The sequence below is a fragment of the Streptomyces sp. NPDC093261 genome, assembly GCF_044753645.1.
GTDB lineage: Bacteria > Actinomycetota > Actinomycetes > Streptomycetales > Streptomycetaceae > Streptomyces.
This window is the reverse complement of sequence record NZ_JBIVNO010000005.1, coordinates 222,892-338,234: the sequence shown is the minus strand read 5'-3', so window position 1 is coordinate 338,234 and position 115,343 is coordinate 222,892. Positions and strand designations below refer to the sequence as shown.

Genomic DNA, 115,343 nt, shown 5'->3' with positions numbered 1-115,343 from the left:
GATCAGAACCTTTGGGACTGAGCATTTGAAGGACGACGCGCGGACGCGCCTCGGGCGCGGGCCGGTCCCCCCGCCCGAGGCGCCGTCAGGACGGGCCGAGGACGGACCGAGGACAGCGGCGGCCAGGATGAGGTCGTGGGTCTGGACCAGGGCCGGTTTCCGTTCGCTCGGTTCGGCGAGCCACCGGGTGTGCCTCGTGGGGCACCAACGAGAGGAAGCATGTGAGTGCACAGCATCTTGCCGAAACGGACACCGGCCGGTCGACAGTCCGGCCCATGATACCCGGGGTCGTGGACGGCCTCATCACCGCGGTGACCGATACCGACGACAGCGTCTCCCTGCGGATCAGGGTCAAGATCCCCGGCATGGGCCCTGTGGGCTGCGACCGGATCGAGGTGCTGCTCGACGCCGAGGACAAGGAGGCCCTCGCCCGCGTCCTGCTCTCCTCGAACGGACCGGCCGGCACCGTCCGCCACCTCCCGCTCATCCGGTGCTCGGTCGGCGTCGGGGCGCGGATCCGCTCCGACGACTGAGACCGGCTGCCTGCCAGCCGAGCCATGTCGCTCAATCCCGGAAGGCCTTGCGATGGAGACCCTGGATACCGTGCTGACCAGGCGCAGCGTCAGCCGTCTCAGCGAGCCTGCCCCCGACGACGGACAGCTGCTCATCCTCGTGAAAGCCGCCATGACCGCGCCGGACCACGGCAGGCTGCTGCCGTGGCGCCTGGTCACCCTGCGCGGCGAGGAGCGTGTCGAGTTGGGCGTGCGCCTCGCCGCGTGCTCGGCGGACGATCCCCGTGCCCGGGAGCGGGCCGCCGCGAAGCCGCTGCGCGCCCCTCTGCTCATCGCCATCGTCTTCGCCCCGGTCGCCCACCGCACCATCCCGCGCTGGGAGCAGCTGGCGTCCACGGCGGCCGCGATCCAGACTCTGTCGCTGCTGCTGCACGACCGGGGTTACGCCTCCATCTGGCGCACCGGCGCCGCCACCCGCGACCACAGGGTCCGCGCCCTGCACAGCCTGCGCCCCGACGAACAACTGCTGGGCTGGCTGTACACCGGCACGGCCGTGGGCAACCCGCCGCCGCGGCGGCTGCCCGACCCGACGGCGCGGATCCGCACGCTCACGCAGCTGGCTGCCCCCCACGCGAAGGTGGAGGCCTGCTGCTGACCACTTCGGTGCGCGACTCCCATGCGGCGGCGCCCCGTTGAGACCCGGTGCCCGACTCGGTCACGCCGAGCAGCGAGCACCGCACCGAGTTCGTGCCCGGCCCGACGGCGCCGGGGACCGCCGGTCCCCGCAAGGCGCCGTACGGCCGGATCACGAGCAACCGCACCCGATGAACCCGAGAGGAGGGATCAGCCATGAAGGTCACCCGCGTGTACGAGGAAGGCCTCGTCAAGGAGTGGCACGGCAACGTCATCTGACGCCGGCCCCGCTCATGCCGGCCGTGGCGGGGGGCACGCACCCCCGCCACGGCACACCCTGCCCCCAGAACAGGAGTCCCACGATGCGGCAACCCAGGATCAAGGAGTTCCTCCGGATCCACCAGGTGGAGGGGGACCCGCACCTGTACATCGGGATCGGTCCCGAGAAGGTGCAGATCGCCGATCCCACCGACCAGATGATCTCCTTCACGCTCGCCCTCGACGGCACGCTCACCCGCGACGAACTCCGGGCGCGCTTCCCGGAGACCGACGACTGGCTGGCGGCGCTCGACGCCCAGGGCGTGCTGGACGACGCGGCGGCCACACCCGCGCTCGACACCGACGACCTGCGCCGCTGGAGTCGGCAGATCAACCACCTCAGGCTTTACGACCGGGAGGACTGGGACGGTTACGAGGGCATGCGCCGGCTGCGCGAAGCCCGCGTGGTGGTCATCGGGACCGGGGCGGGCGGCACGACCCTGCTGCGGCTGCTGAACGCCGCCGGGATCGGCACCCTCGAGGCGGTGGACTTCGACACCTTCGCCGAGGAGAACCTGCCCACACACCCGACCTTCGACGAGCAGGACGTGGGCGTGCCCAAGCTGGAGGCGCTCAAACGCCACCTCGCTCTGCAGAACTCGCGTTCCCGGTTCATCCCCCACCACACCCGCATCGAGTCCGCCGACGACATCGTCAAACTCGTCGACGGCGCCGACTTCTTCTTCAACGCCTACGACCGGCCCCGCAACCAGGCGATCCGCTGGTCGAACGAGGCGAGCCTGCGCACGGGCGTGCCGTTCGGCCAGATCGGCATCACCGACAAGGGTGCCCGGGTCGGCCCCACCATGCTCCCCGGCCGGACGCCGTGCATGGAGTGCGTCGGCATCCGCGATCTGGACATCCTGCGCGCGGAGAAGTCGGGCAGCCTCACCGGCACCCTGGTGGCCATGGTGGCGGGCATCGCCGTCAACGAGGTGGTCGGCCTGGTGTCCGGGGCCAAGTCGACCTCCCGCACGGCGGGCAGGAGCCTGTACGTCAACACCGAGACACTCACGTTCGACTTCACCGAGTTCTCCTTCCGCCCCGACTGCCCCTGCCAGAAGGGCCGGTCGCCACGGTGACGACCGCTGAACGATCCCCGGAGCCGGACCAGGGCGAGGCAGACCGCACCGGGGTCGCATCGCTCGCCCGCTCCTGGCTGCCCACCGCCCTCGGCTCCTCCATGCTCGCCTGGGAGATCCCGCTGGTGGTGGCGATAGTCGGACGCATGTCCGGCGGCGCGTCGGCGATGGCGGCGCTGGGCGCCGGGCTGTCGGTGCTGTTCGTGGTCAACTCCCCGGCGCTCGCACTGGCCCCGGTGGTCGTCACCGAGGTCGCCCACCACGGCTCGCGCCCCCTGCTGCGCCGCGCCCTGGCCACCGGAGGACTCGGCTGCGTCCTGCTGGCGGCGTCGGCGTTGCTGCCCGGGGTCTCGTCCGGGTTTCCCGCGCTCCTGGGGCTGCCGGAGGAGGTGCGGTACGACTTCCGGACCTGTCTGCTGTCGTTCGCGTCCGCGCCGCTCGCCGTTGCGGTGCGCCGCTTCCTGCACGGCCGGCTGATCGCCGACGACACCACCCGGCCCATCGCGGTGGCCACCGTGGTCCGCATCGGCGCCACCGTGGTTGCCGGCCTCGGCCTGTGGCGGGCGGGGGCGGCGGCCGGGGCGACCGGTGGACTCGCCCTGTCCGTGGGGGCCTGGGCGGAGAGCGCCGTCCTGGCGCTGTCCGCGCGGCGGCTGGCGCCGGTGCCGGTGCCGGAGACACCAGGGCGCGGGATCCTGCTGCAGCATGCGCGCATCACCTCCAGCGTGCTGCTCAACATGAGCCCCGCGCTGGTGACCACCGTCGTGATCGCCCGGTCGGAACAGGCCGCCGACTCCCTGGTCGTGTGGCCCGCCCTGTACGGGCTGGTGTCCCTGGGCACTGTGCCGCTGTCCGACCTCGACTCGGTCGGCGCCGCTTTCCTGAAGCGGGCGGGCCGGCCGGCCGTGCTCGCGCGGTTCACCGTCCTGCTCGCCGGGGTGCTGCTCGCGCTGTCCCTGCTGATCGTACTGACCCCGCTGGGCCGCCTGTACATCGCTGGGTTCAGCAACGTCCCGGCCGGACCAGCGGGCCTCGGACTGAGCTGGATGGCCGTACTCGCGGCCGCCCCGCCGCTGTGGGCGGTGCGCGGCCGGCTGCGCGCCATGGCGATCGCCGTGGGAGCCAGTCGCGTGCTGCCCCGGGCGGCGGCCGTCCACCTCACGGCCTTCCTGGTGTTCGGCCTCCTGCTGCCGTTCACGGCCCTTCCCGGCGTGGCCGGAGCGGGCCTGGCCCTGGTCGGCGCGCTGACCATCGAGACGCTGAGCCTGCGGGAGATGATCGGCGGCACGCCCCGTCTGCCCGCACCGGCCGGACGCGGGCGGAAGGCCCCGGGCTGAGCACCGGTCTCAGCGCTTCTCCGCCCCATTCGCCTGCGGGGCGTGGGCTGTGGCGTTCAGGGTGGCGGCCAGGGACCGGAGGCGGTGCGGGTCACGGCGGACGCCGGGCAGCACGTCTCCCGCAGCGTCCCCAGGTGGATCCGCGCCACCTCGGTTCCGGTGCACTCGCCGGTCAAGCGCGGCCCACGGCCTGGTGCCGGGATGCTCGCCGGGCCCCCGGCCGGGATCTACTGGCCGGCCCTCACTCCTGGGGGTCAAGGGGGCGCAGGTTCACATCCTGTCGTACCGGCAGTGAGTCGGATGCTTCCGCGGGCCAGGGGCTCTCTTCGGAGGGCCCCGGTCGTGTCGGTCGGCGGGATCCGGCGGCCTTCCGGACCCGAGGCCGACGGTTCAGGTCTGCGCGTCGCGTGCCGGCACCGAACGATGGTGCAACCGGGCGGCCAGTACCGCGACGTCGTCCTCCGCGTGCCGGGCGTCCAGGCGGGCGAGCAGCGTGTCCAGGACGTCCTCGATACCGGAGGCGGCCTCGAAGCCGACCTCGGTGAGCCGGCGCAGGGACCCGTCGATGTCCTCGCCGCGGCGCTCGACGAGCCCGTCGGTGAAGAGGACCAGCGTCTGGGACGGATCCAGCCGGTAGGTGACCGGCTCATAGCCGCCCAGGCCGGTGCCCAGAGGCGGGCCGACCGGTATGGGCAACAGGGAGGCGCGGCCCCGCTCGTCGATCACGGCCGGGGGCAGGTGGCCCGCGCTCGTGATCGTCACCTGGCCCCGATTGGGGTCGATCTGCGCGATGAGGCAGGTCGCGGGTCTGCGGTCCGGCTCGCCGGCAGCGAGGTCGTCGAGCTGGCGCAGTACGCGGTGCGGCGGCAGTTCGGCGGAGGCGATGTAGCGCAGGGACGAGCGGTAGGCGGTCATGTCGACGGCGGCCTCCAGACCGTGGCCCATGACATCGCCGACCACGAGCAGCGTACGGCCGAAGTGCAGCCGGACGGTCTCGCACCAGTCTCCGCCGATCAGCGCGCTCTGCCCGACGGGGAGGTAGCGGATGGCCACGTCCAGGTTGGGATGCGGCCGGCCGGGGGCCGACAGCAGGGCACGCTGGAGCTTGCCGACGATGCCGCTCACCGCGTCATGCTCCCGGGCGTGCCGGATGTGGGAGGCGGCACGTTCGGTGAGAAACGCCAGGGCTTCCCTCTCCTCGTGGGTGAACGGCGTCCCCTCCCGGGCACTCGCCAGCACGCCGTAGCAGTGAGCGTTCGTGGCCAGCGGCACGCAGAGCGCAACCCCGGGGTGCCCCGGCACCGGATACGGGAGTCCGCTCTCCCGCCGGCCCGCCGCCTCCTGCCTCGCAGCCGCGACCAGCCAGGGGCCGGGCAGCAGGGCCGGGTTCCCCGCGGCGGTCTCGTACTGCGAGCGGAACTCGCGCCCGCCGCGCAGCACGGCAGCCGCACCACCCACCTGCCCGGCGACCTCCCGGACCAGCTCCGCGCACGTGGCGTCCTCATCGAGCGTGGTGCCGATCCGCGCCGCGGCCTGGCGCAGCGTACTCAGCCGGGACGGGACGCCGTTGCCCGGCTCGGTCGCGGGGCCGGGCACGGGTGGCTCCGCCATCGCCGGCCCACGAAACGACTCCAAACCTCCCGCCACGTTCACCACCCTAAGCGCATGGCGACTCCGCGGAGGTAACACGTGTGTTGCATCCCTCCGAACACGCCCCCAGGGAACGGTACTTGCCGCGCGGCCGGACCGCCGAGCCGACCGAACCCCGTACTCATCGGAAGGCGCCGCGATCGGCTGGAGGCACGGCTCGGGACGTCCCTACGGAAAGGGCCCGTTCGGCGGCTTCGCGCAGGACCTCGGCGCTCTCCACCAGGGCCCGGTGCTCTTCGGGGGTCATGGGAGGCTCGTGCATCTGCTGGACCCCGCCCGCGCCGAGAACGCTGGACAGGGAGAGCGTGACCTGGTGGGCGGACGAGTGGGCGGCAACGGGCAGCACCGCGCGTTCGTCGCGCAGGACCGGGTGTCGCTGACGGCGGTGTACGCCCTCTGGGTACAGGAAGCCGCATGTGTTCTCCACCGTTGGGCGGGGCCCCGGCACCCGCCACCGCGCCGCTGTCGCTCACAGATTGATCATGTGCCCGGCCAGGCCGTGCAGCGCGTCCTGGACCGCCTCGCTCAGCGTGGGGTGAGCATGCACGTTCCTCACCAGCTCGGTCACCGTCAGATCCCACTTCTGCGCCAGGGTCAGTTCCGGGAGCAGCTCGGTGACATCCGGGCCGATCAGATGGCCCCCCAGGAGTTCGCCATGGCGCGTGTCGCTGATGAGCTTCACAAAGCCGGCCGTCTCGCCGAAGCCGTGCGCCTTCGCGTTCGCGGTGAAGGGGAACGTCGCGACACGGACGTCGAACCCCGCGTCCCTGGCCTCCCTCTCGGTCCAGCCGAAACTGGCGATCTGGGGCCGGCAGAACGTGGCGCGGGGAATCATGCGGTAGTCGAGTTCCATCGTCTCCACACCGGCGATGGTCTCGGCGGCGACGATGCCCATCGCCTCGGCCGCATGGGCGAGCATGAGCTTCGCCGTGACGTCGCCGATGGCGAAGATGTGCGGCCGGCTGGTACGGCACCGGGCGTCGACGTCGATGGCGCCGCGGTCCGTGAGCCGGACGCCCGCCTGCCCGAGCCCGTACCCGGTCGTGCGCGGCTGGAAGCCCAGCGCCTGGAGCACCGTGTCCGCTTCCAGGACCTTCTGCTGCCCGCCCCGCGAGACGACGACGCGAACGCCGTCCGCCGTCTCCTCCATCGAGTCCACGCGGGTGGACGTCATCACCGTGATCCCCTGCCGGCGGAACTGCCGGGCCAGTTCCGCGGAGACCTCCTCGTCCTCCAGGGGAGCGATCCGGTCGAAGAACTCGACCAGGGTGACGTCGACGCCATAGGCCCGCAGCAAGTAGGCGAACTCCACTCCGATGGCGCCCGCTCCGGCGATGATGATGCTCGCGGGCACGTGGTCGGAGAGGATCTGCTCCTCATAGGTCACGATGCGCCGGCCGAGGCGGGTCCCCGGCAGCAGCTTCACGGTGGAGCCGGTGGCGATGATGCAGTGGGCGAAGGTGAGGGTGGCCTCCCCGTCGGACATCCGCACGTTCAGGGTGTGGGGGTCGACGAAGGATCCCTGCCCCTCGTACTGCGCGATGCCGTTCTTGCGCATCAGATAGGTGACGCCTTTCGCCCGGCCGTCGGCCACCTTTCTGCTCCTGAGATACGCCGCCCGGTAGTCGAGCCCCACCGAACCGTCGATCCGCACGCCGAAGGTGTCCCGCTCCCGCAGCACGAGATGGGCCACTTCCGCGTTTCTGAGGAGGGACTTCGCCGGGATGCAGCCGATGTTCAGGCAGATCCCGCCCCAGAACCGTGCTTCGACGATGGCGGTTCTCAGCCCCAGTTGGGCACACCGAATGGCGGCCACATACCCACCCGGGCCCGCGCCCAGGACCACCACATCGAATTCCGCGTTCATGATCCGGCCTCACGGTTGACGGAGTGCACGTTGCCGAGGTCGATGGAGCCGGCCGTCAGCCCAAGCGCACCCCGCAGGGAACGTTGGCCCGGCCCGCGACAGCCGTCCGGGAGGCGGCCACGCCTGGTAACCGATCCGGCTCACGGACGGCACCCGAACAGACGACTGGGGAGGCGGCGGACGACGCGGTCCGGTCGGGTGCCGGCACATGAACTCAGGGGCGGTTCGCCGTCCCTGGCAGGACGGCAGGCATGGAGATCGTGCCGGGACTCGGCGTCGGCCTCGTCAGGATCGGCGAAGAGCGCTCGCAGGTCGAAGAGCGCCTCGGTCCCCCGTATCACGGTCCCGGCGGCCGGCGGGACCGTGCACACCGCCAAGCCGTCTCGCCGGCGCCGTACGCCTCCTTCACCGGGCGATGGCAACCGGGCGTCACGGACAGGAACGCAGGCCCGGCCCCCGGCCGGGCCTGCGTGGGGGAGCGGAGCGAGCCGTCGGCCGGTGTTCGGCTCAGGCCTGGGTCTCGGTGCGGTCGGACGTGCCCCACAGCGTGTGGAAGCTGCCCTCGCGGTCGACACGCCGGTAGGTGTGGGCGCCGAAGTAGTCGCGCTGGCCCTGGGTGAGCGCGGCCGGAAGGCGTTCGGCGCGCAGGGAGTCGTAGTACGACAGCGCCGCCGAGAACGCCGGCACCGGCACGCCCCGGCGGGCCGCGACGGCGACCACCTCGCGCCACGGCACCTGTGCGTCCGTGATCTCGGCCGCGAAGCCCTCGTCCGACAGCAGGCTCACCAGGCCCGGGTCGGCGGCGTAGGCGGCGCGGATGCGGTCGAGGAAGGCGGCCCGGATGATGCAGCCGCCGCGCCAGATGGTGGCGACCGCGCCGAGGTCGATGGTCCAGCCGAACTCCTCGGCGGCGTCCAGGATCATCTTCCAGCCCTGGTCGTAGGCGATCAGCTTCGACGCGTACAGCGCCTGCTCCACCTGCGCGGTGAAGCGCTCGGCCTCGTACGGGGTCAGGCCCGAGCCGGAGCCTCCGGGCAGTCCGCGGTAGGCCTCGCGCAGCGCGGACTGGCCGGAGGCGGCGCGGGCGAAGGTGGCCTGGGCGATGGCGGTCACCGGCGAGCCCAGCTCCAGCGCCGTCTGCACGGTCCAGCGCCCGGTGCCCTTCTGCCCGGCGGCGTCGGCGACCACGTCCACGAACGGGTTGCCGGTCGCCGCGTCCACGTGGGACAGCACCTCGGCCGTGATCTCGATCAGATAGGAGTCAAGGCGCCCCTTGTTCCACTCGCGGAAGATCTCGGCGATCGCCGCCGGAGAGAATCCGGCGACCTGGCGCAGCAGGTCGTAGGCCTCGCCGATGAGCTGCATGTCGGCGTACTCGATCCCGTTGTGCACCATCTTCACGAAGTGCCCGGCGCCGTCCGTGCCGACATGCGTCGTGCACGGCTCGCCGTCGACCTTCGCGCTGATCTTCTCGAACATGGGACCGAGCGCGGCATACGACTCCGGTGAACCTCCGGGCATGATGCTCGGCCCGTTGAGCGCGCCCTCCTCGCCTCCGGAGACACCCGCGCCGACGAAGTGGATGCCGCGCTCGCGCAGGGACCGCTCACGGCGCCGGGTGTCCGCGAAGTGCGCGTTGCCGCCGTCGATGATCATGTCGCCGGGTTCCAGAAGCGGGGCGAACTCCTCGATCACCGCGTCGGTGGCCGCGCCCGCCTGCACCATGATCATGAGGCGGCGGGGGCGCTCCAGCGCCGCCACGAAGTCCTCGGCCGTCTCGGCGGCCACGAACGCCCCCTCGTGCCCGAACTCCTCGACCAGTGCCTTGGTTCTGGTCGGGGTGCGGTTGTGCACGGCGACGGTGTACCCGTGCCGGGCGAAGTTCCGGGCCAGGTTACGGCCCATCACCGCGAGTCCGGTGACGCCGATCTGGGCGGTCGCCTGCATGCTGTGCTCCTTGGGTCCGGATCCGCCCCTGCCCGCGCGTCCGGCGGGTGCGGCGGATGTCGCTCGGTACGGCATGTGCCGCTGTACCGGTCAAGTACGGACGACGGGGCACCGGTTGCTCACCGGGGAGGGCGGGATCTGCGCGGCGGCCGGACGTGAGGTGTGGCCCGAGGGGCGGGGCGGAGGCGGTGCTCACGTCCCGACGACGTGGAGGGAGGCCCACAGCGCCACCACCGCCCCCGCCAGGGCGGTCGGCACCGTGATCGCCGCGAGCCGGGTGAACTCCCTGAGATCCACGCCATGGCTGTGCTGATGGACGATGCGCCGCCACAGCAGCGTGGCCAGCGATCCGGCGTAGGTCAGATTGGGGCCGATGTTCACACCGAGCAGCACGGCCAGCACCGCGCCGGGCCCGGACGGGGCGGCCAGCGGCAGCAGGACCAGGACCGCCGGGAGATTGTTGATCAGGTTGGCCAGCAGGGCCGCCAGGGCCGCGACCCCCAGCAGGGCGGGAAGTCCCGTACCGCCCGGGATCAGCCGGCCGAGGGCGTCCGAGAGCCCGTTGTCCACGACGGCGCGCACCACGATCCCCAGGGCCAGCACGAAGGCCAGAAAGGACGGTGCCGCCGCCCGCACCACCGTGAGCGGGGTGGCCTTGCGCCGGACGAGCGCACGGCCGGCGAGGACCAGCGCACCACCCAGCGCCGACCACGCCGGGTCGATGCCGACCGCCGAGGCGACCACGAAACCGGCGAGCGTGCAGGCGACGGTCACCAGCGCGAACAGCGGTGGCTGCGGCGTTTCGCCTGGCCCCTCGGCCGTGGCACCGGCCGCCAGGTCACGACGGAAGAAGTGCCGGAAGACGACATACTCGGCCCCGATGGCCACCAGCCACGGCAGGGCCATCAGGGCGGCGAAGCGGGTGAAGCTCAGCCCGGCCGCGCCGAACGCGAGCAGGTTGGTGAGGTTGGAGACCGGCAGCAGCAGCGAGGCCGTGTTCGACAGATGCGTGCAGGCGTACAGATGCGGCTTCGGGCGTGCGCCCATCCGGGCCGCCGTCGCGAACACCACGGGGGTGAGCAGCACGATCGTGGCGTCCAGGCTGAGCACCGCGGTGATCACCGAGGCGAGCGCGAAGACGGCGGTCAGCAGCCGGCCGGGACGGCCCGCCGCCCAGCGCGCCATCCACGCGCCGCAGGCCCGGAACAGGCCCTCCGTGTCGCAGAAGTGCGCCACCACCAGGACGGCGGCCAGAAAACCGACCACCGGCCCCAGGCGCCCCGCCTCGGCCCGCGCGTGGTCCAGCGACAGCGCTCCGGTCGCCACCGCGATCCCGGCGGCGGGAACCGCCACGACCGCCTCCGGCAGCCCGAAGGGACGGACCACCGCGCCGGCCAGCACGGCGATGAGCAGGAGGACGGAGAGGGCCTCGGCGAGCGGGGTGTTCAGGGCACGGTCCTTTCCTTGAGCGGGGCCTGGAGGGCCTTCGAGCGGGAGCGATGCCGCCCTTCCATCACACCAGGCCGGTCAGCCGGTCCATCACACCAGGCTGAACGGCGGACGTCCGCACACCGGGCCGGGCGGTCGGCTCCGGCCCCCGGACCGGGCGGTCGGCTCCGGCACGCCGGGCCGTCAGCGCTCCCCGGTTGCAAGGCGCGGCAGGCACCCGTGCGCCCTCCACCGCCCCCGCTACCCCTCAGCCAAGCCCCCGCAGCCGCCACCCGTGGTCCACCGGCCCGACGCCGGCGCCCAGTGCGAAGCCCGCCGCGATGGCCGCCGTGACGTACTCCTTGGCCCGGCGCACGGCCTCGGGCACGGGGAGGCCCTGGGCGAGCCCGACCGCGACGGCCGAGGCGAGGGTGCAGCCCGTGCCGTGGGTGTGCCGGTTGTCGTGGCGCTCGGCGCGCAGCCAGTGCTCCTCTCGGCCGTCCGTCAGCAGGTCCACGGCCGCCCCGGGCAGATGCCCGCCCTTCACCAGGACCCACCGGGGCCCGTACGACAGCAGACGCGCCGCCGCCCGGCGCATCCCCGGCTCGTCGGTCACCCGCAGGCCGGTCAGCTCCGCGACCTCGTCCAGATTGGGCGTGGTGACCGTGGCGAGCGGCAGCAGCCGGGCGCGTACGGCGTCCAGGGCGTCGTCGGCGAGCAGCCGGTCCCCGTGCTTGGAGACGCTGACCGGGTCCACGACCACCGGGGCCGACACGTCGGTGAGGAGGTCGGCCACCGTGGTGACCAGCGCGGGTGAGGCGAGCATGCCCGTCTTGACCGCCTGGACGCCGATGTCGTCGACGACGCTGCGGTACTGTGCGCGGACCGCCTCCGCGGGCAGCTCCCAGGCGCCCTGCACGCCGACGGAGTTCTGCGCGGTGACGGCGGTGATCACGCTCATTCCATGCGCGCCGAGCGCCAGCATCGTCTTGAGGTCGGCCTGGATCCCGGCACCACCGCCGGAGTCGGATCCGGCGATCGTGAGCACACGGGGCGGCGCGGTCATGCGCGACCCTCCTCTCGGGTCTCTTTGGTCCTTCCACCATCTCGGGCCTGTCGGACGCGCAGGGGTGCGTACACCGCGAGCGCCACCACGAACGCCACGTAGTACGAGAGGTCGGCGCCGTGCAGCGCGTGGGCGACCGGGCCCACATACAGGCCGGTGTCCATGAACGGCACCGCCGCGGCGAAGGCGACGGCGAACGCCAGCACCGGCGGCCATGCCGGCCGGGGCCGGGCGGCCTCGGCGGCGAGGTCGATGTCGCCGCCGCGCCGGGCGAGCCAGTCCACGAGCACGATCGCCACGAACCCGGGGATCCAGTAGCTCACGAACAGCAGGACGTTCTGGAAGCGGGCCGTCGTGTCGGCCGCGTGCATCCACAGCACCAGCGGGAAGCCGAGCACCACGGCGAGCGCGGCCGCCGCCGGACGCGGCATGCGCACGCCCACGGTCTGCAGCGCCAGCGAGCCGCTGTAGTCGTTCATCGCGTTGCTGCACAGCGCCGCCAGCGCCACGGCCAGCAGCCCGAAGGCGCCCGCCGTGCCCCCGCCCAGCAGCGTGTTCACTCCGGCGGCCGTCTGGTCGGTCAGCGCGGACGCGCCCCACAGCCCGAGGACCTGGACGGCCACGAAGGACACCACGATCCCGAGCAGCGTGCACCAGAACATCCGGGACCGGGAGGTGGTGCGTGGCAGATAGCGGCTGAAGTCGCTGGCGTACGGGGCCCAGGACAGGGCCAGGCTGAGAGCGATGGTGCTGGTGAGCACGAAGGCGCCCGCCCGGTCGGCGCCGTGCGCGCTGCCCGTCGAGGCCACCCGGACGCTGCCGGTCATCCGCAGCGCGATCAGCGCGAAGGCGGCCGCGAGCACGAAGGTCATGACGATCTGGAGGCGGTGGATTGCCTCGTAGCCGAGGACTCCGAGGGCTCCCTGCGCCAGCATGACGACAAGGACACCCAGCCAGAACGGCCAGCCGCACAGCCGCGCCAGCGCGTCCCCGCCGAAGAGCCCGATCAGCGCGTCCCAGGCGATCGACGACAGCCACTGCAGCACACCGGGCAGGGCCACCGCACGCCCGAACGCGAGCCGGGCGAGCGGGAGCTGACCGGCGCCGGTGCGGCTGCCCCAGGTGCTCAGATAGGCGGTGGGCACCGCGCCGAGCACCGTGCCGAGGACGACGGCGGCGAGCGCGGTGGTGAAGTCGAGGCCGAGCGCGATGCCTATGGTGCCGGTGAACACACCGGTCATGGTCAGATTGGGCGCGAACCACACGGTGAACAGCCGGCCCGCGCTGCCGTAGCGATGGGTCTCGGGGACGGGCGCGATGCCGTGCCCCTCCACCCGAAGATCGCCGGGAGCGCTGGGCATCCGGCCGTCGAAGACGGTGCGCGGGCCGTCGGCGGGCAGCCCGCCGGGAACATGCGCCAATGGCATGAAAGACATCCCTCCGCCAGTACGAACTGGTTCAGGTTCGACGGGTGTGATCTCAGCCCCGAGTGGGGGCACCCCGTGTCCGGTACGGCGGCAAGATTAACCCGAGCCCCGGGATGCGCCATACGCAAGGGCCGGTGCCGGCTCCGGCAGCGGCCCCTCGCTCCCCGCGTCCTGCGGCGTCAGCGCCGGGTGCGGAGGAAGCCGAGTGGTGCCGCCCGCCAGGCGGCTGCCGAGGTTGGTCGTGGCGGGGTTGGTCGTGGTGCGGGGTGGCGGTCGGCGAGACGAGCTTGCCGCCCCGGTAGAGGATCGTGTCGACCACCTCGCGGCTGTTCGTGACCGCGTTCTCGTCGCAGACCAGTGCGTCGCCGCCCTTGGCGGGCAGGGTGCCGCCGCGCACGAGCCGGACCCAGGCGCCGGTGAGGCCGCCCGCCGCGGCGAACTCCGCGATCTGTCACCGGAGCGTGTGTGTGCACGACGAACCCTGGGCGGACCCTAGGCAGCGTGTTCCAGGACCTCCTGCGCCACCTTCTTGTCCAGGGCCGCACGCACCAACGCGGCCGACAGCACCGCGGGTTCGGTGTCTCCGGCGAGCCGCACCAGCCGCCGCGGCTCCTTGGGCAGGCCGAGCCGCTCCGCCCCGGACAGGGCCTTGTCGTCCAGATACGGCCCCACCTCCGGCCAGACCCGCTGTACCTCCCGCAGGAAGATGTCGGCGCCGGCCGGCCCCATCCCCGGTATCTCCTGGAGCAGCCGGCGCAGCGCCGCCACGTCTCCGTCCGCCTCCTTGCGCATCCGCCGCAGATCGCCGCCCCAACGCTCCGTCAGCAGCTCGGCCCCCTTCCCGAGCTGAGTCGCCGTGCGCTCGTCGTAGCGCCGGTAGCCGCCCCGCCCCAGCGCGTCCACGCGCTCCTGCCAGTCGGCCCCGGCCATGCGCCGCGGATCCCGCAGACCCGCCTCCTGTAGCGCCCGCACCGTCTCGAGGGCGATCGAGGTACGGATGCGGGCGCTGAGCAGCAGGGCCATGAGCAGCAGCCGGTAGAGCGGCTGCGGGGCGTCCTTCAGCGGGATGCCGGCCTCCTCGACATAGGTGCGCCCGTGCTCGCCGACCAGTTCCGCGACGACACGGTCCGCCTTGCCGCGGCGGGGCACGGCCGTCTCACCTCCCCGGTTTGAGCGGGTCGTGGCCGATGGTCATCAAGCGGTGGCGCCGCTCGTCGTCCTCGGCCTCGGGCTCGTTCTCCAGGTCCTGCCGGTCGGTCACGGTCTCCACCACCTCGCGCATCACCTGGACGTCGTCGTCGGTCAGGTCCGTGCGCCGCTTCTGCAGGATCGCGAGGACGTGCCGCCCGGTCGGCGTGCCCGCCCGCTCGGGCAGCGGCTCGGTGTCCTCACCCGCGTCCCGGACCCGCAGCCAGGCCGCGAGCTCCTGGGAGGTCATGTTCACCACGCGGTGGAACTCGTCCCACAGCGCGTCCATCTCCAAGGCGTCGGTCATGACGTACTCCTCTCCTCCCTCGTCGGCCGGTCTCTCTTCGCCCCCGTCGGCCGGTCCCGCCCTCGTCGGCGGGCCGGGCCGCCCGGTGCTTCAGTCCTCCAGCGGCCGGTTCGGCCTCGAACGTCCAGTGCTGCCTCCCCGGCTCCGCGGAGAGGCCGATCGGCAGATCCTGGGTGACCGGATCGGCCTTCTCCGTGGCGTCGATCCGTCCGCGCGGCCGTCCGGTCGCCGTCTCCGGCGACTCCGCCGTCAGCCGCACGACGTCCGTATCGCGCGGTCGGCCGTCCTTCACGCCCGGCGGACCCAAGGCGGACGCGACGGTCTCCGGCCGCCCGCCCGGCGGGACGCCGAGCGCGGCGGCCCGCTCGGCCACCGTGTCGGCGTACGAACGTGCCGTGGCCGCCACGTCGTCCGGTTGGCGGTGGACCGAACGAAACCCCGGTCCGACGATGTTCCAGTGGGCCTGCCTTCCGACGAGCGAGAGCGCGAGCAGACCCACCAGGGTCTCCTGCAGGGTGTCCCCCGTGACCGGCGTGCGGACTCGGGCAGCATGCTGCGCACCACGGTCATCACGCGCTTCTCCTTGTCGTCCGGTGCCTCCCGGTCCGGAGCAGTTCGGCACGTTCCTTCTCGCCCGTTCCGCCCCACACACCCGCCGTCTGCCCACTGCGCAGCGCCCAGTCCAGGCACTCGCCGATCACCGGGCACCGGCCGCAGATGCGCTTGGCTGCGGCGGTCTCCTCCAGTGCCGGCCCCGTGGTCCCGACCGGGAAGAACAGGTCGGGGTCCTCGCCCTCGCATGCCGCGTACCGCAACCACTCCATGGCCGCCCGGGTGCCCGGGGCGGATGGGGTGAAACCCTGTGGATGACCGGCTGCGAGCGGGGAGCTTCCCGGTGGGCCGTCGTCGGTCTATAGTTCAAAACTAGCGGTGCTAATTAATGGTTGAGGCCGATCAGGAGTCCCGTCGTGCGTACCGTCCACTTCGCGGCAGCCCGCCGCACCCCCATCGGCAAGCTGCGTGGCGCCCTGTCCCCCGTACGGCCCGACGACCTCGCCGCCTCGGTGATCCGCGCCCTGGTCGCCGAGGCGCCCGGCCTCGACCCGGCCCGTATCGACGACGTCTACTGGGGCGCCGCCAACCAGGCAGGCGAGGACAACCGCAATGTCGCCCGCATGGCCGCCCTCCTCGCCGGGCTGCCCGCATCCGTCCCGGGCGCCACGGTCAACCGGCTGTGCGCCTCCGGCCTGGAGGCGGTGACGACAGCCGCCCGCACGATCGCCGCGGGCGAGGCCGACATCGTGCTCGCGGGCGGCTCCGAGTCCATGAGCCGCGCCCCCTTTGTGCTGCCCCGCCCCGACGAGGCGCTGCCGCCCCGCATCGAGACCTACGACACCCGTCTCGGCTGGCGCCTGGTCAACCCCGCGATGAAGGACCTCCACGGGCTGCTCTCCATGGGGGAGACCGCCGAGGAGGTCGCGGAGCGGTACGGCATCGGGCGAGACCGTCAGGACGAGTTCGCGCTGCGCAGCCACCGGCGGGCCGCGGACGCCCGCAAGAACGGGTGGTTCGACGGTGAGCTGCTGCCCGTGACCCGGCCGGACGGGGTCGTGGTCGCCGCCGACGAATGCGTGCGCGAGGACACCTCGTACGAGAAACTCGCCCGCCTCAAGCCGGTCTTCCGTCAGGACGGCACCGTCACCGCGGGCAACGCCTCGCCCATGAACGACGGTGCCGCCGGCCTCCTCCTCGTCAGCGAGGAGGTCCTCGAGGAGCTCGGCCTCGAGTCCCTCGGCCGCTATGTCGCGGGCGCGTCGGCCGGCGTCCACCCGGATGTGATGGGCATCGGGCCCGTCCCCGCCACCGAGAAGGCCCTCGCCCGGGCCGGCTGGACGATCGGCGGCATCGAGGAGGCCGAACTCAACGAGGCGTTCGCCGCCCAGACCCTCGCCTGCGTCGACCGACTCGGCATCGACCGGGAGCTGGTCAACCCGGATGGCGGCGCCATCGCGCTCGGGCACCCGCTCGGCTGCTCGGGCGCACGCATCCTGACGACCCTGCTGCACCGGATGCGCCGCACCGGGGCGTCCCGTGGGCTCGCCACCATGTGCGTGGGGGTCGGGCAGGGCAGCACGGTGCTCGTCGAACGCCCGTAGGGGCAGGGCTCAGCGCGCCCCGGCGCGGCGCCGGTGGACGAGGGGGACCACGGGCCCCCGCTCGGCGACCGTCGCAGCCGTGATCTACTGCGACGACACGAACGATCGACGAGAGCCGAGGCGATGGCCCGACACTGCTGTGCGGCGATGACGGACCGGGTGAACCGGCGCTGCGAGCGGCACGACGACCCTTTCGCCTGCCCGGACGCACTGATCCTGTTCACCGCGAGGTTCCAGGAGTACGGGCTCGTCGTCCACGACGGCGGGACGTCGAGCATCGCCATCGACTTCTGTCCGTGGTGCGGACAGCGGCTGCCCGAGTCCCAGCGGGACCGGTGGTTCGAGGAGCTGGAGAGCCGCGCCATCGATCCGTGGGGCGACGAGATCCCCGACGAATTCCAGGACGACCGCCGGCTCGGCGCGTCGGGCCGGAGCCTGTGATGCGTGCCGCCGCCCCTACGGCAACCCCCGTGCGGGGCGCGGGAGTACGGGCGGCGGCCCTGGGACGGTGGTCCGCCCCCGCGCACCGGCCCGCCCGGTGGGACGCCCCCGAGACGGCCGGATGCGCGGGCGGAGCGTCGGTGCCCGTATGAACACGATGACGCTCTGGCACATATCGGGATGGGGCTTCGCCGCGCTGGCCTTCGCGGCCATGATCGTCGGCTTTTCCAAGACCGCCGTGAGCGGCGCCAACACCGTCAGCCTCGCGGTCTTCGCCGCGGTGCTGCCCGCCCGTGCCTCCACCGGCGTGCTGCTGCCCGTGCTCATCGCCGGCGATGTCCTCGCGGTCCTCACCTACCGGCGGCACGCCCACTGGCCCACTCTGTGGCGCCTGTTCCCGGCGGTCGCCGTGGGCGTCGTCCTGGGCACCCTGTTCCTGATATGGGCGGACGACGGGGTCGTACGGACGTCGATCGGCGCCATCCTGCTGCTGATGACGGCAGTCACCGTATGGCGTCGCCGCACCGCCGACCGGCAGGGGGACCCGGACGCGGTGACCACCCACGCCGGCCGGATCAAGGCCCGCTCCTACGGCGTCCTCGGCGGCTTCACCACGATGGTCGCGAACGCCGGCGGGCCGGTGATGTCGATGTATCTCCTGTCCGCGGGCTTTCGCAAGCTGGGCTTCCTCGGCACCTCGGCTTTCTTCTTCCTGATCGTCAACGTCTCCAAGGTGCCCTTCAGCGCGGGCCTCGGCCTGATCGACGGCCGCTCACTGCTGCTGGACGCGGTGCTCGCGGTGTTCGTGGTGCCGGGCGCGTTCATCGGGCGGTGGGCGGTGAACCGCATCAACCAGCGCCTGTTCGAGCAACTGGTGATCGTGGCCACCGTGGTGGGCGCGGCCCAGTTGCTGCTGCGCTGAGCGACGACCGCCGCGCTAGCGCAGCAGCGCGGGGAGGTCCGCGAAGGAGTCGAGGACATGGTCGGGCTCGCCGCTCGCGCCCCGCTGGGTCTCCGGCCGGTATTTGCCGGTCCGGACGAGGACCCCGGTGATCCCGGCGCGCTGGGCCGCGAGCACGTCGTTCTCGATGTCGTCGCCGACCATGAGTGCCTGGTCCGCGCCGACCCCGAGGCGGGACAGCGCCGCCTCGAAGAACGCGGGCGACGGCTTGCCGGTGACCTCGGCCTCGACCCCCGCGGCCCGCTCCAGCCCGAGCAGAAACGCCCCCGAGTCGAGCTGGAGCCCCCGGTCCGTGCGCCAGTACAGATTGCGGTGCATGGCGACCAGCCGCGCGCCCCGCTGGAGATGACCGAAGGCGCGATTGAGCGCCGCGTAGTCGAACTCGGGTCCGGCCCCGCCGAGGAGCACGATGTCCGGGACGGTGTCCTCGTCGTCGACGACCGGGATCCCGATCAGGTCCGCCCGGATGTCACCGCTGTTGAGCAGCGAGCACCGCGCGCCCGGCCGGCGGTCGGCGAGATACCCGGCGGTGACGGAGGGCGCGGTGACGATGTCCTCCGCGGACACCGGGAAACCGGCCTCGGAGAGGGTCTCGGCGACCGACGCGCGGGTGCGGGACGTCGTGTTGGTGACCAGGGCGACGGCCAGACCCGACGCGCGGATCTCCCGCAGCGCCTCGACCGCGCCCGGCAGGGGCCGCCACGAGACGGTGAGGACGCCGTCGATGTCGATCAGGACGGCACGCACTGCATCCATGCCAGGACCCTAGCGACCGGAGCGCCCGCCCGCCGCGAGGCAACGGGACACCGGGCAGCCCGTACCCTCGTGGCCATGTCCCTCCATGTCCTGGTCCTCGGCGGTACCACCGAGGCACGTGAACTGGCCGCCGCGCTCGCGGCCCGTTCCGGCGTGCGGGTGACGACGTCCCTGGCCGGGCGGGTGTCCCGGCCGGGGACGCTCGACGGGGACGTGCGGATCGGCGGGTTCGGCGGCGCCGAGGGGCTGGCCGGGTGGCTGCGCGCTCAGCGGGCGGACGCGCTGGTCGACGCCACGCACCCGTTCGCCGCCGGTATCACCGCGAACGCGGCCCGGGCCGCCGCGGCCACCGGTGTCCCCGCCGTGGTACTGCGCCGGCCCGGCTGGCGGGCGGGCCCCGGTGACCACTGGCACGAGGCGGCCTCGCTCGCCGGCGCGGCCGCGCTGCTGCCGCGGCTCGGCAGGCGGGTGTTCCTCACCACGGGCCGACTGGGCCTCGCCGCCTTCGCCCATCTGACGGACCTCCACTTCGTCGTACGGTCGGTGGAGCCGCCCGGGCCGCCCATGCCGCCGGACACGGACGTGCTGCTCGCCCGCGGGCCCTTCACGGTCGAGGACGAGAGCGCGCTGCTGCGCGAGCACCGCATCGAGGTGCTGGTGACGAAGGACAGCGGGGGAGCGGCGACGGCGGCCAAGCTGACGGCGGCACGGGAACGGGGGCTCCCGGTGGTCGTCGTACGGCGTCCGCCCCTGCCCGAGGGCGTCACGGCGGTTCCGGACGTGCCCACGGCACTCGCGCGGCTGGGGCTCGCCGCCGGGTGAGGGGGGCGGCCGGGTCCCGGCTCAGTCCCGCGGGTGCCTGCGCAGCAGATACGTGTCCATGATCCAGCCCTTGCGTTCCCTGGCCTCGGCCCGCAGCCGCTCGATGCGCTCCGCCGTCTCGGCCAGGGGGCCGGAGACGAGGATCTCGTCCGGCGTGCCGATGTACGCGCCCCAGTGGATGTCGATGTCCTGGTCCGCGTACTGCCGGAAGGTCTGGTGGGCGTCGAGCATGACGACCACGTCGTCGACCCCTTCCGGGAAGCCCTCCGCGAGGCGGCGCCCGGTGGTGATCTGCACGGGCCGGGCCACCCGGTTGAGCCCCGTGCGGTGCTTGGCGACGAGCGCGGAGACGCTGCTGATCCCCGGGATGACGTCGTACGAGAACGACACCGCGCCGCGGGACAGGACCTCCTCCAGGATGCCGAGCGTGCTGTCGTAGAGCGCGGGGTCGCCCCAGACGAGAAAGGCGCCGGTGTCGTCCTCGCCCAGCTCCTCGGCGATGAGCCGCTCGTAGATGTCGGCGCGCGCCGAGCGCCAGTCACCGACGGCGGGGGAGTAGGCGCTGCCGCCCGCGGTCCGGTCGCGCTCGGGGTCACGTGCCTCGGCCAGGCGGTACGCCCCCTCGGGCAGATGTGCGTCGAGAATGTCACGGCGCAGCCGCACGAGGTCCGACTTCACCTCGCCCTTGTCAAGCACGAAGAACACGTCCGTGCTCTTCAGCGCCTTGACCGCCTGGAGGGTCAGATGGTCGGGGTCGCCCGCCCCGATGCCGATGACATGAATCGTTCGCACGCCCCCGAGTCTGCCGTACGTCACCGGAGACCCGCGCACGCCCCCGCCCCGGTCCGCCTACGACTGCCGCCCACGCAGCCGGGGCGCCCATGCCCGCGCGTCCACCGGAACCGCCGCCCGCTCCACGACCGCCGCCGACTCTCTTGCCCAGGCGGCGAGTTGGGCCACGTCCATGCCGTACGGCCGGTCCTCACCGGTCTCGCTCGCCCACTCCTCGACCGCCCCGGCACCGCGCCGCAGCAGCCGGGCACCGCCCGTCGCGTTGCCACGGGCCGCGTGGGTGAGGCCGACCGCGAGCTGGGCGAGTCCGCGCCACAGGGCGCGCTCCTTGGCGGGCCCCGATTTCCAGGCGTCCTCGAAGACCTCGTGCGCATGGAACGGCCGTCCGGCGTCCAGCAGCGCCTGGGCCTCGCTGACGGTGTTCTGCGGGGTCCGTACGACACCCTCCGGCTGACGCGCCACGCCCGGCGCACCATAGGGCAGCGGCCGCCCCAGCCCGTCCCGTGGCCGGGCGTTGCGGGCCCGTCCCTCCGTGTCCCGGTCGCGCCCTCGGCCCGCGCCCGTCTCCGATGCGTCGTTCATACCCCGATTGTCCCTCCGCCGCCCGTCTCCTTCGGGGCAGCCCCCGGCGTGGGGTAAAGTTCTGTCCGCGCGGTCACGCGGACCACCGCGGGAAGCGCACCGGGACGTGGCGCAGCTTGGTAGCGCACTTGACTGGGGGTCAAGGGGTCGCAGGTTCAAATCCTGTCGTCCCGACTTGTGAGAGTCGCAGGTCAGGGCCGGTTACGGAGGATTCCGAAACCGGCCCTTGATCGTTTTTGGGGACCAGCCGGGGACCAGCGACTTTGACCCCGGAAGATCCTCTCCCATTGGCCGTCCCCGGACCAGCGGCGGTGCCGGTCGTAGCAGCTCTGCGCCCTGCCATCAGACCGTCGCGCATCAGCACTCGGCGCCCTCGAATGAGCACGGGTGGGGGCACGCCGTTCCGCGTGCGCCCACCCGTGCCGGGGTCACGGATTGCCGAGGGTCAACGGACCGGCAGGACCTGGGTGTGGTCCTTCTGGACGGCCTGCAGGTTGTGGGGGTTCAGACCCAGGAGGGACAGGATCGTCGGGGCGATCTGGGTGGTCTCGACCTGAGCAGACCTGGTCACGCCCGCGGGGGTGCCTGCGCCGGAGATGACGAGCGGGACGTTCAGGTCGTCAGCGTGGGCGCCGCCGTGTTCGGCGATCTTCTTGGTGCCGCCCGTGTAGACCACGCCGTACTTGGCGATGCCGAACAGGTCCGGGACCCGGGCGTCACCGGGCTTGACGCCGAAGTACTCGGCCGCCTCCCTGCCCGCGTAGACCCTGCTGAGCCCGCTGTTGGTGAAGGACTTGGTGGGCTTGCCGTTGATGTCGGTACCCTTGCCGCTCTGCGACAGCAGGTACTGCTTGGCGAACGAGGTGGCCTCGGCGGAGCGGTCGTTCAGCCACAGCAGCATGCCGTCGTCGTCCACGGAGTGCGCGACGAGGTCGCCGGCGCCCGAGTGCTTCTTCTTCCAGGCGGCGTTGAGCCCGTCGAGCAGCGGACCGTCGTCGATGCGGGTCAGCGCCGTGGGGTCGGTGGGCGACTGGCCGTGCTTGGCGGACAGGATGATGTCCGTGCTGGAGGCCAGACCCTTGGCCCGGATCTCCTTGACCATCGCGCCGACCTCGGTGTTGACGTAGTCGAGGTTCTTCTGCAGCAGCGGGCCGGGGATGCCCTTGGAGGCGTAGCCGCCCTTGAGGCCCTCGGAGGAGGGCAGCTTCTGCGCGGTGGAGACCGACTGGAAGTTCATGCCGAAGATCGCCGGGGTGCCGACCTTGTGACTGCCGCTGTGGTCGTAGCCGTCGATCTCGTTGATGACTGCCTTGACCTTGTAACCGTCGTACTGCTCGGTCGCCTTGTTGTCGGTGGTCCAGTCGTTCCCGGCCGGGTAGCCGCCTGCGTCGCTGTTGATCTCCGGGGAGAACTGGTCCTGGATGCCTGTACCCGAAGGGCCGTTGAGGATGTCGTAGGCGATGTGCTTGTCCGACCAGGCGGTGCGCAGGCCGGCCTTGCGGGCCACGTTGAAGACGGTGTTCACCTGCAGGTACGAGTGCGGGTAGACCGGCTTGCAGGTCGTGGGGTCGACGGGCAGCTTGCTCGGGTCGAGCAGGCTCTGCGGCCGTCCAGTCATCTGCAGGATGCTGCCGGGCAGGTTCTTCAGGCCCTGACCGGCATCCAGGGAAGCCTTGTTCTTGTCCAGGTCCTCGGTCATGTCCACCTCGACGCCGGGCTTGACGCCCTTGCAGTGGGTGGTCCCGGCCGGGAGCAGGGCGTGGTTGTACACGTCGTCGTAGTAGATGCCGGTGGTACCCGGGCCGCCGCCGGTGACCTGGGCGGTCATGCCCGGGAAGGAGTCCGAGGGGATGGTGGTGTGCGCGTTGGCGTAGTGCACACCACCGTTCACCAGTCGGGCCAGCGCGGAGCCGGGGTGGCGGGCGACGTACCAGGCCAGATCCGACTGGTGCAGGCCGTCAACGGACAGCAGGAGGACGTGCTTGGCGGCCGCCGGCTTCTGCGGCGCGGCGGAGGAGCCGGTGAGCTCCGACGCGGCGGCGAGCGTGCCTCCGGCGAGGGTCATGGCGACACCGAGGGCGGCGGCCAGTCGTATGGATCGGCGGTTCACAACTCACTCCAGTTGCTACTGATGACGCGGGCAGCGATGCGGTACATGACTAGCCGCCGGTTCTGTCCCAACAACCACCGGAACCTGAACATTTGACAAACCCGCCGTATTCACCCCTCCACAGAAGACCGTGGGCCCGTGGCGCTGGAGCGGCGGAAGTGAAGCGGGCACTGGCCTCGACCAGCCTGCACGACGTGTCGACCCAAGACGTTGAGAAGACGTTGAGAAGACATTGAACATGGCGGGCAGCGACCCTGTCAGCGCAGGCGCGACGGTGCCGTCGGCACGCTCGGCCGACGAAGAGGGGCCGCATGCCGGGGTGCACGGGGGTCGCCCCCCACACCCCGTCGGCAAGTACTGTCAACGACGCGGTAGTTTCAGCGCCTGCGCCCGAGCTCGCGTCAGTCACGCTCACGCTCAGTGATGCACGGACCGCCTGCTCGCCTCCGCGCCGACCGAGTGGGAAACCCTCGGGCCTCGGGGAGGAAGCCGAAGGCCGCCGGCGGCGACCTTGCTGTGGAGGTATCCGGTCACTCCCCGTGAGGCCGGCTCTCGACGGGCTGAAGGCGGACGACGGCGTCGAGCCCACCGCCGGGGGCTGCCTCCAGGGCGACCTCGCCACCGCAGGCGTGGGTGAGTTGCCGGACCATCGGCAGACCGAGGCCCGTGCCGTCGTGGTCGGCGTCGGCGGCCCGCCAGAACCGGTCGAAGGCCCTGTGCCGTTCGGCCTCGGACATGCCGGGGCCTTGGTCGATCACATGCAGCTCCGTCATGGGCGGGGTGCGGGTGCCTTCCCTCGCGCGGGTGACGGTTGCCAGCGTGATGGCGGTTCCCGGCGGGGACACGCGCAGTGCGTTGGAGAGCAGGTTGTCGATGATCTGCTCCGGTGCTCCCGGGACCGCCCACACGCGAACGCCTGTGGCCCCGGAGACGATGATGTCGACCTGCTGCTCGTCGGCGAAGGCTGCCCAGATGGCCGCGCGATCGGCGACGACGGTGTTGAGGTCGACCGCCTCCGGGCTGATCGCGGAGTTCTCCAGCCGGGCGAGCGCGAGCAGCCCCTGCACCATACGACTGAGCCGCTCCAGCTCCCCGAGTGCTTGGTCGAGGCTGTCCTGGGCGCAGGGGGCGAGGTGCGGCTCGAAGTTCTCCAGGCGCAGGCGTAGTGAGGTCAGGGGGGTCTTCAGCTGGTGGGACGCCTCGGAGGCGAACGCCTGCTGAGCCTGGAGCAGGTGCTGGAGCCGGGTCGCGGTTCTCGTGAACGACGCGGCGAGCCGGCGTAGTTCCGGCGGCCCGTGATCGGTGGCCGGTGGATCGCTGATCCGTCCTTCGGCGAGTTGTGCGGTGGCGCGTTCCAGGGCCTGGACGGGACGGGTGATCGAGCGGGCGAGAGCGAAGCCGATCAGGGAGACGGCGGCCAGGACCCCCAGCCCGACGGCGGCGAGGGCCAGCCAGGTAGCGCGGACCTTCGCCTTGAGCGGATCCAGCGCATACACCGTTCGCACCACGCAGGCGACGGTGGCGTCGGAGCCACCGGGCACGGTGACGGAGAGGACCCCTCCGGTGGTGGACGGGTCGCTGCGGGTGCTGACGGCGGGCTGGTCGCGCAGCCCGGTGGAGATGTCGGGCTCGTCGGACAGGTGCCTGCCGACCGGGAGACGGGCACCGGTGTCGGCGAGGACAGCGCCCTTGTGGTCGGCGACGAGCACGCGGCTGCCGGTTCGCTGCGCGTACGCGCGGGCCAGTTCGGGCAGGTCGGCCGTCAGTCCGTGCTCCATCTTGTCCTCGCAGACCTCGGCGAGCGTCATCGCCCCCTGCTGCGCCGTATGGGAGAAGCGGGACAGCTCGCTGCGGGCGTAGAAGATGCCGAACGGCACTTCGAGCGCGAGCAGGACGAGCAGTATCAGGCTCAGATGGCTGAGCAGGATGCGACGCGTCACCGCGGCCCTCCGCCGCGCGCCGGCTCTGCGGCGGACGTGGTTTTGGCGGTTGCCGGCGGGACCAGGCGGAAGCCGATTCCGCGGATGTTCTCGATCCAGGAGGAGTCACCGAGTTTGCGGCGCAGCGCCGCGATGTGGACGTCCAGGGTCTTGGTGGGGCCGAAGAAGTTCGGTTCCCACGCCGTGTCGAGAATCTGCTGGCGGGAGCACACCGCCCCGGGGTCTTCGGCGAGGCAGACGAGCAGGTCGAACTCCTTGGGCGCGAGAGTGATGGGCGCCTGGCGCAGGTGTACCCGCCGAGTGCGATGGTCGATGGTCAGGGGGCCGATCCGCTGGATGCGGGACGTCCCAGGTCGTTGTGCCAGATCATCCGAGGGCTGCGGCTCCTCACGCGGGGTAGCCGGCGCGGGGGGTCGGGCGCGGCGTGTCACGGCGCGGATCCGGGCGACGAGCTCCCTGACGCCGAACGGCTTGGAGACGTAGTCGTCCGCGCCCAGCTCAAGACCGAGTACCCGGTCCACCTCGTCGTCTCTCGCAGTGATCATGATGATCGGTACGGACGAGCGGGAACGGAGGGCACGGCAGACGTCGATGCCGTCCATGTCGGGCAGCCCCAGGTCCAGCAGCACCATCTCCGCCTCCGGCGCGGCGAGGCCGTCGGCCCCGTTTCCGGCGTGCTCGACGCTGAATCCGAAACGGCGCAGTCCCTCCGCCAAGGGTCCGGCCACCCGGTCGTCGTCTTCGATCAGCAAGACATGCATGCCGAAAGGCTCACAGACCTTGGCCGAAGGGTGTGGTGTAAACGCCGTAGCCTCCCCCGAGCCGGTGATCCTCCACGGTCGGCGTAACCGCTGAAGCACAGAGCGAGGACGACATCCAGGACATGGACAGCGGGGAGTAAGCCGAGAGTTAAGGCCGCGGACGCCGGTGTGCACCCTCCCAGGTGAGGGCCGAGAACCGATCCAGGGTCAGGCCGCATCAAATGAAATGTCTTCTCGGCGGAACCGGGTGGAGGCGTGGGCGGAAGAGCGCTTCATCGGAGGAATCCGGGATCGCCGCTGTATGTGCTCTGGCAATCCGCTTGATCGTCGTCCCGTAGCGTCGGTTGTACGGCCGGTGCCACCGGGGCACCACCCGACAAGCCTCCCACCGCAAGCACCAGGGACACCGTATGCCCATTGATGAACTGCGTCGCACGCGCCCGGACCTGGTGGAGCCCTTCATGACCGCGCTGCCGGGGGCACGCGCCACCGTGCTGGGCCGGTTATGGGGTGCCTTCGTACGAGAACCCCTGCCCGGCGTGAGCGGGCGCCGCCGGGAGTCCGACGCCCTCGTGGTCGAGTTGCAGAGGGGCGGTTCACTCTCGGCGGCCGAGTCCAGCGCGCGGCCGTTCGCCGAGGTGCCCGACGACTTCGCCGTATCGGGTCCGAAGGGGCCGATCCATGGGCCGGCGGAGTTGCTGGCGCGGCTGGGCCTGCGTACCCCCGCGGCGGAGCGGCTGGCGGCCGAGCTGCACAACAGCGTGGTCAATCTGGCCCTGGCCAGGGCCGCGAACGCCGGCGCAAGGGTCCCCCTGAAGGATTCGGCGGATGCCGAGCAGGCGGTGGTCGACGGTCACCCCCAGCATCCCTGCTGCAGGACGCGCACCGGTATGTCGATCGACGACGTGCTCGCGTACGCTCCTGAGCACCACCCGGTCGTGCGGCTGGCGCTGCTCCGTGTCCCGGCCGACCGCTGGCAGGGGGCCGGCGACTGGCCGGAACGATTGCGTGACGGCGACACGCTCCTCCTCCCGCTGCACCCCTGGCAGCGGAACCATGTGCTCGCGCACCACCCCGACCTGGCCGTCGTGGAGGAGACGATCCCGGCCCGGCCGCTGCTGTCGCTGCGTACCCTCGCCCCGCTGGACGTCCTGCCGGGCTGCCACATCAAGACGGCGCTCGACGTGCAGGTCACCAACTACCGGCGCACCATCACCCCGGCCGAGGTCGCCGACGGGCCCCCGCTGTCCGACCTGGTCGCGGCCGTCATCGACAAGGCCGGGTATCGCGGCAGCCTGCGCGTCCTGCGGGAGCTGGGCGGCGGCGCGGTGCGCGTGGACGGACAGCCCTCCGAGAGCCTGGCCGCGATGATCCGGGAGTCTACCCAGTGCCACCTCGACGCCGGAGAGATCGCGGTTCCGCTCACCGCCGTCCACGCGACCGGAGCCGCCGTGGTGTCGGGGGATCCGGTGCGCTGGCTGGCGGATGTCGCCGGGCTCGTCCTGCCGCCCGCTCTGACTCTGCTCTCCATGGGAGTGGCGCTGGAGGCCCACGGCCAGAACACCCTGGTCGTGCTGCGGGACGGGCGGCCGGTGCGGGTGCTGTACCGGGACCTGGACGGCGTGCGGGTCAGCCCACGCCGCCTGGCCCGCTGCGGTTTCACGCTGCCGCCGTTGCTGGGCACGCGAGCGGGCGATGACGTGGCCGCTCTGCACACCAAGCTGTTCGGCGGCCTGATCAGCGGAGTCTTCAGCGAGTTGGTCGACGTCCTCAGCCGGACGCGGGCGGCCGATCCCCGGGCGCTGTGGAGCGCGGTGGCCGACGTCGGCCACCAGGTGTACGCCGACCTGCCGGACCAGGAGGACGCGGCGGCGTTCTTCGGCGACACGACGCCGCTGAAGGCGACCGTCGCCATGCGCCTGGCCGAGAACCCCGGCAAGGCCCAGTGGACGCCCGTCCCCAACCCCCTGGCGCTGTGCCGTTGATGCCCTGCACCGACCGCTGTCCCCCTGGAGCGACCACATGAACACCGGCACCGCCACCCACGCCACCACGATCGACACAAGCACGCCGGTGACGACAGCCGACACCGTCACCGCCCACACGCTGCTCAACTGCCTGATCCGCGAGGTGTCAGCCCCCGAGTATCAGGTGACGGTCGACGACGACCACCTCCTGCTACGACTGCCCCGCCGGGGAATCCTGCTGCGTTCCCCGCTGCGCAGGGTCTCGCTGATCGGAGCCCACCGCTTCCAGGGCCCCGTGCAGCAGCTCGACAACGACGCCTGGGTGACAGTCGGCTGGAGAGAGCTGGCCGGATACATCCAGGACGAACTGCAACTGCGTACGGGTGTCGCCAACGAGGAGTTCCTGAGTCAGGTCGCCGACAGCCGTGAGACCATCCGCACCGCGCTGGAGGAACGGGCGGGCGCCTCGCCGCACCCGGATCCGTACGTGGCGTCGGAGCAGTCCCTCGTGCTCGGCCATCGCTTCCACCCCACTCCCAAGTCCCGCACCGGCGACCCGGCGGACTGGCTCGCGTACGGCCCGGAGACCGGCGCGTGCTTCCGTCTGCGCTACCTGGCCGTGCGCCGGCATCTCGTGTGCGAGGAGGGAGAGTTGCGGGAGATGGACGCGCTGTGCCCGGCGGCCGATCCGGGATTCGCGATGCTGCCGGTGCATCCCTGGCAGTACCGGCTGCTTCAGGCTCACGACCGGCTACGGGAGGCCCTGGCCGCCGGCGATGTCGTCGACGCCGGGGTGAGCGGACCCGAGCTGGTGCCGACGGCTTCGGTGCGCACGCTGTACGACCCTGACAGCGACACCTTCCTGAAGTTCAGCCTGAACGTCCGCCTCACCAACTGCGTCCGCAAGCATGCCGGTTACGAGCTGTCCGGTGCCGTCGCCCTCAACCGCCTGCTCCAGCCCGTCTTCGCCGAACTCGCCGGCCGCTTCCCGGGGTGTGCGCTCCTGGCCGAACCCGGCTACCGCACCCTCGACACCGCAGGCGACACCGCTCTCCTGGAGGGCCTCGCTGTCATCGTCCGCTCCGGCCTGCGCCACCATCTGCGTCCCGGGGTGACACCCCTGCTCGCCGCCGCGGTGGCGGACGAGTACCCGACCAGTACAGCCCACGTCTCCCAGCTGCTCGCCCGCGGCGACGGGGACGTCCTGGCCTGGTGGGACGCGTACCTACGACTGCTGCTGCCACCGGTGCTGGCCGCCTACTTCGAACACGGCGTCGTCCTGGAACCCCACCTGCAGAACGTCGTCGTCGGTGTGAACGCCGACGGTACTCCCGCGCAGATGCTCTTCCGCGACCTGGAGGGCACCAAGCTCCTGCCCCACCACCACCGGAACACCCTCGCCGACCTGTCCGAGGGCGTCCGGAGCCCCCTCACCTACGACCCCGAACGCGGCTGGAACCGGGTCGCGTACTGCCTCCTGGTCAACCACGCCGCCGAAGTCCTCAGCGCCCTGGCCGACCTCGACCCGCCCCTTGAGCCCGCCCTCTGGGGCCTGGTCCGCGACCACCTCGACGCCTACGCCCGCACCGCCGGCGAACCCCCTCGCCTGCGCGCCCTGCTCTCCGGCGTACCACTGCCCGCCAAGGCCAACCTCCTCCTGCGCTGGGCCCGCCGGGCCGACCGGCACGCCACCTATGTGCCCCTACCCAGCCCCCTCGGCGCGGACTTCCCCCGCGAGGTGATCCGGTGAGGCCCGACCTGCTCGACCTCATCGCCAAACTGACCGACGACGACCTGCCCGCGTACGTCTACGACCTCCCGGCCCTGCGCGAGCACGTGCACGCGATCCGGGCCGCACTGCCGGAACGCGTCGAGCTGCTGTACGCGGCCAAGGCCAACTCCGATCCCCGAATCCTGCGAGCCCTGGCCGCGCACGTCGACGGATTCGAGGTGGCCTCCGGTGGGGAACTGAGCCACGTCCGCAAGCTCGTCCCCGATTCGCCGCTCGCCTTCGGGGGCCCCGGCAAGACGCAGACAGAGCTGGCCCAGGCGCTGGAAGCCGGAGTGGAGCGCCTGCATATCGAGAGCGAACACGAACTACGTCTCCTTGCCACCCTGCTGGGCGACCGGAGCGCGGACGTCCTCCTGCGCGTCAACCTGCCCATCGACTTGGGCGATGTCGCCCTCGCCATGGGCGGCCACCCGAGCCCCTTCGGCATGGATCCCGCGCAATTGGACGGCTGCCGGGAGCTGATCGCCTCCGACCCGCGCATCCGTCTGCGCGGACTGCACTTTCACCTGGCCAGCGGACTGCGGGCCCAGGCCCAACTGGCCCTGATCGACAAGATCCTGACCTGGGCCGAAGGCTGGGCTCAGGACCGCGCAGCAGACTTGGCCGAAGTGAACGTCGGAGGGGGAATGGGCGTCGACTACACCCACGCCCACCAGGTGTTCGACTGGTCCGCGCTCGGCGCGGGACTGGCCCGGATCCTGACCCGCCACCCTCGCCTCACGCTGCGGATCGAGCCGGGCCGTTCGGTCACCGCGTACTGCGGCTGGTACGTCACCGAGGTCCTGGACATCAAGTTCAGCCGCGGGGAGGCGTTCGCGGTGCTGCGCGGAGGCACTCACCATCTGCGCACTCCGGCCGCCAAACAGCACGACCAGCCCTTCGAGGTGATTCCCGACGACCTCTGGCTGCGGCCCTGGGACCGGCCCGAGACCCGTCGCGAGCCGGTGACTCTGGTCGGACAGCTGTGCACGCCGAAGGACGTCCTGGCCCGCCGCGTCACAGTGGAGCGGCTGCGCGTCGGCGACCGAGTCGCCTTCGCCATGGTCGGCGCCTATGCCTGGAACATCTCGCACCACGCGTTCCTCATGCACCCTCACCCGACCTTCCATCACCTGGACGATGCCGAGGTGTCCGTCGCCTGCGGCACGTACGCCCCTCAGATGTCATGAGCGAGAGCTCCCGCCTGCCGGTGACAGCCACACTCGCCGTCCGGAACTTCCGCCGCTACCTGCTCGGACAGCTGACCTCCAACATCGGAACGTGGATGCAGCGTGCCGCCCAGGACCTGCTCGTCCTCCACATCACCGGCAACAGCGGCAGCGCGGTCGGCGTCGTGACCGCACTTCAGTTCCTGCCGCAGACCCTGTTCGGCCTGACCGGAGGCATCCTCGCCGACCGGTACCCCAAGCGACGGATCCTGCTGCTGACCCAGACGGCCATGGGAGTGCAGTCACTCCTACTCGGACTGCTGACCGTCACCGGCGCGGTGAACCTGCTGTCCGTCTACGTGCTGGCCTTCGCCCTCGGCACCGCCACCGCCGTGGACAGTCCCGCCCGCAACGCCTACATCTCCGACCTGGTCGATCGGGAGCGCGTGGCCACCGCGGTCAGCCTGAACTCCGCCCAGTTCAACGTGGCCCGCACCGTCGGCCCCGCCCTCGCCGGCCTGACCGTCGCCGCCTTCGGCACGGGCCCGGTGTTCCTCGTGAACGCGGCCTCCTACCTGGCCGTCCTCTACGGCCTGGTCGCCATCCGTACGGACAACCCAGGCGGGCACGGTCGACCCCGACCCGGGCGTACCCGACTGCGCGACGCCTTCCGCCACATCGCCTCCACCTCGGAACTGCTCCTGCCGATCAGTCTCATTGCCTTCGTCGGCACCTTCGGCCTCAACTTCCAGGTCACCATCTCCCTCGTCGCCATCACGGACTTCCACACGGGCGCCGCCGCTTTCGGCTACCTCTCTGCCGCATACGCCTTGGGCAGCCTCATCGGCGCGGTGTACGGGGCAAGCCATGGCAAGCCGCCGACCTTACGCCGCCTGATCTCCACCACGATCGTCTTCGGGGCATTGGAAGCCGCGCTCGGCCTGATGCCGGACTGCGGTTCGTTCATGGCCCTGCTGATCCCCACTGGTTTTGCCGCGGTGATCGTGACCACCACCGCCAACGCGCTGACCCAGCTTCATGCCGACCCACACCTGCGAGGCCGCGTCATGTCCGTCTACTTCCTGGTCCTCCTCGGCGGCACCCCCGTAGGCGCCCCGCTGGTCGGTTTGGTGTCGGACACCCTCGGCGCCCGCTCGACCCTGGTCCTGGGCGGCGTCGTCTCAGCGTTCTCCACACTCGTGCTCTCCGTCTTGATCAAAGGCCGGACCCAACGACTCACCCGCGGCGCAGGAGCGGCCGCCGTCACCAACCCGCCCTTCGCCTCCGCCCAGCCAACAGGCGGCCGGCAGCCCGACCTGTGACGCATCCGCAGGGCCGGGCCTTTGCTGTCCGTCGAGTCCCGGCGCGGCCTCCGTAGGGCCGAACCCCGAGGCAACCGGCCTGGCATGGGCTGTCTCACCATGTCCAGCCGTGGCCGCCGCTGTTGTGGGACAGGGCCAGGACAGCGGTGGCCACGGTGAGGCACTGGGTCGGGCGGCCCTGGCGGAAAAGGGCAGCAAGGGCCCAGGCGAGAGCCGTGTACCACGGCATCGACCACGGTGCCGCGAGGACCCAGGCGAAGGCCAGCGCGAACGGCAGGGCGCCGACAGCGGGGGCGTCCGGAGTGGGGCCGCGGCGGAGCACCCACGCCAGCGCGAGCATGACCACCGGCCACAGCACGCTGACGATCGTCGCAGTTGTGTGAGGGCCCAGGGCCGCGGTGCCGTACCGGTCGAAGACCGCCCACAAGGAGGGTGTGGAGACCAGTCGGGAGGCGGCGGAGAGCGGGACCAGTGCGTGCGCGCCGTAGGCGCCGTAGAGCGCGGCCAGGGTCAGCGCGGCCGCGCCTGCCTGCCGGGCGGCCGGTCGCCAGGCGCCTGAACGCAGCAGCGGCATGGCCAGTCCGACGCCCAGCAGGCCGGCGCTGACCTTCACGCCGCAGGCGAGGCCGACCAGTCCTCCCACGATCAGGTCGTGGTGCCATCGGGTAGACCTGCGGGCGAGGTGGATCGCGCAGAGGGCCAAGCCCGCGACGAGGGTGTCCAGATGCCCGCCTGCGACCAGCACGCCGATCAGCAGCGGGTTGGCGCTCCACAGCAGGCCCGCGCGGACCGGATCGTCGGCGGTGCGCAGCAGCAGGTACCCGGCGCCGACGAAGACGGCGGCGTTCGCGAGCATCAGTGCCCATATGGTCAGCCACGGCCGTTCCTGGCCGACGAACGCCGCCGCGCCCTGCCACCACGTCGCCACCGGCCCGTACACGGAAGGTGTGTTCCGCCACCCCTCGCTCACCAGGTGGGCGTACGCGCCGCCCAACCGGGCGGGAGTCGTCACGTACGGGTCGCCGCCGAGCGCGGCGATACGGCCGTACGCGGCGTAGCTGGCCATGTCGGAAGAGCCGACCGGGGTGAGGTTGGCCACGGCCAGCGCGGTGAGCGCGCCGAGCCGGAACAGGAGCCGGGCATCGGGTCTCCAGCCTCGCTCATGGGCCCTGAGCATGCCCAGCACGCCCCAGCACGACAGCACGATCGCCACGATCGTGACCGTCTGGGAGACGGTGTCGGACATGGCAGGCAGCCGAAGCCAGGTGATCGGTGCCCTGAGTGTGTTGTGGTTGGGCGCGCTCGCGCCGACCAAAGCGAACAGTGCGACACCGGCCCCGGCCGTCCACACCGCTGGGCGCGGTGCCGGCCGGTCGACGACCGTCAGCCTCCACGGGGAAATTCCCCGCATCGAGCTCATGAGACGCAAAGCCCACTCATTATGGTTGGTCGTCAAGGTCACTCTCCGGGTGTTGCTTCAATTCGCGGTGTGGACATCCGTGACGATCTTGTCCGCGAACTTGCAGCCCTTGCTGCTGCCGGGCATCTCCGTCGCCGCCGCACCGCCGCTCCTCCGGCAGACTCCCCAGCAGCTGCCGCAACAGTTCCTCGTCCGTGGCGGGCAGCTTGTCGACGAACCGGGCGAGCACGGCTTCGCGGTCCGGGTCGGACTCCAGCGCTCGGTGTATCCGGCGAGCGGTCATGCCGGGGAGTCCGTCACCGGCGCGTACACACACGAGCGGCCCTGCCTGGTCCGGATCGGTGCTCCCTTGTCGTGCATCCGGGACGGCACGGTCGCCGCCGTGCTGTACGCGAGGTCGTCGCCCAGGCTGCACAGCAGCTCACCCGCGGTCAACGCCCGGCGGGCGGACCGCGGCAGGGCAGGCACCTCGGCCCCCGGGGAGCCCGGCCGCCGCCTGCGGGTGGCGGGCCCGGAGGTCACGAGTCAGCTTCCTTCCCTCATTGTCTACAGATCGTGTAGACGCCGGCGTGCCGCCGAGTGTGCCACGCCCTCCCGTGCACCACCCAATCCGGTACGCGGCTCGCCGGTAGTACCGGGCACGGGCTCGGCGCGGTCACCACCGTCACAGGCGGTGCATTCCGGGAGCCGAGGGCGAGCACTCTGACCAGATCGACAGCATCGGGCTCAGGTGTGGTGTGATCAGCGTCCGGCAGGCACTCGCACTCGCGTCCCGCGCGATCCTCCGCGGCGAGACTTCGGGCTGGGGCGGTTGCCGGCGTGTTGCGAGCCCGGCTTACTCTTACAACTTGTAGGAGTTGCCGGGAGTGTCAGCCCGCCCCGGGCCAGGCCCCCCGTGGGGTCTCACGGTGGGGCGGCTTGGCGGCGGTGGCGTGTGCCTGGCCGAGGGGTGGCGAGTATGAGTGAACACCGGCGCCGATCGTCGGGGAGGACCGGACCGTCCGGCTCGGACGGCATGCCGCACAGCGGCCGGGCAGCGGCGCGCAGGGCTGCCCGGGCAGCGGGCGGGAGGGGCGGCCACGCGACGGACGCGCGACGTGAGGACGCCGGACGCTCCGGCCGGACGGACAGGCGTCGAGCGCGGGCCGGGCGTTCCGGCCGGCGCCGCCTCATCGACTACCCGCGGGCGGGCAAGCACGGCTTCGGGCGATGGCTGCCCTCGTGGAAGTTGGTGTCCGGCACGTTCCTGTTGTTCCTGGGCTGTGTGGTGGGCCTGGTCGGGTACGCCTACGCCACGACGACGATCCCCAGCGTGAACCCCAGCACACAGGCGCAGAGCAACACGTACTACTGGTCGGACGGCTCGGTCATGACGACACAGGGGTCTACCAACCGGCAGAACGTCGATCTCGCCGAGGTTCCGAAGCTGGTGCAGTGGGACTTCCTCGCGGCGGAGAACGCCACCTTCTACACCGACCCCGGTATCGACACGCAGGGCATGCTCCGCGCCGTCTACCACATGGCCTCCGGCGGCGAGGTGCAGTCCGGTTCCACCATCACCCAGCAGTTCGTGAAGAACACCTACCTGACCCAGGACCAGTCGGTCACCCGCAAGCTCAGGGAGATCATGATCTCCCTGAAGATCGGTGGCCAGTTGTCCAAGCAGCAGATCCTGCAGGGCTATCTCAACAGCTGCTACTACGGCCGTGACGCCTACGGCATCGAGGCCGCGGCGCGCACCTACTACCACGAGCACGCCTCCCAGCTGACCGTCAGCCAGGGCGCCTTCATCGCCGCCACGGTCAACGAGCCGAGCGTGCTCATGCACGCCGATACTGACCCGCAGGCCAAGGCCCAGGCCACGGCGCGCTGGAAGTACGTGCTGGACCGCATGGCCAAGATCAACAAGATCACCGCCGCGCAGGAACAGCAGTACCTGACCGCCGGGTTCCCGACGCCCAAGCCCTACTCTCCGTCGGCGGGGATGGACGGGCAGACCGGCTATCTGGTGCAGACCGCCGAGAAGTACGTCGAAGCCCACACGTCCCTCACGGACCAGCAGTTGGGGCACGGCGGATACCAGATCTACACCACCTTCAACAGGCAGAAGGTGAACGCGTTGTCGGCGTCCGTGGCGGCGATGGAGAAAAAGCACCTCGACCCGAAGCTCCGCTCGGCCGACAAGGACGTCCAGGTCGGCGCGGCGTCCATCGATCCGTCCACCGGCGCGGTCGTGGCCCTGTACGGCGGCGCGGGCTGGAACAAGGGCCACTGGACCAACAACGCGGATGCCACGGGTGTGCCGGTCGGCTCCACCTTCAAGCCCTTCGACCTGGCCGCGGGCCTCGACCACGGCGCCGTCCTGTCTCCGGGGCAGCCGGCCTCGCCGATCACCCCGGACTCCAAGTTCAACGGCGACGACGGCATCACCATCAAGAACCAGCAGGGCCAGGAGATGCCGGACCCGGGCGACCCCTCGGGCCTCCTGCACCAGCGCAACGACGTGCCCACGAAGTGGGGTTACATCACGCTGCGCAAGGCGATGGAACAGTCGGTCAACACCCCCTACGTCCAGCTCGGCGAGTACGTCGGCTACGACAACGTGGAGAGCGAGGCCATCAAGGCGGGTCTGTTGCGCAAGAGCCTTCAGTACGACACCCCCGGCTTCTACATCGGTACCTCCACCCCCTCGGCGATCCGCATGGCCGACGCGTACGCCACCTTCGACGACAGCGGCGTCCAGCACGAGCCGTACTCGGTGACCAAGGTCGTCGCGAACGGCCTCCGGCTGACCGGCTTCGCGGCGCCCAAGGGCATCACCGCCATGCCCACCTCGACCGCCGACACCGTGACCGACGTCCTGCAAGGTGTCGTGAAGAGCGGAACCGGCACCAACGCCCAGGCCCTGGGCCGCCCGGTGGCCGGCAAGACCGGTACGACCGACGACTACAAGTCCGCCTGGTTCATCGGCTACACCCCGCAAATGGTCACGGCCGTCAGCATGTTCAAGGAGGACCCGAAGAACTCCGGCCTCCAGTCGATGAAGGGCGTCGGCGGCTTCTCCAAGGTCTTCGGCGCCGACATGCCCACCGAGGTGTGGACCGGCTACATGACCGCCGCCCTCCAGGGACAGCCCGTCCAGCAGTTCCCGCCCGCACCCACACTGGGCCAGAGCACCGACGAATACGGCGCACCCTCACCCACCCCTTCCGCCACTGCGACCCAGAGCACCCCCACGGCCACCCCGACCGCACCGGACACACCGAGCCCCACCGGACCGTGTCACGGGCACAAGAAGAACTGCGTCAGCCCGAGCCCGACCGACACCGCCGGCACCACGACCGGCGGCACGACCGGCGGCACGAACGGCGGTGCGGGCGATGGCGGACTGCTCGGCGGTACCACCGGCGGTGGTACCTCACCCACACCCACGACCAGCCCACCGGCCACGGCCGGCACCCGTGGACGGGCGCCGCGCTGATCCACGGCGCTCTCGGCACCCAAGCTGGTGACTGCCATCGGCGCGAGGCTCGTCGGCGTTGTCATGGTGACAGGGTGCGTGCAGCCAGGCGGCGAAAGACGGCGTTCATGACAGCCGGTGTCCGATCCCGGCTGCCGTGGCGACGGTGAGGTGGCTGTGGGTCTCACGCGGCTTGCGGCGCAACCGGGTCAGGTACTGATCCCCAGTGTTGTGGCCGACCGTGCGCCTGGTCGGGCCAGTCCGCCCGACCAGGGCGCGACGGTGTACGAGGCCTCGTCGGCGGATGAGTGCGCCCAGCGGCCGGAATTCCGTCAGGGACGGTGTGAGGCGGGCACCGCGCACGGTCGCGCCGTGCCGGACCGCGCCCAGGACGAATCGCCGGGCGTGGCCACGGGCCGCGGGCCGGTTCGTCGGATGGCGGCCGGCAGGCGGGCGGCGCGTTTGGGGAGTCGGCACGGAGTGGGGCAGATGGTCGTTGCCTTCGGCGGAGAATCCGTACGGGCGGTTGGTGAGCCGGTGCTGGGAGCTGAGGCAGGCGACGGGGGCGTGGATGCCGTGGGCACGCATGGCCTGGCACACGTTCCGGCCGTCCGATGTCCAGGGCGGCCGTCGCGACGCCGTGCCGGTCAGGCGCGGGGCGGCGGCACCGTCGGCGGCAGGACTGGGCGAAGTCCTCCTCGGACAGGCCACGGCGCATTACGTCGAGGAGGCTGTGATCGTCCTCAACGACCAAGATCTTCGGGCGCACCGTCCGCCGTCGGTCCGGCGGAGGACGGGATCACACCTGCTCTTCCTCCGGTGTGGCGGTCCGGCGGCTGCGCAGAAACTCAAGGAGAAGAGGAAGCAGTGACACGACGACGATCAAAGCGACCAGTGGCAGCAGATAGCGGTCGACGTTCGGGATCGAGGATCCCAGCGCGTATCCGCCGAGCGTGAGGCCGAGGCTCCACACCAACCCGCCGACGACCTGCCAGATCGTGAACGTTCGCACCGGCACGCCCAGGGCGCCCGCCATCGGGTTCAGCACGGTCCGCACGACCGGCACGAAGCGAGCGAGCACGACGGCCTTCGCGTGTCCGTAGCGCTCCAGCAGTTCTTCGGCGCGCTCTGCTCCCTCGTGCAGCTTCTTCGAGCGACTGCGGGTGAGCAGGGCCCCGCCCGCCTTCCGGCCGAGGAGATACCCGACCTGGGCGCCGGCCAGCGCGCCGACGGCCGCCGACACCAGCAGCGGCCCGAGCGAGAGGTGCAGGCTCTGGTGGGACGAGCCGGTGCAGAGCAGGCCGGCGGTGAACAGCAGCGAGTCACCGGGCAGGAAGAAGCCGATGAGCAGCCCTGTCTCCGCGAACATCACCACGCCGACGCCGAGCACGCCGAAGGCGGCCAGCAGCGACTTGGCGTCGAGCACGTTCACGGCGAGCTGCGCCGCGAGGTGCAGTGGTGGAATCATGCGGCCGAAGCCCCTCTCTGGGAGCGATGTGATGTCGTCGAGCGGATAGTTGTGAACGGCTACACCAGAGTAGACGGTCTACTCGAATGTAGACGATCGTTCGCTGCAGTGCGCTCCTGACGGCGCGTGGCCGGCAGCTGCCATCCGTGGTCGCGGATCGGGCCGACTTCGTAGCCCCGCTCCGCGCAGGTGTCGAGGATACGGGGCACCGCGCCGAGGGCCGAGCGCCAGGCGCCGGGGGCGGAGGTGCAGTCCGAGTCGTGCAGCAGGATCGTGCCGCCGCCGTCGAGGTCCGCCGTCACCGTCCGGTGGACGGACTCGGGCGTGGCCCGTGCCGTCCAGTCCTCGCCCCAGCAGGTCCACAGCACGGGGGTGAGGCCGAGGCGCCGGGCCGACACATGGGCGGCGGTGGACATGATCCCGTACGGCGGCCGAAAGAGCGTCGGCAGCGTTCCGGTGATGTCGGCGACCGTGTCGCGGGCGCGGGCGAAGTCGTCGTACGTCGCGCGCGGGCCGCGCAGCAGCAGAGGCCGGTGCCGCCAGCCGTGGACAGCGATCTCGTGGCCGGCCGCCGCGATCTCGCGTGCCACACCGGGGGAGCGGTGAGCCTCGCTGCCCAGCAGGAAGAAGGTGGCGCGCACCCCGCGCCGGTCGAGCAGCCGCAGGAAGAACGGGGTGGACAGCGGGTCGGGTCCGTCGTCGAAGGTGAGGGCGACGTGGTCCGCGCGGCCCCGGCCGGACAGGCGCGGCATGGTGCGGTTGCGCAAGGGCCCGAAGGTGGAGACGACGGGCGCGCAGTGGACCGCGGCGAGGGCGGCGGCGGGCAGGGCGGCCAGTGCGGCCGTGCGTAGCGGGCGGGAGGTCCTCACGAGTGGTGCCCCTCCTCGATGAAGGCCGGCGCGAGCCGGTCCAGGTCGGGGCCGTGGCCCAGGGCGCGCATCAGCGCGGGTCCGTCGTAGGTCGTCGCGACCCCGGTGCCGACGGCGCATGCCCAGACCGCGCAGGCGGCGGCGCCGGTCACCGGGAGCCGCCGGGTGCGCAACCGCCGCCGGCCCGGTCCGGGCGGCGGGGGATTCTGGCTCCGGTCCCGGAGCCCTGATCGGTGAACGCGTGCTATCTCGGCCGCCGGCCCGCCGTCCTGCGTCCGGGCGAAGAGGGCGAGCCCCGTTGCCCGCTGCCGGGCTCCGAGCGGACCGTCGATCAGGTCGCACAGCATTGCTTTGAGATCGGCTGGGTCCCGGATCCAGACGGCAGCACCAGCCTCGTCCAGGGCGGCCGCGTTGGTCAGCCCGTGTCCCGGTATGCAGCGGTAGCTGGCGACCGGCAGGCCCGAGGCGAACGCCTCCAGGGAGGTGAGGCCACCGGCGTTCTGGACGAGGACGTCGGCGGCACGCATCAGGCCGGGCATGTCGTCGACCCAGCCGAAGGCGTACTCGATCCCGTCCGCCCGCAGCTGCTCGGCCAGGGCTTCGTTCCGGCCACATACGACGACCGGGACGGCGGCGCCGGAGTCACGCAGCTCCAGAGCCACCTTGCGGACCGGGCCGACACCCCAGGAGCCGGCGACCAGAAGGGCGAGCGGGGCGTGCTCGGGCAGACCGAACGCCGCCCGCGCGCGGGCCCGTCGCCCGGCGTCGCAGGGGCGGAAGCGGGGGTCGGTGACGGGTCCGCACACCCGTACGTCCCTGGCTCCGGCGTTTCGCGCCTGGTTGGCGGGTACCGCGTGGGCGGCGAGGTGGACGTCCACACCATCTGCCACCCACAGTGGATGCACCGAGAAGTCGGTCAGGTAGGTGACGACGGGGACGGTGAGGCGCCCCTTCAGACGCAGATTGCCCAGCACCCGGCTGGCTCCTGGGTACGTGGAGACCACGGCCCCGACGTCCGGGCGCAGCACGCGCAGCACACGGTCCTCGGAGGTGCGCAGCAGGGCCCTCGCCACAGGGCCGCTGCCGCCCGCGCGTTCGGTGCCGGCGTAGATCCGCTGGTAGGCCCAGGGGGCCATGACGAGCATGCGGTGGTAGCCGTCCCGGACGGCCCGGCCGAGTCCGGCGGGCAGCAGATCCATCAGGTCGTACCGGTCGACGCTGAAGCCGTCTGCCGCGAGCCGGCGCTCCAGCTCGCCGGCGGCACCGTCGTGACCGGCTCCGACGCTCGCCGAGACGACCGCGACCCGGCCCGCGCTGCGCGGCGTGGCCCGCTGCTGCGGAATGGCGCCCGCAAGGGCGGGGCCGGGCGCCGTGCTTCCGGCATGGGGCATGGGCTTTTCCTCCGCACGTGAAGGGAGCGACGGAACTCTACGACATGTAGTAGTCCGAGTGTTGAAGCCCGGAGCATACCTTCTACAACTCGTAGTCGGATGCCGGGTAGGCCTTACGGACTCGTGGCGAAGGAAGGTGGCCGGTGAAGGACCCGAGGGACGAGGAAGCCAGTCAGGACGGCGGGCAGGCGGGCCCGCTGCGAACTGGACAGCCGTATCCGAACGGCGGACGGCGCCCCCCTCGGTGGCGAGGGCGTCAGCGGGTGAGCATGCGCTGGTCGTCGCCGGTGCTGAACCTGAAGGGCAGGGCGATGCGGTCGAGAACGAAACGCTCGCCGGGGGGTGAGGACCCTCCGGCCGCACCGGGACGGGAAGCCTTACGGACTTCGCCGACTACCAGGCCGCTGACCAGGGATAATGGAGAACTTTGACTGGAGTGCCTAGGGTCGGCGCGTGGCTTTTATTATGGTGTGCGAGGATGACGCGGCGGTCCGCGACGTCCTCAAGCGCGCACTCGAGCACGACGGCCATACGATCGCAGTCGCTTCTACGGCCGATGGTCTGCTGCGGCACCTTGAGCCGGTCCCTCACCTGGTCGTCCTGGATCTGGGGCTCCCGGACGCTGACGGCCGCGATGTCTGCCTGGCGCTGCGGGCACGTGGCGTTGATGCCCCGGTGCTGATGCTCACCGCTCTGGATGGCATGCATCACAAGGTGGGCGGCTTCGAGGCGGGAGCCGACGATTACATGACGAAGCCGTTCGACCTCCCGGAGTTGCTGGTGAGGGTCCGCGCCCTGCTACGCAGAACAACCGCGGCCACCCCGGCAGGGGGCGTCGTTCTCGATCCGGCGAAACATGTCGTGATCTACGGTTCGGCAAGCGAGAGCCTGACGCCGACCGAGTTTCGTTTGTTGGGCAGGCTTATCGCTTCGCAGGGCGACGCTGTACGCCGCCACGCCCTCGTTGCTGCCGGTTGGCCGCATGGCGCGCAGGTCAGCGACAACACCCTTGACTCCTTCGTTCGCCGGCTACGGACCAAACTCGGTGCGCTGGGCGTGGCCGATCGCCTGGCGACGGTCCGTGGGGTGGGTTACCGATGGGAGTGACGGGCTTCCGTGGGAGAGTCGTCGCGCTGGCGGTGCTGATCGCGACAGCGGTGGTCGCAGTGCTGGTGGTGGTCTCACACGTGTTGCTGAGCCGGGTGACCGACGCCGACGCGAGAGCTCTGGCGCATTCGCGTGCAGAGGCGGTGGCGGCGAACGTAACCGTGCGCAGTCGCCACGTCGTGCTGATCGAGGGCGGCAACGAAGCGCTCGACACGGTCTCGTGGGTGTATGCCGATGGGCGCCTCATTGACGGGATCGTGCCGGGCAGCGTCCTTGACCGCGTCCAGGCGCTTGCCGGCTCCGGGAAGTCCCAGACCACCACGGTTGGCAGTCACCTTCTGTATTCCCAGCCGATCCGGCTGGAAGGCCACCGCGTCGTGGCGGTCGTGAGGGTGGATCTGACGCCGTACGAGACGTCGGAGCAGCGCAGCCTGGCGATGGCGCTCATGTTGGGTGGCATCTCGATCCTGCTCGCAGGCGTCGTCGCATACCTCATGGTGGGTCGTGCGTTGCGGGTGGTTCACGACATGGCCGCCCTTGCCGACGACTGGGGCGATCACGAACCCGGGCGCCGATTCGACCTGGGCGTTCCTCGCGATGAATTCGGGGAGCTCGGGCGAACTCTCGATCGCCTGCTTGACCGCGTGGACAACGCGCTCGCGGACGAGCGCCGGCTCACCGATGAGATCGCCCACGAGTTGCGGACGCCCTTGACGGCCCTGCGGGGCGAGGCACAGTTGGCGCAGCTCTCCGGTCACCATGTGGCACCGGAGTCCGTCCTGACCGAGGTCGACCGCCTGAACACGGCGATCACGACGATTCTTGGTGCCGCCCGGACGCGGATCGACGGCGGTACCCGCTGCGATCTCCGGGCGGCGGCGCGACAGGCGATCGCTGGTCGCTCCATCGAACTCGCCATCCCGGCCAACATCGATGTCGCCGTGGCAAGCGAACTGGTCGTGGCCGTGTTGTCCCCCCTGCTGGAGAACGGCCTGCGGCATGCGAGGTCGCGCGTTTGGGTCACGGCGTGCATCCAGCCCCAGGGGGCCGTGATCGATGTCCTCGACGATGGCCCGGGGTTCGATCCAGCGGAGGTTGACCGGGTCTTCGAAGCGGGCGTGAGCAGCGGCAACGGGCACGGGTTGGGGCTGGCCGTGGTAAGGCGTCTCGCCACGTCCGCGGGAGTGGCAGTCCGTGCGATCGCGGATGGTAACGGCCGCGTCGAGGTGACATTCCCCACGCCATAGGCGACTGCGTAGTCAGGTTGTGTGCAGGTTGGCCGAACCAATCTCGTCGCATGACGACGACAAGCGAAGCCCGCACGCGCCGCAGTGGGCGGCTGATGCTGAACAAGGTTCCCGAGGTCACCATCTGGTTCTGGGTGATCAAGGTCCTGTGCACGACCGTCGGTGAGAGTTTCGCCGACTGGATCAACATGAAGCTGGGCGTCGGCCTGGTGAACACGGCCTGGATCTTCACCGCGGTCTTCGTGGCGGTTCTGGGCGTCCAGCTACGGCTGAAGCGGTACGTCCCGTTCCCGTACTGGCTGACCGTGGTCGTTGTCAGTGTCACGGGCACGCTGTACACCGACATCCTGACCGACCAGCTCAACGTGCCGCTGTGGATCAGCTCCGCCGTGTTCTCGGTCCTGCTCGCCGTGGTCTTCGGCGTGTGGTGGCTGCGCGAGCGCACCCTGTCGATCCACTCGGTCACGACGCTGCCGCGTGAGTCGTTCTACTGGCTCGCCGTTCTCGTCACCTTCGCGCTCGGCACCGCGACCGGCGACTGGACCCTCGAGCTCACCGGCTGGAGCCCGGGAGTCTCGGTCCTGCTGCCGCTCGGCCTCATCGCGGCGATCACGCTGCTGTGGAAGTTCGGCGCGAACCCGGTGCTGTCCTTCTGGCTCGCCTACATCCTGACCCGCCCCCTGGGCGCCAACATCGGCGACTGGCTCGCCTCCCCGAAGGTCGCTCAGCCGGGCGAACCGACCGGTCTCGCGCTGGGCACCTTCACCACCAGCCTGATCTTCCTCGGCCTGATCCTGGCGACTGTCGTCTACCTGACGGTGACGCGCTCCGACGTGACCGAGACCTACGAGGCCACTCACACCCCGCAGATCACCGCCAACCCGCACAGGGAGCGCATCGCGCTGGCGGGCTTCGGCCTTCTCGCCGTTGCCACCGGGGGTCTGCTGGTCTGGGGCCACAGCCGGCCGCACGTCGGCCCGGCGCCGGAGACCGACGCCACGTCCACCGTGCAACTCGCCCCCGGCCAGGCCGTGAAGCACTTCCCGCCCGCGAAGGTCGACGCACTGAGGGCACTCGCATCGACCTCGCTCAAGGACGCACGGTCGGGGAACGCGACCGGGGCCCACGCCGCTGCCCAGTCGCTGCGTGATCTCTGGGATGCCGACCAGGCTTCGCTGCAGCCGCTGGACAACACCGGCTGGACGTTCATCGACGCCCAGATGGACCAGGTCCTGAAGACCTTCGGCATCGACCACCCGAACCCGCCGATGTCGCCGGCGCAACAGGAAGCCGAACTCAACACCCTCCTCGTGGATATGCGCTGACAAACCTGATCGGCGCCGGGATCGCAGTCGTCGTCGGCGCGCTGCACCTTTCGGCGACGAGGCAGGCAAAGCAGTCGTCGGCCTTGACGGGCCTGCCACTCGAGGCCGGTATCGCGCCGCTCGTCGCGATACCGGCTTCATCCATCCGTCAGACCGTGTGCACTCAGGCGCGGCGGTGGCGCGTTCAGGGCCGGGCCGAACCCGGCCGCGATGCGCCGCGATGCCGACGCCGGCCGTCCAGCGGGTCGCGTCGTCGTTGGCGTGCGGGCGCTGTGCGGGCGGCAGCCGGAGCTGTCTTGGGTGCCGGATCGCGGCGTCGCTGCTTCCCGCCTTCGTCAGCGTGAGCAATCCGCATGGCCCCCGCCATGGGGGCCTTCGCGGGCGAGAGCCCGCGGGGACCCTTTTCGCGTGCTTTCCCCTCGCCGTCCGACGTCTGCCGGAGACCCGTCCACCGGCGGGGTCCGCCGCGTCCAGGGGACCGGATGCGGCGGACCGGGGTCGTTCAGCCCGCCTCGGCCGGTGTGAAGGTCACGTCCGCCGTGTCCACGGTGCCTCCGCGGCGGCCGGGGGCGTGCTGCCACTTCCAGTACAGGTTGGTGTGCGCGATCACCTGCTTAGGGGCCGGCGCACCGTACGCGGTGTGGTCCTCCGTGGTGTGCGCGTCGGCCACGAGTGTCGTGTCGTACCCGCGCACGAGGGCGCCGTGGAGGGTCGAGCGGACGCATGCGTCGGTCTGGGCCCCCGTGACGACGAGGTGGCCGACCCCGTGCTCGGCGAGCAGCCCCTCCAGCTCCGTCTCCTCGAAGGAGTCGCCGTAGCGCTTGTGGACGAGCGGCTCCGAGTCGTGGCGCTGCAGCTCCGGCACGTACTGCCAGCTCTCGCTGTCCTGCACGAGGTCGTCGTCGGAGTGCTGGACCCAGATCACCGGCACGTCCTCCGCACGCGCCTTGCCGATCAGGGTGTTGATGTTCGCGATCACGCTGTCGCGGTTGTGGGCGCCGGCCACCACCCCGTTCTGGACGTCGATGACGAGCAGCGCTGTGTTGGGCCGATCCGGCAGAGTCGTCATGGGGCTCCGGTTTCCTCTTGGGTGCCAGGTCGTCGGCACACCGTAGCGACAGCCACTGACAACCGGGTGCGAGGCCTCAGCGCAGCAGCTCGGCCAGGCGGCGCCAGGCGGCACGGGGCAGCGCGTCGCGGGGGCCGCCGTCGACCAGCTGGAGGGCCACGTGGTCCGCGCCCGCCGCGTGGAAGGACTCGAGCCGTGCCCGTACGCGGTCGTCGTCGCCCCAGGCGAACAACGCGTCGACCAGCCGGTCGCTGCCGCCGCCCGCGAAGTCGTCCTCGGTGAAGCCGAATTGCCCAAGGGCCTTGGTGTAGTTCGGCAGTGCGAGATAGGTGGCGAGGCTGTCGCGGGCCTTCCCCCGGGCGCTGTCCGGGTCCGTGTCCAGCACCACCTTCGTCTCCGGCGCGAGGAGCGGCGCGTCCCCCAGGATCCCGCGGGCCCGGGCGGTGTGTTCGGGCGTCACCAGGTACGGGTGCGAGCCTGCCGCGCGGTCGCGGGACAGCTCCAGCATCTTCGGACCGAGCGCGGCGAGGACACGACGTCCGGCGGGTACGCCCGCGGCGTCGAGCGCGTCCAGATAGCCGACCATGGCAGCGTACGGACGGTGGTAGCGCTCCGTCAGTTTGGCGTGGCTCACGCCCAGTCCGAGCAGGAAGCGTCCCGGGTGGGTCTTCTCCAGGTCGGCGAAGTGCGCCGCGGTCTCCGCCGCCTCGTACTGCCAGATGCTCTGGATGCCGGTCGCCACGACGATGCGCGAGGTCGCCTCGATCAGCGGCACCGCGTGGCGCACCCCGCTGCTGCCGCCCAGCCAGAGGGCCCCGAAGCCGAGCTGCTCCAGCTCGGCGGCGGACTCGGTGAGTTCGCCGCGCCTGGCCGGGTCCTCCGAACGCAGCCCGACACTCCAGATGCCGTAGCGCCCGACGGCTTCCTTCAGGGAGCCCGCGCTGCCCGTGCCCGTGACGTCGCCCATGGGGTCCGATCCCTCCGTACTCGGTGCTGCGTTCTGTCCGGCCTCGCGCCTGGATCACTTCATCACAGCAGAGCCCAACGGCCGGGAGATCCGGCGTATTCCACGCCGGGCGAGCCTCCAGGAGAGCCCTCGGACCGCCCCGCACCGCATGCCCCTTGACTTCGCGGGACCCCCGCGTCACATTCCCTGACACTGTGTCAGATAGGCGGCGCCATCGGAGTGCCGCACGGCGCCGACAGCACGCGCAGAGCACCGTACGCCCGACCGTCCCTCGTCATCCCTGGAGCGATCTGCCATGCCCACCAGCGCGGACCCCGCGAGACCCACCGCATCCCCCACGGCGGCCGGCCCGTCGCGCCGTCAGCTGCTCGGCGCGGCCGGCGCCGGGCTCGCCCTCGCGGCCGGGCTGCCGCAGGGCACCGGCACGGCACACGCGGCCGGCCTGCCCTCGCTCGGCACCTACGACGTCGTCGTGATCGGTTCCGGAGCGGCGGGCATGACCGCCGCGCTGACGGCCGCCCACCAGGGGCTGAGCTGTGTGGTCGTGGAGAAGGCGGCCACCTTCGGCGGCTCGGCGGCGCGCTCCGGGGCCGGCGTCTGGATCCCTAACAACCCCGTGCTCCTCGCGGCCGGCGTTCCCGACACCCCGGCGAAGGCAGCCGCCTATCTCGCGGCGGTCGTCGGCCCCGACGTCCCCGTCGAGCGGCAGCGGGCCTTCCTCGACCACGGCCCCGCCATGATCTCCTTCGTCATGGACCACAGCCCGCTGCGCTTCCGCTGGATGGAGGGCTACAGCGACTACTACCCCGAGCTGCCCGGCGGCCTGCCGAACGGCCGCTCCATCGAGCCCGACCAGCTCGACGGGAACGTCCTCGGCGCAGAACTGGCCCGCCTCAACCCGCCGTACATGGCGGTCCCCGCCGGCATGGTCGTCTTCAGCGCCGACTACAAATGGCTGACGCTCGCCGCCGTCAGCGCCAAGGGAGCCGCCGTCGCCGCCGAATGCCTCGCCCGCGGCACCAAGGCCGCCCTCCTCGGCCAGAAGCCCCTCACCATGGGGCAGTCGCTGGCCGCCGGTCTGCGCGCCGGCCTGCTCTGCGCGGGCGTGCCCGTCTGGCTGAACAGCCCGCTCACCGATCTCCGAGTCGAGGACGGGGCGGTCACCGGCGCGGTGGTGACGCGTGACGGCACGCCGGGAGTACTGCGGGCCCTGCGCGGGGTGATCGTCGGATCCGGCGGCTTCGAGCACAACGCGGCCATGCGCGCGCAGTACCAGCGAGCGCCCATCGGCACCGAGTGGACCGTGGGCGCCCGGGAGAACACCGGCGACGGCATCCGGGCCGGCGAGCGGGCCGGCGCCGCCCTCGACCTGATGGACGACGCCTGGTGGGGCCCGGCGATCCCGCTGCCGGACGAGCCGTACTTCTGCCTGGCCGAACGCACCCTGCCCGGCGGCCTGCTGGTGAACGCCTCCGGTGCCCGTTTCGTCAACGAGGCCGCCCCCTACAGCGACGTGGTGCACACGATGTACGACCGGAACACCAGCGACCCGGACATCCCGGCCTGGCTGATCGTCGACCAGAACTACCGCAACCGCTACCTCTTCAAGGACGTCGCGCCCGTCCTGCCCTTCCCCGGCGCCTGGTACGACTCCGGCGCCGCGCACAAGGCCTGGACGCTGGACGCGCTCGCCGGGCGGATCGGCGTGCCCGCCGCCGCGCTGCGGGCCACCGTGAGCCGCTTCAACTCCTCCGCCAGGAGCGGCGAGGACCCCGACTTCCACCGCGGTGACAGCGCCTACGATCACTACTACACCGACCCCGCCGTCGGCCCCGACTCCTGTCTGGCGCCGCTGTGGCTGCCGCCGTACTACGCCCTCAAGATCGTCCCCGGTGATCTGGGCACCAAGGGCGGACTGCGTACCGACGCGCGGGCCCGGGTGCTGCGTGCGGACGGTTCGGTGATCCCCGGACTGTACGCGGCGGGCAACGCCAGCGCGGCCGTCATGGGGCACAGCTACGCGGGCGCCGGCTCGACGATCGGCCCCGCCATGACCTTCGGGTACATCGCCGCGCTCGACCTCGCGGGCGGCTCGTGACGCGGCGCGGCGTCTGGCGGGCTGGGTCGTGCGGCGCGGCGTGGTGCGAGCGGCGGAGGGCGAGGGCCGGAGGCGAGGAGTGGAGGGAAGGGGTGGAGGGCCAGGAGCGGAGGGAAGGGGCGGGGGCAAAACCATGGGAACGGGTTCATATAGGCTGCTCGCTTCGGTCCCCACAGTCCGCGAGCGCCCGGGAGTCCCAGTGACCGTAGCGATCCCTCCGTCCGACACGGCCGGTTCGCCCGACGACCGGCCCGTCACCCCGGCGCCGCCCGGCGCCCCTCCGGCCTCCGGCGGCGAAGGGTTCTGGGTGGAGCCCGGGGCGGCCGATGACGCTGCCCCGGTCCCGGCGGAGTCCGAGGTGGCCGAGGCGGTGGCCCGAGACGCCCGCGAGTTCGGGGTGTACGCCCGGACCGGCGGATGGGCGTTCGCGCTGAAGGTGGCGCGCAGCGTACGGCCCGGCGGCCAGCCGGCGGGCGAGACGCCCAAGGTCTCCGCCAAGCGGTTCGCCGAGCTGGCGGGGTGCTCGGCGGAGCGGATCATGCGCTACTACAAGGCGTGGGACAAGGCCGCCGACGACGGCCTGGTGCCGCACTTCGAGATCCTGGTCCCCGGCCAGGACATCGAACTGCCGGACTCCGACGTGTGGCTCTCGTACTACACCGCCCGCTCCAGCGCGTCCTCCGAGCGCGGGACCGCGATCGCCGCGGCGGCCGAGGCCGAGGGCATCCGGCCCACCAAGGCGCTGGAGGTCGCCGAGAACCCCACCGCGCTGCGGGCCGCCATCCTCGCCGACCCCGCGACCGCCCGGACCGCGCGGGCCGCGCTGCTCGACCGGCTCAGGGAGGACCCGGTCCTCCAGACCGAGCTGGCCCGCGATGTCGCCCGTACCGACGAGCTGAAGAAGGCGGTCGCCTCCGAGAGCCGGGCCGCGGACCGTATCGGCTATGTGCGGCAGATCGTCGAGAACGGCCAGGTCAGGACGCCGGCCGGGCAGACGATCGACGCCCCCGTGGCACTGCGTGCGGAGGCCGAGCGTCATCTGTCCCTCATCGACGAACTGGACGAGGGCGAGGAGGCCGGACAGTGGGCGGCCGAGGCCTACGACACGGTGAGGGAACTCGTGGTCCAGGCCGTCGAGGCCGACCCGGAACTGCGCCGCGAGGAACGCCGTACGAAGTTCTACAGCAGCCTCCAGCGGGCGACGAAGGTCTTCGAGGAACTCACCCTGGACGACGCGGACGACCTCGACGACCTGTACGAGGACGACATGCTCCAGCGTCTGGAGGAGTTGCAGTCGGCCATCGGCACCTGCATCGCGGCCCTGCGCAGGGCGGCTCCGGAGCAGTCCTGACGACGTCCGCGGTGCCGGTCGCCTCGTGCCGGCTACGCGGGCACGGCGGTCGGCTGCCGTTGCGCTCCCGGCCGCGGATGCGGCCGCGTCTCCGGTCGCGGTGCGAAGACGCGCAGACGGTGGACCAGGGCAGGCAGGAACGGTGAGACGACCGTCGCCCCGGTCGCCGCGGACAGGGCGATGGCCCAGGCGGCCGGGCCGAGGGGCGTACAGCCGAAGAACTGGCTGAGCCCCGGGGTCTGGACGACGGCCGCCAGTGCCGCCAGGGAGCCCACGGAGGAGAGGGCGATCGATCCGCTCCGGCCCCCGGCCAGCAGCGTCTGACCGAGCTGGGAGCCCACCAGCGCGACGAGGGCGACGGTACGGGCGCGGGTGCCGCGTCCGGTGAACCGCGCGGCGAGCCATCCGGCCGTCGCGCCGAGGGTGGTGGCCACGGCGCGGTACAGGGTCTCCTCGGTCAGCGCAGTGCCGAGCGAGACCTCGGGGCCCTCGTGGAGCATGCGGTCGGCGGCCTCGGGAGGAGGCGGCCGCAGCGCCACGGCCAAGGCCGGCACGAGGTCCGTGAACAGGTTCACGAGCAGCAGTTGACGGGCCGTCAGCGGCGAGGTGCCGGTGGCGGCCGCACCGAGCAGGGTGAAGGCGATCTCCCCAAGGTTGCCGCCCACCAGGATCGCCAGGGCCTGGCGTACCGAGGCCCACATGGCGCGCCCCTCCACCAGGGCTGCGAGCACCGTCTCCAGCCGGTTGTCGGTGACCACGAGGTCGGCCGCCGCCCGCGCGGCCGGTGTGGCGCGCGTGCCGAACGCGATCCCGATGTCGGCGAGCCGGATGGCGGGCGCGTCGTTGGCGCCGTCGCCGGTCATCGCGACCGTGCGGCCCAGGCGCTGGAACGCCTGCACGATGCGGACCTTGTGCACCGGGGTGCCCCGCGCGACCACGCCGATGTCGGGCAGCAGTGCGTCGAGAGCGCGGTCGTCGAGCTCGTCGAGTTCGGCACCGGTCACCACGCGTCTGCCGTCCAGGACGCCCAGTTCGGCGGCCGTGGAGCCGGCGGTGGCCGGATGGTCGCCGGTGATCATCACGATGTGCACGCCGGCGTCGGCGAGTTGGCGCACCGCGGCGGCGGCGGTCTTGCGCACGCGGTCGGCGAACGCCAGGAACCCGGCGAAGTCGAGGCCCCGCACGGTCTCGTCCGTGAGGTCGCCCTCGGGGGCGTCACGGAGTTCGGCGACCGCGAGGACACGCCGGCCCTCTGCCGCCAGTCGTTCCCCGGCGGCGAGGATGTCCGCGCGGCCCGCCTCGTCCAGCGGCCGGCCGCCGCGCGTGGCACAGCGGCCGACGACCTCCTCCGGGGCCCCCTTCACCGAGAGGATGCGGCGGCCCTCGGACTCGCACAGGGTGGCGTGGAAGCCGCGGCTGGGCTCGAAGGGGAGACCGGACAGGCGCCGCCAGCCGGGCGCGCTCGTCGTCCGGCGCACACCCGCCTCTTTCGCCCCCTCGGTGACCGCGCCGTCGGTGGCGTGTTCGAGCCCGCCCGTGCCGTGCGGGCGCGGCGTGGCCCGCAGCGCGGCGGCGAGTACGGAGCGCTGCTCGTCGCCGAGTGACTCCAGGGGCCGGCTCTCGCCGTCCGCCGCGACGGAGGCGAGGGAGATGCGCCCGTGGGTGAGGGTTCCGGTCTTGTCGAAGCACAGCACGTCGGTGCGGCCGGCCGCCTCGATGGTACGGGGGTCTCGGACCAGGGCGCCCCGGGTGGAAAGCCTTCTCGCGGAGGCCAGTTGGGCCGCCGACACCAGAAACGGCAGCCCCTCGGGAACGCTCGCCACGGCGAGCCCGACCCCGGCGCCGACGGTGTCCCGGGCCGGGCGTCCGCGCAGTGTGCCGGCCGCCATCACCGCCGCGGCCGAGCCGAGTGCCACCGGCAGGGTGCCGCGGGTGATCCGGGCCAGCCTGCGCTCCACCCCGACGGCGGGGGCGGCGCCCCGGCCGATCGCCGCGGCCCGGCTCGCCTCGGTCGCGGGGCCGGTGGCGACCACGACCGCGCGGCCACGGCCCGCCGCGACCGTGGTGCCCTCGTAGACCATCGACGTACGGTCCGCGAGGTCCGAGGCCAGTACCGGCGCGACGTCCTTGGCCACCGGCAGCGACTCGCCGGTGAGCGCCGACTCGTCGGTCTCCAGGTGATGTGCCTCCAGCAGGCGGGCGTCGGCCGGTACGACATCACCGGCGCTCAGCCGCACCACATCGCCCACGGCCAGGCCCTGCGCCGGAACGGTGGTGTCCGTGCCGCTCCGCAGCACCTTCGCCATGACGGCCGACTCGCGCCGCAGCCGGGCCACCGCGCGGTCGGTCCGGTAGCGCTGGAAACCGCCGAAGAGCCCGGACAGCGCGGTGACGGCCACGATGACGACGGCGTCGAGGACGGCTCCCACGGACGCGGACATGGCCGCGCCGGCGCCCAGCACGGGCGTGAGCGGGTTGGCCATCTCGGTCAGGTAGGCCCGGCCGAGCGACGACGTCCGCACCTCCTCACCCGGGCGGGTGCCCCGCTCCCGTACCTCTTCCGAGGTCAGCCCGGTATCCCTGCTCCCGGTCCGCGCGAGCACGGTGGCCGGGTCCATCGCGTGCCAGGGGTGCCGGGACACCTCGGTCAGCGGCAGGGGCCGCCGCAGCAGTCGCGCCGCCGACCAGACACCGGCGGCCGTGCCGAGGGCCGCCGCCGCGTTGAACGCCGTCGTGCTGTGAGCCGCGGCCCGCCGGGTCTGGCCCGCCACCGCCGCCGTCATGCCGACCGCGGCGGAGGCCTGCGCGAGCCGCACCCCGCGCTGCGCGCTGTCGCGTGCGCCGCGACAGGCGTGCACGAGGAGGACGGCCGGCGCCGGATCGTCGTCCACATACAGGTCCGCGCCCCAGGGCGGCCCACTGCCGGGACCGGCCACGCCCACCCCCACGTCGGCGGCTCGCAGCGCGGTCCGGTCACGGGAGACCAGCAGCACGCCGGTGCCGTCGCGCTGGAGGTCCCGTACGACATCGAGCACCTGCTCGCCCGCGTCGCGCACCGCGTCGGCCTCCCGCACCACCGGGTCATGGGCGTACCCGCCCGTGACCACGACGGTCAGTCCGGCGGCGTGGGCGGCGGGGACGAAGGCCCCGGCGGCGTCGTGCATCTGCGGCACCACACTGACCACGGCCTGCAGGCGCCGACCCCGGGCCAGGCCGAGCACGAGCCGCGCGCCGTCACACTCCAGCCTTTCCCGGGCCCGCGCCCCCGTGTCTCCGTCCAGCGGGAGGTCATCGAGGGGCCCGAGCGTCCACTCGTCCTCCACGGACCGCCGCTCGGGCGCGGAACTGTCGAAGAGCCGGTGGGCCCGCGCGGCGAGTCGCCCGGCGGGCGCGTCGTCGAGGGACACCAGATCCGCCAGGACGTGGGAACCCGTGGTCAGGGCGTTCGTGTCGAGGAGCACCGTGCCGATCCGGTCCAGCCGGCGCAGCGCGCGGGGCTCGGCCACCAGGACCCCCTGGCGCGCCAGGCCCCGGCCCAGGGCGCAGGCGAAGCCCTCACGGGCCAGCAGCGGAGCCTTGGGGATCGCCGCGAGCGCGCCGCCGGCAGCCTTGGCGGGGCGCCGGGTGGCGAGAAGGGATCCGGCGAAGGACGCCGCCGCCACCAGAGGCACCTGATCGGCGTAGCGTTCGACGGGACCGTGCCGCAGCGGGGTCGCACGGGGGAGCGGGGGTGCCGCCCGGTGGGCTCCGGCGGCGGCGCTGCCCGTGAGGCGTGGCTCGGCGGCGGCCCAGGCCTCGCGCTCGGCGTTCGCCTCCATCATCCGCAGGGCGTGCCGGAGAATGTCCACACCGCTGCCGAGAAGCCCTCCGGAGCCGGCCTGGCCCAGCGCCGTGAGCGTGGCCAGGAGGAGTCCGGCGGCTTCGGTGCCGATCGCCCGCTCCACCACGGAGCGCAGGCGGGGGACCGCGTCGACGAGGGGGACGAATGCCGCGACCGAGGACGGCAGGGGAGCCCTGCGCATCAGGACCGTCGCCGCGGCCAGGGGCGCCGCGGTGAGGTGCAGTGCCATGGCCAACCCCGCGCGCCGGGTCGCCCCGCCGGAGAGTGGATGGTCGGGCAGGGGGAGGTCGATGTCGTGGGCCTCCTCGACCGTCTCGACCGCCTCGGTCAGGGCCGCGACCAGGTCCCCGGCGTCGGACGCGCCCTCGGTGGCGACGACGACGTACCCGAGCACCGTGTTGGCCACCGCCCAGGCCACTCCCGGCACCTGGGCGAGCCGCCGCTCGACGTCCTCGGTGAGCTTCTTGGCCTTGGCGCGGGGCAGATCGCCCTCCCGCAGCCCTCGCACGGCCACATGGGCGCGCCCGTCGAAGTGCCGGATGCGCCGGCGCGTGTCGTCCCGCAGGGCGGCGGCGCAGGACGCGACGGTCCGCAGCAGCGTGCCTCCCGGCAGTGCCACCACGCATCACCTGCTCCCGGGCCGGGTGGGCTGACTCCGGTTGCACGAGTAGCCACCCGACGTAGGTTTCAACCCGGCGAAAGTCTAAGACTGCCCCAAGCGGGTCAAAATGGAATAAAGGGATGTAATCCTCTGAGAGGAGGGCAGCGGGATGGCCAACACAGTAGGCACCGCACCACAGCGGGAGACGCCCCAGACAGAGTCGATGGAGACGCACGCGCATGAGGGCGCAGGCCTGCACCTGCATACGCTCACGCTGCACCCGTCGCTGAAGCTTCCCTACATCACCAGGGACGACGTGACGAGTACGGCGAGGGCAGCGACATCGCGGGTGCCGGGCATGCCGTCGGCCAAGGACGTCGTGTTCTACGGGGGGCTCGGCGCGATGGCCGTGGCGGGCGCTCTGGATTGGCCGGTGGCCCTGGCCGTCGGCGGAGCCACTTGGCTGCTGCGCGGCGCCAGGAGGCGGGGCGGGGACACCGAGACGCCGACCGAGCGCTACGGCGGGGGCCGTGACGTGACCGGGAGCGGCGTCTGAGGCCGTAGCCGGTCACCCGACGGCGCGCGGCGTCGACGGCGCCGCACCGGCGCACGTACGTGTCTCACGCCCGTACGGTCGCGGCCGGTGCGGCGGGGGTCGTCGGTGTCGCGGCCGGCGCGATAGGCGGGGCAGGGGCCGCCCACGCCGGTGCGGTGAGGGGGGCAGGGGCCGCCCGGTGTCGCGGCCGGCGCGGCGGGTGTGTGCTCGCGGCCGTGCGTCAGGCGGCGGCCGGGGCGGCCGCGCGGCGGCTGTACGCGGCCCACAGCTCCCACGCGAGACGCATGAGAATCGCCTCGGCCAGCGCGAGACCGATCTTCGTGGCCACGGCTACAAGAATCTCGCCCATGTCGGCTGACTTTCTGTACTCGGTTACGGATGTCCGATAACCGACCATGCAGCCGTTTCCTCCGCTATGGGTGGCTTGTGTGCGTATTTTCGATGTCATTTAGATGAACAAAAGATGTCCTGCGTCATCCGTGCCGTCGCAACACCTCGATGATCCCCTCCATCACCTCGTCGAGGGCCGCCCCGTCGCCCGTGTGTCCGATCCGTAGATGACCCTCGCCGCCGAAGTGCGAGCCGACCGCCACGAGCGCGCCCACCTCACGCCGGACGGCATGCGCGACCTCGAGGCTAGGCGCGTCGACGTGATAGCGCACAAAGGCCGCCGCCGTGGCCTGCGGGGGGACGAGGGAAAGCAGACCGCCGCTCTTGTCCACCCAGTACTCAAGCCGCTCACAGCCGGCGCGGATTGCGGTTCTCGCCCGCTTCAGAAGAACATCCCGAAGGTGCGGCTGCAGGGATTTTTCGGCCAGGTGAAGGGAAATCGCGCTGTTGGTGATCGTCGTATATCCGTGGCGCTGCCGGGCCGCATCGAGTACGTCGGGCGGAGCGGCCAGCCAGCCGACTCGCAACCCCTGAAGTCCGAAGGCCTTCGACAGCCCGCCCACGACGACGGCCCTGTCGTACCGACCGGCGAAGGTGGGGGTGAGTGAGTCGGTGAGACGCTCACTGCCCCGGAACACCTCGTCGGCGAGAAGCCAGGCACCGCTGCGCTCGGCGGCCGCCACCACCGCGCTCATCTCCTCCTCGGAGAAGACGGTGCCCAGCGGATTGCACGGATTCGCCACCGAAATGAGCCGGGTGCGCCCTCCGACCGCTCGGTCCAACGCGTCCTTGTCGAGACGCCATCCGTCCTCCGGACGGACCACGACGGTCCTCACCCGTGCGCCGAGATGAGCCGCCAAGCCCCGCACCTGCCGGTATCCCGGCTCGATGACCACGACTTCGTCGCCGGGCCGGACCACACTCGACACGGCGAGTTCGTTCGCCTCGGACGCGCCGACGGTCACAAGTACGCATCGCGCATCGACGCCCGTCCATTTCTCGATGCCTTCACGCAGCCCGGCCGTACCCATGGAGGGCGGGTAATCGAGGGGGAGTTCGGCCAGACGCGCGGCCGCCGTGGCATCCGGCAGCAGATCCGCACTCCGAACCGCAGGCGCCGCACAGTTCCCCAGATTGTATCTCACGGCTCCCTCGTAACAGGCGTGCCATTCCTCGAGTTCCAGCGGTCGGAATTCCATGACGACGCCCCCCACAGGTGCATTGACGCCGAAGATACGGACTGGTTCCATCATGGTGGCATGGCAACGTGCAAGGGCGCGACGGGGGTTGGCGGATGCCCGTTACGGGGGATGGGGTCGCTGACGCCCCCTGGGTCACCGCATTTCCCGGAGGGCTCGGCGCGCTGTTTGCGCTCCGTAACTCCCTTGGTGAATACCAATTGTTTTCCGCGGGAAGCGATCACGCCATTCGCATCTGGGACCTGACGCGCGGCGTCCCCGTGGGCGAACCGCTCATCGGGCACACCACGGCCGTGTGGGCGCTGACCGGATGGATCACGCCGGAGGGGCGCACCCGGCTCGCCTCGGCGGCGGAGGACGCCTGCATCCGGATCTGGGATCCGGAGACGGGCGAAGAAGCGGCGCCACCCCTGACGGGACACGTGGGATGGATCTCCACGCTCGCCGCCTGGACCACCGCGGACGGCTCCCGGCTGGCCTCCGGCGGCTTCGACGGCACCATCCGCATCTGGGACACCGACCGCGGCGAGCCGGTCGGGCAACCGCTCACCGGTCATGACGGTCCCGTTCTCAAGGTCTTCCACTGGCGTGCCCCGGACGGCGTCAACCACCTGGCCTCGACCGGTGACGACGGCACCGTACGGATCTGGGACGCCGACCAGGTCACCGACAGGGGCGGCCCCTTGTTCCGCCACACCACCGGCACCTGGGGACTGACCGGATGGACCTCCCCCGACGGAGGGACGAAGCTGGCTGTGGCCGGCACGGACGGGACGATCCAGATCTGGGACCCTCTCGGGCGCCGGCGCGTGGGCGAGCCCCTGGCCGCACACCGCGGCACCGTGGGCGCGCTCACCGCCTGGTCGGGCGACGACGGCGCGCGGCTCGCCTCACTCGGGGCGGACGGCGCGATCCGGTACTGGGATCCGGAATCCGGCGTCCCGGTCGGCGAGCCGGCTGCGGGTGTGTCGGGCTGGCTGCCCGCCATCGCCAGCTGGCGCGAGACGGACGGATCGGTGCGTCTGGCCTGCGCCGGGCCCGAGGGCACCATCCGTGTCTGGGACTTCGACACCGGCCAGGACGTCGTCGGTCCCCTCGTCGGCCACACCTCGTCGATCTGGACCCTCGCGAGCTGGCGTGCCACGGACGGCCGTTCGTTCCTCGCGGCGGCCGGCGACGACGCGACAGTCCGCCTGTGGAACACGGAGACGGGCAGGCCGGCCGGCGAGCCGCTCCTCGGCCACACCGCCGGCGTATGGGCGCTGACGTGGTGGACGGACCGCGACGGCGGCGTCCGCCTGGCCTCGGCCGGCGACGACGCCTCGATCCGCAGGTGGGACACCGCGTCCGGGCGGACCGTCGGCTCACCCCTGCTGGGGCACACCGGCTGGATCACCGCCCTGGAGAGCTGGACCACTCAGGACGGTGCGCACCTGCTGGCGTCCGGAGGCATCGACGGCACGATCCGCAGGTGGAACGCCGATACGGGCGAGCCGGTCGGCGAGCCCCTGAGCGGCGACGACGGCCGTGTGCTCGCGCTGGCCGTGACCAGCACGCCGGACGGGCGCCACTGGCTCGCCTCGGGGGGCTCCACCGGGTCGGTGCGGGTGTGGGACGCCACCACCGGTGAGCGGCTGGGCCCCGAACTGACAGGCCACAGCAGCACGGTTCGGGGGCTGGCGGCGTGGACCACCACGTCCGGACAGCCGCGCTTCGCGAGCGCGGGCTTCGACGGGACCGTGCGGATCTGGGACCCGGTACGGGGCGAGTGCGCCCATGAACTCACAGGACACACGGGGCAGGTGGCCGGGGTGACGGCCTGGGCCGAGTCCGACGGTCGCACCCTGCTCGCCTCCGGCGGCGACGACAGCACCATCCGCGTCTGGGACGCGGAACGGGGCTCGCCCGTCGGTGAGCCGCTCGTCGGGCACACCGCCGGCATCTGGGCGCTGACGCACTGGACCGGGCCGGACGGCAGGACCCTGCTCGCCTCCACGGGCGAGGACGGCACCATCCGGTTGTGGGACCCCCTCCAAGGCCATGCCGTGCGGACCATCGAAGTGGGCCGACTGGCCATGCGAGGACTCTCGGACGCGCCGACCCGGGTGGACGTGCTGGGCCGCAACCTGCTCGCCGATGCCGTGGTCCAGCAGTTTCAGGGGCCCGCCTCGGACATCGAGTCGGGTCCGGCCGTCGTCAGCGTCGAGGGGCCGTGGGGGTGCGGCAAGACCACGTTCATGGAACTGATCAGGGAACGGATCGAGCGGAGTCCGTCCCCCCTCGCGCCCGAGCCGGCCCGGCTGACGGTGCGGCAGGCGATCCGGCGGATCAAGGACCACGGCGCCGCCCGCGCCCACCGCCCGCCGAACCGTGCGGGCACCGGAACGGTCACCGCCTGGTTCAACCCCTGGGTGCACGAGTCCGGGGAACAGATCTGGGCAGGACTCGCCCAGGCCATCATCGAGGCCGGTGAAGCCGTTCTCTTCCCCCACGACGCCGGCCGAGAGCGCTACTGGTTCGACAGGAACCTTCAGCGCGTGGACCGCTACGCCCTGCGCCGCGCTCTGATGCGTCGAGTCGTCTCACCCCTGCTGGCGGTGGCCGTCATCGCGATCGTCGTCCCCTTCGCGATCACCCTCGCCCAGCTGAACCAGAAATTCACGGTCGGTGGGACCACACTGTCGACCGCCGACCTGGCCCTCGCCGTCGGCGCCGGATTCCTGCTCACCGGAACCGTCGACACCGCGATCAGATACGGGTGGAGTCCGGCGGCCCACTACCTGCCCGGAGAAATGCTCCACCTGCCCATGACGGACCCGGTGACCATGGGCGGTCCCGGCGACGCGACCACGTATCTCACCGACCCCCGGCTGCGCACCCGTGCGGGACCGCTCTTCCTGCACCAGAACGACATCGGGAGCCTGCTGGCGGACCTGTCCGCGAGCGGATACCGGATGGTCATCTTCATCGACGACATCGACCGGTGCCGTGCGAGCACCACGGTCGAGGTCTTCGAGGCGGTCAACGTCTTCCTGTCCAGCCTGACGTCGGGCCACGACATGCACGCCCGGTTCGTCATCGGCCTTGACCCCAATGTGGTGGCGGGGCACCTCGGGAACAGCCTGGAAGGGGCCTACCGGTTCGGTGGTGCCGACGCCGCCCGTCACGAAGCCGCCGGCTGGGCGTATCTCCGCAAGCTCATCCAGCTTCCGGTGATCCTCCCCCAGATCTCGGAATCGGGAGTCGAGAACTTCGTCGACGTCGCGACCGGACTCACCCGAAGCCCCGGTCCGCTCCCTCCGGCCGCCGGGAGCCCGCCCCCACCCGCCGGCTCCCCTCCGCCTCCCGACGCGGACCGGGCACAGCCGGGGAACGGCACCCCGGCCGCCGGTCAGGGGTCGCCGCAACCGCCACCGGAGCACGGCGTACGGCGCGAGGCGACGGAGACCCTCGCATGGCGTTCGCTGGAACAGCATCCCGAGGTGCGGAACTTCATCGCGGCACGGCTCGCGGCCCAGCCGAACCGCTCGCTCCGCGACGCCAAGCGACTGCTGAACGTGTGGCAGCTCTACGAGCGTGTACTGGCGCTGTCCCATCCCCTCGCCGACCCGGATCCGACGATCCGGCGTACCAAACAGCTCCTGGTGCTCGCCGAGATCATCACCAGATGGCCCGGTCTGCAGTCGATGCTGCACCGCCGGTATGAACAAGGACGCGGCCTGGAGTTGCTCGCCGCGTCGGCAGCCGACGACGCGCGGTGGGAGGAGTGCGTCCGGACGCTGGCCGCCGGCTCGGCCGTCGGCCCCGATGCGCTGACCGGCCTGCGCGCCCTGCTGCTGGAGCACGACGGCACCGCCGTTTCCCGACTGGCAGCGGAGGTGCTGTGACATGAGTCCGAGGACGATTCTCGTCTTCCCTCCGGCGGCCGACCCTTCGCTGCCTTACGGTGCGCTGCCACTGCTGGGCGCCGTTCTGCGCCGGGCGGGCCACGAGGACGTCCGGGTACGCGACCTCAACCTCGAGGCGTTCGAGTACTTTCTCAGCCCGGAAGTGCTCCAGCAGTGTGCGGACCGGATGGCCCGGGCGCCCGCATGGGCATCCGACGTGGTGTCCCAGATCACCGAAGCCCGGCGCATCCTGCGCGATCCCGACGACTTCTACCGCCCGGAGCGCCTGCTCTTCGCCAAGTACCACGTCCAGCTGGCCGCCACGCTGGTCACCTCGCACACCCCGCACCTGCATTTCGGCAAGTACTCCTACTCCACGGCCCCCTACGACTCGTATGAGCAGGTGCGGCACGCCGTCGAAGCCGACGGCGGGCCGCTGGACGAGTACTTCCGGGGTGTCGCCGTGCCGTCCCTCCTCGCGGCCCGTCCGGACGTCATCGGCGTCTGCGTCCCGTACTTCTCCCAGCTCATCCCGTCCTTCCTGCTGGCGGCCGCCGTGCGGGAAGCCGATCCGCGTGTCCATGTGTCCTTCGGCGGGCCGGTCGTCACCTGGGGGAAGGAGGTGCTGGCCGCGGATCCGCGCTTCGGCCGCTGGGTCGACTCGGTCGTCCTGGGAGAGGGGGACGAGACCTTCCCGCAGCTCGTCGATGCCATCGCAGGAAACCGGGATCCGGGCGGTATCGCCCAGGTCCTTTGGTACGCGAACGGGCGCGTGGAGGCGAATCCGGCTCCCGGCGCCCCTCCGGACCTCGACCGGCTTCCCACCCCCGACTACACCCTGATGCCGATGGATCGGTACTTCGCGCCGGAACAGGTCATCTGCATCACGCCGACACGGGGCTGCTACTACAACAAGTGCGCCTTCTGCAATTACGCGTTCATCAAACTGACCCCCTACCGGATGAGGTCGCCGAAGCTCCTGGCGGACGACATGGCCACGATCTCGGCCGCCACCGGACAGCACGTCTTCAGCCTGGAGTCGGACGTCATCCTGCCCAGGGACCTGGGACTGATCTCACAAGCCGTCCTCGCCCGGGGGCTGAACGTCAAGTGGCATGCCGTGGCACGGTTCGAGAAGGGACTCACCGCGGATCTGCTCGCCCTCATGCGGCAGGCAGGCTGCGTGAGGCTGTACATGGGGCTGGAGAGCGCGAACGACCGGGTCCTGGAGGCCATGAAGAAAGGGACGACCTCCGCGCGCATGGCCGAGATCCTACGGCTGTGCTCCGAGATCGGGATCGCGGTCGAAGCGGGTGTCTTCACGGGGTTCCCGTCGGAAACCGCCGCCGAGGCCGAGGACACCTATCGCTTCGTCCGCGACCACCGGCATGTGATCAGCCGCGCCGACCCCGGAGGCTTCCGCCTGCTCAAGGGGGCCCCGGTCGCCGACCGTCCCGGCGACTTCGGCATAACGCTCCGGAGCGACGCGGCCAGGACCTGGTATCACCTCGACTTCTCCGAGAAGGCGGAGCACCACGAGGCGACACGAGGCGCCGTGATCGAGCGCATTCAGAGGCTGTATCCGCAGACGGCTCTCGTCGACGTTCCCGAGGACATCCTCTACACCGCCCGGCACGGACCCGGTCTGCTCTCCGAGTTCTTCGAGGCCTCGCCCGACACGGACACCGAAGGCGAACCGCAGGGGCGGGATCTCGACGACAGCACGACCTTGCGCCTGGCGGACAACTGCGAGCTGCGTCGTTTCGAGGTGACGAACGCGGGAGCCGTACGCCTCGACACCCCCGGTCCCACGCGCCCTCAGGCCGCCTTCGAGCGCTCGTCGTCGTCCATCGCCGTGGTCCTGGACCGCGATCTCCGTACGATACGTTCCCTGACGGCGTTCGAGGAGCGCGTCCTGCGGGAGATCGGCCCGGCCGGAGCCGATCTCGGCACCGTCTGCGCGGCCCTGGGCGACGATGCCGGCCGCGCCCGGATCGTCGGAGTCGTGCTCCGTCTGGCGGGACAAGGAGCCTTGGCCCTGACCGGTGCACGGTCCGGCTGAGCCGGCGGGAGCGCGTCGGGAAGGGTGGGCCTGGTCCGGCACATCGCGTGAATCCGCTGGATGACGCGAATCCGCTGGCAGAGGGGCGCGGGAGCAGACGGGGGAGGAGCAGGGGGAGGTTGTGCCCCGGCACGATGCCCTGACCGGCCGCACCCGTCAAGGACCCACCGGGCAGGGGCCTTGACGGGTGCGGGGGGGGGGGCCGGGGACGTCTCCGGCTGGGCCGCGCCCGTCTCACCTGGAGGTCGCGGACCGGGTGGGCCGGCCCTTGGGGCGCAGTACGGCGTAGCCGATGCCGATGCCCACCGCCAACGGCCACTCGACGGCGCCCACGACCGCCAGCGCGCCGAGACCGGCGTACAGGGGCAGGCCGCGTCGGGCGGTCAGCGCGCGTCTGGCGGCGGCCATGGGGCCCGCGGCGGCGTCGGCCACCCGCGTGGCCGCCTCTCCGAGCCCCGGGAGGGCGAGGGTGATCGTGTGGCCGCCGGGCCCTGCGGTGGCATTCCGCTTCGGTGTCTTTCCGCCGGCCCCTTTGGCCCGGGTCCGCCGCGTCTTGTGCGGCCCCGACGGCCTCGAAGCCTTCTGCGACGCCGCTCTTGTCGACGTCGCAGACGCCTCGTCGGCTTCCCGGGTCCCCGCAGTCTCCTTGGCTTCCGGCGTCACCGCAGTCTCCTTGGCTCCCCGCGTCCCCGAGGCCGGGCGTGACGGCTTCGGCGTGGTCTTCGGGCGGTTCTCGGCAATCCTCGGGGTGGTCACGGCTCACATCCGTTCGTCGGGTCCGGAACGTCGCCCCTCGACGAGGCTCAAGCTACCTGCGGGCCCGGGGCCCTGCGAGCCGGGAAGCCGTGGGGAGAGCCGGCGAGCCGTTCGGAGCAGCGTGCCGGGCGGTGAGGTCCGGGGTGGCTGATGCTGATCGAGAGTGACGAGGGACGGCCTGACTGCTGCGGAGGTGTGACGCGGATGTCGCTGTGGTCCGGGGTACTTCCGCCGCTGCCGGCGCCGCTGACCCGAAGTCTGAAGGGAGGGATCGCTGCCGGGGCGCGTGAGGCTGTGGGCGGGGCCGCCTCGCTGCTCGGCCTGGACAAGCGGGATGTGTGGTCCCGCCCCGGGCGCTGCCATATCGATGTGCGGGGCGTGCGGGGCCCGCGCGGCATGTGGGTGGGCCGGCTCGTGGAGCGCGCGCTCGAGGAGCATCCCGGCGTGCTGTGGGCGCGCGTGAACGCACCCGCGGAGCGGGTGGTCGTGGAGCTGGCCTCGCCGCCACCGTCCCGACAGGAACTGATCCGGATCATCGCCCACGCGGAGGCCCATGGGGCCGCCGGCACCGCGGATGAGGGCGGGTTCGACGGATGGTGCCCCGAGCCGCACCATCCCTGTGAGGCACCCCGCACCCGGCCCACCCTTCCGGTCCTCGCGGCGGACATCGCGGGGCTGCTGCTCACCGTGGCCACGCGCCTGTCGCCGTGGACCCCGCTGCCCGCCGAGGTGGGGGCCCTTGCGACAGCCGTCCAGTGCCACCCCTTGCTGCGCCGGCTGGCGGCGTCGGTGCTCGGCGGGCGGGAGCGCCCGGAATCGGCAGTTCCGGCCCTCAACGCACTCGTCCAGGGCGTGGCCACCCGCGGGGGTGGACTCGTCCTCGACGCCGCTCAGCGGCTGGCGCAGTGGCGGGAGGCGAACGCGGCCCTTCAGGCGTGGTCGGAGGCGGAGCCCCGACTGGTACGGGGACCGGAGGACGCGCAGGCCGAGCCGACCCTCGCCCAACGGCCCCAGTCACACGAGGACGTGACGGCGCGTTATGCCGTACGGGCCATGGGGGCGGGTGCGGCCGTCGGCGCCCTGACGACCCCCGCCGTGGGGCCGAGGCGCGCGCTCGCGGTGGCGTTGTCCAGCATGCCGAAGGCGCCGGAGGCCGGGCGCGAGGGCTTCGCCACCAGCCTGGGCCGATTTCTCGCGCTCCGGGGCGTCGTGGCCATGGACCGCGGCGCGCTGCGGCGCCTGGGACAGGTGGACACCGTGCTCCTGGACGTGGACGCACTGCGCAGCGGCCGCCACGAACTGACGGATCTGGAGCTGCTCGACGGCGCCGATCCCAGCCAGGTGACCGATCGGCTGTTCGCCCTGTTCGACCCGGCCGCACCCGGGCTCGTCCACCGCGACGGCGACGGCTGGACGCTCGGCCCCCTGGAGGACCTGGAGCTGACGGGCGGCAGCGGTCGAGGGGCCGCGGACCGCCTGCGGCACCGTGGCGGCGAACAGGTGCTGGGCCTGGCCCGCGGGGACCGTCTGGTGGCCGTGGCCGGGGTCGCGATGCAGACGCTGCCCGGCGCGCAGGCCCTGACGGCCGCGGCCCGCCGTTCCGGGATCCGCGTGGTTCTCGCCGGCGACCAGCCGTATCCGGAACTCGGCTTCGTCGACGCGATGGTGCCGACGGGAAGCCGGCTGGTGGCGTCCGTACGCGCGTTGCAGGCGGACGGCGGCGTGGTGCTGCTGGTGTCGGGGAACCGCCGTGCGCTCGGAGCGTCCGACTGCGGCCTCGGAGTGCACCGGGAGGGAGAGCCCCCGGCCTGGGGCGCACATCTGCTGGTCGGCACCGACCTGGACTCGGTCGCGCTGATGCTCACCGCTGTCGGCGTGGCCCGCCGGGTCGACCGGGACAGCGCGGTGGTCGCCGCGAGCGGCAGCGGCATCGGCGCCGTCGCGGCGATGCGGGCACCGGCCGCCGAGGCGTGCTCGCGCGGGCAGGCGGCGTGCAACACCGCCGGCGGGATCGCCTTCGCCCTGGGGGTCTGGCGCGCCCGGCAGCTGTACTCGCGTCCGGTCACCCCGTCCGTGGAGACCGTGCCCTGGCACCTGATGCCGCCCTCGCGAACCCTGGAGCGGCTGCGCACGAGCATCGACGGGTTGTCCGCGGACGAGGCCGAGGCACGGGCCAAGGGCCCGGCACGGGCGGCCCTTCCGCCACGGATCACCCTGCCGTCGGCGTTCGTCGAGGAGTTGGCCAACCCGCTGACACCCGTGCTGGCCGGCGGTGCGGCCCTGGCGGCCTCCGTGGGTTCCCGGGCGGACGCCCTGCTGGTCGCTCTGATCACCGCCACATCGGCCCTGGTGGGCGGCGTTCAGCGGGTGAGGACCGAACACGCCCTCGCCGAGTTGACCGCCCGCTCCGCCGTGGGTGCCCGGGTGCGGCGCGCAGGCGCCGAGCGGCTGGTCACCGCGGAGGACCTGGTGCCGGGAGACGTGGTGCTGCTCGGGCCGGAGGACGTGGTGCCCGCCGACTGCCGGCTGCTGCGGGCCCAGGGCCTGGAGGTTGACGAGTCGTCGCTGACCGGCGAGTCCCTGCCCGTGGCCAAGGACCCCGCTCCCGTGGTCGCCGCACACCTCACCGACCGCCTCTCCATGCTCTACGAGGGCACCACCGTCTCCGCCGGAGAGGCGGTGGCCGTGGTCGTGGCCACCGGGGCCGCCACCGAGGTCGGGCGTACCATGGCCACCGCCCGGGAGGCCGCGCCCGTCACCGGCGTCGAGGCCCGGCTGTCGTCACTCACCAAGGCCAGCCTGCCCGTGGCGACGATCTCCGCGGCGGCGGTGGCCGGGGCCGGGCTGCTGCATGGACGCCCCCTCGCCGAGAGCCTGGCCTCGGCGGTGAACCTCGCGGTCGCCTCGGTCCCCGAGGGCCTGCCGTTCCTTGTCAACGCGGCCCAAATGGCCTCCGCGCGCCGGCTGGCCGAACACGGGGCGCTCGTGCGCAACCCGCGCACCATCGAGGCGCTCGGCCGGGCCGATGTGCTCTGCTTCGACAAGACCGGCACCCTCACCGAGGGCAATCTCCAGCTCGCCGCCGTCAGCGACGGAGAGCGCACGCTCCCACTCGACGGGCTCGGCCCACGGCACCGAAGCGTCCTGGCGGCCGCCCTGCGCGCCACCCCCGCCGCCCGCCAGTCCGAGCCGATGGCCCACCAGACCGACCGGGCGGTGGACGCGGGGGCCCGACGGGTGGGGGTGTCGGTCGGTCGCGGCGCGCCCCGCTGGCGGCGCACCGGCACCCTGCCCTTCGACTCCTCCCGGGCCTACCACGCCACCATGGGCACCACCGCCGGCCGTACCCTGCTCAGCATCAAGGGCGCCCCCGAGATCCTGCTGGACCGCTGCCGGCACCGACGTCTGAACGGGACGCAGACCGCACTCGACGACGCCGGGCACAAGGCGCTCACCCGGGCCACCGAACAGCTGGCCGGAGCCGGCCGCCGCGTCCTCGCCGTCGCCGAACGCCCCATGGCGCCGGGGGAGGAGCTGACCGACGAGGCGGTGCGCGATCTGGTCTTCGTCGGATTCGTCATCCTGGCCGACCCGGTGCGTCCCGGGGCGGCGCCGGCCACCACCCGGCTGCGGGCGGCCGGGGTGCACACGGTCCTGCTCACCGGGGACCACGCCGCCACCGCCGAGGCCATCGCCGCCTCCGTCACCGGCGACCCCAACCAAACGGTGTGCACGGGTCCGGAACTGGACCAGCTCGACGACGACGCGCTGGACGCGCTGCTGCCCACGGTGGATGTGATCGCCCGGTGCACCCCGCACCACAAGGTCCGTATCGTCGAGGCGTTCCAGCGTCTGGGCCGGGTCGTGGCGATGACCGGCGACGGGGCCAACGACGCCCCCGCCATCCGGCTCGCCGACGTCGGCATCGCGCTGGGACGGCGGGGCACCCCCGCCGCCACGGCCGCCGCGGATCTGGTCATCGGTGACGACCGCCTGGAGACGATCGTCACCGCCCTGACCGAGGGCCGTGCGATGTGGACCTCGGTGAGGACCGCGCTGGCCATCCTGATCGGCGGCAACCTCGGCGAGGTCACCTTCAGCGTGCTCGCCTCCGCGCTGTCCGGCAGGTCACCGTTGAGCGCCCGTCAGATCATGCTGGTCAACCTGCTCACCGACCTCGCCCCCGCCCTCGCCATCGCCGTACGCACCCCGGCCGAGGGCACCGGGGAACACCTGCTGGAGGAAGGTCCCCACCAGTCGCTGGGCACCGCGCTCACCCAGGAGATGATGCAGCGCGGGCTCACCACCGCCCTCGGTTCCGGGCTGGCCTGGACGGCCGCCCGCTTCACCGGCACCCGACGCCGCGCGGGAACGGTGGCGCTGGCCGCGGTGGTCGGCACCCAGCTCGCACAGACCCTCGCCAGCGGCGGTGCCGACCGTCAGGTGCTCGCCGCCACCATCGGCTCGGCGGCGGTCCTCGTCGGCATCATCCAGACCCCGGGCATCAGCCAGTTCTTCGGATCCACCCCGCTGGGCCCCCTCGGCTGGGGCATCGCCCTGACGGCCATCACCACCGCCACGCTCCTGCACGGACGACTGGAGCCCCTCGCCCGTTGCCTGGCTGACACCGGCTGGCTGCCCTCCCCGGGGGAGCAGCACGGTGAAGCCAAGGGATCGGCGTTGCCGGCGTCGGCCGCGGCGGCTCTGGCCGCTGCACCGATGGCGTGGCTGAGCGGGGCGCTGTCCCGCATCGGCCTGCTCTCACCGGCCGCCCACCCGCCGCCTCCTCAGTGAGAGGGCCGGCCACCGGCCTCCTCATTGAAGGGCGGCCACCGGGCAGGCCTGCCCGAAAGCCCTCAGCCGGCCGAGTCCCCGGGCGGCACGGTCTCCGACTCCCGTGTGAGATCGCCCGGGCCCAGGCGCAACCCCCAGGCGTTGCGGCGGTGGGCGGCGGTGAGCGCGGCCTCGAGCGGTGACGGCGGCACCGCCAGGACGGGGCAGACCGGCACCCGGTGACCGTCGTGGGCCGGCACTGCGAGGCCGGTGACGTGCCGGCCGCGGATGTGGACCTTCCCGAGGACGTACGTCCCGGGGACCTGCTCGCCGTGCCCGTCGCCGGTGCCTACCACCTGTCGATGGCCTCCGGCTACAACCTGGTCGGCCGCCCGCCGGTGACCGCCGTGAGGAACGGCCACGCCCGGCTGCTCGTCCGACGCGAGTGCCTGGACGACATCCGCAGCCGCGACGTCGGCCTCCAGGACCGCCGTCCTCGGACCACTTCCCCTGCGGATCCTGCTGCGCGAACGCACGGGAACGACGGCAGGCTCGCCGCGGGGGCGGTGACCTCGCTCCGACGGGACGGCGGCTTCCCTCACGATCCGCGGGACGGTGGCCGACGGCAGCCCGCCCGCCGGCCTCAGGCCCCCTGCCCCCCGAAGGCGTCCAGGATGCGTTCGGCGGCCCGAGTGGCCGTCAGCTCGCCCTGCCTGACCCGCTGTTCCAGGGCGGGTGCGAGGCTGCGGACCGCCGGGTCGGCGTGCAGACGGCCCAGCAGTTCGTCGCGGACCATGGTCCAGGTCCAGTCGACCTGCTGGTCGCGGCGCCGGGCGGCGAGGCGTCCGGTGGAGTCCAGCAGTGTGCGGTGCTGTTCCAGTCGCTCCCAGACGGTGTCGAGGCCCGTCGACTCGCGGGCGCTGCAACTGAGCACGGGCGGCGTCCAGAAGGCGTCCTTGCCGTGCATCAGCCGCAGCGCGCCCGCCAGTTCCCGCGCCGCGGCGCGCGCGTCCCGTTCGTGCGGGCCGTCCGCCTTGTTGACGGCGATCACATCGGCCAGCTCCAGGACACCCTTCTTGATGCCCTGCAACTGGTCCCCGGTGCGCGCCAGGGTCAGCAGCAGAAAGGAGTCGACCATGTTCGCGACGGCCGTCTCGGACTGGCCGACGCCGACCGTCTCCACCAGGACCACGTCGTAGCCGGCGGCCTCCATCACCACGATCGACTCGCGGGTCGCCTTGGCCACCCCGCCGAGCGTGCCGGCGGTGGGGGAGGGGCGCACAAAGGCCGCCGGGTCGACGGCCAGCCGCTCCATCCGGGTCTTGTCGCCGAGGATCGAACCGCCGGTCCGGCTGGAGGACGGGTCGACGGCGAGCACGGCCACCCGGTGCCCGAGGCCGGTCAGTATGGTGCCGAAGGAGTCGATGAACGTCGACTTGCCCACGCCCGGCACCCCGCTGACCCCGATCCGCCGGGCTCTCCCGCTGTGCGGCAGCAGCTCGGTCAGCAACTCCTGGGCCAGCGCCCGGTGCTGGGGATGGGTCGACTCGACGAGGGTGATCGCACGGGCGATCACCGCTCGCTTGCCGTCGAGGACTCCCTTGACATATGTGTCGAGGTCGATGGCCATGGACTCATGGCCTCACAGGTCGCCGTGTCCGAGGTCGGCCGCCAGCCGCGTCACCAGGTCATGGGCCGCGTCCGGGATCACCGTGCCGGGTGGGAACACCGCCGTCGCGCCCATCTCCCTCAGCGTCGGAACATCCTGCGGCGGGATCACCCCGCCCACGACGATCATGATGTCGTCACGGCCTTCCTCGGCGAGCGCCTCGCGCAGCGCCGGTACGAGGGTGAGGTGCCCCGCGGCCAGCGACGACACCCCGACGATGTGCACATCCGCCTCGACGGCCTGCCGGGCCACCTCGGCCGGGGTCTGGAACAGCGGGCCGACGTCCACGTCGAAGCCGAGATCGGCGAAGGCGGTCGCGATCACCTTCTGCCCGCGGTCGTGGCCGTCCTGGCCCATCTTGGCGACCAGGATGCGCGGCCGGCGCCCCTCGGCGTCGGCGAAGGCGTCGACGAGGGCCCGGGTGCGGTCCAGGTTCGGCGACTCGCCTGCTTCGTTGCGGTACACACCGGAGATCGTACGGATCTGGCCCGCGTGCCGGCCGTACACCTTCTCCAGGGCGTACGAGATCTCCCCGACGGTCGCCTTCGCCCGGGCCGCGCGCACGGCCAGCTCCAGCAGGTTCCCCTCGCCGTCGGCCGCCCGCGTGAGCGCGTCCAGCGCGTCCTGGCAGGCGGTCTCGTCGCGCTCCTCGCGCAGCCGCCGGAGTTTGGCGATCTGCTGGCTGCGCACCGAGGAGTTGTCGACCTTGAGCACCTCGATCTGCTCGTCGGAGTCCACCCGGTACTTGTTCACGCCGATCACCGGCTGGCGCCCGGAGTCGATACGGGCCTGGGTGCGGGCCGCGGCCTCCTCCACACGCAGCTTGGGGATGCCCGCGTCGATGGCCTGCGCCATGCCGCCCGCCTGCTCGACCTCCTGGATGTGCTGCCAGGCGCGGCGGGCGAGGTCGTACGTCAGCCGCTCCACGTACGCGCTGCCGCCCCACGGGTCGATCACCCGCGTCGTGCCGGACTCCTGCTGGATCAGCAGCTGGGTGTTGCGGGCGATACGCGCGGAGAAGTCGGTGGGCAGCGCGAGCGCCTCGTCGAGGGCGTTGGTGTGCAGCGACTGGGTGTGGCCCTGGGTGGCCGCCATCGCCTCCACACAGGTGCGGGTGACGTTGTTGAACACGTCCTGCGCGGTCAGGGACCAGCCGGAGGTCTGCGAATGGGTGCGCAGGGACAGCGACTTGCTGTTCTTCGGGTCGAACTGCCTGACCAGCTTGGCCCACAGCAACCGGGCCGCGCGCAGCTTGGCGACTTCCATGAAGAAGTTCATGCCGATCGCCCAGAAGAAGGAGAGCCTGGGCGCGAAGGCGTCCACGTCCAGGCCCGCGTCCCGGCCGGCCCGGATGTACTCCACACCGTCGGCGAGGGTGTAGGCCAGCTCCAGGTCGGCCGTCGCGCCCGCCTCCTGGATGTGGTAGCCGGAGATGGAGATGGAGTTGTAGCGGGGCATCCGCTGCGAGGTGAAGGCGAAGATGTCGGAGATGATCCGCATCGACGGCTTCGGCGGATAGATGTAGGTGTTGCGGACCATGAACTCCTTGAGGATGTCGTTCTGGATGGTCCCCGCCAGCTTCTCCGGCGGCACCCCCTGTTCCTCCGCCGCGACGATGTACAGCGCGAGCACCGGCAGCACGGCGCCGTTCATCGTCATCGACACCGTCATCCGGTCCAGCGGGATGCCGTCGAAGAGCTGTCGCATGTCGTAGATCGAGTCGATCGCCACGCCCGCCATGCCGACGTCACCGGTCACCCGCGGGTGGTCGCTGTCGTAGCCGCGGTGTGTGGGCAGGTCGAAGGCGACCGACAGGCCTTTCTGACCGGCCGCCAGATTGCGGCGGTAGAAGGCGTTGGACTCCTCGGCCGTGGAGAAACCCGCGTACTGGCGGATCGTCCAGGGCTGGTTGACGTACATCGTCGGGTACGGGCCCCGCAGATACGGGGCGATGCCCGGGAAGGTGTCCAGGAAGTCCAGGCCCTCCAGGTCCTGCCCGGTGTACAGCGGCTTGACCGTGATGCCCTCGGGGGTCTCCCAGAGCAGGTCGGCACCGTCGGTCGCCTTCTTGACGGCCGTACGCCACTCGTCGGAGCCGTCGCCGGAGACCGGGGTCCCCAGCTCGATCGCGGAGAAGTCGGGGATGGACATCAGGACACTCCCATGCGGTCGAGCGTGGCGGAGAGCACGGCCACGGCGTCGCAGCCGGCGAAGACATGGGTGTCGACACCCGCGTACGAGCCCGGGCGGCCCGCGAGGAACACGTGCCGCGCGCCCGCCGCCCGCAGTTTCTCCGCGGCGGCCCCGGCTTGCTCCTCGTACACCGTGTCACTGGAGCACAGGCACACCTCCCGCGCCACGCTCTCCTCGAAGGTGCCCTCGGTGACGGGCTCGATGCCGCCCGCCTGGAAGAGGTTGGCGGCGAAGGCGAGCCGGGCGGTGTGGGCGGCGGCCGGGCCGAGCGCGGCCAGGAAGACGCGGGGCCGGGCACCGGTCGCGGCGAGGTGGGCGTCGGAGCGGGCGCGCAGCGCCTCGAACGCCTCGTCCCGCCGTACCCGGGGCAGGCCCCCGGACGGCGGCTCGGGCGCGGCAGCGCGGAGGACCGGCTTCTCGGCCAGGTGCGGGAACTCGCTGACGCCGGTCACCGGCTCACGGCGCTTGGCGAGCTTCGCGCTGCGCAGGGACCAGGTCTCGGCCAGCCGCTCGCGGACCAGACCGGAGCGCAGGGCCGCCGCCTGTCCGCCGGCCCGCTCGATCTCCTGGAAGAACTCCCAGGCGGCGTGCGCGAGGTCGTCCGTCAGCCGCTCCACATACCAGGAGCCGCCCGCCGGGTCGATCACCCGGGACAGATGCGACTCCTCGATGAGGATGGTGGAGGTGTTGCGGGCGATACGGCGCGCGAAGGCGTCCGGGAGTCCCAGCGCGTGGTCGAAGGGGAGCACGGTCACGGCGTCGGCACCGCCCACCCCGGCGGCCAGTGTCGCGACCGTCGTGCGCAGCATGTTCACCCAGGGGTCGCGGCGCGTCATCATCACCGGCGAGGTCACCGCGTGCTGGAGCTGCGCGCCCGCCTGCGGCGCCCCGCAGACGTCGGCGACCCGGGCGAACAGCCGCCGCGCCGCCCGCAGCTTGGCGATCGTCAGGAACTGGTCGGCGGTGGCGGCGTACCGGAACTCCAACTGGGCACAGGCCTGTTCGACGCTCAGCCCCGCCCCGGTCAGCTCGCGCAGATAGGCGACAGCCGTCGCCAGCGAGCAGCCCAGCTCCTGTGCCGCGGACCCCCCGGCCTCGTGGTACGGCAGGGCGTCCACGGTCAGCGCCCGCAGCCCCGGATACCGCTCGGCGCACAGCCGGGCCGGCTCGGCCACGGACGCGATGTCGTACGACTGCCCGGTGCGGGCCTCGTGGCCCAGCGGGTCGGCGCCCAGGTTGCCGCGTGCCGTGTCCGCGGCGACGCCCCGCTCCTCGTAGAGCCGCAGCAGCAGCCGCGTGGCGGGCTCGGTCTCGGCGCCCGCGTCCAGGACGACGGGCGCCAGGTCCAGGTAGACGCCGTCGAGGGCGCGGTCGAGCGACGCGACGGGGATGCCGGACTCGCCGACGGCCAGCCACAGCGAGGTGACGCCGTTCTCCAGGTCGGTCAGGATCGCGCCGCCGTCCGCGACCGTGTGCCGCTGGCGCACGTCCCAGCCGCCCACCGTGTTTCCCTCGGCCCGGCCGCCGCGCACAAAGGGCGCGAAGCCGGGCAGGCCGGGGTCGGGCGCGTGGTCGTGCCCGGTGTACAGGGGCCGGGTGCGCAGCCCGTCCTCCAGCGCGGTGGACAGGGCGTGCTCTGCCTCGGCGTCCGAGACTTCCCTGCCCGACTTGCGCAGCACACCTGCCACCAGGTGCTGCCACTGCTCAAGTGTCGCGTCAGGGAACTCGGCCGCCAGGGAGAGTTCTTCGGCAGGCGGGACGGTCATGCTCGGATGTTAGGGCAGGTCGGCAAAGGAGCAGCAGAGGGCATGGTTGTGACCTTGTTCTCGTTGGGCGCACGAGAGGGGCCTCGTCCGGCGTGGGAGGGGGTTCTTGTCCGGAGTGTGCCGGTGTTTCCCGCCGGGGGTGTGACGTGGTTCTCGGGCGTGGACAAACGACGCGATCCGCCCACTTGCGCCCACGTGGTGCGGGCGGGGCGCGGGTGGTCCGTCGCCCGCACCCCGCCGCGGCTAGCGGAGATCGACCACCGTGCGCAGTTTGCCGCTGGTCGCGGTGCGCTCGAACCTCTCCCTGCGCACGGTCTCGACAGCGAACGCGAGCAGGCCCTCCGCCTCGGCCGAGGCCAGCTCCGCCACCTCGGCGGCGAGGGCGTCCCGCGCGGCGGCCGGGTCGGACGCGTACCCCTCGTCGAGGCGGACCGTCAGCAGCTCGCGGCCGGAGCCGGGGGCGACCAGCAACTGCATCTCGCCGTGGTAGCCCAGCCGCTCCTGCGCCGCCCGCAGGATGCGCCGATAGTTGAAGAAGTACGTGCCGACGCGCACGACATCGCCGTAGCGGCCGAGCAGTTCCAGACGCGGTATGTGGCTGCCGCAGGCGCACGCACCCTCGATCGCGCGCCCGAGGTCCCCGATCTCGTAGCGCTCCAGCCGCTGCCCGGCACGCGCCCGCGAGGTGAACACCAGCCGCCCCGGCTCGCCCGGCGTGACGGGCCGGTCCTCGTGCGGGTCGAGAATCTCCAGCGTGTGCAGATCGGTCAGCACATGGTGGACCGATCCCCGGGACTGCGCGCACTGGTAGCCGAGCGGTCCCAGATCGGTACTGCCGTAGGCGGCCGAACGGATCACCTCGACACCGAACTCCTCGGTCAGCACCCGGCGCTGCTCCTCGGTGAAGTGCTCGCCGCCGTAGAACACCGTGCGGATGCCGCCGTAGGCGCGGAGGCGGTCACCCTCCGCGTGGAACAGTTGCCACAGATACGAAGGCATGCCGAAGAGGGTGTCCGCCCGTTGGGTGACCAGTGCCTCGGCGACCACGGCGTGATCGGGCCCCGCGGCCATCGGGATCTGCGTGGCGTTGAGCCGTTCGAGGATGGAGAAGAAGCTGATGAAGCTCCCGTACATGCCGCCGCAGTAGAAGAGGTTGGCCGCCCGGTCGCGGGCCGGGTCGAAGCCCGCCGCGAGCAGCCCGTCCGCCGCGGCGCGCATCTGGTTGTCGTAGTCCTCGCAGGTGAACACCGACAGCGCGGGCGCGCCCGTGGAGCCGCCGCTGCGGAAGTACAAGTGCGCGTGCTCCGGCGCCAGGGACGCCAGCGCGCGCTGCACGTCCTCCTTGCCCAGCAGCGGCCCGCCGGGCGCCGGGGGCAGCACCGGCGGCTCCACCAGGTCGTCCAGGCAGGCCACCGTGCGGAACGCCGCGTCCGACGCGCGGACACTGACGCGCCGGCTGTAACGCTGCAACGCGTAGACCCCGTCGTGCGGTTCGCCCTCGTAACCCTCCAGCATGGAACCGACCGGAGTGACCCGGGTGACGCCCGCGGCGAACGCCGCCCGCGCCAACTCGGCCGCGTCCGCCCTGCCGCCGCCGATGGCCATGGTCTGGAGATAGCGGCGCATCGGCCGCAGTGTCGCGGTGAGCGCGTGCCGGGGCAGCGGCTTCACCCGGACGCTGCGGTGCAGCGGGGAGGCGTCGAGAGCCGGACGGGTGTCGGCCAGTACCCGCCAGGAGCCGTCGGCGGCGGCGATCACCCGGGTCAGACCGAGGTGCTGTTCGAGCCGGGCGAGCTGCTCCACGGTCGTGATCTCGGCCTGCTCGGCCGTGTTCGGCCGCGGCGCCGGCCATGTGCCGGAGACCTTGGCGAGGTGCTCGGCGAACCGCTCGGCGAACGCCAGTGCCTCCTCGGCGTCCTCGGTGTCCAGGTAGACCACCTGTGGGCTGGAGCACGCCTGCTGGTCGAAGCGGCAGACGTCCTCGGCGAGCGCGTCGAGGGTGCCGGCGTCGGCCGCCGCCTGGCGGGTCAGATAGGCGAAGGAGATCCGGTGGCCCCACTCGACGATCCGGCAGCCGGGCGGCGCCAGGTCGCTCACCGTTCGCACGGCGTCCTCGCCGCCCCATACGGCGATCGCGTCCGCCTGCCCGCACAGCGTCCGGAGCCACTCGCGGCGCGAGGACGGGAAACGCAGGGCCACGACGCGTTCGGCGATGAGCCCCGTCGGGTCGGCGGCGCCGAGCGCGGCGAGCAGATCGAGGGCGAGCGGAGTGTCGGCGCTGCTGGTCTTGAGCACGTTGACGTTCCCGGCCAGCAGTCCCTCGACGACGCTCAGCGGCGCCACGGTGGCGGCGTTTCCGGGAGCGATGTGCACCAGCAGGCCGACCGGCGCCCAGGCCTCGTACACCGTCTCGCGGGCGTCCGGCCGTGTCAGCCGCTCCGGCCGGAGCCCGCCCAGCTCCCGGCGGAGCTTGCGTTCCAGGGCCTTCCGGGTGAGCGCCGAGGCCAGCTCGGCGAGGGCGGCGCCGGCCTCGTCGGCGGGCAGGTGCCCCGCCAGCCGGGTGTACAGGGCGGAGGCGGGATCGGTCAGTTCGGAACTCACCGCGGCGCAGGCGCCGAGCACCACATCGGTGGGCAGCGGACGCGACAGGACCCGGCCGGCCGGCTCGGACAGTGCGGCGAGCCGGCGGGCCGCCTCGGCGTCGTCGACGAACTCGCCCTGCCAGAGGTGGAGTGCGGAAGCGGTCACGACATTCCCTTCAGGAGTTCGGCTGCCGCGACCGCGCAACTGCGGTTGCGACTCACCCCGGCACGGCCGTGCACGGTGAACCAGTCGGTGGACAACGGGCAGCCGCACTCCTCGCCGGGGTGCAGCGACGCCAGGTCACCCATCACGACGCTGTGCGCCGGTACGGACGTGATGTACGGGCTGACCAGGTGCAGAAAGCCGCGCTCCCCGTACGGCAGCGGGCGCAGCGTCGCCGGGTCGCGCACGGCGGCGCGCGACCACACGGGCACATGCAGCCGGTGCCGGGCGCACTCGATGTACGGCACGCAGTGCTCGACGGACCCGAACGTGTCGCGGACCCGCTCACCCGGGACACCGAGACGCCCGGAGATCTCGGCGTAGAACTCCTCCTTGCCGATCTGCCGGTCGGCGTGGCCCTTCCAACCGCCGCCCAGCACCACCAGCGACCCCTCGGGCAGCCGCAGCGGCGGCAGTCCCATGGCACTCATCCGCTCCAGGGTGAAGTGCAGGAACGCGGGGAAGCCCAGGATGCGCACCGGCACGTCGTCCTCGGCGTACCGCTGGAGCGCCGCGATGCAGCCGTGCACATCGAACTCATGGCCCGAACCGGTGTGCCGCAGCGCGTGCGTGGTGTGCCGGGCCGGCGCGAAGTCGCACAGATAGTTGTCGGTGAACGAGGTGCCCAGTGTCAGGGACGGGGCGGGCTCGTAGCTGTAGAGGAGGTAGTTGACCGGCTGGTCGGGTGTGATCCAGCCGTAGTGGTCGAAGATCCGGGCCACCATGCGCTGCGCCGAGCGGATGGTCCACTCGTCGAAGAACATCTGCGACTTCTGACCCGTGGTGCCCGAGGAGGTCAGACGCAGGAAGACCTCGTCGCGAGGGATCGACAGCACCTCGTGGCGTTTGAAGAACGCGGCGGGCACCAGCGGAGTGCGCACCCCCTCGCCCACGGTCGGCGCGGGAACCTCCGGCGGGTCCTGGAGCAGGGAGCCGAAGAACGGGGAACGCCGCGCGTGCCAGTCGTTGGCCTCGGCCATGGCGGCGGCGAACAGGGCGTCGGCCTCGGGTCCGGTGTCGTACGGCGATGCCAGGTCGCACAACCGCTGCACATGGCCGAGTGCCGCCGGGTCGGGGACCTCGACGGGAGCGAGATGGGGGTTCATCGGGACACCTCGTGAAGGGGCAGATAGGTGGCGGTCCATGCGCTCAGATAGGCGCTCAGATACGGCTGGAGCAGCGCGCTGACCGCCGTCGTCCTGAAGTCGATCTGACGGCTGGTCCGGGACAGCACGACGTAGTCGTGGAAGCGGTCGTGCAGACGGCGCATCGCCGGGTACACCGCGCTCGGCACGAAACCCGAGGCCAGGAAGACCTCCAGTGCCTCGCTGTCGGCGAGCGGCAGCAGCGTCTCGGCGTAGTCCGCGCCGGCCCGGGTGACCACGGAGATCAGCGCCTCCAACGCACCGGACACGGCCGCGGGACGCGGATCCACGGCGATCAGGGCGCAGCTGCCCGCGACCGGGTCCAGATCGGCGTACGCCTCGAAGCGGCCGTCGGCCGCGACCAGCATCGCGTTGGGCGTGTGCAGGGGGAAGAAGCGGTCGCCCGCGTCGGGGAAGCGTTCCAGGAAGCGGCGGCGGACGAAGGCGGAGGCGGCGATCAGCTCGATCGGCTCGGCCCCGGTGACGGCGGACCGTGCGGGCCGGGTGGCGATCCGTTCCGTCCCCGCGTAGTCGACGCCGACGCCCGAGGACGCCGCGGACAGCAGCGCCGCGAGGCGTTCCGGTACGTGCTCCACGGGGGCGCGGCGCTCCAGTACCCCGTCGGCGTAACGGGCGAACAGGGCGAGGCTCTCGCAGCCGTCGACCTCGACCGCGTTGGGCATCAGGCCGAGCGGCCGGAAGCCGTTGCGCACCACGACATGCTGGGGGCCCTCGGTGACGACGCGGACGGTGGCGTACACCGAGTCGAGGCGGCCGGTGCCGAACGCCTCGTCGCACACCGCACCGGTCAGCACGGAGGCCAGGCCCCCGCCCCGGTGCCCGGGATGCACGGCGAGGCCGACGAGCTTGCCGACGCGGCTGCCCGGGTCGGTCTGCACCACGGCGGAGCCGACCAGGGCGCCTCGCTCCGTGCGGGCGGTGAGCCAGTGCGCGGTGCCGTCCACGATCAGCCGGTGCATGACGGCCGGGTCGCTGCCCAGCGGCACCGGATAGCCGTGCCCGTACACGTCGAAGTACAACTGCCGCAGCTCCGCGATGTCCTGGACCGCGGCGGGAGCGAGAACGACGCTCATGACGCGTCTCCCGTCAGCGCGACCTGATGCCCGGCCGGGGCGTACGGCTCATCCTCCGGGATGTCCGCGCGACCGCCCAGCCACCACAGCGCCAGGGCCACCGGGACGAGACCGGCGCCCTGCACCAGGCAGAGGGCGCGCGCGGTCAGATGGTCGCCGAGCGCGCCGAAGACGAGCGAGGAGACGGGGAACGTGGCGCCGAGCAGCGCCTGCATCGCCGTGAAGAAGCCCGCCTTGTCGTCGGCGGGCACCAGCCGCTGGAACAGCGCGACGAAGCGCACGCCGATCACTCCCACGCACCAGCCGGCGACGACCATCGAGCCGGCCGCCACCGCGTGCCCGGTGAGCAGGCCCGGCAGGGCGAGGCATGCGGCCATCACGGCCAGGCAGACGCTGCCCAGGGCGACCGGGCGCCCTGGCAGACGCCCGCCGGTGAACGACCCGACGAGCGTGCCCGCCCCCAGCGCCACCTCCAAGGAGGCGACGGTCGAGCCGGTGGAGTGCAGCACACCCCGCGTGTACAGCGGCATGACGACGTAGACGGCCGTGGTGAACACATTGGCGGCGGCGAAGCAGACCAGGACACGGCGGACGAACGGCAGGCCGGCCAGGATGCGGCGCAGCGTCCGCCGCTCCGGCGCGGCCCCGCTCGCCGGGCCCTGCGGGGCGGCGGCGTGCGGGAACCGGGCGGCGCGGATCAGCAGGGCCGCCGTCAGATACGCGCCCGCGCACCCGGCGGCGACATCCGCGAGCCCGCCCGCGTCGACCACCAGGGGGCCCAGGAGCCCCCCGCCGAGCCCGGCCAGTGACTGGGTGGACAGCTCGAACCCGGTGGCCGCCTCGATGTCCGCGTCCTCGACCAGTTCGGGCACCGCGGTCGTCAGACACGGATCGAACACCGCCTGGCACGTCGCCAGAGCGAGTCCGGCCGCGTAGACGGCGGCCACCGGCAGCGGCCCGGCGGTCGCCCAGGCCGCCGCGGCCGTGGCGAGGACGCCCGCCGCCCCCGCCGCCACGGCCAGCACCGTGCGGCGGGCGTGACGCGCGATGACGCGGGCCACGACCGGGGCGAGCACGACCGCGGGAAGGGTGCTCGCCATGAGGAACAGACCCGAGTCCAGCCCGCGGTGGTCGCCGCCGGCGAAACCGACCAGCCACCAGACCGCACCGACCTGGAACATCCTGCCCGCCATCTGGGTGAGCAGCTGGCCGACCCAGACCGTGCCGAACGACGGGTTGCGCAGGACGACGGGCAGACGCCGCGCGCGTGGTACCGGTGTGCTCATGAGTGCGGCCGTTCGTCGACCACGCGGATCAGCTTTCCGGAGCGGGCGTTGACCGCCAGGTCCCGGTGCCGCACCCACTCGACGGTGAGCGGATCGACATGCCCGGCGGCCATCGCGCTCGCGTAGGCCGGACGCTGCCCCAGGACCGCCCTGGCGACGCTCTCGCCCAAGGAGGTGTGCCGGTCGCCGGGTTCGCCCGTCGCCAGCCGCAGCACCAGGCCGTCACGGCCGTTCCGACGGCGCACCACGAGTTGCAGGCCGGTCACCTCGCCGGCCGCGTCGGCCGCCGTGACGACGTCGTGCACATCCTGCGTGTACAGCGAGACGGGGCCGACCCGCACGCCCTCCTCGGCGCGACCGAGGATGCGGAAGACCCCCGCGTCCCGTGCCACCCATGCGGCCCGGTCACCCGCCGGGTAGCGCAGAATCGGCATCAGCCGGCGGCGCAGGTCGGTGACGACCAGCCGGCCCGGCACGCCCTCGTCCTCGACCGGCAGGCCGGTCTCGTCGTCGAGTATCTCGACCACCGTGTACGGGGTGAACGCACGGTGCACGCGCGGATCGCCGCCGGGCACCGCCTCGCCGAGCAGTCCCGCGTCCACGCTCGCGTATCCCAGCGAACGCGTCCGGGCGTGCGGGAACGCGGCTTTGAGCAGGGGAAGTTGGTCGCTGAACAGACACTCACCGCCGAAGAGCAGCAACTCCACGTCGGGCAGGGTTCGATCGGCCGAGGTGAGACGCTCGGCGAGTGAGCAGAGCGTGGTCGGCGTTCCGGCGACGACCTGAACCCGGAATTCGTGCAGGGTGGCCGCGGTGGATTCCCAGGGTGCCGCGCCCCCGATGGGCAGCCGCACATTGGCCACCGGGGATCGGTGCAGTGAGTCGAGAATGAAGCTGAAACTGGCGTACAGGTCACCCGCGTAGAACAGGTCGGCCACCCGGTGACCGGGCTGCAGTCCGGCCGTGACGAGGCCGGCGCCGAATGCCGTGGTGAACTCACGCCATTCCGTACGGGTGTAGTACGAGAACTTCGGGGACCCTGTGGTGCCGCCGCTGCGAAAGACGACCGCTTCCTCCAGGGGTGCGGTGAGCAATCTGTTGTCACGCGGTGAGTTCGCTCGCCAGAATTCCTCTTGGGGCACCACCGGAAGATCCGTGAGGTGGGCCACATGATCCGGGAGGTGAGCGTAAAGCTCCCGGTAGAACGGCGAGTTGCGACGCGCGAAGCGTATCAGCTCCATGAATGGTTGAACTGGCATCAATTCCTGCTCGAGGGCATGCTCGGTGAACCGTCGGCAAAGGGAAGGGCCGACGGCGGCGCTACGGGTTTTGTTTGCTGCGAAACAATGTTGTTCGCCGTTGAAGCAGCGAGGAGATGTGGGTCACTGACGAGGTGATGGATTGGCGGCACCCGGAATATCCGGGGCGCCCACACCCGAAGGATATCTCATCATTCGGAACCCTCTTGCGCCAACTGGCCGCTTGTGCATCGAACTTCGGCCATATGTGGACGAGCTGTGACGGTGTGCGGTTCCCTCTCCTTCAGGAGAGGGTCGTCACACATGGCTCTGGTTCCATAAGTAATTCTTGAGGCCTCTTCAAGATGCCTTTATATGCGCCCGCGTGATCTCCCGCGCACATGGTCGCGGGAGACCGCGGCGACTCGTCACTCCCCGGCGGTCCGGGGGCGGGGCAGGTCGACCACGATGAGCGCGCGGCGTCGTGCGGTCGCCGGATCCCCGTCCGGCGCCCCGTCGCCGGGCAGCGCATTGCCCTCGGATCGGGTCGTGACCTCGATGTCCTCGGGGACCGTAAGGGTCTGCTCGTCGGCCTGGAGACGCGCGAGGTGGACCGCCAGCGCCGAGTGGAAGAAGTCCGCCACTGCGTCCGCGCGTGCCTGACCGCGCTGTAGCGCCTCGCCGAAGTGCGGGAGCCCGTTGCGCATTCCGTTGGCGTGTCCGACCACCTCGACGCGGGGCGGCGGAAAGCCCGCCCTCACGTTCGCCAGCGACGCCCACGCCACCTCGGCGGCCAGCCGGTGCACCGTCTCGCGTTGCTCTCCCGTCAGCTCGGAGGATCCGTCCGGGAAACCGACCCCTCCGATGGTCAGCCGCTCGCTGCGGTAGGGCGCCTGCGGCCCGCTCTGATGCGGCAGGGTGTCACTCGGTACGGCGTTATGCGCTACGGCGTTATGTGCTGCGGCGTTATGTGCTGCGGCCTCATGCGTGACGGCCTCGTGTGCCACGGTCTGCGGCTGCGGCTGCGGCTGCGGTTGCGGTTGTGCCGCGTGCTGCGGTTCCTGCGGGGCCCGAGGTGCCCGGGGCTGCACGTCCGCGCGCCCCGGCGCCTGACGGGGGCGGGCCGGGGGACCCGCGGGGCTGTCGGTCTGCCGGGGGTCGTGCACCGTGACCGTGGTCCGGCGGCCGTGGTCCCGGTCGCCGGACGACGGGGTGTGCTCGGTGGTGACCGTGACCGGGAAGCCGGCCGCGGTCAGATGCGGCTTCGCCGAGCCGTACTGGTAGTTGATGAGGAACCGGTCCAGGCGGTCCCGGAGTTCCCCGCGTACGGTGTCGGCCCGGACCTGCGCGCTGTCGGGGAAGGCCCCGCCCAGCGTGGGGCGGCGGGTGTTGCCGCGTCCGGTCACGGTGATCCGGGGCAGCGGCAGCCCGTTGCGGTGGTTCCACAGCCCGGTCCGGACCGTGTGCTCGGCCACGTAGGTGAGCTTGCGGGCCTCGACCTTGCTGATCTGCCGGGAACCCTGGTCGAACCCGATGTCCACCTGCGGGAGCCGGTGACCGTGCACGATCACGGACGTCAGTGGATTGGCCTCGGCCGACGGCTCGGAGCTGAGCAGGTCCGCGCTGACCTCGTGCATGGTCTCGCCGGGGCGCCGGGAGAACATCCGGAAGTGCCACAGCTCGCTGCCCTTGGGCAGCTCCGCCGCCTGCTTCATCCGCGCCTCGGCCACCTTGACCGCCCGCTCGTACTCCGCCACGGCGGTCTCGCGCTCCGGGCTCCCGGTGGGCGCCGCGCTCACGGCCCGCCGCGCATCCGCCGCCTTGGTGAGCGCGTCGGCCAGGTCCCGGTGACGGCCCAGCCGTTTGAGCGCGGCCTCGTCGGCGCCGCCGGCCCGCTGCCGGTCCAGCTCGTCGGTGATGGCGGCGTGCAGCCTCCTGAAACCGTTCGGCGAGGTGCTCCTGAGGTTGTCCGCCACGGCCGACCGCACGATGTTGGCGACCTGGGCGCGGCGCGCGAAGTTCTCCAGCGTGATCTGGTGCTTGCCGTCCTCGCTGGAGAGCACGACGGCGGCGAAGTGGTAACCGAAGTGCCGGCCCTCCGGCGCGCTCGGCTTGGCGTAGTTGCGCGCCAGGCTCGCGTGGCCGTCCTCGTCCAGCGCGTTGATCGAGTGCACGAGGTAGGTCTCGCCGACCTTCGCCCAGGCGTGCTCGTTGATGCCGATCATGCGCGCCGCGCCGGAGAGAACGTCGCGCCGTGGGTTGTCCAGCGGGTCGTAGCTGAGCGCGCTGCCGTAGGACCTGCCCGGTGTGGGGCCGTCGCTCTCGGCGATCAGCCGGTCGTCCCGCAGCACCTGGCGCGCCGCCCACGAGGGATCCACGGGCCCGGTCGGCTCCTCGCCGTCGGCCACGTGGCTGAGGGCCTCCGCGAGGTGGTGGATGCCGGTCACCTCGGTACGTCCCAGGGCGTTGATCGGGCCCGTGGTCACGCCGGAGCCGTCGGGGCTCCGGAAGACCACGTGCGACGCGGGCACACCGCCCGACACCATCTGGGCGAAGTCACGGCAGACCTCCTCCTCCGACTTGCCGGAGCGGGTGAGGAACTGCGGGGTGACCCGCACCAGTTCGCGGTGGCCGCCCCTGCCGTCCGCCACGTGCAGCGTGAGGCCGTCCGTCTTCAGCCGCACCTGGCTGCCCGCCAGCGACAGTTGCCGGTTGGCCTCGTCGACGGCCTTGGGCGTGGCGAAGACCTGCTGGCCGTAGCCGAACTGGCGGTGGGCCAGTGACAGGTCCCCCGAGACATGGAGCGGCGGGTGCTCGCCGACCAGCGTCTGCCGGTGGCCCTGCGCGGGCACCTTCAACAGGGGGACGTCGGCGGAGCCGGCCGGACGGTAGTCGAAGTCCGCGTGGTACATGCCCGTCGGCTCTTCGAACAACACGGTGTCCGGGGTGGTCCCGATCACCTGGTAGTCGTCGGTCGTCAGCGGGCGGGCCCGCAGACGGTCCAGCAGGTCCGCCGGGGACAGCGCCGACTCGCCACCGTCCCGCGGCGGGTGCAGCTTGCTCGCGTAGTCGGGGCCACCGGGGTCGTGGTCCGGCGCCACGGGATCGCGCTCCGGTGTGGCGGAGTCGTGGCTGAGGCCGTCGAACAGGTCCAGGATTCCGCCCTCGCCGCCCAGGTGCAGCGCCCAGGCGCCGCTCCCGCCGGACAGGTCGAGGTGTTCGGTGCCGGTCTGCCAGTCGAGCGCGGTGCGCACCTCGGAGTCGGTCGACCACACCGCCGTTCCGGCCCGGTCCGCGACGAGTTGCGCGAGCCCGTGGTCCTGCCCCCGGGAGACGACCAGCAGGATGTCCTGGCCCTCGCGGCGCAGGGGGTCACGGGCGACGAGTGCGGCGAACTCCGCCGGGTCGTTCACAGGGAACGTACGCCCGCCCGCCGGCAGCACCAGATGGTCCGGGGTGCCCTGGGCGGTGACCACATACGGTTCGCCCCACGGTGCCGGATGCTCCGCCAACTGCCCGTCCGGCCCGCTCACCGTGTATGTCGTCAGGTCGGGAGCGGTGGCTCTGGAACCCGTCCAGTCGCGCCCCGCCGCATGTCCCGACCCGTCGACCAGCACGGTGTGGTCGTCCAGCGCGCCGTGCACGCTCGCCAGGAAGTGCGCGGCGAGCGCGGAGGCGTCCGTGACCGACTCCGGTCCGGCGTGCGCGGTGAGCGCCAGCAGATCCCGGTAGTCGTCCTCGGTCGGCGCGGTGTCCAGATGGAGCACGTGCCGGGCCAGCACCTCGAAGTGCGTGCGGCCGTCCGCGTCCGGCGCCGTGCGCGGCAGATCCATCGCGCGCAGCGTGAGCAGGGCGCTGTGGGCGCTCTCGTACGCCTCCTGATCGAGCGAGTCGCCGTACAGGCGGTCCAGCCACTCGTACTCGCGCGCCCGCTCCTCCGTGTACTCTTCCAGGATCCCCGCCCAGTCCTCTCCCTCGTCCCGGTGCGTCCGGGAAGCGTCGTGCGCGTTCCCCGGCATATGCGGATCGTGGGCCGTGGTGTCGTTCCCCGGGGCGGCGCCGCGGTCCGGGTCGGTCACCGGGTCGACCCAGGCATGGCGCCGGGTCACCGGCGGGGCGGCCGAGCGGGCGTCGTGCCAGCGTGGGTCCTGTGACAGCGGGGTGCGGTCCGCGTGCCGACGATCGTCCGGGCCGGAGACCTCGTCGGGGGAACCCGACGACGTCCTCGGCGGCTCCTGGGTCCCCGTAGCGCCTTCGGGGTGCCCCGTGCCGGACCCCGGGACGTCGCCGACGAGCGCGCCGAGCAACTGGAGGTGACGGCCGCGCAGTCCGCCCTGGGCGAGACCGTGCGGTGCCTGCTGGTGGAAGTCGCCCAGCAGGCTCCCCGGCACCTGCGCCCGGCCCGGCCCGTCGTCGTCCTCGCGGTACTCGTCGCGCAGACCGAGCTGGTGGCCCAGCTCATGGGCGTACGCGACGGGTTCCGCGTCGGGCCACCAGGTGCGCTGGTCCATGGGGCGATCGCGACCGGCGAGGTCGACGACCAGGTGGGGGTCGGCGTCCTCGGCCACGTGTTCCACCGTCACATGCAGAAGGGTGCCGTCGGGGAGTCGGTGCTGCGGGCGGTTGTAGTAGTCCTCGGCCCCCTGCCGCAGCCGCTGCCACGGTGTCTGGGTGTCGTGCCCCGAGCCGCCCCGGAAGGCGACCCGCACGGTCAGATCGGTGACGGGGGTGTCGCCGACGCGGAAGGTGCGCGCGTCGAAGGCGGAGCGCACCACGAAGCGCGGTGCGTGGTTGAGCCCGTGACGTGGGGTAGCGGTGGCGGGGGTGTCCTTTGGACGCCGGGCCTGCCGCGTGTGGCCGTTGTCGTGGTTCTGCCGGGTCGGCGCGTTGTCGGTGGCCGGGCCGCTTGGGGCGGGAGCGGGCTGGTCTGCCCTCGGCGCCTTGGGGGCGACCTCGTCGGAGGCACCGCCGTGCGGTTGCTTGCCGGTGTCCTTCACGGGCGCGGTCATGGCCGGGGGATGCGTCGGCGCCTGGCTGGCGTCGTAGTGGTTACGGCCGTTGTAGTACACGTCGACCGTGCGTCCGGTGTTCTCCGGTCCGACCGTCCGCAGATGGGCCGTGCCGCCGCCGGTCGCCTGGAACGTGCGCAGCCGCACGCCGAGGGTGTGGGCCACCAGGGCGGGGAACATCTCGCCTTCGTCGGTGTTCCAGGCGTCGTTGCCCGGTACCCAGTTCTCCAGGGCCCTGATCAGTGCCCGGTGCTCGGTCCGCGTCAGCGGCTGGTGCAGCGCCGAGTCGACGACGGCGCCGACCAGACGGTCATGGCTGTCGATGTGGTCCGGATGCAGCGGACCGAGGCGCCCCGTCACGTAGGCGAACTGGGCGCGTGGTGCCAGGGCGGTGTCCCCCAGGGCCCAGTTGCCCTGGTGGTCCGTCGTCTCCGGCACCTCGTTGGCCGCGCGCTCGGCCGCTTCCTGCGCGGAGAGGTGGTGCGGTGCCCCCATCAGCTCCTGGGTCCGTGCGTCCACGTAGAGGTTGCGCAGTGCCTCCGGGCGGAGCCAGTCCGGGGACGTGACGTGGTCGACGCCGTTGGCACCCAACCGCGCGTGGAGCGCGTCGAAGTCCTCGGTGCGCATCTGCTGCCGGAGCTGGTCCTCCTGGGTGCGGCGGTACAACTCGGTGACGTCGAACGGGAGGTCCTGCGGACGGGTCGTCCGTACGTTGTGCAGCACCATCCGGCGGAGTGCTTCCGCGGTGCGGCCCAGGGCGCTGCCGGAGCGGACGGGGCCCTGCTGGGTACGGATCTGGCGCACGACAGCCTCGTGCTGGGTGTGCGCGTCTCCGGGCGAGCCCTGGTGCAGTGCGGAGGGCCAGTGCCGGGGCGGGGTGCTCGCCAGTACGGAGTACAGCAGGCACCGGCCGTCGCCCGGCACCTGGACGCGGGATCCCGGCTGCCCGGCGACCGCCGGCTCCGCGGGTTCCTTGACGGCCTCGTGTGCCTTCGCGGGTCGCTTGGCGGTTTCCGACGTGTCGTCGGGCTTGACCGCCTGGTGCGGATTCTCCGGTCGCTTTATGTCTTCCGGGGCCTTCGTCGACGGTTCGACGTGTTCCGGAGCCTTGGCCTGCTGCTCGGTGTCTTCCGGAGCCTTGGCCTGCTGTGAGGTGTCCCCCGGGTTCTTCACCTGCTGTGAGGCGTCCTCCGCGTCCTTGACCTGCTGCGTGGCGGCGTCCGCGGGCTTCGCCGGGTCGGGTGTCTTCGGGGTGTGGTCGGTCACCGTTGACGGTGTGGCCGTTTCCTCGGTCTTCTTGGCCGCCCAGTAGTAGACGTGCCCGTCCGTGTGCGCGGTGTTCCCGTACGTGCCGTTCTCGTCGTACTTCTGTGTGGTCATCCGCACCGGTTGCCGCATCAGGACCTGCGGGCCCTTGAGCGTGGCCTTGCCGGGCTCGCCGGCCTCCTTGCCGTGCGGGAGGTCCGGGGGTGTGAGGGTCCGGGTCGGGACGCCGGGCTTGCGGGTCACCGGCGAGCTGCTCTCGAACGTCTGGTCGCGGTCCACCCTCAGGGCACCCGTCGGGAGCGGGACGACGACGGCCGGATTCTTCGTGATCACGGGGACGGTCAGGGGCGTCAGATTCGCGTTGAGGCTCTTGCTCGCGGTCGTGGCCGACTCGTGCTCGGTCGAGACGGTGATCTCGTCGCTGCCGTCGTCCCGCGTGGAGATCTCCTGCGCCTCCCCGGTGGGCTGCACATGGATCTCCAGGCCGGTCTTGCCGTCGGCGCCGAGCGGGACCGTGCGGTAGCCGTTCGCGGAGTCCTTGAGGTGGTGGAAGACCGCGGGCAGAGTTGCCGAGGACAGAGCCTGGCGCAGCGACACCTGTTGCTCCAGCGGCAGGCGCTGCTCCCTGGTCAGAGGGTTGCCTGTGCCGTCCAGCCGGGGGTCGGAGATGAAGGAGCCGACCAGCTTGTGAGCGGCCTCGGGCGTCATGGCCCCCGCCCAGCGGCCGGCCGTGGAGGCGGCGGTGCCGAGTCCCCAGGAAAGGGCCGCTCCGGCTTTGCCGACTACGCCGTCGCCCCAGGGGCGGGGCGTGGTGAGCACCGTCTGCGCGTGGTCTAGCAGCGCGTCGGGGTTGTCGAAGCCGACGAGGTCGTGCGCGGAGTCCAACGACGCCTGCCAGCGGTCCCGGTCCGCCTGGGAGGCGGTGATCGGCTGCATGCCGATGGTGTTGCCGCCGTCGTGCACCTGCGGCGGCTGCGTGGGCCGGCGGGCCGGCTGCTGCTGGTGGGCGGCGGCCTGTTCGGCGGTCTCGGTGAGTGACTTCGGTACGTAGACGTGGACCGGCCAGGACGGATCGACCGGCCGGGGCTTGGCGAGGTTGACGAAGCGTCCGTACTCGGTGCGCTGGGTCACGGTGACTTCGAAGCGCATACGGTTGGTGAACTTCACCGTGTCGCCGAACTTCGACGTCTTGTGCTCCACCTTGGTGGTGACACCGGTCTCGGCGCTCTTGGTCCGGCCGCCCTCACCACCTCCGGTCGGCGCCCACGCGACGCTGCCCAGGCCGGACTTATTCTCCTCGGCCTTGACGGCGGCCGCATCCTGGCCGGGCTTGGGCTTGACCACCGGCGCGTAGGACAGACGGAAGTTGCCGTCCGCGCCCAGCGACCAGTTGTGCCCCGCGCTGCCCTTGACGGTCTGCGCGAAGCCGACCTTGCGAGTGGTGTCCCCGGTGGAGTGGTCGCCCTGGTCGGACCACTCGTCCTGCGGGACGCCACGCACCAGGACCTCGGTGATCACACGCTGGGTGCGGGACTCGTGGACGTGGTAGTCGAGGATGCCCCGGCCCACCAGGTCCTCGTAGTTGGCGGACAGGTTCTCCGGCGAGAACGTCCCCGCGAACGGCAGCGCCGTCTCCGGCACCTCGGCGGGGGTGTCCAGCCGGCGGATCTGCCGGTCGATCTCGCCGAGGATCTCGTCCGACTTCGGGATGTCGGCGGTGGCCCCGCCCAGCAGCCCCGAGGTCAGCAGCGGCGCCTGCCGCGTGCCGGTGGGGGCCGGCGTGGTGGTGTCACCGGTTGCGCCGGTGCCGAGTTTGCGTACGTCGTCGTCGGAGAGCAGCACCAGCACCCGGTGTCTGCTGGTCTGCGGATTCCCGAGGGTGACGTTGCCCTTGGCGTCCGTGACGCGGCCCTGGACGGTGACGTCCGCGTCGGCCTCGTAGACATGCCAGGTGCCCTTGTACGCGGCCTTCCGCGAGGTCGTCATCGTCTGCTTGACGTTCTCGCCGCTGTTGTGGCCGGCACCGCCCTTGCCCTTGAGACCGCCGCGGACCTGGAGGGAGGCGTCGGGGCTGTCCTTGGACGGGAAACGCCCGGCGTCGAAGCCGAGTCCCGCCTTGAAGGCCCGGGAGGTCTTGTCCGCCACGGCGGTCGAGCCGCTGGACTTGGTCTCGATCTCCAGCTTGCCCTCACCGGGCAGCGTCTCGTGGAACGTGAAGTTGCTCAGACGCGTCCGCGTCGACAGCCCGATGGTGTCCCGGTTACGGCCCGAACCGATCTGCTCGTCACCGCTGTTGGCCCACCCGCCATGCGAGGCGGACACCATGGCCCGCAGGTGGTCCTCGTCGGTGATCCCGTCCAGCGCCTCCTTCAGGTCAGGCGTCGACGCCTTCGACTTCTTCTCGAAGGCGCTGGTCAGCGACTGCTTCGCCTTGTCCCGGAAGTCGCCGGAGTCGGTGACGTGGCGGATCGCGTGGCGCTGCGGCAGTACATCCAGCTTGGCGATGGCGGGCGGCGGCGTACTGCCGCCGGTGCTCTCCGGCTTGCGCGCGACCTCGACGGTGAGGTGGCCGTCGGGCTTCACCCGTGTGATGTGCTGCGTGTGCGGCGAGGGCGCGTCGGTGGACAGATGGGTGGTGGGCCGTTTCGGGTCCTCGGCACCCACCATGACGTGGTACGTGACCGGGTGGGCGTAGACGTCGGTGTCCGCCTCGAGGGAGAACTGCCGCTTCACCTCGGTCTCGGCGCCCATGGTGAGCCCGTGCGAGGGGTTGTGGGCGGTGATGTCGAGGCTGCCGATGCCGAAGCCGCGCGTCACATCCGGGTGATCCAGGGAACTGCGCACATTGCCAGCCAGGTTGACGACGTGTTTGGTGCTGCGGGTGACGACCTTGTCGGCCCCGGTCGTCCGGGTGGTCACGGTCTTCGTCGTCGACTTGCCCGAGCGTACATAGTCACCCTTGGACGGCTCGGCCTTGATCAGGATCTCATGGGTCCTGCCGTCACGCAGCGGCAGATGGGGACCCTTCAGTGTGATCCGGTACGTGCCGTCCAGCAGCTTCGGCCCGGCGCCGCGCAGCCGCGAGGGAGCGAGCTGCTGACGCAGCGCACGCAGGTTCTCCCACGCCTCGGGGGTGATCCGGGGCTGCTTCGCGGCGCCCGTGCCGTCGTGCGCGGCGGCGCTGCCGGGGTGGATCGCTTCGGGCGGCGGCAGGACACCGGGTGAGCTGTTCCACATCTCGCGCACGATGTGGTCCTCGAGCTGCGATGAACCGGGGAAGTCCAGGAACGTCGTGCGCTGGGCCGCGACCGGCCCGGTGAGCCGGCCGGCGTCGAGCGGCGGGTGGTCGCCCGTCGTGTCCGGCACCGGCCCGTCGTGCGGGATGGCGCGCAGCACCTCGCCGTTCTGGGGGTTGATGGTGATCGCGACGTGGTCGGCGGCATCCTGCGGGCGTTGCGCGGAAGGCGCCGGGGCATGATCCCCGATCTTCGTGGTGCCGGTGCCGTGCAGCCCGTCGAGCCCCGGCTGCAACCGATGCCGTATCAGCTGGACACGCAGGCGCACCTTGGTGGCGACCAGATCCGCCTTGCCGGAGTGTTCGTGGCTGGACTCGGTGCCGATGGCGTTCTTGCCCTTGGCGCCGTGGGTCAGGTTGCCGGAACCCGTGTAGCCGGCGGTGCCGGTCAGCCACGTGGACTCGGAGCCGTCCTTCGCCTTCCACACCTCGCCCGTGGCGCCGCCGCTGATGCCCAGTGACCAGGAGCTGTTCTCCGTGCGGTTGTGACCGTGCTCGCCCGACGACTTCGACCCCAGGGTGGCCTTGTCGTCCACGGTGTGCAGGGCCTGGGAGCCGTCCGGCTCCACCGTCAGATGCACATGGGCCTTGCTGCCGTCGCTGAGCGTCAACGGCTTCGACAGCAGACCCCAACCCGAGGCGTGCTCGAACTCGTTGATGACGTTGGACGGCTGGAAGAAGTCCTCGATGTCCTGGTGCGCGGTGCCGTCAGGGCGCGCCTCGCGCGGCAGCGCCTCGTAGACCGCGTCCCGTGCCGTGTCGAGTCCTGTGATCGACACCGGGTGGCCTGAGGCGGGCCTGGGCGTCCGGGAGGCCGGTGGGGCGGAGGTGTCCTGCCTATCCGTGCGGGCGGGGTCCCAGCCCTGCCAGGCGCGCGGCCGGCCGTCGGCCAGGTCCTCAGGCCTGGGCACATGCGCGCGTACCTGGCCGGTGATGGCGCCGTCGGTGCCCTTGGCACCGAGCTGGTTGCCCTGGTGGTCCGTGACCTTGACCTGGTACGTGAAGTCGGAGGTGTAGCTGTCGGTCTTGCCGGTGAAGGCGATCTGGTTCGCCGTCTGGGCCGACGACTTGACCGTCGTCTCGCGGCCGTGGGTGGCGCCGCCGAGCTTTCCGGAGGGGGTGACGAGGACCGACAGCCCGCTGTTGACGGGACGGATGATGGTCGGCCCGAACTCCAGTCCCGCCTCGGAGGAGGTCATCTCCGTCTTGCGCGGAGTGGAGTCGTGCGTGGATTCCGACGGTACGCCGAAGCCGTCACCGTCGTTGTCCTTGGCCACGTCGGTCGTGGGGTCGAGGCGCCAGGGCGAGGCGGTCGCCTTCACCTCGACCTCGTAGGGCCTGCCGTCCACGTGCATGGTGAAGCGCCAGCCGCCGTTGACCATCACCGCGTGCTGCTTGCGGAAGTTGGCGGGATCGAGGGCGGCGTCCAGGCGCTGCACGACGGAGGTGTCCCTGCCGTGGCCGCCGAGCAGCGTCTCGATCCGCGTGCGCACGCCATCCGGACCCGGGTCCTCGGCGATCTTCTTTCCGGCAAGGGACCACGTGTGACGTCCGTCGAGGACCGGGGCGGGGTCCTTGAGCGGGGGCGCGGGCGGCTTCTCCTGCTGCTGGTCGCCGGGGGTGAGGGCCTCCTTGGCGGACGCGTCGTCCTTGGCCGGGGTGTGGGTGTGGTCCTCGGCGGTGGTGTCGTCCTTGGGGGGCGTGTGATCCTTGGTGGGGCTGTGGTCCTGCTCCGGCTCGTCCTTGGGGGCTTCCTTGGAGGGGGCCTCGGTCTCATCCAGGTTCCGCTTCTTGGGCGGCTCCTGGTCCAGGGGCCGCTGCTGCGGCTTCTCGCGGGGCTCTTCCTCGGTGGCCGTGTGCTCGGCCGGTTCGTTCGGGGCCTCCCGGCGTGTCGGCTCCTCGCCGTCCTGCGCCTTGTCGCTCTCCTTCGCTCCCTGGCCTCGGTCGGACGAACCGTGGTGCCCGTGGTCCTGCCGGCTCCCGTGGTCCCGCTGGTCCTCGTGGTCCCGCTGGTCCTCGTAGTCCCGCTGGTCCTCGTAGTCCCGCTGGTCCTCGTGGTCCTCGGAGCCCTTGTGATCCTGCTGGTCCCGTCCGCCGCCGGAGTCCTTGCCCGAGCCGCCGCCCGAGGGGGTCTCGCCCTCGTGGGCCTCGTCCGGACGCTGGGTCCAGGTGAGTTCGGCGTGGTCGTTGTCGGGGCGGAAGCGCAGCAGCGGTTCGCCGTCGGGGCCGTGGTGGGAGCCGACGATCTTGTCGAAGACGGCCTTGCTGAAGGGGGAGGGCGGGTTCCAGAACATATGGGCGCCGTGCATGACGGCGATGTCCTTGGCCTGCATCTCCTTGATCAGCGCGTCGTGTTCCTCCGGCGGGATGCGGGTGCCGCGCGGGGTGGAGACGTCGAACAGGTCGTGGTCGCCGGTGATGGGGCGTCGCGTGCCGTCCTCAGCGATGCCGTGCACCACGCCGTCCACGACGGTGAACTTGTTCTTCTTGTCCAGCAGCGCCATCTTGGCGGCGAGTTCACGGTATTCGGTCGAGCGCTGGTTGTAGCGGGAGACGACTTTGTCCCAGTCCCCGGCGGGAACGGTGGCCTGGTCGGGCGTCTTGGGTTTGAAGTAGCCGACGAGTCCGATGTTCTTGGGGTCGGCGCCGAGGTGGACGTCGGCCTCGTTGATGGTCTTGGCCTTGATGTCCTGCGGTTTGGCCATGGCTCCGGCGTCGAGCCATGTGGGTGCGGTGGGATTGGTGGGGCGGACGTCGATGACCAGGCCCTTGTCCCGCGCGATCTGGCGGAACCCCTTGAAGTTCTTCTCCGGGATCCCGTAGGTGTGCCGCGCGGTGTACGAGTTGACCTCACCGGTCTTGAGCGGCTGGGTCCAGGTGAGTTCGGCGTGGTCGTTGTCCGGGTGGAAGCGGAGCAGCGGTTCGCCGTCGGGGCCGTGGTGGGAGCCGACGATCTTGTCGAAGACGGCCTTGCTGAAGGGGGAGGGCGGGTTCCAGAACATATGGGCGCCGTGCATGACGGCGATGTCCTTGGCCTGCATCTCCTTGATCAGCGCGTCGTGCTCGGGATGCGGGATCCGCGTGCCACCCGGGGTGGAGATGTCGAAGAGGTCGTGGTCGCCGGTGATGGGGCGCTGCGTGCCGTCCTCACCGATGCCGTAGACCACGCCGTCCTTGACGGTGAACCTGTTGTCCGCCTCGTACGCCGTCATCTTGGCGGCGAGTTCACGGTATTCGGTCGAGCGCTGGTTGTAGCGGGAGACGACTTTGTCCCAGTCCCCGGCGGGAACGGTGGCCTGGTCGGGCGTCTTGGGTTTGAAGTAGCCGACGAGTCCGATGTTCTTGGGGTCGGCGCCGAGGTGGACGTCGGCCTCGTTGATGGTCTTGGCCTTGATGGCCTGTGGCTTGGCCATGGCTCCGGCGTCGAGCCATGCGGGTGCGGTGGGGTTGGTGGGGCGGACGTCGATGACGAGGTTCCTGTCCCGCGCGATCTGGCGGAACCCCTTGAAGTTCTTCTCCGGCATGCCGTAGGTCTGACGCGCCGTGTGTGCGTCGACCTCGCCCGGCTTCGGCGCATGGGACGTCGCCTGTTCCTCGTGCGGCGTGGTCACCGGTGCATGCTGCCGTGTGGGATCGGAGACCGGGTCCACCCAGGTGTGCTGCCGGGGGACCGCGGGCGCCTGGTCGCGCGAGTGCCGCCAGGCGGGGTCGGCCGCCGGGTCGTCGTGCTGCTGGTGCTGTCCGTGACCCTGGTCGTCGGAGGGCACCGGAGGCAGATGCGGTGTGCCGTCGTGGGCGCCGGCGTCACCGGTGGAGGGGCCGGGGAGCTTCGGGGCAACCTGGTCCGAGGCCCCCTGGTCGCCGGACAGGTGCGGCCGTTCGGTGTCCAGAGCGCCGTTGCGCACCAGGGAGTCGACCATCTCGTTCACCGAGCGACCGCCCTGGAACAGGCTGTACATGTCGTCCGGCACGATCGGCCGATAGCCCTGCTCCAGCAGCAGCTTCGGCAGCAGGATCTGGACGTTGGAGCGGAGGTTGCCGTCCTCGAAGGGGTGGATCACATGCAGTGAGCGGACCGTACGGGCGATCGAGGCGAGCTTCGCCCTGTCATCGGCGCCGGGCTCGTTGACCCGCTCGTAGTGCTGGTGGAACACCGTGTCGACGAGACCGGGGGCCTCGCCCTTTCTGTAGTTGGTCGACAGCGCCGGATTGTTGTGCAGAAAGCGCGTGAGGATGGTGGCCGGCTGCGGCTTGGGCAGCCCCTTGGACCAGTCGTGCGTGGTCATGTCGTAGACCAGCGCCCGGTCGCCGACCTTCTCGTCGAAGACGTCGGGGGCCAGCGCCTCGCCACGCAACGGGAAGTGCGTCGGGCGGCCACCGGACCAGTCGAGATCGCGGTTGAGGTGGCTCGTCGCCAGACCGTGCATCGTCCGGTACGACGACGAGTCCATCGGCGCCTTGACCGTCTCGGAATCACCCAGGAACTTCGTGTAGGCCGCGACCATGCCCTTCTGGAACCCGGGGGAGCGGTCGTGGTCGTAGTACGAGCCCGGGTCGTGCGGGAAGGCGGCCTGTGCCTCGGCGTGGTTCTTGGGGTCGATGTAGAACTTCCACCACTCGTTCTCGGGCAGGAAGTCGTGCAGGGTGCCCTGCTTCGGGCCGCGCGGCGCGACCGACTCGCCGGTGTGGTCCTGCGGGTGGTCCGTTCGGTGGTCGCCGGTGTGGCCCTGGTGGGAGAGCAGGTCGTCGTGGCCCGCGGTGAGGGCGCCCAGGAGCCGGAGATGGCGGTCGCGCAGGCCGCCGTGGGTGAGGCCTTGGTGCTCGGGGGGCTGGTGGACGTCGCCCAGCAGGCTGCCGGGAATGTGCGGGCGCTGCGGTGCGGTCTCGTCCGCGTACTCGTCGCGCAGCCCGAGCTGGTGAGAGATCTCGTGCGCGTACTCGACGGGCTTGGCCGCGGGCGTCCAGCTGCGCTGGTCCATGCCGTGGTCCGTGCCCACCAGATCGACGGTCAGATGTGGCTTGTCGCCGGGGCCGACGCGCTCGATGGTGACGTGCAGCCGGTCGCCGTTCGGCAGCGTGTACCTGGGGTCGTTGAAGTACTGCTTGACGCCCTGCTTCGCCCTGTTCCAGGTGTCGTCGGCGTCGTGCCTGCCCGAGCCGTCGTCGCGCAGCGCCACGCGCACGGTCAGGTCGGTGTACGGGGTGTCGCCGACGGTGAAGCGCCGCTGGTCGAAGCCGGAGCGCACCACATAGCGCGGGGTGCGGTTCAGCTTCATACGGGGCGGTGGGCCGGAGCGGTGCAGGTCGTCCAGTCCCTTGGTGCTGGGCACCGGGTGGTGGCGGGGATCGGCCGACTCCTCGTGCGACCGGCCGGGCCTCGCGTTCTCCTCGGAGGGGTGGTGGGCGAGTTGCTCGTTCCCCTGGTCCTGGTGGTGCGGCCGTTCCTCGTGCGGCCGCCGCGAGCCGGTGTCCGGCTTCTCCCCCTGCTCTCCGATGCGGCTGTCGGAGGCGTGCCGGTGCCCGTCGCGAGGGGGAGAGTGGTCCGCGGGGACCTTGACCGCGTTGCCGTCGGCGGACGCCCCGCCGTGCGCGGGTGTGGTGTGTTCGTCGGCGGGGGTGTGTTCCTCGGCCGGCGGGTGCTCGTCCGTGCCGCCGCGCTGGTCGGTTCCGGTGGTGATGCGGTCGAGGTGGCCCGGGGCCTCGGGGGCCCCCGTCCTCTGCGCCAGCTCCTGCCGCAGGGGGCCGGTGCGCTCGTCGTACGTCTGGTGCGAGGACAACTCCTCGCGCATCTCGTCTATTCGGCGTGCGGTGTCCTCGGCGTCGCGGGAGTGACCGCCGAGCAACTGCTCGGTGCGCTGCTGCCGCAACCGCTCCAGACGGTCCGTCAGATCACGCACCTGATCCTGACGATCCTGCTCGCGCCGGTTCTGGTGCCGGTCCAGCTTGTCGAGGGCCTCCCTGGCCTCCCGCTCGGTGGCCGCTTCGTGCGCCTGCCGGCGCAGCTCGGCGGCGCGGGGGTCTCCCTCCCTGTCGCGGAGCGCGTCGAGGCGGTCGCGCAGATCCCGCTCGGAGGGGTGGTCCTCGGAGGTGTCCGACGTGAGCCGGTCCAGCCGCTGCCGGAGCCGCTGGTCCTCGCGATACTCGTGGAGGTTCCGCAGCCCGCGGTCGGCCTCCTCGGCGGTGGCCGCACGGTCCACCTGCTCGCGCAGTTCGCGTTCGCGGTCGTCTGCGCCGTCGTTGAGGGCGTCGAGGCGGCGGCGCAGGTCCTCGTCGCTGCCGCGCGACGGGGTGCGCTCCGGCGTCGGCTCGTCCGACTTGAGGTGATCGAGGCGCTGCCGGAACTCCCGCAGTTCGCGGTGTTCCTCCAGGTCCCGCAGCGCGCGGTCCGCTTCGTCGGGCGTCTGGGCGTTGTCGAGCCGCTCGCGCAGTGCCGCGGTCTCGGGATCGGACTCGGAGGAGGAACGCAACTGCGCCAGCCGGTCGTTCAGTTCGGCGTCCCGGCGCAGGTCATCGAGCTGAGAGCGCAGCCGGTCGGCGGTGGGCCCGTCGGTGGTCATGGCGAGGCGCTGCCGTACGTCCTCGACGTCCTGGTGGAACGGGCGCGGCCTGTCGTCACCGGTCAGCGTTCCGGAGGGGACATGGCTCTCGACATACGCGGAGTACTCGTTGAGCCTGCTGTCGAGCAGATCCGGGTCGCCGGAGCGTCGCGCCTCCTCGACCGAGTCGACCTTGCGCTGCCACTCCTCCTCGGGTCCGGTGAGGTTCGTCAGACGCTCGAAGCCGCCCTGCGCGTGTGCGTGGAACGCCTCGTAGCGCTGGTTGGTGGTGCGCGTCTCGACATGGGCGCGGAAGTCGGCGAGGTGCCGTCCGGCGCGGTCCCAGTCACCCGACGCGGTGGCCTGCCGGATGGCGCGGGTGTACGCATCGCGGTCGTCCTTCGACATCCCGGCCGCGCGCGCCGCGCGGTCGAGGTCGGCGGTGCGCTGCCCGATGCCGGCGTCGGGCGAGACCGGCCGGGTCTCCGGCGGGGACGGCGCCTGGTGCAACGGGGTCGGCGGGTCCGGGTCGTGTGTGGGCGCCACGAGGGTGTCGAGCAGGCGCAGCCGCTCGTCGTTCCCCGGGGAGTGGTCGCCGGGGGTACCGCCCTGGTGGTCCTCCGGGTGCGGCGTCGTACCGGGCTCATGCTGCGGGACGTCCGGCAGGGCGGGCGTGTGTCCGTCGCCGGTGGACTGCCGCACCGGAGGCGTCGACTGCTGGTGCTGCGGGGTGGTCGTCCCGCTCTCGGTGGCCGGGCGCGGGCGGGGAGCCCGGGGCGCGACCTCGTCCTGGCCCCCGCGGGTGCCGTTATTCGTGGCGGGGGAGTGGCTGGTGCCGTCACTGGTGCGGGCGGGCGGACGCGGCTGCGTGGCCGCGGCGGATTCCTCGTGCGGCGTGGACTCCTGGTGTGGTGTGGACTCCTGGTGTGGTGTGGACTCCGTCCCGGGACGCGGGGCGGACGGTGACTCCACGCTCAGGGGCGGGCGGGGGGTGCCCCCGGACTCGGTGGACGGACGGTTCGTCCCCGTGAGCCCGGGCTGCGGCTGGTTGGTCCCGGCGCTCGGCGGCTGCGAGGGGCCGAAAATGCCCGGAGCCCGCTGGGTCTCCGTCGTGGTGCCGGGGGTCTGCGGACGGTTGACCCCGGTGTTCGGAGTCTGCGACTGGTTGACCGTGTTCGAGGTCTGTGACCGGTCGACGACGGTGCTCGGAGTCTGTGACCGGTCGCCCACGGTGCTCGGGGCCTGCGGACGGTCCGTCACGGCGCCCGGCCCCTGGTGGGCTTCGGCCACGGTGCCGGGCGTCTGCGTGGGGTGCGTCGCGGTCGAGGGCACGGTGCCGGAGGTGGTGGGCGGCGTGGCGCGGACGGTGTCCGCGGGTCCCGTTCCCCGCGCGGTGGTGTCCGGGTGCTGGGTGGGCGTGTTCGGGAGCTGGGTGGGCGTGTCCGTGTACTGGGTGGGCGTGTCCGGATGCTGCGGGGGCGTGCTCGCGTGTTGTACGGGTGCGTTCACCTGTTGGGCGGGCGTCACCGTGTCGTGCCGGCCGCCGTGGACGGGGGCGGGAGCCCCCTCACCGGGCGCCGTGACGGTGTGGTCGGCACCGCTGTGACCGTTGAGCGTGGTCTCGAAGCCGGGCAGCCCACCGGAGTGCTGCGTCGGCTCCTGGACGCCGGAGGACGTGTGCGGCGCGGGCGCGGACTCCGTCGGGTCGTGCGGGGTCGAGGCGGTCTGCGGGCTGCCGCCGGCGACGGGCCCCCCGGACTCGGTGGAGGCCAGGTGCGCGGCGTCGTCGCCTGTGCCGCGTCCGGCGCCGCCGGTCGTCCCGGGGCCGGATGACTCGGTGGTGGGCCGGGTGGTCTCGTGTTCGGTCGCCGCGCCGCGGGCGCCGCCGGTTGTGCCGGTCGTGCCGCGTGTCGAGCCGTTGCCCCCGGAGGTGCCCCGGCCCGCACCGGCCCCGGTGTTCCCCCGGGTCCCGCCCGTACGCGTACCGCCCGTACTCGTGTCGACGGTGCCCGTGCCCCCGGTGCCGGTTCCTCGCGTACCTCCCGTGCCCGTGTTGTGGAGGCCCTTCGTGCCGGCTTCGTCGTTCGTGCCCAGGCCCTTGCCGAGGCCGGTCGTGCCGATGCCGCCCTTGCCGGGACCGTCGCCCTTGCCCAGGCCGGTCGTGCCGAAGCCCTCCGCCCCGGGTATCCCGGGCCCGCCCTCGGACGGGACCTTGGGGAGATGGATGTCCGCCGTGGAGGGCAGATGGACGTCGGGGGTGTGGATCTCGTTGTGCTCGCCGCCGCCGAACCTGCGACGGCCTCCGCCACCGCCCATCGCGCCGATGATGCCCGAGGTCACGGCGGCGCCCATGTCGTTCTCGCCGCCGAAGATCTGTTCCATCACCTCGGTGGTGACGACGCTGGAGGCGCCGCCGATGATGCCCTTGCCGATCAGCGAGGCCGCGAACTTCGGCGCGAACGCCGAGCCGAGGCCGGAGAAGACGCCACCGATCGCACCGCCGATCGCGCCGCCCTCCACGGCCTGAAGGGTGGCGGCGGTGTCCCACTTGGTGCGGTCGCCCTTGAGGAACTGGATCCCCTGGATCACCGCGTCCATGCCGACCATGAACCCGACACCGGTGGCGATCGAGATCAGCAGCCGCTTCAGCAGCATCTTGACGATCGCCCGCACACCGGTGATCAGGGCAGGGATCACCTCGGGTGCCCAGAAGGCGAGTTCGGCGATCTCGACCGCCAGCCAGACGAGCTGCGCCAGGATCATGTACTTCGCATACTCAACCTGCAGCCCGGTGTTCTTGCCCAGTTCGCCCAGCTGACCGGCCGCCTCGGCCATGTCGGGGAGGTTGGACTTCAGCTGCTGCGTGAAGTTGGAGAACTCGTCGGCGACTTCACCGCCGATGCTGTGCAGCACGCCACTGGTCGCGGGATCGATCTCGCGACTGATGGCGGTCAGCTGCCGGGCGGCGTCGTCCCACGCCTCACCGAGGCTGCGCAGCTTGTCCTCGTCGCCCTTGGGCCAGTCCTGGCCGACGGCCAGCTTGGCGACCCAGGCAAGTTCCGGGGGCAGGTTGATGCTCATGACTTGGTGTTCTTCACCCTGGTCTCGGCAGGGTGGACCTCGGAGGTCCCCAGGCGCTTGGTCGCCTCGATGTTCTGGTCCTCCATGCGTTCCAGGTTGACGGCCATCGTCCGGATGCCGTCGTGCATGCTGTCGACCAGGTCGCCCATCTGCCCGGTACTGTCGATGATCTGCTTCCTGGGCGTGGCGTACTGCTCGTAGAACTGCCGCCCGGAGGCGTCGTCGCCCCAGCACTCGCCCAGCTCGCCGAGCCGGCCCTCCAGGCTCTTGCCGATGTCACGGAACCGCGCCGCCAGCTGCTGCACATACGGCAGCTGGTTGCGCAGCCCGTCGGTGTCGACGTAGAACTCGCCGTCAGCCATGTGTTCCTTCCGAGGTCGTGTGGTCGGGTCTGGGTGTGGTGCCCGGGGTCACCCGGCGTCACCGCGCCCTACGTCCGGGCGTCCGCCCGCGAGGTACTCGCGCACCGACTCGGGCATGCCCGGCTCGTCCTCCAGCACCGCCGTGGCGTCGACCCTGCCCTCCACCAGGTCGGTGATCCTGACCCCGGCCGGCAGACCGAGCGAACTCACCTCCGCGACCGCCTCCAGGGCGTTGGCGCGGGCCTGCCGGATGGTCGACAGCAACGCCTCCGACAACTCCTTCGGCGTCATGCGGTGGTACGCGCCGGTGGGGAACTCGATCGCGGTGACCTCGCCCTGCGCGTTCACGGTCGCCTTGACGGTCTGCCGGGGGGCGGTCGCCGTGCCGGTCACCTCGTTGATCCGGCGCCGGGCCTCGACGGCCTCCGCGCGCTGCTTGCGGTACAGCGCCAGAAGGTCCTCGATCTCTTGGTCGTAGGGGCTGGTCACATGAGTCTCCTGGGATGCGATGGTGCGGAGGCATATGGGCCCGGTGTGGCGGGCGGCGTCACAGGACCGCTCCGGCCCCGTCCGAGGCCGCCGAACCCCAGGTGTCGCCCTCCTGGACCAGCAGGTCCGCGATGCCACGGCTCGGCTGCCCCGGCTCCTGCTCGGCGTCCGCCTCGTCCTCCACCGGCTCCTGCGCGGGGAGTTCGGCGGCGAGTTCCGAGGGGTCGCCGGAGAACGAGCGCAGCGGCACGGCGGGGACGACGGTGTCACCGGGGACGGTGGGCGCCGACCGGTTGGGACGCCAGGTGGACAGCCGGGGGCCGTCCGCCTCCTGCTCCACCGGGGCGCCGGCCTGGCCGGTCCAGGTGTGCTCGTCCTCGGTGGTGTAGCCGGGCGCCAGGACCTCCTGCTCGTCCTCGGTCGGCACGGACCACAGCAGCGGTACGAACGACGACCCCGCGCTGTCCCACGCCTCGGTGTTCTCGGCCTCCGGCTCGCCGGACGGTGCCGGCGCGACATGGTCGTCCGGCAGCTCCTGCTGGTAGGGGTCCTCGGACTCGCCGGACGGTGCCGGCGCGACATGGTCGTCCGGCAGCTCCTGGTGGTAGGGGTCCTCGGAGACGAGCCGGCGCGGCGGTACGGGTCCCCTCGCCCCCTCGTCCCCGTCCTCGTCCGTCGGCTGCGGCCATACGAGCTCGGTCGCCTCCCCGTCCCCGTCCCCGTCCGCCGGGTCCTCGGGGCCGGGGTCCGCGGACGCGGACGATGTCTGGCCCCGGCCGCCGCCCAGCGGCAGCAGGATCACCGCCGCCTCGTCGTCCCGGTGCCGGTGCCGCCGCTCGGCAGGTTGCCCCCCGGAATCCGCGGAGTCCGCGCCGATGGCGGCCCCGGCCGCCGCCCCCGTCGCCGCGCCGAGCAGCGTGGCGGGCGCAGCGCCTTCGCCAAGACCGTCGTGGGCGGCGACGACCGGGAGGCCACCGTCGGGGTCCGCCTCCGGCGACCACGGCAGCGTGTCGGGAGAGAGCAGGCCCGAGGCGTCGGACCGCTCCCCCTGGGGGCCGGGGGTGGCGGCGGCCACGCCGGGCATGCCTGGTTCGACCGCCGCGGTGACGGTCGGCTCCTCGGCCACGGCGGCGGGCGCCGTCGGCTGCGGTGTGATGGGCAGCCCGTCGGAGCCGATCATCACGCCCTCGGGCACGGTCTGCGCCGCGACCGCGCCGGGGAGCACGAGCCCCTCGCCGCCCGCCTCGGCGCCGCCGTCGATCTCGTCGGAGGAGCCGTGTTCGCCGGTCCACGGTTCGGCGTCGGGTGCGAGCAGTCCGGAGGCGTCGCTCGGGTCGGTGGTTCCCGTGGTGGCGGGGCTGCCCCCGCCCACGCCCGGCATCATCGGCATGCCGCCGGCGCCGAGGGTCTCGCCCTCCGCGGCGCCAAGAGCGCCGGGGAGAGCCTCGGCCTCCTCGTCGAGGGGCAGGCCCAGCCCGTCGCCGCCCGCCAGTGCCCCGCGCCCGCCGATCTCCCCGGCGGCCTCGGGGTCGCCGGTCCAGGGTTCGGCGTCGGCTTCGAGGAGGCCGCTGGCGTCGCTGGGGTCGACGGTGCCGTTGCCCTGAGGTGCGCCGCCGGCTCCCATGCCGGGCATCATCGGCATACCGCCGGTGCCCAGCCCCGTGCCGACGCCCTCGTCGGTGCCGAGGCCGCCGGGGAAGGCCCGGGCCTGTTCGTCGAGGGGCAGGCCGAGTCCGTCGCCGCCTGCTTCGGCGCCCTTGCCGCCGATTTCGTCGGCGACGCCGGGGTCGCCGGTCCAGGGTTTGGCGTCGGCTTCGAGGAGGCCGCTGGCGTCGCTGGGATCGACGGCACCGCTCTGGGGCATGCCGCCGGCCCCCATGCCGGGCATCATCGGCATACCGCCCGCACCGATGGCGGGGAAGCCCTCCGCCGCCCCGGCGAGGTTCGGCGACTCCAACGCGTTGTCCAGCGACGGCATGTTGAGCCCGCTCGGCAGGCCCGACTCCGTACCGAGGCCGCCGGGGAACGCCTCGGGGGAGACCCCGCCGAGGCCGTCCCCCGCGCCCAGGCCACCGGCGCCGCCGACGCCCGTGTCGCCGGGGAACGCCTCGGGAGTTGCGCCGTCGGCCCAGCTGGAGGGGTCCTCGGCGAGGTTGCCGTCCAGCGGCAGTCCGTTCGCCTTGCCCGTGTTCAAGCCGCCGGGGAAGGGGGTGGCCGCGAAGTTCGGAAGGCCAGGTCCGCCGTCGAGGTTGCTGCCGCCCGGGAACGCGGTCGGGTTGAGCGCCTGGTCCAGCGCGCTCGGATCGAGGGTGTCGTTGCCCAGGCCGCCGGCTCCGAGACCGTCCAGCCCGGGCGCCTTGCCGTCGACCCCGGTGCCGCCGGCGAACGGGGCGGGGGTGGCGAGCGCCTCCATCGGGTCCATGCCGGGCAGGGTGGGCGTGTTCGTGCCCATGGTGTCGGGCGCGGAGAACTGCTGCGGGTCCGGCGAACTGACGTTGGGCAGATTGCCGGGGTCGGTCAGGTCGGGGTTGTTCACGTTCGGGATGTCGTTCGGTACGTTGGGGTTGTTCGTGGGGCTGGTGACCGGCGGCGGGGTGTGCACCGAGTCGATGGTGACCTGGTACTCGCCCGCGAGACTCTTGAGCACCGCGCGCATGTCGCTGGTCATCATCTCGACCAGCTCGGGCTTCTCGTGGATCGGGATCAGGCCGTTGCTCATGGGCTTGACGCCCATCCGCACGGCCTGGTTGGCGTACCAGTTGTCGATGTCGGCGATCTTGACCCGGGCGTTGTACAGGTTGACCGAGTTGTCCGCGAGCTGTTGCGGCACGGAGTTGCCCGCCTCACCGCCGGACAGTACGTCCGCGGTCGCCTTCACCTGGCGGGAGAAGGTGTTGATCATGTCGAGGAAGGCGTCCGCGGCGTCGCCCTTCCAGGGGCCGTTGTCCCCGGCCAGCGCCTTCGCCTGCTCGGCGATGCTCTTGGCGATGCCGGAGAGCACCACCTGCGCGTTGAGGAAGTGGCCCGCCGCGTCCATCAGGGACTGGGGGTCGGAGATGCCCTTGGCGCGTTCCTCGTTCGAGGCGGAACCGGTACCGGCGGACATGCCGTTGATGGCCGCCATGATCTGCTTCCAGTCCCACGAGTTGTAGTCGCCGATCGATCCCGGATCGGTTCCGGGATCGCCGAAGATGCCGTCGCCGCTGTCATTGAACCCGCCGGTGTTGTAATCCGGGCTGCCCATGTCTCCCCAGTCTCCTGCTCGCGCCCATGTCAGGGGCCCCCGCCGTCCCCCGGTGCCGGCGACGGCACCGGGGGACGGGAGGACCACCGGTCAACTTCCTCCGCCGCCGGACCCGCCGGCGTCGGTCACCAGGCTGGTGAAGTCACTGGTCGTGGTCTGCATGGCGTTCTGCAGATCCGTGGCCTTCATCCGCCCGGCGTCTTCCAAAGTGGTGTACTGCTGCGCCAACGCCTTCACGCCGTCGCGCAGATCGCCCAGGCCCTGGGCGAGGTCCTGGAAGACCTTGATGTACTGCTCCTTCAGCCCGGCGTCGGCGTTCGGACCGTTGACCTTCGTCCGGATCTGGTTCGCGTGGTAGAACGCGCCGGGTTCGACCTGCACCTTCTGCAGGACGTTGGCGGCGTCCCGCGTGGGCTGGATCAGCTTGTCGATGTTGTCGGCGAACAACAGCATCGACGGCGTGTCCACGCTGGTGCCGCTGCCGGGGTTTCCCGAACCGCCGGGCACGTTCGGCGGGTTGAAGGTCGAGGCCGGAGGCACGGTGCCGTGCCCTGCCGCGATCGTCGTGCCACCGTCGTAGTGCTGGGCTGTCGGGGCGGGCGACTGCTGATGGTGATCATCAGTGCTGGGGTCGTACGCTGGGCGGTCTGCCATCTCAGATCACCCCCAGAGCTGAACGCCCTGGCGCTCACCGTTCGAGTAGTACTCGTTGATGGTGCCGAGCATCTGGGTGGCGGCGGCGGCCTTCTGGGTCATGTCCGCGGCGGCGGCGTCCCACTGTGCCTTCACCTGCGCGTAGGTCTGCTGCGCGTCGCTGGTCCACTCGCTCAGGTGCATCTTCGCCTGGTTGTCGAGGTCGGCGAGGGTCTGGTTGATGCGCTGGGTGATGGAGTTCATCTCGCCGACGATGTAGTCGACCTGCTCCATCTGGACGGTGTACGTGGCCATCTGCTGTCAGGCTCCTTCGTGGGGCGGCTGGTATGTCGTCAGGTGACGTGGCGTCAGGAGGGGAAGCCCGGCAGGCCGATGTTGCCGGAGCTCATCTGCTGCGCGACCTGCTGCGCCTGCTGCTGGGTGTTCTCGTGGGTGTTGGCGTAGACGTTGGTGTTCTGCGCCAGCTTCTCCAGCATGGTGCGCAGCGCCTGGTTCACCTTGTCGAAGTCGTTCAGCCACTCCTGCATGGCGTTGTGGTAGATGTTCGCGGCCTCGCCGCTCCAGCTCGCCCGCAGACCCTCGATCTGGCCGTCCATCTGTGCGTACGAGCCGGTGGTCTCGTCGAGGGCGGTCTGGAAGCTGCCCTGGGCGGCGGTCATTCCCTGTAGTTCGACTGACGTCAGTGCCATGGTGTGGTCCTCTCTCGTCCTGTGGCGCCGGCCGGAGCCGATGACAGCGATGCCGCACCCATCACGGGTGCGCATCCGCGCCGGATGGTGGGGGGTTCACCCGCCGGCCGCCGGATCGCGCGGAAGAGCGCGCGTCACGGCGGTGGCGGACGTTTCTCATGTCCGCACCAGAGACTCCGTTTGCTGATGCGGTGGTTGCGCCGGCTGCGGCGCCGGTCTCGCCGGGTCCGTGGCGGACGCACCCGGCTCCGGATCGGCGGGCACCTGGCCGGGGGCCGCGTCGGGCGCCGCCGGAGGCTGGGGGAGGTCGGAGGGGGCGACGGTACGGGTCCGGGCGGACGCCGCGAGCCGCTCCGCGAGGCGGTGAGCCTCCCAGGCGCCCCCGCGCGGCGGTGACGCCTCGAAGGAGGCGGCCAGCACCTTGGCGGCCTCCTCGGACAACTTGAAGCCGTAGCAGCGCAACTGACGTCGCAGCAACTCGACGGCCTGGCCGGCGGTGTACGGATCGAGGCGGAGGTATTCGGCGAACTCATGGACGACATCGCCGCGTTCGCGCATCAGCTCCCGCAGCTCCGCGGGCGAGCCGCACAGCGCCAGCACCGTGCCGCCCGGCGTACCGGCCAGCCGGGCCAGCCCGTCGAGCACCGCGGCGCGCTCGGCCTGCGGGCGGCGGCCGAAGGCGTCGTCGAGGTTCAGCACCAGCAGTCCGCCCTCTGCCTCCTCCAACGCCGTGGCCAGCCGGTAGGCGGGCTGCTCCGGCCAGCGCACGGGGAGGGCCGACAGCCGCACCTCGTGGACGGTGCCCGTCGTCAGCAGCCCGGCCTCCGTGAGACACCGCCCGTACACCCGGGCCAGGGCCCGCCGGCCGCTGCCCAGGGGGCCCTCCAGCACCACATTGGCCTGTGCCGAGATCGGCCGGCCCGGCTGCGTCCGCGCCTCGGCGAGCGCCTCCACCCGGGTGCGCAGCGCGGCCCGGGCCGTGTCCAGACCGGCCATGGCCGCCAGCTTCCGCAGTCCCGTGGACGGGGCGGCCGTGGCGGCGGATCCCGCCTGCCGTACCGGGGCGGCGGGACCCCCGGCATGCGGGGCGGGGGAGGCCGTACCGCCCTTCGCACCGCCCGGGTCGACGGGCACCGTGATCACGTCGGCGCCGGTCAGTATGGACAACTCGCTGTCGTCCTCGGGCGGTTCGGCGGCGAGGCGGGACGCCTGCTTGCTGATCATCTCCTCGAAGACCTGCCGGGCGACACGGCCGTTGCCGAAGGTGTCGCCCTTCGGCACGTCCTCGAAGTAGCGGTCGAGCGCCTCCAGGGCCGATGGCGACAGCTCGTAGTAGTGCTTGGCGCACAGCCCCCGGACGATCGTGACCAGTTCCTCTGGGCTGTAGTTGGGGAACTCCACCGTGCGTGCGAACCGGGAGGCCATACCGGGGTTGGAGGCGAGGAACTGGTCCATCTGGGCGGAGTACCCGGCGACGATCACAACGACCTCGTCGCGGTGGTCCTCCATCAGCTTCATCAGCGTCTCGACGGCCTCCTGACCGAAGTCCGGGCCGGTGCCGCGGGACTGGTTGGTCAGCGTGTACGCCTCGTCGATGAACAGCACACCGCCGAGCGCCTTGTTGAAGACCTCGGTCGTCTTGATGGCGGTACCGCCGATGATCTGCGCCACCAGGTCGGCGCGGGCCACCTCCACGATGTGGCCCTGACTGAGGATGCCCAGCTCCGCCAGGACGGCGCCGTACAGGCGGGCCACGGTCGTCTTGCCGGTGCCAGGCGGCCCCGCGAAGACCAGATGCCGACTCATGGGCGGCATCGGCAGGCCCATCTCCTGGCGGCGCTGTGTCATCTTGTTGAGGTTGATCAGGCCGGTGACCTCGCGCTTGACGCTCTCCAGACCGACCAGCGCCTCCAGTTCCGCCAGCGGGCCCGTCCCGGTGTGACGGGCCCCCTGCGGATTCGGGCCGCCGTCCGGGCCGCCCGCACCGCCGACGGCGTCCGCGCTGGTGACCGTACGACCGGACGGGTCACCGCCGGTGTCCACCCGCTCCACCGACACCTGGTCGGACTTGAGCTGGCGGACCGGGACGCCACCGTTGTCGCGCACCTCGCAGTCGTGCACCCTTACCGGTTCGTCGGTGTTGCAGCGCACACCGTCGCCGCCGTTGTCGAAGACGGCGCAGTTCGTCAGTTCGGCCCGTGAGGACGCCTGGACGTTGACGCCGTGGCCGCGCGCGCCGTTGATGCGGCAGCCCACCGCGGTGACCGCGCCGCCCCCGGTGACACGGAGGCCGTCGCTGTCCGAACCGGTGAACTCGGTGTCCCGGGCGACCAGTTCGGCCGTGGCACCGACGACCGTGGCACATCCGGAGAACGCCGAGCCGTCCACCTCCGCGCGCGAGCCCGAGGCGAGGGCCAGCCCCGTGCCGCCGCCGGAGCGCAACCGCACCGCCGACAGCGTCGCGGAAGCGCTCTCCTCCAGTTCCACGGCGACCGGTCCGCCGACGGCCAGCTCGGCCTCCCGCACGGTCAGCCGGGCCTTGGGGCCGGCTGCTCGCAGCGCGGCACCGCTGCCGCCGTCGGCCGTCAGGCGCTCCAGCACCACCTCACCGCCCTGCGCGTGCACGGCCGCCGTCCCGGCGCCCTCGACGGCCAGATCGGCGCACTCGGCGCGCCCGTCGGCCTCCACCAGCAGTCCGACCGGGGTGCCGCTGATACGGCAGCCCTCCAGCCGCGGACGCCCGCCGGGCGCCACATGGACACCCTCGCGTCCGGCGCCGGAGACCACGCAGGTGCGCAGCACCGGTGCACTGCCGTCGCCGACATGCACCGCTTGTCCCCCCGAACCGGAGAAGGAGCAGCGCGTGAGCACCGTTTCGGCCGTGCTCGTCAGATACGCGTCCAGCGCCGCGCTGCCGGTGACCTCGACACCGGTCAGGTCGGCGCGGGCGTTCTGCTCGACGGCCAGCGCGGGCTTGCCGCTGCCGGAGATCCGGGTGGACTCCACCACCGCCGTGGCCTGGCCGTTCACACAGACGCCGTTGCCACGGGCCCGGTCCAACTCGCTTTCGCGCAGCGTCAGTCGGCCATGCTCGGCCACCACGACCGCGGACGAGCCGACCTCGTGGATGCGCGAGCGCTCCACGGCGTTGCCGCCGCCGGAGGTGATCACGATGCCGGCGCCCTGGGCGTTGGTGATATGGCAGTCGCGCAGGGCGACCAAACCGTCCTGCCAGGCCAGCACGGCCGCCCACGCCTCGCCGGAGATCCGGCAGCCGTCGAGCGCGGCCTGCCCCCGCCGCACATCGAGGACCGGGGCGTCCCGGTCGGTGCCGGACAGCTTCAGGCCGGTGAGCTGCACGGCCTCCGCTTCCAGCACCACGGTGCTGCCCGAGACGGAGGCGATCTCCACCGTGCCGCCCGTACCCTCGGCGGTCAGGGTCACCGCGCGGGTGATGTAGAGCGTCTCGTCGTACCGGCCGGGGGCGATGGTGATGAGTGCGCCGTCGGTGGCGTCCGCCAGGGCGTCGGCGATGGCGCGGTAGGCCCCGGGACGGTCCGGGGACACCAGTAGCACGGGCCGGGTCACAGTTTCGCTCCCTTGTCAGGCGCACTCACGCCGCCGCCATTGCCGCGCGGACCCTGCCGCCGCGCTCCACCGATCAGTCCCGGGGGCGTTCCGAAGGGTTGCTCGGGCCGGGCACTGCCCCGAGGGCCGCCCTCGGAGGATGCCGAGTCGTTCGCACGCAACGCGCCCGCCGCGCGTTCCAGCCCGTCCAGGGCGATCTCGTCCAGCGGGACGCGCTGGACGTCCACCTTGCCGTCGGAGGCGATCTCCGACGGGGACAACTCCCGCATGAGGACTGGGCCTTCACCGTCCGAGGCGCGCAGCACCTTGAAGGTGGTGCCGGGCAGGAACACCACCCGGTACGGCTCGGAGGGGTCGATCAGGCTGGTACGGCGGGCCGTCATCGACCAGATGAGGAAGTCGGTGCCGTTCTCGGGCCCGGGGCGCGGCGCGCTGTACGCGGTGCAGAACGCCCACTCGGTCGCCAGTCGGCCCTCCCGGTACCACTCGCGCTCCGCCGCCGTGGCAGGTGCCCGCAACAGCGCCGCGCCGCGGTAGGACGGCAGCCTGCGCAGCCCGGCCGCCACACAGCGGGCCAGCGGGATGTGCGGGCCGACCTGCGCCGACCGGACCGCGTCGTCCACCTGCCCGCTGTCGCCGGACAGGTAGAGCCGCACGGCCACCAGATCGGTGAGGGCGTCGGCCGCCTCACTGCGACTCCCGCCCCGCAGTCCGGGGGACTCCGACATCACCCGCGAGACCGTGCCCGCGACCGCGTTGTACTGCGTGCTGAAGGTCCGCCGGACCCAGTCACGCTCCTTGCTCGTGCCGCCTGCGGGCAACACGGCGCAGGCCGAGGCCTTGGGCACCGGTTGAACCCGCACCCTCGCTCCGGCCGCAGGCGCGGCAGGCGTCGCCGTGCCGCCGCCGGCGGCGGCGCTCCCGGGTGCGCCGGGTGCGGCCGGTGCGACGGAAGGCATGAGGGGCGCATCGGAGCCGTCGGAACCGTCGGAACCGTCGGAGCCGTCCGGCACCGGCGCGCGACCCGGATCGGTGGGCCGCTCGGGATCGGTGGGCCGCGCGGGCTCGGCGGCCGGGGAGTCGGACTCCAGCCGGATCATCCGGGCCGGGGACGGGATGGCCCTCGCCGGCGGCTTCGGCGCGGCGGGCACGGACGCGTGGGAAGCCGGTGGTGCCTGCGAGGCCGGCGCCGCCTGCGAGGCCGGCGCCGCCTGAGAGGCCGGCGGTGCCTGCGTCTGCGACGCCTCCGGTTCCCGCGGCGTGGGGGATCCCGGACCGTCCGGGGCCGACGGCGGTGTCCGCGGTGCCTCCGTGCCGGGTGCGTATGGCGCCCGCGCGTTGGGCGTGTGCGGCCCTTCCCGGCCAGGTGTGCTCGGTGCCTCCGCGTCGGGTGCGTGTGGTGCCTCCGCGTCGGGCGGGTGCGGTGCCTGCGGGGCGTCCGGCGCGGGGTCCGGGGCGTCCGCGGGCACGGAAGCCGGGCCTGGCCGCGGGGCGGGAGCGGGCGGCTGCGACGGGAGGCCGGGCGTCCGCCGCTCGCCGGAGCCGGCCCTGTCGGCGCCTTTGCGCGCGTCGGTGGGGCGCGCGTCGTTCCGCGGCGGCTCGCCCGCGGGCGTGGGCTCGGACGCGGTCGGCAGGTCGGGGAGCCTGGGGCGGCCCGGCGTGACAGCACCGTTGGGCGCAGGCGCAGGCGCAGGCGCAGGCGCAAGCGCAGGCGGTACCGGACGCCGGGCGGCGCTCGGCGCGACTGGCGGCACCGGCGGCGGCAGCGGCTCGCCCGTGGGCGTCGGTTCGGGCGCGGTGTCCGGTCCTCCGTGCGGGATCTCCGGTCCGCCGCGCGGGACGTCCGGTCCCCCCTGCGGGATATCCGGCCCACCCTGCGGGGCGCCCGGTCCCCCATGCGGGGTGTGCGGAAGCCGCCCGGGAGCGACGTTCCCGCCCTCCGTGGTGACCGTTGCGACGCGACCGGCGCCTCCCTTCGCTTCCTCGCCCTCGGATATGGGCCGACCGCCTTCGGACTCGGTGCGCGGCAGCGCGGCTGACGGCACGTCGGATTCGGTTCTGGCCGCCTGGGGCGCCAAGGCGGGCGCGACCGCCGGGGCCGCGTTGTTCCTGGCGGCGACTCGAACCGCCGGTGACTCATCCGGATCGAGCTGGTTCAGCGCGTACGTCTGCCCGGCGACGCCGTCCGGTACGGTGGCGCGCTCCCGTCGGTCCTGCGGCCGGGCCACGGGTGCAGGGACCCAGGGCGCGACCTCGGCCGGGCGGCGGTGCCTGGTGAGGGGTGCCGCGACCGCCTGCGGGCCGTAGGCCGCGGGGTCCTGCGGCGACCACAGATAGGCGTCGTCGGTCACCGTGGCCGGCAGCCCCGGCTCGTCCGCGGGCACGACCGTGAAGCCCTCTCGACGGTCCGGGTCGAGCTTCCAGAGCATGTCCTCGGCGAGCGAGCGCATGCGCTCTTCCGCGCCGGGGGTGCTGCGGTCGTAGAGGATGGCCGCGTAGCCCGGTGCCGCCGGTATGCGGCGCACCGCGTCACCGCCCGCGGGTTCGACGGGCGGGCGCATCCACAGTCCGCTCTGCACGACCTCCAGCACCGCGTCGTGGGCGTACTCGTAGACGCCCGCGGAGATCTCCGGCACCTCGACGAGAGGCCTGCGCAGGCCGAAGAGGGCGGGCGGGGCAGGCGTGCCGCCCATACGCGGGAAGTACATCAACTCGCTGACGAACGGCCGGTGGCCGAGCGAGCCGTCCGGCCGCAACGAGGCCACCTCGGGGGAGTCGAGGCCGACCCGTGCCTTGACGGGTGCGCCCGCGTACAGCACCACCTGCTGGCCGAGGGCATCGGCGAGTTCCTGGCCCAGCGCTTCGCCGCCCTCGGGCAGCGCGACCGGTCCCAGGTGGAGAAAGCGCACCCAGGAGCGCGCGGACGGCAGGACGGTGTCCCACAGACGGGCCACGTCCGACAGCGTGACGGGCGGCCCGCCGGGGCTGCCGATGACCACGGTGAGGATCTCGGGGTGGCTCGGCAGACGGTCCACCAGCCGCTGGCCGTTCTGCGGGGAGCCGTTGAGGTGCGGACGGACCCACACCCCGCTGGGGACGGGTTCGACGAGGCCGTGGCCGCTGGTCGCCCAGGGGCGGTCGAAGGTGGAGAACTCCCAGCGTGGCTTGGGGAAGCGCCGTGAGTCGCGTTCCGCCGCGCGGCCCGGACGGAAGCGCAGCCAGCCCGCGCCGTGCTCGCTGGGAATGAACAGGCCGCCGCCATCGGTCGGCAGCACCTCGCCGTCCGGAGCCAGCACCAGCCTGCCCAGCCGGTCCGCGATCCGCTGGGCGGCGCGCTGCGACTCCTGCGGCGTGGCACGTCCGAAGACCAGGCGCAGGCTGTGGCCCCGGTGTTCCAGCAGGCGTGCCACCGCGTCCGCCGAGTCCTCCAGCGCGCCGAACGGCAGGTCCACCACGGCCACGGTGTGGTGGGGGTCCGGCGCCAGCCCCGCGGCGAACGCGACGGCCTGCGGGTCGGGCTCGCCCTTGGGATGGATCAGCAGCGCGTTGTCCACAGCGCGGCACTGCAACGCTGTGCCCGCCGCCCGGACCGCGCCCAGTCGGATGCGCATCCGCTCACCCCACCCCGGCCGCATGGCCGGTGGGTGACGGGTCAGCGCTCACCGACGGGACCGGGGCGGTGTCCGTTGCCCGTCCGGCGCCCACCGCCTGCGAGCCCTGGGCGCCGCCCGAACCGCCGACGGGCGACGGCGAGTCCGCAGAACCCCCGTCCTGTGCCGCCGCCTTCACCGTCAGAGCCGCCACCGTGCGGTCCAGCTCCGGCCCGCGCGGCAGCGCCGCCAGCAGATTTTCCGGCAGGGGTACGGGCGTCGCGCCCCCGATGCCGAGGTCCTGCGCGGCGGCGGAGTCGCCCAGCAGGTAGGCGATACCCCGGTCGGTGACGAGGTAGGTCCGCGGATGCGGTGCGCGTGCCGCCAACTGCTGCTGGTCGACCGCGTACACGCCGTGTGACGGCGGCACCAGCACCGGCCGGCTCCCGGTCGCCGCCGCACCGCCCTCGACCACCACGGTCGCCGTCAGCCTGCTGCCCTGGGACGTCTCGCGCAGGCACACCGCCTGCCCAAAGGCAGCGGCCGCCGGGGCGTTGAGGATGTCCGGCAGCGCGTTGGTGAGCGACCGGTCGGAGGACACATGGGCGGTGGCGATGTCGGTCGCCGACACCTGACGCGGTGCGGGAGCGCCGTGCTGCGCCGCGAGCAGGGCGGCCTCCGTGGCGCTCACCGGGGCCACTCCGTCGCGGGTCATCACGTAGGAGCGCTTGGCGCCCGCCGCGGACGTGGTGAACAACTGGCCTACGGTGACCGGCTGTCCGGCGACCCGCCCGGCGGCCTGGCCCGCGCCGTCGATCTTCGCAGGGGCGAGTACGGCCCCGGTCGGCACGGCGGCCAGCCAGACGGCGGGCGCGGCGATGGGCCGGTCGCCGTCGAGTCCGAGCGCGATGAGAGTGGCGTCCGAGGGCACCGGGTACTTGGTGTCCCGCCACAGCACGTACCGCTTGCCGTCCGGCGACTTCAGCAGAAGCTGGCGGCCGGAGGGGAAGGAGCCGGCCCGGTCGCCCGGCGCGAAGTCGATGACCCGGCCGGACGTCAGGTCCGGCCGCAGGCAGTCGGTCCAGGCCGACGACAGCAGGGTCGCCGGGGCGGGCAGGGAGTCGGGGGCGCCGTTGATGCCGACCGGTGCGCCGTGCGGTACGTCGGCCAGCGCCTTGGCCTCCACGGTACGCACGGGGCCGTGGCCGGTCAGCAGCAGGGCGGACGCGTAGTTGCGCACCGGGCGCAACTGGCCGTCCAGGTAGAGGTAGCGGTTTCCGGTCTCCTTCTCCACGACGATGGAGCCAGGCTCCCGCCACGCCGCCGTGGTCACCGGTGACAGCTTCCCGTAGATGAGGAACCCCGCGCACAGCAGAACCACGATGCCGGCGCCGAGGAAGCTGCCGAGCGCGGCGCGTTTGGTGGGGCTGTCGCCGCGGCCGGGGTCGCCGCTGACGAGGGCGGTGGCGAGCCGGCCCATGGCGAACTGGTACGCCTGCATGTGATCGCGTCGTGTCTGCACGCTGTGCTCCCCTCAGCTCGCCAGGGAGCGGAAGTAGGAGTACGCGTGCAGGGCCTGGAGCAGCAGCGGCAGCAGCGCGATGGCAGTGGCCGTCTCCAGCAGGTCGCCACTGTGGCCCCACACCGGGAGCAGCCGTCCACGCGGCAGCCGCCAGGCCGCCGTCAGCAAAGCCGCGACCGCAGCGAGCAGAACGGCCACCACGATCACCCGGGCCCCGGTGCCCGCCGGGGCGAACCGGGTGATCAGCACCGTGATCAGGCCGATCGCCCCGGCCACCACCATCGGCACCCGCTGCGCGGTGCGGTTCAGGCCGCGGGCCCGCAGCAGTACCGCACCGGCGAACACCAGCGGCAGCAGCCATCCGATCCAGCCGCCGTCACGCGTCATGTACCAGAACGCTCCGGAGTAGACGAGTGCGGAGGACAGGCTGAGGGTGTCGAGGTAGGCGCTGGCCAGCTTGACCCGGCTCTCCACGCGCTCCTGCGGCTCCGGCTCGATGTCCTCCTGCAACTCCTCCGCGTTGTGCGGCAGTCGGGGGACGCGCAGCCGGGCCATGCGCAGGGCCAGCCGGGGCCCGAAGTGGCCCAGCACGAACATCGCGACCGCCACCACCGACACCGCCTGGCCGCCATGCCAGTCGGTGGCCCGCATCAGGCCGATGCCCACGGCGGCG

Annotated in this window: 69 protein-coding genes, 1 tRNA gene, 2 pseudogenes and 1 riboswitch (1 of these 73 running past the window's edge); of the genes and pseudogenes, 24 read left to right on the top strand and 48 right to left on the bottom strand. The window is 72.1% G+C overall.

Features of this window, described 5'->3' with window-relative positions:
- Positions 1-275: 275 nt before the first annotated feature.
- The 4 genes from ACIP94_RS15380 (at position 276) to ACIP94_RS15365 (ending at position 3,882) form a co-directional block, all read left to right on the top strand.
- Positions 276-533: a hypothetical protein gene (locus ACIP94_RS15380; protein WP_402424928.1), complete on the top strand. Its 258-nt coding sequence runs from the start codon at positions 276-278 to the stop codon at positions 531-533.
- Between the two features lie 52 nt (positions 534-585).
- Positions 586-1,167, top strand: coding sequence for a nitroreductase (locus ACIP94_RS15375; protein ID WP_402424925.1), 582 nt, complete (start codon positions 586-588; stop codon positions 1,165-1,167).
- Positions 1,168-1,507: 340 nt separating this feature from the next.
- Positions 1,508-2,545 (top strand): HesA/MoeB/ThiF family protein, encoded by a 1,038-nt coding sequence (locus tag ACIP94_RS15370; protein ID WP_402424922.1) that lies wholly within the window; start codon positions 1,508-1,510, stop codon positions 2,543-2,545.
- A complete protein-coding gene (locus tag ACIP94_RS15365) occupies positions 2,542-3,882 on the top strand; it encodes a hypothetical protein (protein WP_402424919.1) in 1,341 nt (446 codons plus the stop codon). Before ACIP94_RS15370 ends, ACIP94_RS15365 begins: the two co-directional genes overlap by 4 nt.
- Before the next feature lie 390 nt (positions 3,883-4,272).
- Here the strand turns inward: ACIP94_RS15365 and ACIP94_RS15360 are convergent, their stop codons facing one another.
- The 11 genes and pseudogenes from ACIP94_RS15360 to ACIP94_RS15310 all read right to left on the bottom strand — a co-directional run bounded on the left by ACIP94_RS15360 (position 4,273) and on the right by ACIP94_RS15310 (position 15,586).
- The gene (locus tag ACIP94_RS15360) at positions 4,273-5,493 is read right to left on the bottom strand and encodes a PP2C family protein-serine/threonine phosphatase (RefSeq protein WP_402424916.1); all 1,221 of its coding nucleotides are present in this window, start codon (positions 5,491-5,493) and stop codon (positions 4,273-4,275) included.
- Between the two features lie 160 nt (positions 5,494-5,653).
- Positions 5,654-5,959, bottom strand: coding sequence for a hypothetical protein (locus ACIP94_RS15355; RefSeq protein ID WP_402424913.1), 306 nt, complete (start codon positions 5,957-5,959; stop codon positions 5,654-5,656).
- Between the two features lie 42 nt (positions 5,960-6,001).
- The gene (gene lpdA, locus ACIP94_RS15350) at positions 6,002-7,399 is read right to left on the bottom strand and encodes a dihydrolipoyl dehydrogenase (RefSeq protein WP_402424910.1); all 1,398 of its coding nucleotides are present in this window, start codon (positions 7,397-7,399) and stop codon (positions 6,002-6,004) included.
- A gap of 507 nt (positions 7,400-7,906) precedes the next feature.
- On the bottom strand, positions 7,907-9,346 hold the full coding sequence (gene gndA, locus ACIP94_RS15345; protein WP_402424908.1) for an NADP-dependent phosphogluconate dehydrogenase: 1,440 nt from the start codon (positions 9,344-9,346) through the stop codon (positions 7,907-7,909).
- 192 nt (positions 9,347-9,538) lie between these two features.
- Complete coding sequence (locus ACIP94_RS15340) at positions 9,539-10,795, bottom strand: arsenic transporter (RefSeq protein ID WP_402424974.1); 1,257 nt, start codon at positions 10,793-10,795, stop codon at positions 9,539-9,541.
- Between the two features lie 247 nt (positions 10,796-11,042).
- A complete protein-coding gene (gene thiD / locus ACIP94_RS15335) occupies positions 11,043-11,840 on the bottom strand; it encodes a bifunctional hydroxymethylpyrimidine kinase/phosphomethylpyrimidine kinase (protein ID WP_402424905.1) in 798 nt (265 codons plus the stop codon).
- Entirely contained in the window at positions 11,837-13,267 is a 1,431-nt protein-coding gene (locus ACIP94_RS15330; RefSeq protein WP_402424902.1) for a purine-cytosine permease family protein, read from the bottom strand. Before ACIP94_RS15330 ends, thiD begins: the two co-directional genes overlap by 4 nt.
- Positions 13,259-13,353: riboswitch (TPP riboswitch) on the bottom strand. (Overlaps the previous gene by 9 nt.)
- A 406-nt stretch (positions 13,354-13,759) precedes the next feature.
- On the bottom strand, positions 13,760-14,416 hold the full coding sequence (locus ACIP94_RS15325; protein WP_402424899.1) for an endonuclease: 657 nt from the start codon (positions 14,414-14,416) through the stop codon (positions 13,760-13,762).
- A 7-nt stretch (positions 14,417-14,423) separates the two neighbouring features.
- Positions 14,424-14,762, bottom strand: coding sequence for a DUF3140 domain-containing protein (locus ACIP94_RS15320; RefSeq protein WP_402424896.1), 339 nt, complete (start codon positions 14,760-14,762; stop codon positions 14,424-14,426).
- 109 nt (positions 14,763-14,871) lie between these two features.
- Positions 14,872-15,332 (bottom strand): annotated as a pseudogene (locus tag ACIP94_RS15315) (Dps family protein); the annotation flags it as partial.
- Positions 15,332-15,586, bottom strand: a complete 255-nt coding sequence (locus ACIP94_RS15310) for a WhiB family transcriptional regulator (RefSeq protein WP_402424893.1) — start codon at positions 15,584-15,586, stop codon at positions 15,332-15,334. The gene ACIP94_RS15310 and the pseudogene ACIP94_RS15315, both read right to left, overlap by 1 nt.
- Before the next feature lie 144 nt (positions 15,587-15,730).
- On the opposite strand from ACIP94_RS15310, the gene ACIP94_RS15305 reads away from it, so the two are divergent.
- From ACIP94_RS15305 to ACIP94_RS15295, 3 genes are all read left to right on the top strand, one after another.
- Positions 15,731-16,918 (top strand): thiolase family protein, encoded by a 1,188-nt coding sequence (locus ACIP94_RS15305; RefSeq protein ID WP_402424890.1) that lies wholly within the window; start codon positions 15,731-15,733, stop codon positions 16,916-16,918.
- Between the two features lie 123 nt (positions 16,919-17,041).
- Positions 17,042-17,359: a DUF6980 family protein gene (locus ACIP94_RS15300; RefSeq protein ID WP_402424887.1), complete on the top strand. Its 318-nt coding sequence runs from the start codon at positions 17,042-17,044 to the stop codon at positions 17,357-17,359.
- Positions 17,360-17,507: 148 nt separating this feature from the next.
- Positions 17,508-18,281 (top strand): sulfite exporter TauE/SafE family protein, encoded by a 774-nt coding sequence (locus ACIP94_RS15295; RefSeq protein ID WP_402424884.1) that lies wholly within the window; start codon positions 17,508-17,510, stop codon positions 18,279-18,281.
- Positions 18,282-18,296: 15 nt separating this feature from the next.
- Here ACIP94_RS15295 and ACIP94_RS15290 read toward each other — a convergent pair whose 3' ends face one another.
- Positions 18,297-19,076, bottom strand: a complete 780-nt coding sequence (locus ACIP94_RS15290; protein WP_402424881.1) for a TIGR01458 family HAD-type hydrolase — start codon at positions 19,074-19,076, stop codon at positions 18,297-18,299.
- Between the two features lie 75 nt (positions 19,077-19,151).
- Between ACIP94_RS15290 and ACIP94_RS15285 the strand changes: the two genes are divergently transcribed.
- Positions 19,152-19,898, top strand: a complete 747-nt coding sequence (locus ACIP94_RS15285; protein ID WP_402424878.1) for a cobalt-precorrin-6A reductase — start codon at positions 19,152-19,154, stop codon at positions 19,896-19,898.
- Between the two features lie 21 nt (positions 19,899-19,919).
- Here the strand turns inward: ACIP94_RS15285 and cobF are convergent, their stop codons facing one another.
- Both cobF and ACIP94_RS15275 read right to left on the bottom strand, forming a co-directional pair.
- Positions 19,920-20,690, bottom strand: coding sequence for a precorrin-6A synthase (deacetylating) (cobF, locus tag ACIP94_RS15280; RefSeq protein WP_402424875.1), 771 nt, complete (start codon positions 20,688-20,690; stop codon positions 19,920-19,922).
- Positions 20,691-20,747: 57 nt separating this feature from the next.
- Positions 20,748-21,272, bottom strand: coding sequence for a DUF309 domain-containing protein (locus ACIP94_RS15275; RefSeq protein WP_402424872.1), 525 nt, complete (start codon positions 21,270-21,272; stop codon positions 20,748-20,750).
- 100 nt (positions 21,273-21,372) lie between these two features.
- Here ACIP94_RS15275 and ACIP94_RS15270 point away from each other — a divergent pair.
- Positions 21,373-21,446: transfer RNA gene (locus tag ACIP94_RS15270), tRNA-Pro, on the top strand.
- A 271-nt stretch (positions 21,447-21,717) separates the two neighbouring features.
- Here the strand turns inward: ACIP94_RS15270 and ACIP94_RS15265 are convergent.
- From ACIP94_RS15265 to ACIP94_RS15255, 3 genes are all read right to left on the bottom strand, one after another.
- Entirely contained in the window at positions 21,718-23,382 is a 1,665-nt protein-coding gene (locus tag ACIP94_RS15265) for an alkaline phosphatase family protein (protein WP_402424869.1), read from the bottom strand.
- Positions 23,383-23,912: 530 nt separating this feature from the next.
- Entirely contained in the window at positions 23,913-25,322 is a 1,410-nt protein-coding gene (locus tag ACIP94_RS15260; RefSeq protein ID WP_402424866.1) for a sensor histidine kinase, read from the bottom strand.
- Entirely contained in the window at positions 25,319-26,083 is a 765-nt protein-coding gene (locus ACIP94_RS15255; RefSeq protein ID WP_402424863.1) for a response regulator transcription factor, read from the bottom strand. The genes ACIP94_RS15260 and ACIP94_RS15255 overlap by 4 nt, the downstream gene beginning before the upstream one ends.
- 410 nt (positions 26,084-26,493) lie before the next feature.
- Between ACIP94_RS15255 and ACIP94_RS15250 the strand changes: the two genes are divergently transcribed.
- The 4 genes from ACIP94_RS15250 to ACIP94_RS15235 are packed head-to-tail and all read left to right on the top strand — an operon-like array spanning position 26,494 to position 32,312.
- Entirely contained in the window at positions 26,494-28,068 is a 1,575-nt protein-coding gene (locus ACIP94_RS15250) for an IucA/IucC family protein (RefSeq protein ID WP_402424860.1), read from the top strand.
- Positions 28,069-28,105: 37 nt separating this feature from the next.
- Entirely contained in the window at positions 28,106-29,800 is a 1,695-nt protein-coding gene (locus ACIP94_RS15245; RefSeq protein ID WP_402424857.1) for an IucA/IucC family protein, read from the top strand.
- Positions 29,797-31,011, top strand: a complete 1,215-nt coding sequence (locus ACIP94_RS15240) for a type III PLP-dependent enzyme (RefSeq protein ID WP_402424854.1) — start codon at positions 29,797-29,799, stop codon at positions 31,009-31,011. Before ACIP94_RS15245 ends, ACIP94_RS15240 begins: the two co-directional genes overlap by 4 nt.
- Complete coding sequence (locus ACIP94_RS15235; protein ID WP_402424851.1) at positions 31,008-32,312, top strand: MFS transporter; 1,305 nt, start codon at positions 31,008-31,010, stop codon at positions 32,310-32,312. Before ACIP94_RS15240 ends, ACIP94_RS15235 begins: the two co-directional genes overlap by 4 nt.
- A gap of 94 nt (positions 32,313-32,406) precedes the next feature.
- On the opposite strand, the gene ACIP94_RS15230 is transcribed toward ACIP94_RS15235, so the two are convergent.
- Both ACIP94_RS15230 and ACIP94_RS15225 read right to left on the bottom strand, forming a co-directional pair.
- Entirely contained in the window at positions 32,407-33,558 is a 1,152-nt protein-coding gene (locus tag ACIP94_RS15230) for a hypothetical protein (RefSeq protein WP_402424849.1), read from the bottom strand.
- Positions 33,559-34,011: 453 nt separating this feature from the next.
- Positions 34,012-34,254, bottom strand: coding sequence for a BlaI/MecI/CopY family transcriptional regulator (locus ACIP94_RS15225; RefSeq protein WP_402424846.1), 243 nt, complete (start codon positions 34,252-34,254; stop codon positions 34,012-34,014).
- A gap of 709 nt (positions 34,255-34,963) precedes the next feature.
- Between ACIP94_RS15225 and ACIP94_RS15220 the strand changes: the two genes are divergently transcribed.
- The gene (locus ACIP94_RS15220; RefSeq protein ID WP_402424844.1) at positions 34,964-37,213 is read left to right on the top strand and encodes a transglycosylase domain-containing protein; all 2,250 of its coding nucleotides are present in this window, start codon (positions 34,964-34,966) and stop codon (positions 37,211-37,213) included.
- Positions 37,214-37,318: 105 nt separating this feature from the next.
- On the opposite strand, the gene ACIP94_RS15215 is transcribed toward ACIP94_RS15220, so the two are convergent.
- The 4 genes from ACIP94_RS15215 to ACIP94_RS15200 all read right to left on the bottom strand — a co-directional run bounded on the left by ACIP94_RS15215 (position 37,319) and on the right by ACIP94_RS15200 (position 40,920).
- Positions 37,319-37,780 carry a DNA-binding response regulator gene (locus ACIP94_RS15215; RefSeq protein WP_402424841.1) on the bottom strand — a complete coding sequence of 154 codons (462 nt, stop codon included), beginning with the start codon at positions 37,778-37,780 and terminating at the stop codon, positions 37,319-37,321.
- Positions 37,781-37,991: 211 nt separating this feature from the next.
- Positions 37,992-38,660, bottom strand: coding sequence for a DedA family protein (locus ACIP94_RS15210; protein ID WP_402424838.1), 669 nt, complete (start codon positions 38,658-38,660; stop codon positions 37,992-37,994).
- A gap of 59 nt (positions 38,661-38,719) precedes the next feature.
- A complete protein-coding gene (locus tag ACIP94_RS15205) occupies positions 38,720-39,529 on the bottom strand; it encodes a polysaccharide deacetylase family protein (RefSeq protein WP_402424835.1) in 810 nt (269 codons plus the stop codon).
- Positions 39,526-40,920 carry a glycosyltransferase gene (locus ACIP94_RS15200; protein ID WP_402424832.1) on the bottom strand — a complete coding sequence of 465 codons (1,395 nt, stop codon included), beginning with the start codon at positions 40,918-40,920 and terminating at the stop codon, positions 39,526-39,528. Before ACIP94_RS15200 ends, ACIP94_RS15205 begins: the two co-directional genes overlap by 4 nt.
- A 453-nt stretch (positions 40,921-41,373) precedes the next feature.
- Here ACIP94_RS15200 and ACIP94_RS15195 point away from each other — a divergent pair, with 453 nt between their 5' ends.
- From ACIP94_RS15195 to ACIP94_RS15185, 3 genes are read left to right on the top strand one after another with little or no spacing between them, the layout of a single operon-like run.
- Positions 41,374-42,027 (top strand): response regulator transcription factor, encoded by a 654-nt coding sequence (locus ACIP94_RS15195; protein ID WP_402424830.1) that lies wholly within the window; start codon positions 41,374-41,376, stop codon positions 42,025-42,027.
- Positions 42,018-43,274: a sensor histidine kinase gene (locus ACIP94_RS15190; protein WP_402424828.1), complete on the top strand. Its 1,257-nt coding sequence runs from the start codon at positions 42,018-42,020 to the stop codon at positions 43,272-43,274. The genes ACIP94_RS15195 and ACIP94_RS15190 overlap by 10 nt, the downstream gene beginning before the upstream one ends.
- Positions 43,275-43,324: 50 nt before the next feature.
- Positions 43,325-44,599, top strand: a complete 1,275-nt coding sequence (locus ACIP94_RS15185) for a hypothetical protein (protein WP_402424825.1) — start codon at positions 43,325-43,327, stop codon at positions 44,597-44,599.
- A gap of 502 nt (positions 44,600-45,101) precedes the next feature.
- On the opposite strand, the gene ACIP94_RS15180 is transcribed toward ACIP94_RS15185, so the two are convergent.
- Positions 45,102-45,668, bottom strand: coding sequence for a cysteine hydrolase family protein (locus ACIP94_RS15180; protein ID WP_402424822.1), 567 nt, complete (start codon positions 45,666-45,668; stop codon positions 45,102-45,104).
- Positions 45,669-45,744: 76 nt separating this feature from the next.
- Positions 45,745-46,635: an LLM class F420-dependent oxidoreductase gene (locus tag ACIP94_RS15175; RefSeq protein WP_402424819.1), complete on the bottom strand. Its 891-nt coding sequence runs from the start codon at positions 46,633-46,635 to the stop codon at positions 45,745-45,747.
- 295 nt (positions 46,636-46,930) lie between these two features.
- On the opposite strand from ACIP94_RS15175, the gene kstD reads away from it, so the two are divergent.
- Together kstD and ACIP94_RS15165 are read left to right on the top strand one after the other, a co-directional pair.
- A complete protein-coding gene (kstD, locus tag ACIP94_RS15170) occupies positions 46,931-48,733 on the top strand; it encodes a 3-oxosteroid 1-dehydrogenase (RefSeq protein ID WP_402424816.1) in 1,803 nt (600 codons plus the stop codon).
- Between the two features lie 199 nt (positions 48,734-48,932).
- Positions 48,933-50,084 carry a hypothetical protein gene (locus tag ACIP94_RS15165; RefSeq protein ID WP_402424814.1) on the top strand — a complete coding sequence of 384 codons (1,152 nt, stop codon included), beginning with the start codon at positions 48,933-48,935 and terminating at the stop codon, positions 50,082-50,084.
- 32 nt (positions 50,085-50,116) lie between these two features.
- On the opposite strand, the gene ACIP94_RS15160 is transcribed toward ACIP94_RS15165, so the two are convergent.
- Positions 50,117-54,544, bottom strand: coding sequence for an HAD-IC family P-type ATPase (locus ACIP94_RS15160; protein WP_402424811.1), 4,428 nt, complete (start codon positions 54,542-54,544; stop codon positions 50,117-50,119).
- 151 nt (positions 54,545-54,695) lie between these two features.
- Between ACIP94_RS15160 and ACIP94_RS15155 the strand changes: the two genes are divergently transcribed.
- Complete coding sequence (locus ACIP94_RS15155; RefSeq protein ID WP_402424808.1) at positions 54,696-55,082, top strand: hypothetical protein; 387 nt, start codon at positions 54,696-54,698, stop codon at positions 55,080-55,082.
- A gap of 220 nt (positions 55,083-55,302) precedes the next feature.
- On the opposite strand, the gene ACIP94_RS15150 is transcribed toward ACIP94_RS15155, so the two are convergent.
- Positions 55,303-55,431 carry a hypothetical protein gene (locus ACIP94_RS15150; protein ID WP_402424805.1) on the bottom strand — a complete coding sequence of 43 codons (129 nt, stop codon included), beginning with the start codon at positions 55,429-55,431 and terminating at the stop codon, positions 55,303-55,305.
- A 124-nt stretch (positions 55,432-55,555) separates the two neighbouring features.
- Positions 55,556-56,617, bottom strand: a complete 1,062-nt coding sequence (locus tag ACIP94_RS15145; protein WP_402424802.1) for an aminotransferase class I/II-fold pyridoxal phosphate-dependent enzyme — start codon at positions 56,615-56,617, stop codon at positions 55,556-55,558.
- 314 nt (positions 56,618-56,931) lie between these two features.
- Here ACIP94_RS15145 and ACIP94_RS15140 point away from each other — a divergent pair, with 314 nt between their 5' ends.
- Together ACIP94_RS15140 and ACIP94_RS15135 are read left to right on the top strand one after the other, a co-directional pair.
- The gene (locus ACIP94_RS15140) at positions 56,932-60,558 is read left to right on the top strand and encodes a P-loop NTPase fold protein (protein WP_402424799.1); all 3,627 of its coding nucleotides are present in this window, start codon (positions 56,932-56,934) and stop codon (positions 60,556-60,558) included.
- A gap of 1 nt (position 60,559) precedes the next feature.
- The gene (locus tag ACIP94_RS15135; RefSeq protein WP_402424796.1) at positions 60,560-62,620 is read left to right on the top strand and encodes a B12-binding domain-containing radical SAM protein; all 2,061 of its coding nucleotides are present in this window, start codon (positions 60,560-60,562) and stop codon (positions 62,618-62,620) included.
- Positions 62,621-62,854: 234 nt separating this feature from the next.
- Here the strand turns inward: ACIP94_RS15135 and ACIP94_RS15130 are convergent, their stop codons facing one another.
- On the bottom strand, positions 62,855-63,052 hold the full coding sequence (locus tag ACIP94_RS15130; protein WP_402424793.1) for a hypothetical protein: 198 nt from the start codon (positions 63,050-63,052) through the stop codon (positions 62,855-62,857).
- Between the two features lie 528 nt (positions 63,053-63,580).
- On the opposite strand from ACIP94_RS15130, the gene ACIP94_RS15125 reads away from it, so the two are divergent.
- Together ACIP94_RS15125 and ACIP94_RS15120 are read left to right on the top strand one after the other, a co-directional pair.
- On the top strand, positions 63,581-68,170 hold the full coding sequence (locus ACIP94_RS15125; protein ID WP_402424791.1) for an HAD-IC family P-type ATPase: 4,590 nt from the start codon (positions 63,581-63,583) through the stop codon (positions 68,168-68,170).
- Between the two features lie 215 nt (positions 68,171-68,385).
- Positions 68,386-68,631, top strand: a pseudogene (locus ACIP94_RS15120) (diaminopimelate decarboxylase); the annotation flags it as partial.
- Positions 68,632-68,792: 161 nt separating this feature from the next.
- Here the strand turns inward: ACIP94_RS15120 and meaB are convergent.
- The 19 genes from meaB to eccD form a co-directional block, all read right to left on the bottom strand.
- Positions 68,793-69,779, bottom strand: a complete 987-nt coding sequence (gene meaB / locus ACIP94_RS15115; RefSeq protein ID WP_402424788.1) for a methylmalonyl Co-A mutase-associated GTPase MeaB — start codon at positions 69,777-69,779, stop codon at positions 68,793-68,795.
- Positions 69,780-69,791: 12 nt separating this feature from the next.
- Complete coding sequence (gene scpA, locus ACIP94_RS15110; protein ID WP_402424785.1) at positions 69,792-71,969, bottom strand: methylmalonyl-CoA mutase; 2,178 nt, start codon at positions 71,967-71,969, stop codon at positions 69,792-69,794.
- On the bottom strand, positions 71,969-73,777 hold the full coding sequence (locus tag ACIP94_RS15105; protein ID WP_402424783.1) for a methylmalonyl-CoA mutase family protein: 1,809 nt from the start codon (positions 73,775-73,777) through the stop codon (positions 71,969-71,971). The genes scpA and ACIP94_RS15105 overlap by 1 nt, the downstream gene beginning before the upstream one ends.
- Before the next feature lie 243 nt (positions 73,778-74,020).
- Entirely contained in the window at positions 74,021-76,525 is a 2,505-nt protein-coding gene (locus ACIP94_RS15100; RefSeq protein ID WP_402424781.1) for an acyl-CoA reductase, read from the bottom strand.
- Positions 76,522-77,688, bottom strand: a complete 1,167-nt coding sequence (locus ACIP94_RS15095; RefSeq protein WP_402424778.1) for an acyl-protein synthase — start codon at positions 77,686-77,688, stop codon at positions 76,522-76,524. The genes ACIP94_RS15100 and ACIP94_RS15095 overlap by 4 nt, the downstream gene beginning before the upstream one ends.
- Positions 77,685-78,821 carry a GNAT family N-acetyltransferase gene (locus ACIP94_RS15090; RefSeq protein WP_402424776.1) on the bottom strand — a complete coding sequence of 379 codons (1,137 nt, stop codon included), beginning with the start codon at positions 78,819-78,821 and terminating at the stop codon, positions 77,685-77,687. The genes ACIP94_RS15095 and ACIP94_RS15090 overlap by 4 nt, the downstream gene beginning before the upstream one ends.
- On the bottom strand, positions 78,818-80,107 hold the full coding sequence (locus ACIP94_RS15085) for an MFS transporter (protein ID WP_402424773.1): 1,290 nt from the start codon (positions 80,105-80,107) through the stop codon (positions 78,818-78,820). Before ACIP94_RS15085 ends, ACIP94_RS15090 begins: the two co-directional genes overlap by 4 nt.
- Positions 80,104-81,366, bottom strand: a complete 1,263-nt coding sequence (locus ACIP94_RS15080) for a phenylacetate--CoA ligase family protein (protein ID WP_402424771.1) — start codon at positions 81,364-81,366, stop codon at positions 80,104-80,106. Before ACIP94_RS15080 ends, ACIP94_RS15085 begins: the two co-directional genes overlap by 4 nt.
- 407 nt (positions 81,367-81,773) lie before the next feature.
- Complete coding sequence (locus tag ACIP94_RS15075) at positions 81,774-100,532, bottom strand: hypothetical protein (RefSeq protein ID WP_402424768.1); 18,759 nt, start codon at positions 100,530-100,532, stop codon at positions 81,774-81,776.
- Positions 100,529-100,894, bottom strand: a complete 366-nt coding sequence (locus ACIP94_RS15070) for a WXG100 family type VII secretion target (protein ID WP_402424765.1) — start codon at positions 100,892-100,894, stop codon at positions 100,529-100,531. Before ACIP94_RS15070 ends, ACIP94_RS15075 begins: the two co-directional genes overlap by 4 nt.
- 48 nt (positions 100,895-100,942) lie before the next feature.
- Complete coding sequence (locus ACIP94_RS15065; protein WP_402424763.1) at positions 100,943-101,383, bottom strand: YbaB/EbfC family nucleoid-associated protein; 441 nt, start codon at positions 101,381-101,383, stop codon at positions 100,943-100,945.
- Between the two features lie 58 nt (positions 101,384-101,441).
- Complete coding sequence (locus ACIP94_RS15060) at positions 101,442-104,627, bottom strand: hypothetical protein (protein ID WP_402424760.1); 3,186 nt, start codon at positions 104,625-104,627, stop codon at positions 101,442-101,444.
- Positions 104,628-104,717: 90 nt separating this feature from the next.
- A complete protein-coding gene (locus tag ACIP94_RS15055; protein WP_402424757.1) occupies positions 104,718-105,281 on the bottom strand; it encodes a hypothetical protein in 564 nt (187 codons plus the stop codon).
- 6 nt (positions 105,282-105,287) lie between these two features.
- Complete coding sequence (locus ACIP94_RS15050; RefSeq protein WP_402424755.1) at positions 105,288-105,575, bottom strand: WXG100 family type VII secretion target; 288 nt, start codon at positions 105,573-105,575, stop codon at positions 105,288-105,290.
- A 53-nt stretch (positions 105,576-105,628) separates the two neighbouring features.
- Entirely contained in the window at positions 105,629-105,970 is a 342-nt protein-coding gene (locus ACIP94_RS15045) for a WXG100 family type VII secretion target (protein WP_402424752.1), read from the bottom strand.
- Positions 105,971-106,126: 156 nt separating this feature from the next.
- Entirely contained in the window at positions 106,127-109,558 is a 3,432-nt protein-coding gene (locus ACIP94_RS15040) for a right-handed parallel beta-helix repeat-containing protein (RefSeq protein WP_402424749.1), read from the bottom strand.
- Positions 109,555-113,169, bottom strand: a complete 3,615-nt coding sequence (locus ACIP94_RS15035; protein ID WP_402424746.1) for a hypothetical protein — start codon at positions 113,167-113,169, stop codon at positions 109,555-109,557. The genes ACIP94_RS15040 and ACIP94_RS15035 overlap by 4 nt, the downstream gene beginning before the upstream one ends.
- A 4-nt stretch (positions 113,170-113,173) precedes the next feature.
- Positions 113,174-114,670 (bottom strand): type VII secretion protein EccB, encoded by a 1,497-nt coding sequence (eccB, locus tag ACIP94_RS15030; RefSeq protein WP_402424743.1) that lies wholly within the window; start codon positions 114,668-114,670, stop codon positions 113,174-113,176.
- A 12-nt stretch (positions 114,671-114,682) separates the two neighbouring features.
- A protein-coding gene (gene eccD / locus ACIP94_RS15025) for a type VII secretion integral membrane protein EccD (protein WP_402424740.1) crosses the window boundary here: on the bottom strand, positions 114,683-115,343 show its 3' end. The gene runs 734 nt beyond the window's last position; 661 of the gene's 1,395 nt are visible here — the last part of the coding sequence; the start codon falls outside the window, past its right edge; its stop codon occupies positions 114,683-114,685.

Coding starts and splice junctions, on each gene's coding strand:
- ACIP94_RS15380 (WP_402424928.1), top strand. CDS start 276: ATGATACCCGGGGTCGTGGACGGCCTCATCACCGCGGTGACCGATACC.
- ACIP94_RS15375 (WP_402424925.1), top strand. CDS start 586: ATGGAGACCCTGGATACCGTGCTGACCAGGCGCAGCGTCAGCCGTCTC.
- ACIP94_RS15370 (WP_402424922.1), top strand. CDS start 1,508: ATGCGGCAACCCAGGATCAAGGAGTTCCTCCGGATCCACCAGGTGGAG.
- ACIP94_RS15360 (WP_402424916.1), bottom strand. CDS start 5,493: ATGGCGGAGCCACCCGTGCCCGGCCCCGCGACCGAGCCGGGCAACGGC.
- lpdA (WP_402424910.1), bottom strand. CDS start 7,399: ATGAACGCGGAATTCGATGTGGTGGTCCTGGGCGCGGGCCCGGGTGGG.
- gndA (WP_402424908.1), bottom strand. CDS start 9,346: ATGCAGGCGACCGCCCAGATCGGCGTCACCGGACTCGCGGTGATGGGC.
- thiD (WP_402424905.1), bottom strand. CDS start 11,840: ATGACCGCGCCGCCCCGTGTGCTCACGATCGCCGGATCCGACTCCGGC.
- ACIP94_RS15330 (WP_402424902.1), bottom strand. CDS start 13,267: ATGCCATTGGCGCATGTTCCCGGCGGGCTGCCCGCCGACGGCCCGCGC.
- ACIP94_RS15320 (WP_402424896.1), bottom strand. CDS start 14,762: ATGACCGACGCCTTGGAGATGGACGCGCTGTGGGACGAGTTCCACCGC.
- ACIP94_RS15310 (WP_402424893.1), bottom strand. CDS start 15,586: ATGGAGTGGTTGCGGTACGCGGCATGCGAGGGCGAGGACCCCGACCTG.
- ACIP94_RS15300 (WP_402424887.1), top strand. CDS start 17,042: ATGGCCCGACACTGCTGTGCGGCGATGACGGACCGGGTGAACCGGCGC.
- ACIP94_RS15295 (WP_402424884.1), top strand. CDS start 17,508: ATGAACACGATGACGCTCTGGCACATATCGGGATGGGGCTTCGCCGCG.
- ACIP94_RS15290 (WP_402424881.1), bottom strand. CDS start 19,076: ATGGATGCAGTGCGTGCCGTCCTGATCGACATCGACGGCGTCCTCACC.
- ACIP94_RS15285 (WP_402424878.1), top strand. CDS start 19,152: ATGTCCCTCCATGTCCTGGTCCTCGGCGGTACCACCGAGGCACGTGAA.
- ACIP94_RS15275 (WP_402424872.1), bottom strand. CDS start 21,272: ATGAACGACGCATCGGAGACGGGCGCGGGCCGAGGGCGCGACCGGGAC.
- ACIP94_RS15255 (WP_402424863.1), bottom strand. CDS start 26,083: ATGCATGTCTTGCTGATCGAAGACGACGACCGGGTGGCCGGACCCTTG.
- ACIP94_RS15250 (WP_402424860.1), top strand. CDS start 26,494: ATGCCCATTGATGAACTGCGTCGCACGCGCCCGGACCTGGTGGAGCCC.
- ACIP94_RS15245 (WP_402424857.1), top strand. CDS start 28,106: ATGAACACCGGCACCGCCACCCACGCCACCACGATCGACACAAGCACG.
- ACIP94_RS15235 (WP_402424851.1), top strand. CDS start 31,008: ATGAGCGAGAGCTCCCGCCTGCCGGTGACAGCCACACTCGCCGTCCGG.
- ACIP94_RS15230 (WP_402424849.1), bottom strand. CDS start 33,558: ATGTCCGACACCGTCTCCCAGACGGTCACGATCGTGGCGATCGTGCTG.
- ACIP94_RS15215 (WP_402424841.1), bottom strand. CDS start 37,780: ATGCGTGCCCACGGCATCCACGCCCCCGTCGCCTGCCTCAGCTCCCAG.
- ACIP94_RS15210 (WP_402424838.1), bottom strand. CDS start 38,660: ATGATTCCACCACTGCACCTCGCGGCGCAGCTCGCCGTGAACGTGCTC.
- ACIP94_RS15200 (WP_402424832.1), bottom strand. CDS start 40,920: ATGCCCCATGCCGGAAGCACGGCGCCCGGCCCCGCCCTTGCGGGCGCC.
- ACIP94_RS15190 (WP_402424828.1), top strand. CDS start 42,018: ATGGGAGTGACGGGCTTCCGTGGGAGAGTCGTCGCGCTGGCGGTGCTG.
- ACIP94_RS15185 (WP_402424825.1), top strand. CDS start 43,325: ATGACGACGACAAGCGAAGCCCGCACGCGCCGCAGTGGGCGGCTGATG.
- ACIP94_RS15180 (WP_402424822.1), bottom strand. CDS start 45,668: ATGACGACTCTGCCGGATCGGCCCAACACAGCGCTGCTCGTCATCGAC.
- ACIP94_RS15175 (WP_402424819.1), bottom strand. CDS start 46,635: ATGGGCGACGTCACGGGCACGGGCAGCGCGGGCTCCCTGAAGGAAGCC.
- kstD (WP_402424816.1), top strand. CDS start 46,931: ATGCCCACCAGCGCGGACCCCGCGAGACCCACCGCATCCCCCACGGCG.
- ACIP94_RS15155 (WP_402424808.1), top strand. CDS start 54,696: ATGGCCAACACAGTAGGCACCGCACCACAGCGGGAGACGCCCCAGACA.
- ACIP94_RS15150 (WP_402424805.1), bottom strand. CDS start 55,431: ATGGGCGAGATTCTTGTAGCCGTGGCCACGAAGATCGGTCTCGCGCTG.
- ACIP94_RS15135 (WP_402424796.1), top strand. CDS start 60,560: ATGAGTCCGAGGACGATTCTCGTCTTCCCTCCGGCGGCCGACCCTTCG.
- ACIP94_RS15125 (WP_402424791.1), top strand. CDS start 63,581: ATGTCGCTGTGGTCCGGGGTACTTCCGCCGCTGCCGGCGCCGCTGACC.
- meaB (WP_402424788.1), bottom strand. CDS start 69,779: ATGGCCATCGACCTCGACACATATGTCAAGGGAGTCCTCGACGGCAAG.
- scpA (WP_402424785.1), bottom strand. CDS start 71,969: ATGTCCATCCCCGACTTCTCCGCGATCGAGCTGGGGACCCCGGTCTCC.
- ACIP94_RS15105 (WP_402424783.1), bottom strand. CDS start 73,777: ATGACCGTCCCGCCTGCCGAAGAACTCTCCCTGGCGGCCGAGTTCCCT.
- ACIP94_RS15095 (WP_402424778.1), bottom strand. CDS start 77,688: ATGAACCCCCATCTCGCTCCCGTCGAGGTCCCCGACCCGGCGGCACTC.
- ACIP94_RS15090 (WP_402424776.1), bottom strand. CDS start 78,821: ATGAGCGTCGTTCTCGCTCCCGCCGCGGTCCAGGACATCGCGGAGCTG.
- ACIP94_RS15085 (WP_402424773.1), bottom strand. CDS start 80,107: ATGAGCACACCGGTACCACGCGCGCGGCGTCTGCCCGTCGTCCTGCGC.
- ACIP94_RS15080 (WP_402424771.1), bottom strand. CDS start 81,366: ATGCCAGTTCAACCATTCATGGAGCTGATACGCTTCGCGCGTCGCAAC.
- ACIP94_RS15075 (WP_402424768.1), bottom strand. CDS start 100,532: ATGAGCATCAACCTGCCCCCGGAACTTGCCTGGGTCGCCAAGCTGGCC.
- ACIP94_RS15070 (WP_402424765.1), bottom strand. CDS start 100,894: ATGGCTGACGGCGAGTTCTACGTCGACACCGACGGGCTGCGCAACCAG.
- ACIP94_RS15060 (WP_402424760.1), bottom strand. CDS start 104,627: ATGGGCAGCCCGGATTACAACACCGGCGGGTTCAATGACAGCGGCGAC.
- ACIP94_RS15055 (WP_402424757.1), bottom strand. CDS start 105,281: ATGGCAGACCGCCCAGCGTACGACCCCAGCACTGATGATCACCATCAG.
- ACIP94_RS15050 (WP_402424755.1), bottom strand. CDS start 105,575: ATGGCCACGTACACCGTCCAGATGGAGCAGGTCGACTACATCGTCGGC.
- ACIP94_RS15045 (WP_402424752.1), bottom strand. CDS start 105,970: ATGGCACTGACGTCAGTCGAACTACAGGGAATGACCGCCGCCCAGGGC.
- ACIP94_RS15035 (WP_402424746.1), bottom strand. CDS start 113,169: ATGCGCATCCGACTGGGCGCGGTCCGGGCGGCGGGCACAGCGTTGCAG.